The sequence below is a fragment of the Streptomyces sp. NPDC101234 genome (assembly GCF_044767525.1).
GTDB classification, from domain to species: Bacteria; Actinomycetota; Actinomycetes; order Streptomycetales; family Streptomycetaceae; genus Streptomyces; species Streptomyces sasae.
In genome coordinates, this window is record NZ_JBIWOA010000019.1 from 64,139 (window position 1) to 176,049 (window position 111,911).

Genomic DNA, 111,911 nt, shown 5'->3' on the forward strand with positions numbered 1-111,911 from the left:
TGTGCCGAGCCTCGTCGTGCTCGGTCGCGTCGTGCTCGGTCGTGTAGGCGTCGGTGTCCTCGGCGCAGCCGGTTCCCTCATGCGCGTGCCCGGCTGGGGTGTGCCGAGCCTCGTCGTGCTCGGTCGCGTCGTGCTCGGTCGTGTAGGCGTCGGTGTCCTCGGCGCAGCCGGTTCCCTCATGCGCGTGCCCGGCTCCCGCATGTCCGATCCCCTCGTACCCGGCCCCCTCGTGCCCGGTCCCGTCGTAGGGGCGGTACCTGCGGGTGGTCCTGGCCGTCGGGTCGGTCAGGTGGTCCAGGACGCGGGCCAGGGTGGGGCCACCCGGGTCGGGGGCGAAGGGGTCGAGGGTGGCGCGGACGCCGAGGGAGTCCAGGACACGGTGCAGACGGGCCGCGTCGGTGCGCCAGGTGCGGTCGACGACCTCGTCCGGATACTCCTGCCAGTCCACCGGCGACCAGTCCGGTCCCGGCTCCGCGGGGCCCCCGTGGAAGAGGCGGGCGGCGAGCAGCGAGGCGGCCTCGTCCACCAGCCCCGGCTCCTCCAGGAGGTCGCAGGCGGGCCGCTCGCCCAGCCGGGAGGCGAAGCCCTCGGCGAGCCGGTCGCGCCGGGACAGCTCCGTGAGCGCCGCGACGACGCCCGCGTCCAGCCGGGACGGCCAGCGGCCTATCCGCCAGGCGGGCACCGCGACCCGGGTCAGCAGGCGGTCCCAGCCCGCGTACGCCAGGCCGACCTGCTCCTGCGCGACGATCCGCAGCCCGTAGTCCACAGCCTGTGCACGCTCGGCGGCCGCGGCGGCGACCCCGCGCTCCATCAGGGCCGCGTGCTCCCGGCAGCCGCGCAGCAGCAGCCGGGCCACCCAGCCGAGGCCCGCGCACACCAGGCGGGTCCCCGGACAGCGGGCGGGCGCCGCGGCGACGGCCACCGCGGCGTCGAGGCCGCGGACGAAACGGCGGGCGGCCGCTATGTCCGGGTGCGCCGAGGGTCCCGTACCGGCGACGACCGGGGCGAGGACCGCACGGAGCTCACCGACGCGCATCCACCACAGGAAGGGGGAGCCTATGACGAGGACGGGCGCGGCCGGGGCACGCCGGTGGGGATGCGGGCCGGCGAGCTCGTCCTGGCCCTTGGGCGCGGGCGGGCCGTGGGCCGGATGGGTGCGGTCCTCCAGCCAGCTGTCGCAGTCCGGCGTGAGCGCTATGGCGGAGGGCGCCGGCACGTCGAGGCGGTCGGCGAGGTCGCGCACCATCCGGTACAGGTCGGGGGCGGACTCCTCCGGAATCGGGACCGTCGGGCTGACGGCCGGCCGGGCGCGGGCCACCACCACGGCGATACCGGCGGCGGCCAGCAGCACGATCACGGCCAGGACGCCGACCGTCCAGCGGGCCGTGTCCCAGCCGCGGCCGACGAAGTGACCGGTGGAACCGCCGGTCAGCAGGATCACCAGGGCCGCCGCGGGCAGCAGCGCCACGGCCAGGGCCCGGCCGCGGATGCGCAGTACGGCGAGAGCCCGGGTCCGCGCTGCCTGCGCTCCCGCCTCCGCACCGATACCGGTACTGGTCACGTCCGGACGTCCCCCCTCCCTGCTGTCCTGGCGCTGTCCTGGCTGTTGCTCACTCCCCCACTGTGGCACCCACAACTGACATCGCAATGCCGGTGGGCCAAGTGCCGGAACGCTTGCGCCGCACCCTAGTTGGGGCCTCGGCCCCCGTCAGCCGGATGGGGCATCGGTCACCCGATGGAATGGCCTTGGTCAGAGGTGATCGACAGACAGCAATGATCAGGCCCCGGATTTCGGGTCCGGGGCCTGATCAGGAAGAAAGGCTGATGAAAAGGTTTCTGTCGGCGCTCAGGCCTCGGCCGCCGCCTTCGCGGCGATGTCCGTACGGTGCTGGGAGCCGTCCAGACCGATCCGCCGCACGGCCGTGTACGCCCGCTCACGGGCCTGGGTCAGATCCTTGCCGGTCGCCGTGACGGAGAGGACACGGCCACCGGCGCTGACGACCGCGTCGCCGGCCCGCTTCGTCCCCGCGTGCAGGACGTAGGCGTGCGGGGCGTCCTCGGTGGCCACCGTGTCGAGGCCGGTGATGGGGTCGCCGGTGCGCGGGGTGTCGGGGTAGTTGTGGGAGGCGACGACCACGGTGACCGCGGCGTCGTCGCGCCAGCGCAGCGGGGGCAGGTCGTCGAGGGTGCCGTTCGCGGCGGCGAGCAGGACACCGGCCAGCGGGGTCTTCAGACGGGCCAGGACGACCTGGGTCTCGGGATCGCCGAAACGGGCGTTGAACTCGATGACCCGGACGCCGCGCGAGGTGATCGCGAGGCCGGCGTAGAGAAGACCGGAGAACGGGGTGCCGCGGCGCCGCATCTCGTCGACGGTCGGCTGGAGAACGGTCTCCAGGACCTCGTCGACGAGCTTGGGGTCGGCCCAGGGCAGCGGGGAGTACGCCCCCATGCCGCCGGTGTTCGGCCCCTCGTCGCCGTCCAGGGCGCGCTTGAAGTCCTGGGCGGGCTGGAGCGGGAGGACCGTATCCCCGTCGGTGATCGCGAAGAGGGAGACCTCGGGGCCGTCGAGGAACTCCTCGATGACGACACGTTCACAGCCGGCGGCGTGCGCCTTGGCGGCGTCGAGGTCGTCGGTGACGACAACACCCTTGCCGGCGGCGAGCCCGTCGTCCTTGACGACGTACGGCGCCCCGAAGGCGTCGAGAGCCTCGGCAACCTCCTCGGCGTTTGTGCAAACGTACGAGCGGGCGGTGGGCACTCCGGCCCCCGCCATCACATCCTTGGCGAACGCCTTGGACCCCTCGATCTGCGCGGCCTCCCCGGAGGGGCCGAAGACCGGGATGCCGGCGGCGCGCACGGCGTCGGAGACCCCGGCGACGAGCGGGGCCTCCGGGCCGACGACGACGAGGTCGGCACCGAGTTCCACGGCGAGCGAGGCCACGGCCCGCCCGTCCAGGGCATCGACCTGGTGCAGCTCGGCCACCTCGGCGATGCCGGCGTTGCCGGGGGCGCAGTACAGCGCGGTGACGTCGGAATCGAGGGACAGAGAGCGGCACAGGGCGTGTTCGCGGGCGCCGCTGCCGATGACGAGGACCTTCACGGGGGTCAGCGTAGCCGGGCGGACCGACTGGAGGTTCCTCCAAGGGGTGGCCGACCCGGGCCGACCGTCCTCCCCGAGGGGCTGCACCCCCGGCCCCCTCCGGCCTGAACGGCCTCGTCCTCAAACGCCGGACGGGCTGGTTCGAGGGTCGGAGCGGCGTCGCCGTCCGTCGCCGGAAAAGGTGAGGCGTGCGGCCGGACAGCATCGCTCTCCAGCCCCGGACGCGCCGGGAAACCCAGGGGCGCGGGGAACCGCGCGAGCAACCCGCACCTGCCCGCAGGCGCCCGACGACCCGAGCCCCGCGTTCCGTGCCCCCGCGTTCCGTGCCCCCGCGCTCCGAACCGTCGCGCTCCGAACCGTCGGCGCTCGCCACGCCTCACTCGTTCTGGATCTCCTCCACCACCGTCGCCCCCAACTCCTTCACGATCAGCTCGTGCCCGGAGAGGGCCGACTCGTCCAGGTCGGGGTCGTCCTCCTCGGGGATGTCGTCCTCGGGGGCCACCGGCGGCGGCTCCGGGGCCGCGGGCGGGGGCGCCGCAGGGGCCGGGGCCGAGGTCGGCGCCGGGCCCCGGGCCGGAGCGGCCGGCGTCGGCGCGGGCTGGGGCGCCGCGGGGCGGGCCGGGGCCGGGGCGGAGCCGCCGTAGCCGGACCCGGACGCCGCGGGCGCACCGCCGTAGCCGCCGCCGGGCTGACCTCCGCCGTAACCGCCGGTGGCCGGGGCCGAGCCGCCGCCGCCCGTCGGGTCGACGACCGCCTCGATCTTCCACTGCACGCTGAACTGCTCGGCCAGCGCCTGGCGCAGCACGTCCTCGCTGCCGCTGCTCGCGAAGTTGTCGCGGGCGCCGGCGTTGACGAAGCCGAGTTGGAGGGTGGTGCCGTCGAAACCGGCGACCTGGGCGTTCTGGCTGAGCAGGATCCAGGTGAACCGGCGGCGGTTCTTGACCGCTTCCAGGATGTTCGGCCAGAGGGCACGGGGGTCGACACCACCGACGGGGGCGGCGCCGACCGGGGCGGGCGCGGCCGGGACCGGGGCCTGGGCCTGGGCCTGGGCGGGGGCAGGGGCAGGGGCAGGGGCAGGGGCTTGGTGGGGCTGGGCCGCCGGCGCACCCGTGGCCGTGGGCCAGCCGCCGGGTCGGCGGGCACCGCCACCCGCGGAGGCCGCCGTCGGCCAGGCGCCGGGCGCGGAGGCAGCGGGCGGGGCCGCGGGGGCGGGGGTGGGCGCGGGGGCCGGAGCCGACGGCTGAGGGGCGGGCATGGGTGCCGGAGCCTGAGCGGCCGGAGCTTGAGGTGCCGGAGTCTGAGCCGCCGGAGGCTGATGGGCCGGTGCGGGCGCGGGTGCAGGCGCGGGCGCCGCTCCCCCCCGTACGGCCGCCCGGGCCGCCGCCGGGCCGCCGCCCTCGGGAACCGGAGGCGCCATATGGGCCTCGGGACCGGGGACGTACCCCATCGTGGGCGCACCACCGCCGCCCGAGAAGTTGACGCCCCGCTCCAGGCGGTCGAGGCGGGCCATCACGGACCGTTCGTCGCCGTAGGCGGCCGGCAGCAGCACGCGGGCGCAGATCAGCTCCAGCTGGAGCCGCGGGGAGGTGGCGCCACGCATCTCGGTGAGGCCCCGGTTGACGAGGTCGGCGGCGCGGCTGAGCTCGGCGGCGCCGAAAGTGCCGGCCTGGGCCTGCATCCGTTCGAGAACGTCGGCAGGGGCGTCGAACAGCCCCTTCTCCGCGGCGTCCGGAACGGCGGCGAGGATCACCAGATCGCGCAGCCGCTCCAGCAGGTCGGCGACGAAACGACGTGGATCGTTGCCCCCCTCGATGATGCGGTCCACGACCTCGAAGGCGGCGGCGCCGTCCCCGGTCGCGAAGGCCTCCACGACGGAGTCGAGCAGCGACCCGTCCGTGTACCCGAGCAGCGAGGTGGCCATGGCGTACGTCACGCCCTCCGCCCCCGCGCCGGCGAGCAGCTGGTCCATGACGGACATGGAGTCACGCACGGACCCGGCACCGGCGCGCACGACGAGGGGCAGCACCCCCTCCTCGACCGGGATCTGCTCCTTGCCGCAGACCTCGCCGAGGTAGTCCCGCAGCGTGCCGGGCGGCACCAGCCGGAACGGGTAGTGATGGGTCCGCGACCGGATGGTCCCGATGACCTTCTCGGGCTCGGTGGTGGCGAAGATGAACTTCAGATGCTCCGGAGGCTCCTCGACGACCTTGAGCAGCGCGTTGAAGCCGGCCGACGTGACCATGTGGGCCTCGTCGATGATGTAGATCTTGTAGCGACTGCCGGCGGGCCCGAAGAAGGCCTTCTCGCGCAGCTCACGGGCGTCGTCCACACCACCGTGAGAGGCCGCGTCGATCTCGATGACGTCGATGGATCCCGGGCCGTTCCTGGCCAGGTCACGGCAGGACTGGCACTCCCCGCAGGGGGTCGGCGTGGGCCCCTGCTCGCAGTTCAGGCACCGGGCCAGGATCCGCGCGCTGGTCGTCTTGCCACACCCGCGCGGCCCGCTGAACAGGTACGCGTGATTGACCCGGTTGTTCCGCAGCGCCTGCTGCAGCGGGTCGGTGACATGCTCCTGCCCGATGACCTCGGCGAACGACTCCGGGCGATAGCGGCGGTACAGCGCGAGAGACGACACACATACGAGGTTATAGGCGCCCACTGACAACCCGCCCCGCCCGCAAACGCAAGCGCCCCCCACGCACCCGCCAGAGCCAACCTACCCTTGCTGCCTTCCGGCCCTGGGGGAGTTCAGTCAGATAGCGCCGCGTGAGGGGCTCTGCACAGAGTACCCGACGTCAGCGGGTAGGAACGAGTTCGCGAGCACTCCTCTCGGTCATGTAATGTTCCCACCGGAGGATTCGCCTAGAGGCCTAGGGCGCACGCTTGGAAAGCGTGTTGGGGGCAACCCCTCACGAGTTCGAATCTCGTATCCTCCGCCATTGCTCTCACCGGGCAATACGTCGAAGGGCCTCACTGTTCGCAGTGGGGCCCTTCGACGTTGTCCGTCTCAGTTTCCGTCTCAGTTCGTTTTCGGGAGCTCCCAGAGCGCGTCGCCAACTTGCTGCGCGACTTTCCGAAGCATGGTCCCGGTCACGTGCATGTACCGAGCGCGCATCCGAGCCGCTCCCCCGGGCTCCCAGCCCATGATCGAGTCGATCACGACGTGCGGGACGCCGAGGATCAGGAGGACGGTGGCGGCGGTGTGGCGAGCGTCATGGAGACGGCCGTCTCGTACACCGGCGTCCCGCAGGAGCCGCTTCCAGATGTGGAAGTCGGTGTTCGGGCTCAGAGGGCCGCCGATCGGTGAGGCGAAGACGTACCCCCTTGCCCTCCCAGTCGGTACCGGCCTCGATCCGTTCCGCCTCCTGTACCTCCTGATGCTGCCGCAACAGCTTGATCAGCGGATCGGGCAGACCGACCGTGCGTCGCCCGGCGCGGGACTTGGTGGACTTGTGTTCGCGGCGGGTCTGCTGCTTTTGCGGGCAGTAGCCAGCTTTCCGGCCGCACGGGTCGTCCCCACAGCCGTGGGCGTACTTGGGACGCAGCCGGTTCTTGCGGATCCGGATGTATCCCGCGTCCAGGTCGACATCTTCCCAGTGGAGACCCAGCGCCTCTCCCTGGCGAAGACCGAGGGCCAGGGCAATGACCCAGCGAGCGCTGTTACGGAGCTTGGCCGCCTCCACAAGCAGGCTCTGCACCTCTTCGATCGTGTACGGCTCGATGTCCTCCTCTTCGAGACGAGGAGCCTTGGCAATCTCGGCCACATTGGTGGGGACGTGCCCTCGTCGCACAGCCTCACCGAGGGCGACCCGGATGGTCCGGTGGGCGTGGTGAGCAGTGCCGGCGGAGCTCCCGGAGTCCTGCATCTTCCGGTAGAAGCGCTCCAGGTGCTCAGGCTCCAGCTTGTCGAGCTTGTGAGCGCCCAGGCCCGGGACGAGATGAACGCGTACGTCGACCTCGTACCCGTCGTACGTGTTCTCGGAGACGTACGGCTTGGCGATGTTCTCGACCCAGTGTTCAAGCCAAGCCTGGAGCGTCCAGCTCTGCCCGGGCTTCCTGAGTTTCTTGTCATCGCGAGCCCGCTCCATCTCGCGGACCGCCTTGGTCACCTCGGCCTTGGTCTTGCGCTCTATGTGCCGACGGTCGGGCCTGCCGTCATCGCGGACGCCGACCGTCACTCGACCGTGCCATTTGCCATCCGTGCCGAGATAGATCGAGGAGGCTCCGTTGGGCTGGCGGGTGCGCTTCTTGTCTGTCACTCCAGCCCCCTCAGGCAGCTTCGGCAGATTGATGGCGCAGCTTGGCCACGTAGGCCGGAACGGCATCGGACGGGACCCGACGCAGCCGCCCGACCGTGACGGACTCGATCTCTCCGGCGAGGACGAGCCGAAAGCACGTCGTACGGCCGATACGGAGGCGCCGTGCGGCCTCCTCGACCGTCAGGAGGACCAGGTCCGGGTCATCGGTGTCCGCGACAACGGCTCGGGGGTCAGCCACGGGTGGGTTCTCCTTCCGTTCCGGGGGCTGGTTCGAGGGATGCGGCAAGCCAGGTCTCGGCGGCGCTGAGGCCGGTGCCGGCGAAGACCCAGTGGGCGAGGACGTACGTCGTGTCCGGCTGAGGGTTGGCGGCTGCTGTCGCTTGGGTTCGGCGCCATTCGGCGCGGGCGTCGCGGAGAGCGCCGAGGGTGGTGGAGTAGCGGCGGGATTTGGTGGAGAAGTGGCCGCGGAAGCCGAGCATGTGGGCCCAGGCGCGCAGGCGGAGGTGTTCAAGGTCTTTGCGTGCGCCGAGGGTCCAGGCGGTTCGGATGAGGCGGCGGGCGTGGTAGCTGATGTCGAGCTGGGCGAGTTCGGCGGCGAACTTCAGCGGCCGGTCGAGGGCGCCCGTGGCGGTCTCGGCGCCCTTGGTGGCGTACTTGGCGATGTAAGCGGCGACGGCGCGTTCGGTGAGCTCCTGACCGTCGTTGAAGTCGGCGGATCGGATGGTGCGGACGTCGAGTTGGCGACCGAAGGTGAAGGCGTGAGGACGGCCGTCGAGGGTCGGGCCGTCGACGCGGACCTTGGTGGCGGCAGCTTGGATGGCGTCGGTGAGAAGTTCGGCGGTGGCCCAGGGCGGGGGCGGGGTGTCGCCGCCTTCCGGGCCGTCGAGGCGGATGACGGCGTGGAAGTGGACGGCACCGCGCTTCTGGTACTCGGCGACCTTGGCGAAAGAGACTCGGGCATGGTCGCGCAGGCGTCGCTGCGAAAGGCCTGCGCGCTTGGCTACTTCCCGGCGAAGGTAGATCGAGAAGCGCCGCCAGAGGGCACCCGCGTGGGCGTTCCAGAGAACGGCCACTTCGTAGTCGTAGGTGTCGGGGTCGAGCGGGGTGCCGAGGGCGTCGTCGTCCTGGTCGTGGTGGTCGCCGCAGCGGCAGGCGCGGCCGTCGGTGCGCCGGTTGTGGACCGGGCCGAAGCCGGGGGCAGTGAAGGTGGCGAAGACACGCGGGTGAGCAGCGACCTGTTCCGGGGTGCCTTTGCCGCCCCGGAGGCCGGCGGTGATCAGGTGGAAGGTGTCGCGGCGGTAGACCTCGGCGCAGGCCTCGCAGCGGGTGGTGCGGCGGTTGTTGCAGCGGACGAGGAGTTGGCCGACGGACAGGTCGCTGGAGTCGAGGTGCTGGAGAACACGGCCGATCTCGCCGGTCGTGGTGTCGACGTCGTACTCGGTGCGGTGGCCGTCGAGCCGGATGGGGTTGGTGCAGCCGCCGAGGCCGGAGAGTTGGCGGAGGATACCGGGCAGGGTGCCGCCCGAGGCGAGGTTGGTGAGTTCGCGGAGCGGGGGCGGGGTGGTGCGGGTGAAGATGGCTGGCTCCTTCTGGCTGGCTCGGTCAGGAGTGACGGGCCCCGGGGCGGCCGGATGCTTGGCGGTGTCATGGCCGCCCCAGGGGTCGGGCAGAGGGATCAGCGCCGGTTGTGTTCGCGCAGCAGGGAGCGCAGGACCACGGCGGCGATGGCCACCGAGATGGCCGACACGGCGACGGCGGTCAGGAGCGCGGTGAGGACCACGCCGCCCGTGAGAACTGCGACGACGGCGCCGGTGCTGACGGAGACGGCCGGGAGCGCGAAGCGCCGGGCGGCCCCGGTCGTCGTAGGCGGTGCCGACCTGGACGGGGCCGATGCGGGTGACGTTGTGGAAGTGGCGGTTGGCTGGCACAGCCGGTTCCTTTCCTTTGTTCGCTTGCCTGGGGCGCGCGGGCGTGCGTAGATGAGCGGCATGTCACAAGGGGCGCGGCGGCTGGCCGCCTTCGGTTCGGCCGCGTTGGTACTTGGGCTCGCGTGTGTTGGGGGAAAGTGGTGGTTGGGCGAGTCCTGGGCCACTGTGATCACCACGTGCTGCCTTGAGGTGCTGATCGTTTCGGCCGTTGTCGGAACGCGGCGAGTGTTGCGGAAGCCGTAAAGCCTCCCGCCAGGGTTCGCCTTCAGAGCAGGGCGGCGATGGCTTCGGCCATGGGAGCTGGAACGCCGAGGCGGGCACGGAGGGTTGGCGTGTCGATGGGTGTACCGGTGCGGGTGTGGTGTTCGGTGGCGACCTTTCGGGCGTGGTCGACCAGGGCGGCCGGGACCGGGACGGGCGGGCGTTCCGGCAGCGCCTCAATGGCGGGTGGGGCAGGTGGTGGGTCGGGGGTGGCTTCGGGTTTGTGCTCCTGGTCCTCGATGAGGTCAGCACCGATCTCGTTGGTCTCCGCTTTCGGCGCTGAGTGGGCGAGGAGGGTGCCGCCGAGGAAGGCGACGGCTGGCCATCCGGCGACGAGGATCCGCAGCCAGGCCGGGACGTTGCCGAGGTCGAGGAGGCCGGCGGTGGCGACGTTCGCGCCGAGGGATGCGACGAGGGCGATGACGAACCAGCACCAGGCGGCGGCTTTGGTGGTGCCGGTACGGAGTCGGCGCCAGGCGGCGACGAGCAGCAGGTCGACGGAGACGGGGTAGGCCCAGGCTTTCCATCCGTCCTGGCCGGCGGCTGAGGCGACGTCGTGGAGGTGGGCGAAGGACAGGGCGGCGGCGATGAGCGCCTGGACGAGCACCGCGTCGACGCGGGCCAGCTGGGCGCGCATGATGCGGCTCCTTCCGGTTTCGGGCATGGGACGGGTAGGGACATGGCGCGGAGAGACGAGGGGTGGGTCAGTCGGTGAGGGGATGCGGCTGCACGACCGGACTCGGTGTCGTGTGCGGTCGTACGGGGATGTCGGGCCGGAAGGGCTTGAAGGCGGCGACGTCGGGGACCACGTCCGCCGAGTCCTGGCAGATGGCCGCAGCGTCGGCGAGGGAGAGGTAGGGGGTGCGGATGCGGGACCACCCGCCGGAGGTGTCGCCCGCGACGGCGAGGCCGGGCATCTGGGGAGCGATGGAACAGGCGGCGTAGACGGCTTCGGGGGCGATGTCGCCGAGGGCCATCTTGGCGGAGGCTTCGTCGTTGACGCGATGGCAGACGCGGCCGGTGAGCTGGGCGCGGAGCATGGTGGCGCCCTTGCCGAGTTCGGCGCCGAAGCGCTGGCCGCAGACTTCGAGGTAGATGCCGGCCGCGCGGCCGAGCTGGGCGAGTCGGATGAGCTGGGTGACCATCTCGTCGCGGCGGTCCTCGTCCTTGCGGGTGGCGGTGAGGAAGAGTTCGGCGACCTCGTCGATGAACAGGACGATGGGGGTGGGGCGTTGGTTGTCGGGCAGGCCCCAGATGTCGGAGGTGATCTCCTCGTCGAGGGTGTCCGGGGCGATGCCCTGGCGGGCCTTGATCAGGTCGTATCGGTCCTCCATTTCCTTGACCAGCACGGGCAACAGCTCGGCGGCTTCGTCCGGATCGGTGGCGAGAGCGGAGAGGCGGGCGGCGAAGGGCGCCAGTTCGACGCCCCGCTTGCAGTCGATGCCGACGAGCGCGACACCGTCCTGCCGGGCGAGCCCGGAGATGAGGTGGCGCAGGTACATGGACTTGCCGGACAGGGTTGCGCCGAGGGTGAGTTGGTGGGGAACGGTGCGGTAGTCGCGGACGAAGGGCATGGCGTCCTCGCGCAGCGCCACCGGCACCTTGAGGAAGCCGCCGCCGCTCTTGCGGGGCATCCGGACCCGGCGCAGCACGTCGTACCCGACGAGCCGCAGTTCCACGACGCCCGCTTTGACGGTGGTGACGTAGACGGCGTGAACTCCCCACGCGTGCCGCAGGCGTTCGGCCGAGGCGGCGACGTCGGCAGGTTCCTGCCCTGGGGCTAGCCGCAACCGGAGTCGTAACCCGGTCGAGGTGGGACGGAGGACGCCCCGGCGGGGCGGGACCGGCCGGATCTCCCGCCGGGTGGTGGCCTTGACGGCGAGGACTCTGAGCCGGGAGGGCGCCACGGTCAGGCCGCAGGCGTCCATGACGGAGCCGTACGAGCTGAGCAGGCGGACCGTGGATATCGGGCCACCGACTGCGGACCAGTAGACCGCCGGATGCTTGGCCCGGGTGTAGGCGGCCCCGCCACCGAGTGCGGCGAGGGGACCACCCACCTCCAGGAGTGTCGTCAGGTCGGACATCAGGCGGCAGCCCCGGCGCTGGCCGGGAAGGCGGCCGGGGTGACGGCGGCGGCGCGGTAGGCGATGCCGTGACGCTGCTGGCCGTTGAACACGGACTCCCACGGCCGGGCGACGAGCCCCGGCAGCGAGACGGGCGAGCCGAGGACGAGCCCCTCGGACACGCCTCCCTCGGGAACGGTGACCTTGATCAGAGCGGACTCGCCGTCCTCGATGTAGACGACGCCGATGGTCATCAGAGCCTCACCGCTCACCGCGTCCTTGGCGATCTCGCCGGTCTGGCGGTCGCGGACCTTCGGCTCGGGGGCCTCGGTCAGCAGGATCGTGGCGGCGGTGCTCTCCACACGGATGGTGCGCACAGAACACTTCCCGTCTACTCGTCTATACATGTAGCAATCCATGAACCCGATCTCCCGGGCTCATGACGATCACCCTGCCACACGACTTGCCCACTCGTCTATACGAGTAAGCGTGTTGGAGTGTACGAGTTCAGAAGAACGACCACACGGCCCAAGCAGGACGGCCGCGGAGGCTTCCCGAGGACCTCCACTGTCAGACCCTTCCGCCATGCTCTGCCCATGCTGATTGCGACGAACGTTCAGGGGCACGCGGTGAAGGACCCCTCCCAGCCGGCGATAGGCACGATGCTCGCGAACCTGGGACAGGGCGACCACCTGATCCTGGAGCGGCAGGACGAGGACAGGGAGGGCGACTGGTACATCCAGGTGCTGTTCCGCGACAACAACACCTACCAACTGGAGTACCGCGACGGCGTCCCCGCCGAGCACTACCAAGCCCTGACCGCCTCCCAGGACAAGGCCCGTCAGGCCCTCCTCGACTGGGCAGCCGACAAGCCGGACTGGCAGAACGGCTTCACGTGGAACAACATCGGCGCCATGTTCGGCGCCCCGACTGTTGAGGCCACGGATCAGCCCACCCCCTAGCACCGCACTCGCGCCCATCACGCGATCAGGTCGCGGGGAGCTGGTACGACAGCACGTAGGCGTCCGCCGCCATGACCGTGTCGCAGACCTCCACGGCTCGCCCGTCGGTGTCGAAGGCGGTCCGGACCAGGTGGATCACGGGCACGCCGGCCGCGAGGTGGAGCGTCTTGACCTCGGAGGGCGAGGGCATCCGAGCGCGGATCTCCTCTTCGAAGTGGTCGAGGCGGTGGCCCAGCTCTTCGAGGCGGGCGTAGATGCCGCCGGGGCCGGGGTTGGGTTCGGCGATCTGGGTGCCGCGGGCGATGTCGAGGGGGAGGTAGGAGGTGGCGAACTCCACGGGCCGCCCGTCCAGCAGATACCGGCGCCGCCGGGCCAGGACGCGCCGTACGGAGCCGAGGCGGGTGGAGACGTCCTGGCTGGCCTTCTCTTCCTTGACCTCGAGACTGTCGACCTGCGGGTGACTGCCGGCCGCATCCGCCTCCCCGATGAACGCGGACTTGCCCTGCTCTCGGTGGCGGCGGGCGAACCGGTCGGAGGCCAGGCGCCGCACAGGCGGCCGGGGCCGGACGAAGACGCCCTTGCCGTGCTCGGCGTGGACCAGGCCCTCGCCGGTGAGGACGGAGAAGGAGTTGCGGACGGTCATCCGGGAGACCCCGTAATGCTCGACCAGCTCCGCCTCGGAGGGCAGTTTCTCGCCCTCACGGAATCGCCCACGGTCGATCGCCTCGCGCAGTTGGTCGGCGATCTGCCGGAAGACCGCACGATCGCTCGTGGGGTCGAGATCGCCGAGGAGGCCCGAAGAAAGAGGGCTCACTGTGTGTACTCCTTTAGGTATCTAGACGAGTGGGCGAGTGAAGTTGCTACGGTGGAGAGCCTAGCCATCCGGGAGGGCCGAGGAACGTGAGCACAGAACGCCCGCACTCCGTGAGCGTCGCCGGGGTCGTCGTCGACGCCCAGGGCCGTGCCCTCCTGATCCAGCGCCGCGACAACGGCAAGTGGGAGCCGCCGGGCGGTGTCCTCGAACGCGAGGAGACCATCCCTGAGGCCCTTCAACGCGAGGTCCTCGAAGAAACCGGCATCAAGATCGCCCTTCCGGCGACCCTCACCGGCGTCTACAAAAACATGACGGGCTTGATCGTCTCCCTGGTCTTCCGCTGCGAGGCCGCCGACGGCACGCCCACGACCGGCGACGAGACCCGCGCCCTGCGCTGGGCCACCCGCGAAGAAGTCACCGACCTGGCCGACGAGGCATACGCGATCCGCGTCACCGACGCACTCGACGCCATGACCCCGCCGGCCGTCCGCGCCCACGACGGCGCGAAACTCGTCTAGCCCGAACCCGCTGCACATGGCGGCCTACCAGCACGAAGGAACTTGTATGCACGAGTATACGAGTCGAGTCCGAGTCTGGGGACTGACTTGCCCAGGATTTCCCGAAGAGGTCAGCCGGGCCCGCCGCTGGACGAGAGACATCCTGCGCGGATCGCCCCTGGCCGACGACGCAGCCCTGATCGTGAGCGAGCTGAGCACGAACGCACTCCTCCACACGAGCAGCGGCGGAGAATGCGGGAGCTTCCACCTGGCCCTGGCAGTGGCACCCCAGGTCATCGCGCTGTCGGTCACGGACGACGGAGGAGGCGGCGGCGCCCCGAAGGTCGAGCACCAGGACCAGGACGCGGAACACGGCCGGGGCCTGGGCATGGTCAGCGCCCTCGCCCACAGGGTCGTCGTCCAAGGCGCGGGCGGCGGCTACACGGTCACCGCGCCCCCGGCGGGGAGGCCACCCGTGCTGATGGACAAGCCCCGCCGGGGCTTCTGGTGCGAGTGCTGGACCGAGGACCTCACCGCCGGAATGCAGTGGCCGGCACTCCGGGCATCCTTCGACGCCTACTCCGCACCCCAGGCAGACAGATGGGTCGCCATCGCACTCCGCACCATCTCACCGGCCCTCGACCCAGACACCTCAGACGAAGTCTGGGCCTGGCTCCACGACGGCCGCGCAGAAACCCGACGAGCCCTGCTCCGCTTAGAACCCTGCACCGTGTCAGTCACCCAGGCCAGCACCCGCATCACATGGACGATTCCGGCCAGTGGTCTTCCTTCCACTGGCGCATCGGCACGACGAACAACTCCCGCCCTGCGCATACGCCTTCAGGCCCCAGGCGAGGAGAGTCTAGGTTCACTTGATGCTTGACGGCCCAGCGCCTCACTCTGGAGCCGGGCCTCAGGCATGCTCGCCTGCATGAGCGCCTACAGCAGCGATCCGGACCTCAACGCGTACGACGTCACCGGCAACGGCACGGAAGTCGACATTGCCACCAACCTGCTCAACGGCGACATCAGACTCTCGATTCTGTGGACCCAGGAGATCCTCCTGTCCGCCGAAGCCGCCGACCAAGTAGCCGACGCACTACGACGAGCCGCAGCCCAGTCCCGCAGCATCACAACTGCCCCAAGCACCGACTGAGTTACAACTTTCTCTACTGGTTCAAGGGCCCGCGCACGGCGCGGGCTGGCCCCCTGGGCCCGGCCCCTCTGCGCCTTCGGCGCCAGGGCCGTGCCCCTGGGGCCGCAGCGAGCTACGGCCCTGAGTCGAGACCTGGACGAACGCAGCCACGATCAAAGCCAGCCTCCGGCGGGGGCGCTCAGGCTCCGAGATGGCGGGGGCGCCGTTCGCGAGTGCCGGCGAGTCGGTGGCGTGCGCGGGGTGCTCCCATCCCGCCTGCCATCGGCCCAGGCAGAGCCGAGCAGACGCGGCCCAGGGCGTCCAGGTCGTTCGTACAGTGGCGCGCTCCACCTGGACGCCCTGAACCACGCCCGCTCCACGGTGTGTGGGCCGACGGCAGACGGGATGGGAGCTGGGGAAGGTGGTGGGTTGAGGAAGAGGAGGGCGAGCAGGCGGCGGCAAGCCTGATGCGCAGCGGACGTAGAGAATCGCCTGCTACCGCACTGTCAGCGCGTCAGGGTCACCAGTCCGAGGATCACCAACCCGATTCCCACGAATCCGAACTGCAGTCTCATGCGTTTAAGGCTTTTCCACGGCGTTCCCCATCGCGTCCTGTAACGCGGTGAAAAGGTCAGACCCGCCCAGTCCCACACCCAGACGTCCACGCCGCGATAGCCACAGGCCACCACGATGAAGGCGCCGCCCGCGATCAGTGCGAGCACCCCACGGAGAAGCACGCCCTTCCTCCCCCTGCCTCATGACTAGCGTCGCTGTCGCGGCATTGTCGCAGGAGGCGCCGAAGATAATGGGGGCGGTCCCCAGCAGTGCCGAGAGAATGGCCGCGTTTGTCAAGACTGCATGCGGCGGCTGACACCAGCGACTGACACCAACAAGCGCGAACAGCAGCGATCAGCGCCGGACCTCAGTGGACGATTGGCCGAGGCGCAGGCCCGGTTGGTAGACGTCGACGGTCTCCCGTGATCGACCTGATAAAGATGAGGCCAGACCTCAAAATCAGATTCCTAGGCCGTCGCCCGCCGGACCTGGTAGTTCCAGCGTGTGAGCGACCGGACGACGGTCTCGGCGCCAATGGGGTTGGCGCTGTGCACGAAGACCGTTCCGATTCGGAAGGGCCGTCCATTGAAAGCGGCTTCTTCCATGAGGGTCACCACGGGCAAGATGCTGTCGTCGCCGCCGAGGTCGTGGTCGAGCCAGAGTTCGTCGATGAAGGTGTCGCGGTGCTCTTGCAGGAGCTTGACACCTTCGCCGCTGGTGCGCGCGATCTGCGTAGCCCAGGGCAGCGGCCGGAGGTCGTCAATGCCAAGGATCACGGGCGTCGGTGCGAGCGACTCTTCTTTCACCCGCCCATCATCACAGCACTGCCGCGGCGGGCCCAACAGCGAGGACGACGTAGTCGGCGCTACGGATCAGAAGGTTGCGCATCCGCTGCGGCAGCCCGGTCACAGGCCGGGCCGTCTCAGTTTCCGTCTCATTCAGCGCCGTACATGGGCGTTCAGCCCGGACCACACATGGCAACTGAGTCATGGACCGGCCAGCCGTGAACACAGGTGAACGGCACTGTACGAGCCCCGCGCCCCCACCACCACAGTTGGAAAGCGTGTTGGGGGCAACCCCTCACGAGTTCGAATCTCGTATCCTCCGCAGCCGCCTGACCAGGCGAAACGAAGAGTCGAGCCACGAGTTGTGGCTCGGCTCTTCGGCGTGGACCGGTTGCATTTTTTGTTGCACTTACGCCCGACATTCAGAACATTTCACTGAACGGTCAGGCGCACGCTTCCACATCCCGCGTCGGGTGAACGAACCGGCTATGTGGCGCACGCCTACGGAACCTTGCGGTAGACCTCGCGACGGTTGCCGACGACCAGGATCCACACGGTGAGCTCCGGTCGTGCCTCGCGCGCGGCAGTCGAGGCAGGCCACAAGCCGCCAACGCCCGCTGGCAGGAACCTGCCCTGATGCGGCACCCGCCGACCATGGAGGTACGCCATTCTGGAAACCTGGCGCCGAGCCTCCCGCCCCACTGCGACTCCCCGGTCTGACGAGGTGCACCCCCATGAAGTCCCGATCAGCGCTGGCGACATGGCTGAGCAGCCTCGACGGCTCTCGTCTGGCACGCGTGCTCGAAGCACGAAAGGAAGCCATGTCCCCTCCGGAGCCGCGCTCGGTGGGGGAACTGGCGGACCGTCTTCAGCGCCCCGGATCGGTGGCACTGGCCCTGCCACGGCTCGCGCTGCCACACCTCCAGGTGGCCGAGGCGCTGGCGGCGCTGGGTGCGCCCGCGTCGCGCGATGCCCTGGCGGAGCTGCTGGGGGCGACGGACGACGAAACCACCCGTGAACTGGCCGTCGTGCTGGATGCGCTGGCCGATCAGGCTCTGGTCTGGCCGGACGGCGCGGGGAAACTCCGCATGGCCGCACCACTGCGCCACGCATGGGACGCGCCCCTGGGACTGGATGCGCCACTGGAGCAGCTGCTTGCGGGCGCGACCTCCGAGGACCTGCGCGGCATGCTGGCAGCCCTGGGCATCAAGCCGCCGGGCACCAAGCCGCAGCGTCTGGCCGCACTGGTGGCACATCACAGCGACCCGGAACAGGTCGTCCCACTGGTCGCGAAAGCTCCTGCGGCGGCTCGGAAGCTGCTCGAACGCCGCGCGGCGGGCGTGCCGGGGCAGCCGCAGTTCATCGTGTTCGGCGCTCCCGGCCCCGGCCTCGAACCGGGCGCCCGGTGGGCAGTGGAGCGGGGACTCCTGATCCAGGATCGTCACGCCTACGGTCCGGCCCGTATGCCGGCCGAGGTGACGCTCTCGCTGCGCGGACCCGGCTGGCACGCCCCGTTCGTACCAGTCCCGCCTTCCGTGCGATCGACGTCCGTCACCCTGGCCGAGGTGGACCATGAGGCGTCGGCCGCGGCCACGGCGTTCGCGTCCCGTGCCGTCTCGGTCCTGTCGGCCTGCTCGGACACCGCGCCGACCCGACTGAAGTCCGGCGGGATCGGGGCGCGTGAACTGGCCCGCATCGGCAAGGCCGCGCAGGCCGACGACGCCGTCGTACGCCTTGCTCTTGAGACGGCGTACGCCGCCGGGCTCCTGGGCCGGGACGGCGACCGCGTGGCGCCCACCGAGGCGTACGACGCCTGGGCGGAGCAGGAACCCCCGGAGCAGTTCGCGGTACTGCTCCAGGCATGGCGGAACCTGCCGCTCACCCCGACCGAGTCGCGCGACGAGGACAATAAGGCGCTTCCCGCTCTCGCGGGAGCACCACCCTGCAATGGCTGTGTGCAGGCTCGCCACGGGCTGTTGGCCGCAGCCGGGCAGCGTCCGGCAGGGCAGGGCACAACGGTCACCTCGGATCTGGGGCCCCTGATCACCTGGCACCGCCCGCTCACCCACTCATCGCCCCCGGACGGAACACCGTTCGCCACCGTGATCCGTGAGGCCGAAATTCTCGGCGTACTCGCTCGCGGCGCTCTGTCCGCCTTCGGTATCCATCTGCGGACCGGCGACACGGAGGCGCTGGGCATGGAGTGCCGACGACTGCTGCCCTCGGCCACCGCGACGGCACGGATCGGCGCCGATCTCACCGCCGTCGTCACCGGCACACCGTCCGCGCGACTGGCCTCGCTCCTGGACGCCGTGGCCGACCGTGAGACCAGCGGCACGGCATCGGTGTGGCGGTTCAGCGCCGGCAGCATCCGCCGGGCACTGGACGGCGGCCGTGTCTGCGACGACATCACGGCCGACCTGGCCGCTGTCGCCGCCGGGCCCCTGCCGCAGCCGCTGTCCTACCTGATCGCCGACACCGCACGCGGCCACGGCCGCGTGCGCGTCACCCCCGCCGCCTGCGTCATCCACGGCGACGAACCGGCTCTCCTGGCCGAACTCGCCGCCCACCGCAAGCTCGCCAAGCTCGGGCTCCGGCAGTTGGCGCCTACGGTGCTCATCAGCCGCAGCCCGCTCGACACGACCCTCGCCACGCTCCGGGCCGAGGGGTACGCCCCCGTCGCCGAGACGGCCGAGGGCACGGTACGGGTCGAGAAAACCCGGCCTCAGCGGGCCGCCGCGCCGGTGCCGGCTCCGGGCGGCACCGGCGCGAGGGAGAGTGGCCGGATCGCTGCCACAGGCACGGCGAAGAAAGCCGCCCCAGTCGACCCGAACACCTTGGCGGCCCGGTTGCTGGCCGCCCCACCGACGACTCCGGAACCCGCGCCGTTCGATGGAGGACCGCCCTTCGCCACGGACACCGAGGAGATCGTCGCAGGGTGGGCGAAGCACCTGCCGTACGGCGACGTCCGCCAGCTCGCCCACGCCATCGATGCCGACGCACCCATCACCGTCGACTACGTCGCCGCCTCGGGGAACCGGACGGTACGCACCCTCAGCCGCCTCGAACTCGACCCGCCCTACCTCGAAGCCTGGTGCCACCTGCGAGAGGACAAGCGCGTTTTCACCCTCTCCCGCATCCACGGCGTCATGAGCCCCGTGCCCGAATGAAGAAAAGATGGTATCGAGAGAGATAGTATCTCTGTCGATACTATCCCTCTCGGGAGGCTTGCCATGCGTCGTTTCATCGGGCGGGATCGCGAGCTGAACGTGCTCGACACCGCCTTGCGGGCGGTCCACGATGCCGTCGGGGCGGCGAAACCGGGGCAATGCGTCCTCATGCGGGGAAGACGGCGGGTCGGCAAGTCCAGCCTCGTCGAGGAGTTCCTCCGGCGTACCGGGACGCCGTACCTCTTCTTCACCGCTGCGGGCGGCACGGCGGCGGACGAACTGACGGAGCTGCTCGACGCCGTCGCCAGATCCAACCTGCCGGAGCGGGAACTGTTCTCCGAGGAGACCCCGGCGCAGTGGAACGCGGCCCTGAGGCTGCTCGCGGAGATGCTTCCCGACGACAGCCCGAGCGTGGTGGTCATCGACGAGGTTCCGTATCTCATGGACCGCATCGACGCCTTCGAGGGAATGCTCCAGCGGGCATGGGACCGGCTACTCAGCCGAAAGCCGGTACTTCTCCTCCTGGTCGGGTCCGATCTGTCGATGATGGAGGCACTGAACAGCTACGACCGTCCCTTTCACCAGCGGGGGCGGGAAATGATCGTCGGGCCCCTGAACCCCGCCGACATCGGCGAGATGCTCGGCCTGTCTCCGGCGGCCGCGTTCGACGCCGCGCTGGTCACAGGGGGTCTCCCCCTGATCTGCGCGGAGTGGCAGGCCGGGGCCGACGTCTGGGAGTTCCTCCGCGACTCGCTGGACAACCCCATCTCGGCCCTGCTGGTCTCCGCCGAACGCTCACTGGCCGCGGAGTTTCCACCACAGGCGATGAGCAGGGAGGTACTGCGGGCCATCGGATCCGGAGAGCGGACCTTCACCAACATCGCGCGCGCGGCCGGCGGCATCGCCCACACCACTCTCACCCGAGCCACAGACGTGCTGACCGAGAAACGGGTCGTGGCCGCCGAACTTCCCCTCTCCCTGAGGCCGTCGAAGGAACGCCGCTACCGGGTGGCAGACCCATACCTGCGGTTCTGGCTCGCGTTTCTGGATCCGCACATGGCGGAGATCGAACGGATGCGGGGGGATCTCACGCTGAGCCGCATCCAGGAGCAGTGGACGAGCTGGCGGGGCCGCGCCATCGAGCCCCTGGTGCGGGAATCCCTCGCCCGTCTCCTGCCGGACGGGCTCCTGCCTGCCGCCCCGGCGATCGGCGGGTACTGGACCCGCAGCAACGACGTCGAAATCGACTTGGTGGGCGCCGACCGGCAACCGGTGGCCAAGCAGTTGCTCTTCCTCGGCTCGGTCAAGTGGCTGGAGAACTCCGCGTTCGACAGCCACGACCTGACCGCACTGCAGAAGCACCGGGCAGCGATCACCGACGAGCCGGTACCGCTCGTGGCGGTCTCCCGCAACGGGGTCGGTTGTTCCGGCCTTCAGGCGGTGTACGGCCCCGAGGAACTGCTCAGCGCTTGGCGCAGGGCATGAGCAGGAACCGAACGCCTGGTTGCAGTTCTGGTTGCATTCGCTGCTGTTCAGCACGGTCCGCTACCTGCCCCCAGCCCCATTCCGCTGCAGGTCAGGACACTGCCGATCGATCCCGAACCCCCAGACGAACATTTGGAAAGCGTGTTGGGGGCAACCCCTCACGAGTTCGAATCTCGTATCCTCCGCCATTGCTCTCACCGGGCAATATGTCGAAGGGCCCCACCTCAGGGTGGGGCCCTTCGACGTCGTCCTCAGTTCCCGTTGTCCTGGTTTTTGTCCACAGCGGGTGTTTCCGGAGCTCTCCAGATGGCATCGGCGATCTCCCGGGCCACGTCCTTGAGCATGGCGTCCGGCACGTGCAGGTACCTCGCCCGCATGCCTACCGAGGTGCCCGGCTCCCACCCCGTGATCTGATCGATGACGCGATCCGGGACACCGAGCGGCATGAGCGCGATAGTCCGTGTTCCGGCTCAGTGGGCCACACCACGCCATGTGCCCTAGATTGCTTTGAGCCTCTACAACGTGGGAGTCCAGCAGGCAGTGCCATCAAGGCGGAGGTGCAGCCTCACTCCTCCACCAGCGCCTCGCCGCGAAGTGGAACCCTTCGGTGCGCGGTCGACGAGGCGGCCGAACAGCCGCGGAACCTTTGGCTCGATCGATCTGAAGACGTCTGCCGAAGGCAGCACGGACATGGACTCTCCTCCTGTCGTTGCATCAACGGCAGGAGGCTCACCACCGCGAAGGACAACCATCCTCATCCGACGCAGCATGCGCTGATGAGAGTGAACGGCACGCGGTGGCCGAGTGAAGCGGCACGAGTCGGCGATCACGTGTGGGCAGGGCTCACGCATTGGCCTCCTTGCCCTACGGGTCACGGCAACCTGGTAGGGGCATTCACACCAAGAGTATGGTGACTTGTATGGCAACCAAGAAAGTAACGGTGACGATCCCCGAAGATCTCCTGGACGAGATCCGCGCCGAGGCGGCTGAGCGGGGACTTTCGGCGTACGTCGCCGAAGCACTGCGGTTCAAGCGCGATCGGGACCGGCTGCTGGAGCTGGTCGACTGGTTGCAGGAGGAACACGGGCCGGTCACCGAGGACGAGCGTGCGACAGCCCTCGCGGAACTGGACGATCTCGACGCCGAGCACGAGCGCCGCCGCACGGCCGGAGGACACGATGCCGGAGAGGCCGCGTGAAGAAGCGCGCCGGTGAGCACAGGCAGCGGCCACTGCGCGTCTTCGTACTCGACTGCGAGGCCCTGTCCCTGGCCGTGCGCGGTGACCGCAAGATGATCGCCCGGCTCGACCTCGCGGCCGGGGGTGAAGCCGAGGTGGTGACGTCTCCCATGACGCTGGTCGAGGCGTTCGACGGCAGGACCACCGAGCAGCGCTGGGACTGGGTGCTGTCCCGGCTCAAGGTCGCAGACATCGGCAAGGACGAAGCCCGCCAAGCCCGGCGTCTCCTGGCCGACGCCAAGCTGCACGGTCACAAGTACGCCATCGATGCCGTGCTCGCTGTCATCGCACGCCGGCAGAAGGGGCAGGTCACCGTCTTCACCTCGGACGTGGACGACCTGGAGAAGCTCCTCCCGGAGACCATCGTCGTCAAGCAGGTATGACCCGGCGCTCTGGTCGACCACGAGGCAGTCACGGTCCATCCTCTTTGTCGCGGGTCTCGCTCCGGTGTCCTGCTCCTAGTGGTCGGAGCCGCGGTCGTGCTCGTGGCCCGGGCAGAGGTCGAGCGTGGTGCACAGCATGATCTCCTGGCAGGGGCCCGCTGCCGGTTCCGTGTCCGCCTCGTCGTCGGCATGGGGCACGAACCGCCACTGCGACGCCTTGGCGTGCCGTGTGCCGTCCGCCCTCTCGACGTGGGCGTGCAGCGTGCGGGCCTGGGGGTCGTTCGTCTCCACCAGCACTTCGTCCGCGCGGAGCGGGAAGTGGTCGTGCAGCAGGCACAGGCCGAAACGGTTCAGATTCCCGTGCTTGGCCAGTACCGCCACCAGGTCCTCGACGAACTCGGCGTCCTGGGGTCCCAGCCCTTCGGCCTCCTCGAACCGGGGAAGCGGCTTGCGCGGGACGCCCACCGGGGTGTCGGTCATGGGTCCTCCGTCAATCGGCTGACGGTCACCGGCCTTCCATTCTCAGGCGCCGAACCGGGCCCCGCAAATGCCACCGGCACGCCCAAGGGGGTGCGTGTCAGGCGTTCGACGTGTGTCTGTTCATGACAGATGCGACGCCTTGTCTAGATTCGCCGGGGACAGGGAGAGGTGTCGGCCCTATGGCGATGACTCGATGGTGGCGGCTGTTGTCGCTCGTGGTGCTGGTGTCATGCGTGTGGACGTGCGACCCGGCGTCGGCGCAACAGCGGCGGGACCCTGGTACCGGCTGCCAACCGGAACACCTCCAGGAAAGCAGCGTCGAGGCCACCTTGCGATTGCAGCAGCACAAGGAGTCGCACCCCTGGCTCGTCTCCGACATGACGGTACGGGTGCCGAGAGTGTGGCCGCTCGCCAAGCAGCTGACGTTCAGCGTGCAGTCCCCGCAGTACCGCATGGCCATGCGGTGTCTGCTGCTCGGCGACGAGACTCCCGGGAAGCGCAACGAGTGGCATCCCCGCGATCCCGTGGTGACCGCCACCGACTCCTCGGTCGAGGTGCACTACGTCGCGTACAGCTGGATCACCTCGAACAAGCCCTTCCCCGTGGGCCCCTGGGAAATCGTCCCCGCAGGGAGAACGTGGATGGTCTACCTGTGGCCGCGGACCCTTCAGACCGTCCGGTGGAAGCGGATCGAGGCCGATCTGGACGGCCTCGCCTTCAGCGACCTCGTGGAACGGGCGTCGTCCTCCACGGAGAACAAGCTGGTGTGGACGAACAGGCTGCCCCAAGACGTCCAGGTGGAGATCGATCCGCCCCGGCTGCGCCAGCTGACGGCGACGCTCACCCAGTCGCTCTGGCCCACGGCGGGCATCGCCTCGTGGTGGGTGTGCGCCTCGCTCCTGATCGCCGTGGCCGCACTCCGTGCCCGGCGTACCGGAACAGCCGCCGCGCACGGGACGACGCCCCCGCCACCGGTCGGGGACATGGCCTGGCAACCGGCGGCGGACGGCCCCGACACCGACACCGAACACAGCACGAGCTTCACACGGACGCTGTTGGAGTGGGCCGTACTCAGCGGAGCGGTCGCCCTGGCGCTGCTGCTGCTCACACAGTGGGGAGTCAAACCCCTGTGGTGCGCCGTCCTCGGCATCCTCGCAGGCCTGGCCCTGGTGCTCGTCGCCCGCCCCTGGGTCCTCGGCGCGCCACCGGCCGCACCCGGCGCCGGCGCTGATGAGCCGGACCCGTCCGACGACAGCCGGCGTCGTCAGGCACTCGCCGTCACGGCAGCCACGTGTGCGGTCGCGGGGATCGGCCTGCTGGTGATCGTGGCCCACGGTGCCTTCGGTCTTCCGTGGAACCTGGCGCCGTTGACGACAACCGCCCGGGGCCGCACCGGGCTTGTCCTGGTCGGACTGGCGACCGTGTGGCTGTGGCTGGCCGCGATGCTCGCCTGGGCCTGGCGGTTCGCGCACGAAGGAGGATTGCTGCGCAAGCACTGGACCAAGCAGTGGGACGAGGTCCCGGCGCAGTGCGTGGCCGTCGCCGGATGTCTGCTGGCGGCCGTCGCCGCGATTCTGCTCGGACTCGCCTGGCATGCGAGCTCGAAACAGTGGGGGCGCGTCAACTGGCTCGCCGAGCACTACGACCCTGTCGAGTACAACAAGTACCAGAGCAAGCTGCTGGAGAACTTCTTCTTCAGCGACCTGAAATGGGTCTTCGCCTACAGCTGGGTACTGACAGGCATCGCCCTGCTGGCGCTGCTGCGTTACCGCAACAGGCCGCACCGGACACAGGGCCGCCGATCCGAGCGGTTCTCCCGCGGGCCGAGCAAGCTGGATCTCCTGCTGACCGTCTCCTTGTTCGCCTTCTTCGTCGGAGTGCGGGCGGCGAAGTTCGCGAATGCCAGCGCGCTGTACGGCGTCTGGCTGGTGCTGAACATCGTCGCCGTGTACGCCGTCCTCCGCGTCGGGCGTGACTGGTCCGTGCTCGGTCGGATGGGCGACAGTTTCTATGCGAAGAGGCTGGGCACCGAGCCACACCGGGAAGAACTGGTGGACAAGGCCCGCCACTACCTCTACTTCACCCACCAGAAGCGCCTGCTGGACGGGGGTCATGGAAACGGGATGACCTGCGAGGGGCTGGAAAAAGAGCTGGAAGACCTGCGCAGTTGGCTGGTCACCGCATGCGGGGGAAACGAGCCGCCAGAGCAGATCTCGGTGCTGGACATCGCTCTGGCCTGGGGACCGTACGGGCACTGGTGGTCCAATGCGGTCCGCGCGGCGCGACTGGCATTCCGGTTCGGACTGCCGGCCACCGGGCTTTTGCTCTACTACCAGACAAAGGCTCCCTACTGGCAAGCACAGATTGTGTTCAGCCCTGTCGGCATTCCGGAATTCGTCGCCGACCTGATCCTCTATCAGATGGCATGGGCGGCGGCCGGCTTCACGCTCGGGGCTCTGTGGCGTCTGCTGCCGGGACGCCGGAGCCAGGCACGGGCGTGGTTCCTCACCGCCGCCTACAGCGTCCCCGTGGTCCTGGCCGCCGCGCTCATCCATTTCTTCGACACGGATCCCCGCCAGCTGCTCCTGTACGCCGCCCTCCTCCTGTGCGTCCTGACGCTCACCAGCATCTGGATGGACCTGGCGACCTTCCGTAAGGACCTGCAGTACGAGTCCAGCCGTTTCTCCCTGCTGCTGTCCGTCTACCAACTGCGCGGCCTGTCCGTTCAGATCGCCTGGGTCCTCGTCCAGGCGGCGGCCATCGTGGGGATCTGGGTCCATCTGGCCCACTGAGGGCGGACCGACCACCGACAGAGCCCGGGAGGCGGCCCTCCTACGACGTCGTCTCCGGGGCCTGGAGGCTGCCGTAGCGCTCCATGCGCTGCCACCGCACCCGGGAGCCCGACAGCGCGGTGAAGACGGACTGGATGACCACCAGGTACATCAGCTGGCGGTAGACGAACTGCTGCAGGGGCAGGCTCCACAGCGGGCCGGGCCGCTCGCCGTCCAGGCGGAAGGCGTACAGGCCCATGAGGAGTTGCAGCAGCAGGAAGGCGAGCCACAGGGCGGTGATCCGGAGCGGGTCGAGGAAGAGCAGGCCGTAGACGGCGAAGACGTCGACGACCGGTGCGAGCAGGGGCAGCAGGACCTGGAAGAGGAGGAGATAGACCAGGCCCCGGCGGCCGAGCTTGCCCGCAGCGCCGCGCTGGACCAGGGCGCCGCGGTGCTTCCACATCGCCTGCAGGGTGCCGTAGCACCAGCGGTACCGCTGCCGCCACAGGGCGCCCAGGGACGCCGGTGCCTCGGTCCAGGCGACCGCGTGCTCCTCGTACACCACGCGCCAGCCGGCCCGGCACAGCGCCATGGTGAGGTCGGTGTCCTCGGCGAGGGTGACCTCGCTGACGCCGCCGAGGGCGAGCAGCGCCCGGCGCCGGAACGCGCCGACCGCACCGGGCACGGTCGGCATGCACTCGGCGAGGTCGAACAGGCGGCGGTCGAGGTTGAAGCCGACCACGTACTCGATGTGCTGCCAACGGCCGAGCAGGCCACCGCGGTTGACGACCTTGGCGTTGCCCGAGACGGCTCCCACGCCCGGGTCGGCGAAGGGCTGCACGAGGGTGCGTACGGTGCCGGCTTCGAAGACCGTGTCGCCGTCGACCATGACCACCAGGTCGCAGGTGGCCGCGGCCAGGCCGGTGTTGAGCGCGGCCGGCTTGCCCGCGTTCTGCTGCCGGATCACCCGTACCCCCGGCAGGCCGAGGGACTCCACCAGGTCGGCGGTGCCGTCGGTGGAGCCGTCGTCCACGGCGATGATCTCGACCGGATGGTCCGAGGCGAGCAGGGAGCGTACGGCGGCCTCGATTCCGGCGCTCTCGTTGTACGCGGGGACGATCACGCTGACGCGTTCGGTCACCGGCGGCCCCCAGGACCAGGTGCCATGCCCTGTCCGCTGCCGCCGGTGCCGGCGGGCCGCGAACAGCATGACCGCCGCGCGCAGGACGCTGACCGCACCGGCCGCGAACATCAGTACCTCCAGCAGCCGAACGATCCAGTCGCCGCCCCGCAGCAGGCCGATCAGGGCCATCCCCTGGAGGTGGTCGCCCAGTCCGGCGCGCTGGACCGGGCCGGCCATGCCGACCGCGGCGCCGACCGTCGCGAACCGGAAGCCCCGGGCCTTGAGCCGGGGGATCAGGGTGTTCAGCGCGGCGACGGTCTGGGCGCGGTCGCCGCCGCCGTCGTGCATGAGCAGGATCTGTCCGGCGCGGCCGTGCGGGGTGGCGTTCGCGAGGATGCGTCCCGTACCCGGGCGCTGCCAGTCCTGGGCGTCCTGTGTGGAGAGCACCGTGACGTACCCGGCCGCGGCGGCCTGCTTCAGGACCGACCAGTCGGCGTCGTCCAGCGCGTCGTTCTCCGAGGAGTACGGCGGCCTCAGCAGTGCGGTGGTCACCCCGGCCGCGCCGGCCACCGCGAGCTGGGTCTCGCGCAGCTCCAGCGAGCGCTGCCACGGGGCGAGGCGGGACAGGTCGGGGTGGGTGAAGGTGTGGATGCCGATCTGGTGGCCGTCGGCGACGATCCGCCGGACCAGGTCGGGGTGGTCCACGACCTCGGTGCCGACGACGAAGAAGGTCGCGTGCACATGGTTGCGGCGCAGCACGTCGAGGATGCGCGGCGTCCAGGTGGGGTCGGGGCCGTCGTCGAAGGTGAGGGCGATGGTGCGGGTCTGCGGACGGGCGGTGTGCGGGGCGGTGTCGGCGTCCGCGATCACGGGGCCGCCCTGGACCACCCGGCCGGGCACCGCCCCGGCGCGGCCCCGGGGGCCGGTCACGTCGTCCGAGGTGATCCCGAACATGTGGTGGGTGTAGCCCTGCAGCAGCAGGGCGGACGACAGGGTCACCACGAGCACGCACAGCAGCAGCCAGTGGGTGCGGGGGGTGATCCGGCGGGTACGGCCGCGCAGGCGGAGCGCGGCGGTGCGGCTTCGGCGATCGGTCATCTCAGGGCCCCGGATCACTTCACGGGCTTGTGGGACGAGCCGACGGCGCGCCCCTTGCCGGAGTGCGCCGCGGTGGCACCGGCGGTGGGCGTCGCGGTGGAAGTCGCGGTGGTGGCGGTCGGGGAGGCAGTGCCGGCCGGGGACGTGGTGCCGGTCGGTGTCGTGGTCGGCTCGGAGGTGGCCGCGTCGGCGGTCGAGGCCGTCGGACGACCGGTCGGGCCGGAGGCGGTCCGGCTCGCACCGGGACGGGAGCCGTCGTACGCCGTACCGGAGCCCGCGCTCCCTGCCGCGTGGCCGGTGCCGGCCGGGGTGCCGGGTGCGGTCGCGTGCGGCGTGTGCGGGGTGTCCGGCAACGGGACGAACGGGGCGCTGATGGTGGGGCCGCCCAGGACCGTGCTGATGAGCAGGGCGACATAGCAGGCGGCGGGGATCACCAGCAGCCGTGCGGCGCTGCGCACACGGCGCTGGCGGCGGCCCGAGGCGTCCACGAAGACCGGCCGCGCCGGATCGCTCTCCGACGGGTCCCGGTCCGGGGGCGGCACGGTGATGACGTCACCGTGCGGAGAGTCCACGGTGCCGAGATGGTCCGGCCCGGCCCCGGGGAGCCCGGTGGCCCGGAGGTGCGGCTCCGGCAGGGTCGGGTCGGGAGCGGCGGTGGCGATGCCGCCCTCTTGGCTGTGGCCGTACCCGTACCCCGGACCGCCGTACGACTCCTCGCCGTACGCCCGGCCACTCTCGCCCGTCATCTGCACGAAGTCCCGCCCCTGTCCATGCGGACGACCGACATGGTCGTCCGCATGGACAGTGCGCGCGAGCCCGAAACTGTTACACCTCCCACCCCGGAAGGCCGCAGGTGAGCGGTGCGGTCGGGCTAGGGGCCGCTAGGCGGCGATCCGTATCTTCTGCGTCACCGTCACCTGGTCCAGGTCCGACACCCGTACCGTCAGCTTCATCGTCCACTCGCCCGCGATGGGGAGGCTGACGGAGTTGGTGGCCCAATAGCCGCCGCGGTCGGCGAGGTTCGCGGGGAGCGGGCCGATCTTCTGGGCGGCGAGGGTGAAGGAGAGGCCGAGTTCGGGGACGGTGGAGATACCGCCGTCCTGGGCGAAGACGACCGCCTGCACGGAGTTCTTGCCGACCCGGCCCGGGTCCAGGGTGATCTGTACCTTGCCCCGGCCGTTCGGGGTGCCCACGTCGAACGGGACCATGGCGACGACGGCCGCGGGTATCCCGACCTCGCTCGTCGACGCTCCCGACGCGGCCGCCTCCGCCGCCGCGCGGCCGGGCAGGGTGCCGGTGAGGATCGTGGTGACGACGAGGACGACCACGCCGACGGCGACTTCGGCGAGGACCGAGCGGCGCAGGGCCAGGTGGCCGGACGTGGCGAGCGGCTCCTCCGGAGGCCGGGAGCCCTCCACGGGACGGGGGTCCGCCGGGGAACCGGGGTCCGCCGGTGCCTCGGCGCCCTCCGGGGAACCGGGGTCGCCCTCCAGGAGCGGGGCACCGACCGTCTGCGGGACGCGGGCGCGGGCCGCCGTGGCCGGTGCGGCCGCGAGCTTCGCCGTCCAGCGGCGGGACCGGGAGGCCGCCGCCAGCAGCAGGGTCACGGCGGCGAGTTTGACCAGGAGGAGCCTGCCGTACGACGTGTCGGTGAGCGCCTGCCAGGAGCCCAGGCCGCGCCAGGACTGGTAGACGCCGGTGCCGACGAGGACCGTCACCGAGGCGAAGGCCACCCGGGAGAAACGGGTGACGGCGACGGCGGGGAGGGGCGTGGCGGTGGCCCGGTAGAGGGTGATGAGGAGGGCCGCGAGGCCGCCCAGCCAGAGCGCCATCGCCAGCAGGTGCAGCACCGAGGACGTCATCGCCAGGGGGACCTGGATACCGGCGGAGGCGTGTTCCGCCACCGCCCAGGTCAGCGCCAGGGCGATGGCGAGGGCGGCTGCCGTGGCGAGCAGCGCACGGGACGGGCGGGTCGGGTCCGCGCGCTTGCGGAGCAGGAGGTAGAGGCCCGCGACGATCGCCAGCAGGGCGGCCCTGGCGAGCAGGGCCAGGCCGGGCCGGCCCGTCGCGGAGCCGGCCAGGGCGGAGAGGTCGAAGGCCGTCGCCGGGGAGGTGCCCTCCTCGTACGGCGAGCGCAGGACGAACAGGAAGAGCGTGGCGGCCAGCAGGGCCCACCAGGCCGTCCGGATCGGCTTGCGCAGGGGGGTGGGGTCCGGGGGGCGGCAGACGGTGATGAAGGCGACGGCGCCGATCAGCAGGGCCACGGCGAGGTACGCGATGTAGCGGCCCATGTTGTAGAGGCTGTCGGTGGCCGGGTTCTCGACCGGGCCGGTGGAGACCGGCACCGTGGTCGCCGACGGTTTGCCCACGGAGAAGGTGAGGGCACCGGAGACGGGGTGGCTGTCCGCCGACACGACCCGCCACGCCACGGTGAACGTGCCGGTGCCGAGCTTCTTCGGGAAGGTGATCCGGGCGGTGTCCGAGCCGGCCGGACCGTGTTCCGCCTCGCCGGTGGTCACCCGGTGGTTGGTGGGGTCGTACACCCGGAACGAGTCGTCGAGCAGGCCGACGGACTCGGTGAAGGTCAGGGTGACGGATCCGGGCGCCGACTTGAGTACGGCGCCGTCGGCGGGGTCGCTGCCGCGCAGCGCCGCGTGTGCGGAGGCTGGGGCCGCGGATGCGAAGAGGAGGGCGGCGAGGAGGGTGCCGATCAGAGTGAGGGACCGTAGAGCCCTGTGCCTGGTCGGCGTCGGCTGCTGGTCGTGTTCTTCGCCCACGTCACCGTCCTGAGTTCGGAAACACGCGTTCGTGTGTCATACGGATGGGGGGCGTTTGGCACTCATTTTGTCTGTGGGTGGGTGGGGGCCGGTCGCGGAGCCCTCGGGGCGGCCGTCGGTGCGCGCGGGACCATCCCAGGTGCGCCGGAACAGGCCGCCCTCACGGGGGATCGGCTCCAGGTCGACAGGGGTCTCCCCGGTTCGAGCGAAGCCGAGAACCGGGGAAGGGCGATGAGGTCCTCAGGCGTCATCATCCGGGAACGCTACCTGCCGGGTGAGAAAGGCCAGTTGGGCGTGCTTCTCGGGCAGGTGGACGTCCGGGAGGTCGATTTCGGGGAGTACGACGGCCGGGCCGAGTGCGAAGCCCTGGCGTTCGAAGCGGGCGATCGCCTTCTCGTTGCGGACGTCGGGGTCCACGACGATGCGGTGGCGGTCGAGGCCGCGCAGGGCGTATGCCGTGAAGGCGGTCAGAAGGGCCTGCGACCAGCCGGGGCGGGGGCCCTCGGGTCCGGCCGGGGCGAGGAGGACATGGATGCCGATGTCGCCGGGGCGGACGCCGTAGCACTCGCTCACGCGGTCGGCCTCCGGCTCGTAGGTCTGGAGGAGCGCGACCGGTTCGCCGTCCTTCTCGGCGAGGTAGGCGTGGTGGGTGTCGAGGGTGGCCATGTGGGCGTAGATCTCGGCCACTTGGGCGTGGGTGAGGCCGGTCATGCCCCAGAAGACGGCGCGTTCCTCACTGACCCAGGCGTGGACGGCGTCCGTGTCGCGTGCCGGGTCGAGGGGGCGGAGGCGGACGGTGCCGAAGCCGGGGAGGGCGTGCTCGAAGACGGGGTGGTGCTCAGACATCGGTCTCCTCTGATGCATCGGTATCGGTATCGGTATCGGTGAGGTCCACGCGTTCCAGCCGGTCCCAGTCGGTGACGACCGGAGCCAGATCTCCCTTGAGCCACAAGGGGAGTTGGTCGGTGTTGTGGGGTGCGCCGGGGACGCCGTCCGCGCCGTGCGGTACCACCCAGAGGCTGTCGTCGCGGTGGGCGAGGTCCCAGACGTACCGGGCGGCCGGGCCGCGCGCGGAGAGGTCGGTGAGGCCGGGCACGGCGGAGGTGCACAGCACGCAGTCGTGGTCGCCGGACAGCCCCGGTCCGTCGTACGACGGCTCGGGCAGCGCCCGCCAGGGGGCGAGGCGGTGGGTGTCGCCCCAGGTGCCGGTGGGCTTGTCGGCGGCGACTTCCTCGATCGCCGTACGGACGACGGCGGGGCGGTCGACCCCGTACAACTCGTCGGCGCGGAGAAGGTGTTCCAGGGCGAAGGCGATACGGGGGGTGAGGGCGAGCCAGGGGAGCAGGACCTCGGGGTAGGCGGGGGTTTCGGTGAGGGCGGCGAAAGCGGGGTGGGCGGCGAGGTGTCGTACGACCGCGGTGCGCACGGCTGCGTACACGGCGGCGTCCGTGCTGTCGGCATCCATCCGGCGGTCCCAGGCCAGGAGGCGGTCACGGAGTCCGGTGGCCGCGGGGGTGAGGCCGTCGAGGGCGGCGAGGCGGTCGAGGAGGGGGGCGGCGGAGGCGAGGTGGGTGTCGGTGTGGATCACGGGCAGGCCGGCGGCGGACCAGGTGCGGCGCTCGTCGAGGAGGGCGCGGATGCGGTCGGCGCGGTGGGGTGGGGCGAACTCGACGCCGAGGGGAGTGGCCGGGCCGCGCTGATTGGCCATCACGGCCACGCCGTCGGTGATGTCGCCGTACGGCATCTCGTGCCAGCCCTGCCATTCGTGGCCGGGGAGCCAGGCGGGGGCGAGCCGGATTCGGTTGGTGCGGGAGCGGACGGGGACGCGCCCGGCGACGCGGTGCAGGGTGCCTCCGGCGGTGTCGGCGGCGTGCACGACGTTGACGGGCTCGGCCCAGGCGTCGAAGGCCCGGTCGACGTCGGCGACCCGGCGGGCGCGGAGGAGCGGGAGCAGGGCGCCGAAGCCGAGGTCGTGGGTGACGCGGGGTGGGTAGCGCAGCGCCAACGCCTCGGCTTCGCCTTTGGCGTGTGTTCTCCCACCCGCACCATCCGTGCGGCTTTCACGGTCAGGTGCGGGTGGCCCTTGTGGGGGCCGAGCGCCGTCGGCGGCCACCCGCCCGTCGGGCGTGTCAGGCGACTCGGCTGTCGGCACGCCGCTCTCGCGGGCGGGACCGGGCAGCGGCTGCGGCGGCCGAGCGCCGGCGGCAGGCGTCGGCATGGGTGCCGTGTCGGATTGTTCGGTGCGGTCGGCTTCCGCCGGCTCCGGCTCCGGCGGCTTTTCCGCTGCTTCCTCTTCGCCCGGGCCCTCCGGGCCCCCGGCGATCACCGGACCCCGTTCGGTCTCGATCACCTCGACCCGTACCGGGGCTTCGCCCGCGACCTCCACCGTCTCCGTATGCCGTTCCGCCCGGCCCCACCTGCCGTCGGGGCCCAGCGCCTGCACTCCCGTCGGTGTGCGCCGCAGGCGCTCTCGGTAGAGGTCCTGGTAGTCGGCCATCGCGTTGGTGATGGACCAGGCGACCGTGCCGGTGTGGGCGAAGTGGGCGATGCCGGGGACGCCGGGGACCGCCAGGCCGATGACGTCGAACTCCGGGCAGGAGAGGCGGATCTGCTGGTAGACCCCGGGCGCCTCGATGAAGCGGTGGGGGTCGCCGGCGAGGAGGGCGTGGCCGGTGGTGGTGCGGGAGCCCGCGAGCAGCCAGCCGTTGCTGCCCGCGGTGCCGGGGCCGTCCGTGGCGAAGAGGGGGACCGCCTCCTCGCCCAGGTGCCGTATCGCCTCCTCGCGCCACAGCTTGGCCGGGAAGCCGGCGAACAGGATGTGGGTGGCCAGCCAGATGCCCAGGGGATGCCAGGGCTCCCAGCTGCCGGGGGCCAGGCCCGTGCGGGCGAACTCGGGGGTGCGGGCGGCGCCGGTGGCCAGGCCCTCGTTGACGCCGGCCACGTACGCCCGTACCCAGTCCGCCGTCTCCGGGTCCCGTTTCTCCAGCGCCTCGAAGCAGCGTCTCGCCGTGTCCGCCAGACGGGCCCGGCGGGCGAAGACGTCCCAGGTGACGGCCGAGGAGCCGAGGAAGGACGCCGACGTGCCCTGCACTCGGTGCCGTTCCACCTCCAGTTGCCAGGCGCGGTCGACGGCCGTGACCCGGCCCTGCGCGCGGGCGAGTTCGCGGGCGTCGCCCGCCCGCAGATGCGGGATGCCCCAGGCGTCGCGGTACGTCTCGATGGTCACCCTGTGACACCCCTTGTGTGAGGTTAGGCTTGCCTAAGTCAGAACGTGGGGGAATCGTACGTGAGGTGTGTGAGGGCCGGGCAGGGCGGGCGGCGGCGGGCGCGCATCGCGGGTCCGGGCGCGGGATCATCGAGCCATGGACGCCAACGCCAACGCCCCCGTTCTGCATCTCGCCCAGGACCCCGAGGCCGACGAACTCCTCAGCCGCAGCAGGCTCGCCGCGCTCACCGGCATGCTGCTCGACCAGCAGGTCCCGATGGAGTGGGCGTTCAAGGGACCGGCCACCATCGCGCGGCGCATGGGCACGGACGACCTGGACGCGCACGAGATCGCCGCGCAGGACCCGGAGGCGTTCGCCGCGCTGCTCTCCGAGAAGCCGGCGGTGCACCGGTATCCCGGCTCCATGGCCAAGCGGATCCAGCAGCTGTGCCAGTACCTCGTCGAGCACTACGACGGTGACGCCGAGGGCATCTGGCGCGACGCCGACAGCGGGGCGGAACTGCTGAAGCGGCTCCAGGAACTGCCCGGGTTCGGGAAGCAGAAGGCGCAGATCTTCCTGGCGCTGCTGGGCAAGCAGCTGGGGGTGACGCCGAAGGGGTGGCGGGAGGCCGCGGGGGCGTACGGGGAGGCGCGGTCCTACCGGTCGGTGGCCGACATCACGGGGCCCGAGTCACTGGCCAAGGTGCGGGCTCACAAGCAGGAGATGAAGGCGGCGGCGAAGGCCGCGAAAGCGGCGGGGGCCGCTGGGGGCGCGGGCGGGTGACGGTGCGTTGTCGGGTGCGGGTGCGTTGTGGCTGGTCGCGCCCGCGTGGCGGAGCCGCATGTGAACACAGCCCCGCACCCATGGGCAGGGACAGTCGGCGGCCTTGCGACGTGCCCCCTGGGGCAGGGACAGTCGGCGGCGTTGTGGTGTGGTCGTCTTCGTCACCCGGGTGGCCCTTCCCCGATGGCAGGGCCGTCTCCCCCGGTCTCAGCTGGAACCATGACCGAGCCCCCCAGCACCGGCCCCGCCGGCGACGACCGCAGAGCGCACTCCGGTGCGTGGCGTGAACCCGAGCCGGCCTTCGAGGGGCCATTGCACGCCCTCTCCAAGGCCGCCTGGCAGACCGTGCTGCTCACCGGGATCGCCTCCCTGATCCTCGGCGTCCTGGTTCTCGTCTGGCCCGGTCCCTCGCTGCTCGCCGCCGGTGTGCTCTTCGGCGTCTATCTGCTGATCAGCGGTGTCTTCCAGCTGGTCGCCGCGTTCGGCACGCACAAGACGACCTCGCTGCGGGTGCTGGCGTTCATCAGCGGCGCGCTGTCGATCCTGCTGGGCCTGTTCTGCTTCCGCGGCCCGCTGGAGTCGATCCTGCTGCTCGCCCTGTGGATCGGGATCGGCTGGCTGATCCGCGGGATCACGCAGACGATCGCCGCCGTGCACGACCCCGGGATGCCCGCCCGCGGCTGGATGATCTTCCTCGGGATCGTCACGTTCATCGCCGGCGTCGTGCTGATCGTCTCGCCGTTCAGGTCGGTGGCCGTGCTGACCCTCGTCGCCGGCGTCTGGCTGGTCGTCGTCGGCATCGTCGAGATCATCGCCTCGTTCGGCATCCGCAGCCGCGCCAAGCTGATCCCGCAGTCCCTGTGAGCGACGTCAACCTTGCGCCGCACCGGTACGCCGAGCGAGCGGATCTCACGCCCGGCGCGATGAACACCGCCCGTCGCGCGGGGAGATGACCGCCATGAGCAGCGGCCCCGCATCCGGACGCCCGCAGCCCGGCCGCCAGGCCCGGCTGCGGGCGCTCGTGCTGCTGCTCGCCCTGCTGCTGGCCGGCGCCCCCACGGCGGCCCTCGCCGCCGGCGCCCCCACCACCTCGGCCGCCTCCGCCGACACCCTCGAACACGACGTCCTCGACACCCCGCTACGGCCCCCCGCCCGCACCGTCCATCGAGCCGACGTACCGGAGCGCCCCTCGCCGCTCCCCGGACCTGCGGCCGACGGCTGCCCGGCGGACCACCACCGCCCGTGCCCGACGGCACCGCGCCCGCCGTACGCCGCGCCCCTCCTGCGCACCGTGGTCCTGCGCTGCTGACCGACCGACCGGCCCCGCGTTTCCCCAGGTCAGTCAGTTCTACGCAAGGAACACAGCCATGTCCTCAGACCCGTACGCGGTCCTGCGCGCCCTGCTGCGCGCCGAAGCCGTTCGCAGCGCACCGAAGCCGGAGACGAAGGCGGCGCAGCCGCAGCGGCCGCGTCCCCAGGAGCGGAAGAACGGTTGATGCCGAGGTGAGCCGGGCGGTGCGCCCGGCTCACCCGCCCACTTGCTCACCTGCTCACCTGCGTCTGCGGGCCGTGCCGAACAGCGACCGCGTGATCTCCCGGCCGAGCTGCGTGCCCACGGACCGGGCGAGGGACTTGAACATCCCGCTGCCGACCACCTGTTCGACAAGGGAGGGTTCCTCTTTCTTCGCAGGCCGCGGCTCCGCGGCGGGGGCCGGCTGTGCCGCACGCAGCCTCTCGTACGCCGACTCGCGGTCCACAGCCTGTGCATAACGTCCGTGGAGGACCGAGCCCCGCACCGCCGCGTCCAGCTCCGCCGCGTCCACCGGTCCCATCAGGGACTCCGGCGCCCGCAGACGGGTCGCCGCGACCGGTGTCGGGGCGCCGCTCTCGCTGAGTACGGTGACCACGGCCTCGCCGATGCCCAGCCCGGTGAGGAGCTCCTCAAGGTCGTACGACGACTTCGGGAAGGTCCGCACGGTCGCCTTCAGCGCCTTCTGGTCCTCCGGGGTGAACGCCCTGAGGGCGTGCTGGACACGGTTGCCGAGCTGGGCCAGAACGTCGGACGGTACGTCCTTCGGGGTCTGTGTGACGAAGAAGACGCCGACTCCTTTCGAGCGAATCAGGCGCACCGTCTGGGTGATCGATTCCAGGAACGCCCTCGACGCGTCACCGAAGAGCAGATGCGCCTCGTCGAAGAAGAAGACCAGCTTCGGCCGGTCGGCGTCGCCGATCTCGGGGAGGTCGTGGAAGAGGTCGGCCAGCAGCCACATCAGGAACGTCGAGAACAGCAGGGGTTTGTCCTGGACGGCGGGGAGTTCGAGGACCGAGACGACTCCGCGGCCGTCCGGTGCCGTACGCAGGAGGTCGGCCGTGTCGAACTCCGGCTCGCCGAAGAAGTCCGTCATGCCCTGTGCCTCGAAGGCGGTCAGGGAGCGCAGGATCACCCCGGCCGTGGCCGTCGAGAGCCCGCCGATGTCCTTCAGCTCGGCCCTGCCCTCGTCGGAGGTGAGGAAGGCGACCACCGCGCGCAGGTCCTTGAGGTCGATCAGCTCCAGGCCCTTGGTGTCGGCGTAGTGGAAGATCAGGCCGAGGGACTGCTCCTGGGTCTGGTTGAGCCGGAGCACCTTGGAGAGCAGCACCGGGCCGAAGCTGGTGATCGTCGCCCGCACGGGAACGCCGTGGCCGAGGCCGCCCAGCGCGAGGAACTCGGCGGGGAAACCGGTCGCCGTCCAGTGCTGGCCGACCTCACCCGCCCGGCCCTGGACCCTGTCGTTCGGCTGTCCGGGCCTGGCGATCCCCGACAGGTCGCCCTTGATGTCCGCCAGGAAGACCGGTACGCCCTGCGCGGAGAGCTGTTCGGCGATCAGCTGGAGCGTCTTGGTCTTGCCGGTGCCGGTGGCGCCGGCGACCAGGCCGTGGCGGTTGAGCATGGGGAGGGGGATGCGGACCGGGGCGTCGGGACGGCACCGCCCGTCCCAGAGCAGGGCCCCGAGGTCCAGCGCCTGACCGGTGAAGGCGTACCCGGAGGCGATCGCGGCGACCTCGGGGGCCTCGGCGGCCCCGGCCGGGGGCGCACCACCGGCTTCACCGGCATTCGTCATCGGACCCCCTGTTCCCTTTTAGCCCGTTTGATTACCTTTACGGTGTCTTTTCCAGCGTCGCACTCGGTCGCCATGGCTGCGCCCGGAACGTCTGGACCGGTAGGCTTTCCGTGTGATCTTCAAGCGCATCGGAAACGGCCGGCCGTACCCCGACCACGGCCGGGAGAGCACCCGGCAGTGGGCGGACGTCGCGCCGCGCCCGGTCCGCCTCGATCAGCTCGTGACGACCAAGGGGCAGCTCGACCTGGAGACCCTCCTCGCCGAGGACTCGACGTTCTACGGCGACCTCTTCGCGCATGTCGTGAAGTGGCAGGGCGACCTGTACCTGGAGGACGGGCTGCATCGCGCGGTCCGGGCCGCCCTCCAGCAGCGTCAGGTGCTGCACGCACGCGTGCTCGAACTCGACTGACGCCCGCTCACCACCCGTCGTTCCGCGCCGGTTGCCCCTTTCGGGTTGGAGCGTGCACCGTCGGATGATCATCTATTAGTCAACGCTCGCGTGGCGCACTACGCTGCGCTCATGAGCATGCTGACTCCCCCCGGCATGGGCGGCCAGTACCGGATCACAGGGGACAAATACCCTCGCATGCGCCCGCGCCGGCGGCGTGCCCGGCTCGTCCTCTCCGCGGTCGCCTCCGTCACCGCGCTCGGCCTGGTCGGCTGGGGCACCCTGCAGCTCATCGACGTCTTCTCGGGCGGCGACAAGACGGCAGCGGCGGCCGGCTCGACCACCGAGTGCGTCAAGCAGGCCGTGGCGAGCGCGAGTCCGGCGGCCGGGCCGTCGGCGGCGGCGCTGCCGAAGCCGGCCCAGATCACGGTGAACGTCTACAACGCCACGACCCGCACGGGCCTGGCCAAGGACACCGCGGACGAACTCAAGAAGCGCGGCTTCAAGATCGGCGACGTCGGCAACGCGCCGACGAAGTTCGACCAGAAGGTCAAGGGCACGGCGATACTGCTCGGCCCCGCGTCCGCCCTGAAGACCTCGCTCCCGGTCCTGGCCACGCAGTTGACCGCGGCCGACCAGCGCACGGAGGCGGGCCGCAAGGGCGCCGCCGTGGACCTGATCATCGGCGACGCGTTCAAGAACCTCACGCCCCAGACGACGGCCGACCAGGCGATCGCGGCCCTGGCGAACCCACAGCCGAAGTCATCGAAGAAGACCTGCTGAAAGCAGAACAGCGCCCCGAAAGGGGCGCTGTGGGTACCCCCGGCCGAAGGTTGGGGGAGGAACTGCGCGGCCAGTCACGACGGAGCAGCGGCCGCCAAGGCACCCGCACCCCTACGGCGCCAAGGCGCTCGGCGCCCCGCTCCCCGCGCGCTACTCGGCCGCGCCGTAGAGGCGGTCCCCCGCGTCGCCCAGCCCCGGCACGATGTACCCGTGCTCGTTCAGGTGGTCGTCCACCGCCGCCGTCACGACCGTGACCGGCGTGCCCGCCAGCTCGCGTTCCATGACCTCGACGCCCTCCGGCGCGGCCAGCAGGACCACCGCCGTCACATCGTCCGCGCCGCGCCTGATGAGCTCGCGGATCGCCGCCACCAGCGTGCCGCCCGTGGCCAGCATCGGGTCGAGGACGTACACCTGGCGCCCGGAGAGGTCCTCCGGCATCCGCGAGGCGTACGTGGACGCCTGCAGCGTCTCCTCGTTGCGGATCATGCCGAGGAAACCCACCTCGGCGGTCGGCAGCAGCCGCACCATGCCGTCCAGCATGCCGAGCCCGGCCCGCAGGATCGGCACGACCAGGGGCCGCGGGTAGGACAGCTTGACGCCGGTCGTGGGCGAGACCGGGGTCTGGATGTCGACGGCCTCGGTCCGCACGTCCCGGGTCGCCTCGTAGGCGAGCAGGGTGACCAGTTCGTCGGCGAGCCGCCGGAACGTCGCGGAGTCGGTGCGCTGGTCGCGCAGCGTGGTGAGCTTGTGGGCGACCAGAGGGTGGTCGACGACGTGGAGACGCATGCCCATAACAGTAACCGCGTCCGCGTACACCTCGCGCTGGCCCGCGCGCCCCCGCGCCGGCATCAAACCCCTCGTCCGGGGGAATGTGGGAGGCACGGATCGAGGTGGTGTGACCGTGCCCGAGCTGCCCGACCGCGCATACGGCGGCCCCGAGGACGAGACGGACGCCGAGCGGCGCCGCCGCCGCGCCCGGTTCCTGCGCGAGCTCGCCGAGGCGCGGGCACTGCGCGACCGGGTGCAGCCCCGCCGCGCCAAGGTGGCCCGGCTGCGCCACGCCATGCGTATGCGGACGTTTCGCTGGTAAGAGTCAGTAAGACTGTAAGACAGGTGAGAGTCGTAAAGCCGATCCTTCGGCAAAGATCCACTCCTTGTGGCGTGTTGCGGTCCGCCATGGGCAAGGCCGTGCGTGGGCTGCGGGAAAACCCGCGTACGATCCGCAGGTGGCGGCAACGAGTGCGCTGGTGACTGCGTTCACGGACGCACGGATGGCTCTTTGCGTACGTGCGATCAAAACTGCCAGACACAGGGAGCCGAAGACGTCCCCTGGACGCCTTGTTTCTGCCACGATTCCGAGTGGGTGGGGCTCGGAGCACAGCTCTCCCCGCCCAGAACCTCCGCCGGGGGGACCCCCAACCGGCACGCCTAAGACCAGTGGGAGAGTCACGGTGTACTTCGCCGCACTGCTCGCGCGCACCGAAGACGGGTGGGAAGCGAGCGACACAGAGCTCGACGATGTGGAGACCCTGTCGGACCTGGCCGACCTGGCCCGGGAATCGGCGTCGGACGCCGACGACACGGTGCTCGTCTTCATCGAGCAGGAAGACGCTTGGTTCGGCGTCGTGCGCATCGACGGTGAGGAGGACCCCCGGGTCTTCGTCTCCAGCGCTGCCGCCGCCGCCCGCAGCTCGTACGGAGAGCTCCTGCTCACCGACGAAATGCTCGGAAGGGAGCCCAAGGACGACGCCGACGACCTGGACGCCCTCGACCTCGACGGCACCGAGGACGGTGAGCCGGAGGCCGAGGACGACGAGGACACCGACACCTCCGCCGTGCCCGCGGGCCCGGTCGGCGACACCGGGATCCTCGAAGACCTGGGCGTGAGCGCGAAGGAGCTGCTGGCACTCAGCGACGACGCGCTCAGCGAGATCGCCGAGGCTCTGGGCGCCGCCGAGGTCCTGGAGACCGTCCGCTGACCCTCCACGAGGCAGCCGGGTCCCCGGACCCGGTACGCGACCGCTGGCGGGCCGCGATGCGGCTCGCCCTGGACGAGGCCGGCCAGGCCGTCCGGGGCGGGGACGTCCCCGTCGGCGCCGTCGTGCTGTCCCCGGACGGTACGACGGTCCTCGCGGCCGGTCACAATGAACGCGAGGCCACCGGCGACCCCACCGCGCACGCCGAGGTGCTGGCCCTGCGCCGGGCCGCCGCACGGCTCGGCGAGTGGCGGCTCACCGGCTGCACCCTGGTGGTCACGCTGGAGCCCTGCACGATGTGCGCGGGCGCCCTGGTCCAGTCCCGGGTGGACCGGGTCGTCTACGGCGCCCGCGACGACAAGGCCGGCGCCGCCGGGTCCCTCTGGGACGTCGTACGGGACCGGCGTCTCAACCACCGCCCCGAGGTCGTCCAGGGCGTCCTGGCCGAGGAATCCGCCCGCCTGCTCACGGACTTCTTCCGCACCCGCTGACGTGCCCGCCGGGGCCCGCTCCCGAGCCGCCTCCCGAGCCCTCTCCCGAGTGCTCGGATACGGATTTCAGAGCACAGCCCCCCTTGCTGTAAGGTCTCCCTCGGTAGCGTGTCCGAGCGGCCGAAGGAGCTCGCCTCGAAAGCGAGTGTGGCGCAAGTCACCGAGGGTTCAAATCCCTCCGCTACCGCTTGGAGAAGGGCCCCGTCTGAAGACGGGGCCCTTCCTGCGTTTCGCTCCCGTCGCCTCCGGAGCGCATTTCCGTCGTGCGCCCCTTTTCACGCCCCAGGCCCGACAAAAGGCCTCGACCAGCGGGCCGTTGGGCCCCGAGGGGGGCGTGAAGGTTACACTCACGGCCGGCAGCAGGGTCCACAGCTACGCAGACGCGCCGGCAGAGGCAGGCACAGGGGAGGCCGCGGTGGCGGTGAATGCCAAGAAGATCGCCACGTACGTGCTCGTGGTCTTCGCGCTGTACGTGATCATCACCGACCCGGCCAAGGCGGCCAGCTACGTCCAGATAGGCTTCGAGGGCATATCGGACGCGGCCAAGGCCATCGGGCAGTTCATGACCTGGCTCGTCAACGGAGCGAAGTAGCGCACCACCCCCGGGAGCCGCCATGATCCGCCACCTGGTCCTCTTCAAGCTCAACGAGGGCGTCGAGCGCGACGATCCGCGCGCCGCCGCGGGCGCCGAGGCCTTCTTCGCCCTCGGCGGCCAGATCGAGGAGCTCCGCTTCTGGGAGTGCGGCTGGAACACCACGGACCGCCCCATCGCCTACGACTTCGCGATCAACTCGGCGGTCGAGGACCGGGACGCCCTGAAGCGTTATCTGGAGCACCCGGCCCACCAGGCGGCCGCGGCGCAGTGGCGGGAGTTCGCCACGTGGGTGATCGCCGACTACGACTTCTGAGCCGTACGGCGCTTTCCCGATCCTGCCCCCCGCCGGGAACGGTGGGGGGCTTTCGCACGTCTTATGCACCAACTTGCCACAATTCACTCTCAACACGACGTTATGCGGTGCTTGCACACAGTGCACATGTCTTGTGATGCTATGACCGCTTTTGACGGATGATTGACCGATGAAGAGGTGGCGTTGACCGTGTCGGCCAGTTCTGCGCCGCCCCAGGAAGAGGCGCCCGCCCCAGCCCAGCCCCCCAGTCAGAGCCCGGCCCAGAACCCGCCCCAGAACCCCGCTCAGAACGCCGCACAGAACCCCGCACAGCCCCCCGCCCAGGCGCCCGCCCCGGCCCCGGAGAAACGGCGCGGCGCCGACACCCGGGCGCTGACCCAGGTGCTCTTCGGCCAGCTCAAGGAGCTCAGGCCGGGCACGCCGGAGCACAACCGCGTGCGTTCGGCGCTCATCGAGGCCAACCTCCCGCTCGTGCGCTACGCGGCCGCCCGTTTCCGCTCCCGCAACGAACCGATGGAGGACGTCGTCCAGGTCGGCACGATCGGCCTGATCAACGCCATCGACCGCTTCGACCCGGACCGGGGCGTGCAGTTCCCGACCTTCGCGATGCCGACCGTCGTCGGCGAGATCAAGCGCTACTTCCGGGACAACGTCCGCACCGTGCACGTACCGCGCCGGCTGCACGAGCTGTGGGTCCAGGTCAACAGCGCGACCGAGGACCTGACCACCGCCTTCGGCCGCTCCCCCTCCACCGCCGAGATCGCCGAACGGCTGCGCATCAGCGAGGACGAGGTCCTCTCCTGCATCGAGGCCGGCCGGTCGTACCACGCGACCTCCCTGGAGGCCGCGCAAGAAGGCGATGGGCTGCCGGGCCTCCTTGACCGCATCGGCTACGAGGACCCGGCCCTGGACGGCGTGGAACACCGCGACCTGGTCCGCCACCTGCTGGTCCAGCTCCCCGAGCGGGAGCAGCGCATTCTCCTCCTGCGCTACTACAGCAACCTCACCCAGTCACAGATCAGCGCGGAGCTCGGCGTCTCCCAGATGCATGTCTCCCGCCTCCTCGCCCGCAGCTTCCAGCGCCTGCGCTCGGCGAACCGCATCGAGGCGTAACCGCTCCGCCGGAAACGCCGCGACGGCCCGCCTTCGGCTGGGGGTACCCCCAGCGCCCCTTCGGGGCGCCGCCGAACCGCAACCGACTTCACCGGCCCTGCTCGGTGCCTCCGTTATCCGCCCGAGACCGCCCCCCGGCGACTTGGTACGGCCGTAACCGCAAACAGGATCGAGCCATCACCGGCGAGAGCGAATCGCTCACCAGCGCACTTCCCGACAGTTGAGGGGCGAAAAAGCGTCAGACCCCCTGCATCCAGGGCGGATTCGCATTTCACGTGTCGACATGTCACTACAGCGTGTTGCCGACATGTGACATTCTTCCGGAAGCGCGTTTGCCGGGGCCCAGGCTCCGGTATTCAGGTGAAGGCATCGTTCCTCGCCGGGAACGAGGCCGCGACCGTCCCGCGACCCAAAGGGGGTGGCATGTCCGCAGACCAGGGCAGCTCGAAGGTGCTCACGCCCACGACGAGCGAGGCAGCGCCCAAGGAGCTCGACACCATCGACGTGCTCGACAGCATCGATGGCACGATCGAAGGCGCCCCGGCGCTGGAGGCCCCTCCGACCCCGGAACTCCCGGGCTCCTCGGCGGCCCTCGACACCCGCACCCTGTCCCGCTCCCTGTTCCTGCGCCTTGCCGCACTCGAAGAGGACAGCCCCGAGCGTGCCTACGTCCGGGACACCCTGATCGAACTCAACCTCCCCCTCGTGCGCTACGCGGCAGCCCGCTTCCGCAGCCGCAACGAGCCGATGGAGGACATCGTCCAGGTCGGCACCATCGGCCTGATCAAGGCGATCGACCGGTTCGACTGCGAACGGGGCGTGGAGTTCCCGACGTTCGCGATGCCGACGGTCGTCGGTGAGATCAAGCGGTTCTTCCGCGACACCTCCTGGTCGGTCCGCGTCCCGCGCCGCCTGCAGGAGCTGCGCCTGGCCCTCACCAAGGCCAGCGACGAGCTGTCGCAGAAGCTGGACCGCTCCCCGACGGTCGCCGAACTGGCCGCCGTTCTGGGCGTGTCCGAGGAGGACGTCGTCGACGGCCTGGCCGTGGGCAACGCGTACACCGCCTCCTCGCTCGACTCCCCGGCCCCGGAGGACGACGGCGGCGAGGGCTCCCTGGCCGACCGCCTCGGCTACGAGGACACGGCCCTGGAGGGCGTGGAGTACCGCGAGTCGCTGAAGCCGCTGCTGGCCAAGCTGCCGCCGCGCGAGCGCCGGATCATCATGCTGCGCTTCTTCGCGAACATGACCCAGTCCCAGATCGGCGAGGAGGTCGGCATCTCCCAGATGCACGTCTCCCGGCTGCTGACCCGCACCCTGGCCCAGCTCCGCGAGGGCCTGATCTCGGACTGACCGCGGACCGGACCCGGACCGGACCCGGACCGAACCGGGTTCGACGGGTTCCTTACTGACGGAGTGTCAGCCACACTGACGCGATGCTTCTCCGTCGGGCACCCAGGACACCGAGCGGCCACCACCCCGCCGACACAAAGGCGCCGGCGGCCGCCACGGTGACGTCGGCGGCCACGGTGACGGCTGTGACCTCGGTGACCGTCCCCGCCCCCGCCCCCTCGACCACCGGCCCCACGCGCCCCCGCAGGGCGGCGCAGGGCCGGTGGGGCGCGGCAGCGGTGGTCCCGCTGGCCGGTCTCTGCCTGGCCTGCTCCCTCACCGCCTGCGGCGGCAACGACGGCGGCTATACGGCCGTGGGAGCGGCGGGTGGCCCGACCGGTACGCCGGCGAGACCGACGGGATCGGTGACGCTGGTCCCGCTTGACGGGTCGGACGGGCCGAAAGGGTCGGAAGGCGGCTCGACGGGGACCACGAACGGGTCGGCGGGTACGGCGGACACATCGGATTCCGCAGGATCCCGGTCGGCCAACTCGGCTTCCGGTACGGCGCTTTCGCCCCCATCGCCGTCAGCCCCCGCTTCCCGCCGCACCGGCTCCCGGCCGACGGCGCCGAACTCGCCCCAACCGGGCACCTCTTCGGCGTCCGCTTCGCCCGCCGCCCTCACCTGGAGCGCCCCCACCCGCGAGGCGACGGACCGGCGCTGGTGCGAGAAGGTGACGGTCGCCTTCCACAACTCCGGAGGCACAGCGGTCCGCTCGGGCACGATCACCCTCGGCACGCACATCATCGACCTGCTGGGCATCGACTGGTCGACGGTCGGCTCGACCGAGACCCTCCCGGTCCCCGTCGCGCCCGGATCCGGCACGGACAGGACCTGGACGGTCTGCGTGGACGACTGGCGGGTGCCGCTGGGCATGCACATCGAGACCAGGGTCGAGACGGTCGACTGGAAGTGAGCTGACCGGAGCCGGGCACGACGAAAGCCCGGGGCGCTCGTCCCCGGGTTCTTCGTCGTACCGCCGCCCGGACCGTCGTAGCGCGCCCGGACCGCCGTCCTACATGAACGCCAGCCAGGCCACCGCCGCGACCACGACCACCACGGCGACGACGCCGAGGATCAGGCCGACGCGCGGGCCGGAGGAGGAAGAGTAGGTGGACGTCGTCTGCTGGGAGGTCTGGGGGGCCTCGTCGACGAACGCGCGGAACATCTGGGTGCTACCGGCGGGGTCGTAGTTGCCCTGGGGGCCCTGGGTGTTAGCCATGGCCCGAGACACTAGCGAATCGGGGAGTTCGGCCCAAGTGGGGGGCTACCCGGGAGTGCAACACGCCCCACCTGGGCGTTTACGTTAGCAATACTTGCCTTTGCCAAGTTTTTAGCCCTACAGCCACCCGTTTGTTTGCCTGCAGCAACCAAACAGTTCTATGGTTGCCCCAAGCAACGATAACGGGAGGTGTGATGGCGGAGCAGGCGCAGTTCGAGGAGCTGGCACGTCAGCTCAGCGCCTTCGGGGCCGTGAAACGGGACCTCGCGCGGATCCTGCCGCACGAGTGCCCGGCCGGCTCCGCAGCCGTGCTGACGCTGCTCGGCCGCCACGGTTCCATGCGCATGAGCAAGCTCGCCGAGCTGCTCGCCGTGGACATGTCCGTGACCAGCCGGCATGTGGCGCACGTCTGCGAGCGCGGCTGGATCGAGCGGTCCCCCGACCCGGCGGACAAGCGGTCCCGCATCCTGCACCTCACCCCCGCGGGCGAGGCGACCCTCCAGGACCTGTCCCAGCGCAGCACCGAACTGCTCACCGAGCGGCTGAGCGACTGGAGCGACACGGAGATCGACCAGCTGATCGGGCTGATGACCCGGCTCCGGGACAGCTTCGGCGACTGCCGGACCACGGCCGCCCCGCATCCCCGGCCCGCCGCCGCCACGGCGCCGGCCCCGGGCATCGCGAAGGCCGCCGCCACGACCGCGGTAGCAACCGCCGCCCGCGCCCCCACCCCCGTACTCGAAGCCCCCGTACTCGAACCGACCACCCGTACACCCGCATAAGACGTAAGAAAAGGAAGCCCATGGCAACGACCACACCAGCCGGTGTGCGGGCTCACGCAAAGCCGCATGGGGGAGGCTCCGTCGAGCAGACCCCGATGACGCACCGGCAGATCATGGAGGCCATCTCCGGTCTGCTGCTCGGCATGTTCGTGGCGATCCTGTCGTCCACGATCGTCACCAACGCCCTGCCGCACATCATCACCGACCTCGGCGGCGGCCAGTCCGCCTACACCTGGGTCGTCACCGCCTCGCTGCTGGCCATGACCGCGACCACCCCGCTCTGGGGCAAGCTGTCCGACCTGTACAGCAAGAAGGCGCTCGTCCAGATAGCCCTGGTCATCTACGTCCTGGGCTCCGCGGCCGCCGGTCTGTCGCAGAACGCCGGCATGCTGATCGCCTGCCGTGTCGTCCAGGGCGTCGGTGTCGGCGGCCTGTCGGCGCTCGCCCAGATCGTCATGGCCGCGATGATCTCGCCGCGTGAGCGCGGCCGTTACTCCGGCTACCTCGGCGCGACCTTCGCCGTCGCCACCGTCGGCGGCCCGCTGCTCGGCGGTGTCATCACCGACACCTCGTGGCTGGGCTGGCGCTGGTGCTTCTACGTCGGCGTCCCCTTCGCCGTCCTCGCGCTGATCGTGCTGCAGAAGACCCTGCACCTGCCCGTCGTGAAGCGGGACGTCAAGGTCGACTGGGCCGGTGCGTTCTTCGTCGCCGCCGCCGTCTCGCTGCTGCTGGTCTGGGTCACCTTCGCCGGTGACAAGTACGACTGGATCTCCTGGCAGACCTACACGATGATCGGCGGCTCGATCGTCCTCGCGCTGATCTTCGTGCTCGTCGAGTCGAAGGCCAAGGAACCGATCATCCCGCTGCGGCTGTTCAAGAACCGCACCATCACCCTGGCCTCGCTGGCCTCCCTGTTCGTCGGTGTCGCGATGTTCACCGGCACGGTGTTCTTCAGCCAGTACTTCCAGCTGGCCCGCGACAAGTCCCCGACGATGTCCGGTGTGATGACGATCCCGATGATCGGCGGTCTGTTCGTCTCCTCCACCGTCTCCGGCCAGTTCATCACCCGCACCGGCCGCTGGAAGGCGTGGCTGGTCAGCGGTGGCGTCCTCGTCACGGCGGGCCTCGGCCTGCTCGGGACCATCCGCTACGACACGGCGTACTGGAAGATGTCGATCTTCATGGCGCTGCTGGGTCTCGGCATCGGCATGATGATGCAGAACCTGGTGCTCTGCACGCAGAACCAGGTCGCCCCCGCCGACCTCGGCTCGGCCAGCTCCACGGTCACCTTCTTCCGGTCCCTGGGCGGTGCTGTGGGCGTCTCGGCCCTGGGCGCCGTGATGGCCCACCGGATCACGCACTACGTGACCGAGGGCGTCGCCTCCCTCTCCCCCAAGTACCAGGCCGCCCTGGCCGGCTCCAGCTCGTCCAGCGACAGCCTCCCGGACCTGGGCAAGCTGCCCACCCCGCTGCGCACCCTCATGGAGAGCGCCTACGGCCACGCCATCGCCGACGTCTTCCTGATCGCCAGCTGCCTCGCGGCCCTCGCGTTCCTGATCAGCCTGTTCATCAAGGAGGTCCCGCTGAAGACCAAGGGTGGGCTCGCCCAGGCCGCCGAGGCGGAGAACCCGGCGGGCGCCGAGAGCGTCCCGGCCGCCGAGGCCGTCACCGCCGAGCAGCAGGTCCCCAGCTGGGCCGCCCCCGTCGTGAGCAGCACGGAGGCAGCTCCCGAAGCCGCCACGGAGGCCACCCGGCAGTTCGCCGCCGTCGCCACCATCGCCGCTCCCGAGCAGTCCGCCTCCGGCGGCACCCCGGTGCACGGCTTCGTGCGCGGCGCCGAGAGCGCCCCGGTCGCGCAGGCCGCGGTCACCCTGATCTCGCTCTCCGGCCGCCAGCTGGGCCGCTCGGTCGCGGGCTACGACGGCTCCTACCAGCTGGACGCGCCCGGCGCGGGCTCGTACGTGCTGATCGCCTCCGCCGACGGCCACCAGCCGCAGGCCTCCACCGTCCTGGTGGGCGAGGAGCCGCTGTCGTACGACATCCTGCTCAGCGGCACCAGCGGGCTGAGCGGTGTGGTCCGGGGCGCGGGCAGCGCGCTCCCGGTCAAGGACGCCATGGTGATCGTCACCGATGTGCGCGGCGACCTGCTGGCCACCGCGGCCACCGGTGAGCAGGGCCAGTTCGTCTTCGGCGAGCTGGTGCCCGGTGTCGTCACCGTCGCGGTGAACGCGGCCGGGTACCGGCCCCGCGCCCTGCCCGTCGAGATCGGCACCACCGGGGTCACCCGGATCGAGGTCGACCTGGACGCCGGCGCCCAGCTGCAGGGCGTCGTACGGGCCCCGCACGGGCCGCTGGCCGACGCCCGGGTGACCCTCGTGGACGCGGCCGGGAACGTGGTCGGCACATCCACCACCGGCGTGGACGGCGCGTACGCCTTCGCCGACCTGGACGGCGGCGACTACACCGTGATCGCGACGGGCTACCCGCCGGTCGCCACGGCCCTGAACGTCGCCGGCGCCGGTGTCGACGGCCACGACATCGAACTCTCCCACCCGGGCGAGTAGTTCACACTCCGGCCCGTGGCGGGCGCGCCCACAAGGAGGCGCCCGCCACGGGCCGGTCTCATACGACCGATTTGTAAGCGTCCGAGTGCATTGCCACTCAAGTGTTCGCAGGGAGAAACGGGATGGGACTGACCGCGAGGATCCGTACCCGGGACGGATGGGCCGTGTCGCACGCGGTCGTCACGGTGACCGACATGACCGGCAGCCAGGTGCTGCGCGCCGAGGCCGACGACGAGGGCGCGGTCCGTGACCCGAACCCCCTGGCGCCCGGGGCGTACACCGTCATCGTCACGGCCGTGGGCTACGCGCCCGCCGCCGCCAGCGCCATCGTCACAGCGAGCGGACGTGCCGAGATCGGCGCGATCACGCTGGCGCGGCAGGGCGGCTCCGAACTGCCCCCGCCCGGCCCGTGGACCGTGGACCCGGCGCACTCCACCGTCGGCGCCGTCGCCCAGCACCTGGGCATCTCCAGCGTCCGGGGCCGTTTCACGGACTTCGGCGCCTGGATCGAGATCGCCCCCGACGACGTCGCCAAGTCCCGCGTCCGGGCGGTCATCCGGGCCGCCTCCATCGACACGGGCAACGGCATGCGCGACACCCATCTGCGCTCGCCCGACTTCCTGGACGTGGAACGGCACCCGGAGATCACCTACACCTCCACCGGTCTGACGGCGGCGGGCTCCGACCGCTGGACGGTCCACGGCGAACTGTCCCTGCACGGTGTGGTCCGCCCCGTCGACCTGGACCTCGCCTACCTCGGCACCGGCGCGGACCCGTGGGGCGGCACCCGGGCCGCGTTCCGCGCGACGGCCGAACTGCACCGCGAGGACTTCGCGATGAACTACAACCAGGTGGTCCAGGCCGGCATCGCCGCCATCGGGACGACCCTGAAGATCGAGCTGGAGATCCAGGCGGTGCAGGGCGAGTCGCTGCCCCAGGCGTGACGCATGCCCCGCGTTCGCACGGGGCCACCCGGCAGGGCTACTCGGCCGGGTACAGCCCCGTGACGTGGACCCGTGACGCCGCGACGAAGTCGTAGATCAAGGCCCGTGACGTCTCCCGGGCCGGACCCAGATCGGCACGCGAGCGCGCGTCGCTGATCCGGTCGACCGACTTGAGGGCCTGTCGCCCGAGCTCGTCCAACTGTGCGGAGTGGGTCAGCAGTTCGGACCGGAACATCGCCTCCATGGCCGCGGCCCGCAGCCGCTGGGCCTCCCGCCGCAGTTCATGGAGCGATTCCTCCGCGACGGAGCGGCCGTCGTTCTTGGCGAACCAGTAGTCCATCTGGCCGCGCCGGTAGTTCGCCAGCGCGCCCCCGAACTCGCAGTAGGCGTCGATGCGTTCCCTCCGCAGGCGCTCGCCCCGGGCGAACTGTTCGGCCCGCATCGCGGTGCGCTGCTGGAACAGATGGGTCAGGGTTGCGCCGAGCAGTGTTCCGAGCACGGCTATGAGACTGGTGGCCACGCCCCGCATCCTGTCAGCGAAGCGTGGACGTAGGCACGGCAGAGACAGGCTGAGCGGGCTCCGCGGCCCTAGGCTGACCCCATGGCACCGAACATCGCGACGAACACCGCCGTCTCCCTCGACGATCTGCTGGACTTCGTACGCCCCCGGCACCGGGCGATCCTGCTCACCCGACGCGCCGACGGCAGCCCGCAGGGGTCTCCGCTGACCTGCGGGGTCGACGACTCCGGGCGGATCGTCGTCTCCACGTACCCCGAACGGGCGAAGACGCGGAACGCGAAGCGGGACGAGCGGGTGAGCGTGATCGTCCTGAGCGACGACTGGAACGGGCCGTGGGTACAGGTCGACGGACGCGCCGAGGTGATCGACTCCCCCGAGTCGGTGGAGCCGCTGGTGGAGTACTACCGGAACATCGCCGGGGAGCATCCGGACTGGGACGAGTACCGGGCGGCGATGGTGAAACAGGGGAAGTCGATCATCCGGGTCACGCCGGAGAAGTGGGGTCCGGTTGCCACCGGCGGTTTCCCGGCGCGGCTGGCCACGCCGGACGCGTGAGGGGGAGGCCGGGCGCCTAAGAGCTCGGGGGTGCGTCCCCGTTCGCGGGTGCGGGCTGTGTGTGGGTGCTCGCGCAGTTCCCCGCGCCCCTTTCGGGGCGCTGCACCTTGGCCTCGATGCCGGCGATCAGCAGGTCCAGGGCGAAGGTGAAGTCCCTGTCGAGCATCTCGGCCACCGTGTCGCCGCCGCGCGCCGCCATCAGGTCCCTGGATTCCCTGATCACGTCGGCCGTCTCGGGCGTCTCCGCCACCGCGTCCATCGCGGTGCTGAAGTATTCGTCGGGGGTCATGCCGGCCGCTGCCACCCGTTCGGCGAAGTGGCCCTCGATCGTGCCGTAGCCGTACACGAACTGGAAGACGGCCGAGATCGCGCCGGTCACGCCGTGCGCGGGCAGGCCGGCGCGGCGGACGACCTGCTGGACCACGCGGGAGAACGCGAGCGAGTTGGGGCCGATGTTGAGATAGCGGCCGGCCAGCGGGGAGAGCCAGGGATGGCGGACCAGCAGCGCGCGGTACTCCGTGGCCAGCGTGCGCAGTTGCTCCCGCCAGTCACCGTCCCCGTCGGTCGCGTCCGGCAGCCGCAGTTCGCCGAAGGCCTCGTCGAGGGCGAGTTCGAGCAGGTCGTCCTTGGTGTCGACGTACCAGTACACGGACATGGCGGTCACGTTGAGCTCGCCCGCCAGCCGCCGCATGGAGAACTTGGCGAGCCCGTCGGAGTCGAGGAGATGGACGGTGGCGGAGGTGATGCGGGCCCGGTCGAGTCCGGAGGGTTGCCCGGTACGACCGCCCTTGCGGGCCTTCTCCTCCAGCCACACACTGGCCCGCACCATCGCGACACCTTCCTCCACCACGATCACTTCCCAAGATGCTAAGACTGCGGCGCCCCGTCAGGGGCGCGGGGAACTGCGCGATCAGCCACGATCCACCGGCACTCGCCGATGAACATGTACCCCCACCTCACTGGGCGACATTCTTCTCCGCCCGACGAAGAAGCCCCGCCGCCACGAACCCCCCGACCACCACCGCGACCGCACCGACCAGTTGCCCCGCCCCCAGTCCGGCCGACAACGACTTTCCGGAAGCCACCCAGGAGCTCAGCACCGCCCCCAGTACGGCCACCCCCAGCCCGTTCCCGAACTCGGCCAGCGTGCCGTTGATCCCGGCCCCCACCCCGGCCTTCTCCGGCGGGATCGCGCTCATGACGGCGTGCGCCATCGCCGGGTTGGCGACCGCGCACCCCGCACCGATCAGCAGCAGACCGAGCAGCGTGCCGCCGTACCCGCCGGAGTCGAACAGCGCGATCGACACCAGGCCCAGCGACATCAGCAGCATCCCCACGGCGACCGCCACCGGCGTCCCCAGCCTCGTCGCCCACTTGGCCGACACGCCCGTGAAGTTGAGGGCGACGACCGTCAGCGCGAGCGGTGCCGTACGCAGCCCCGCCTCCAACGGGCCGTAGCCGAGGACGAACTGGAGGTGCTGGGTGAGGAGGAACAGCGCGCCGCCCATGCCGAAGGTGATCAGCACCGCACCGGCGACCGCGCCCGTGAACCGGCGGTTCCTGAAGAAGTGGGGGTCGAGCATGGGGAACGGGATCCGGCTCTCCCAGTACGCGAACGCGCCCAGCACCAGCACCGCCACCGCCGCCGTGATCAGCACCCGCGCCGACGTCCAGCCGTGCTCCGGGCCGGAGATGATCGCGAAGACCAGCGCGGCCATGCCGATCGTGGAGAGCAGCGCGCCGAGCAGGTCGGGGCGGTCGCCCTGGGGGTTCTTCGACTCGGGGACCAGGACCACGACCGCCGCCAGGGCCAGCGCCGCGACCGGGAGGTTGACCAGGAAGATCGCGCCCCACCAGAAGTGGTTGAGCATGAACCCGCCGATCAGCGGACCGGCGGCGAAGCCCAGCGCGTTGACGGCGCTCCAGATGCCGATGGCCCTGGGGTGCTCGTCGGGGGTGAAGATCTGCATCGCCACGGCCAGGGTGGTGGTGAGAAGCAGTGCGCCCCCCACGCCCATGCCGGCCCGCGCCGCGATCAGCTGGCCGGTGGTGTCGGCCAGGCCCGCGGCCAGCGAACCCGCTCCGAACAGGGCCAGGCCCGCGATGAGCAGCTTCTTGCGGCCGTAGCGGTCGGCCGCGCTGCCCGCCGTCAGGAGCAGGCCGGACTGGACGAGCGAGTACGCGTTGATCATCCACTGGATGTCGGCAGTGGCCGCGTGCAGCTCCCGGGTGAGGGAGGGGATGGCCACGTTCAGGACGGTGTTGTCGAGCAGCACGGTGAGCTGCGCGAGGCAGATGACACCGAGGATCAGCCAGCGCTGGGGGTGGCCCTTTGAAGTCATGTTGTACACCGTAGAAGATTCCCTGTACGGCGTACAACGCATTTCCCGTGGGCACGGCAAAGGGCGTGGGCACGGCAGAGGGCGGTGGCCGAAGCCACCGCCCTCTGGTCGGTCCCTGCGTCGCTCAGCCGGCCGTCAGCTGCCGCTCGCCTTCTGCGTGAGGTCGTAGAAGGTGGACGAACCCACCGTCACCTTCTTGAAGTTCTTCTCGACCCACGAGGTGATCTGCGAGGAGGTGCCGGTGCTGCTGCCGCCCATGCCGCCGCCGGTGCCCGACGAGATGAAGTAGTGGATCCTGCCGTCCGCCACGTACTTCTTGAACTGGGCCAGGGTCGGGGACGGGTCGGTGCCGTTGAAGCCGCCGATCGCCATCACCGGGTCGCCGGTGGAGAGCTGGTAGCTCGCCGCGTTCTGGGCGCCGATGGCCGCGGCGACCCAGGTGTACTTGGACGAGTCCTTCTCCAGCAGCTTCTTGGCCTGGGAGCTGACGGTCGCACCGTTCAGCAGGCCGCCGACGCCACCGCCGCCGCCCATGCCGCCGCCGTCGCCCATCTGACCGCCGCCGGGGAAGCCGTTCCCGTTCCGGGTGGTGCCGTTGCCCTGCTGGTTCTGGGTGCTGCCGTTGCCGTTCTGGCCCGGCATGCCGCCGCCGAAGCCACCGGTACCGCCGGTGCTGTTGCCGTTGCCACCCGTGCCGCCGCCGGGGAAGCCCTGCTGGCCGTTCTGGGTGCTGCCGTTGCCGTTCTGCTGGCTCTGGCCGTTCTGGCCCTGCTGGTTCTGACCCTGCTGGTTCTGGCCGAAGCCGCCACCGCCGCCCATGCCGCCGCGCATACCGCCACCGCCGCCGAAGCCGCCCATCATGCTCGCGCCGGCCGGGCCGGCCGTGACGATGGAGCCGGTGTGGCCCGTCTGGAGAGTGCTGAGGGTGTACGCTGTCGGGCCGGCCAGCGCGGCCACCAGGCCCACCGCCGCCGCCCCGAGGGCGAGCTGACGGCTGATCCGGCCCGCGAAGACCAGGCCGAGCGCGGCGGCCAGACCGCCGATGAGGACCAGGTACTTCAGCCAGGGCAGGTAGTCCGAGGTGCGGTTGAGCAGGACGTAGCCCCAGACCGCGGCCGCGACCACGGACGCGGCGAGGGTGATCGACGCCCACAGCTCGGCGCGCTGCTTCCACAGCTGGTCGGCGCCCATGCCGATCACGGCCGCCAGGTAGGGGGCCAGCGCCACCGTGTAGTACTGGTGGAAGATGCCCGCCATGTAGCTGAAGACGACCATGGTGATCAGCAGCGAGCCGCCCCAGACCAGGAACGCGGCGCGGGTCACGGAGGTCCGCTTGAGCATGGGGGTCCCCCCGCTCGAGCGAAGCCGAGAGTGGGGGAGGGTGGCCACCAGGCCGGCGACCAGGAGGATCAGCGCGGAGGGCAGCAGCCAGGAGATCTGGCCGCCGATCTCGGAGTTGAACATCCGGTCCCAGCCGGTCGCGCCCCACTGGCCGGTGCTGCCGCCACCGCCGCCGACGCTGCCGGTCTCGTCACCGCTCAGACGGCCGAAGCCGTTGTAGCCGAAGGTCAGCGACAGGAAGCTGTTGTCCTGCGAGCCGCCGATGTACGGGCGGGAGGAGGCGGGCCACAGCTCGACGATCGTGACCCACCAGCCGCCGGATACGACGAGCGCGCCGGTGGCGACCGCCAGCTGGCCGAACCGCTTCTTCACCGACACCGGCGCGCAGACCGCGTACACGATCGCGAGCGGCGGCAGGATCAGGATGGCCTGGAGGGTCTTGGCGAGGAACGCGAACCCGATCGCGGCCCCGGCCCACACCAGCCACTTCGTCCGGCCGTCCTCGACCGCGCGGACCACCATGTAGCAGGCGACCGCCATCAGCAGCGCCAGCATCGCGTCCGGGTTGTTGAACCGGAACATCAGCGCCGCGACCGGAGTGAGCGCGAGCACCGCGCCCGCGATCAGACCGGCGGCGGGGCTGAACCGGCGGCGCACACCCGCGTACACGACGGCGACCGTCGCGACGCCCATGAGGACCTCGGGGGCGAGGATCGCCCAGGAGTTGAGGCCGAAGATCCGGACCGACAGCTCCATCGGCCACAGCGAGGCCGGGGGCTTGTCGACGGTGATCGCGTTGCCGGCGTCCAGCGAGCCGAAGAAGAACGCCTTCCAGGACTTGCTGCCCGCCTGCACGGCCGCCGAGTAGAAGGAGTTGGCGTAGCCGGAGGCGCTCAGGTTGTACAGGTAGAGCAGGAGGGTCGCGGTCAGCAGGCCGAGGAAGGCCGGGCGCACCCAGCGCGGGTCCTCTGGACGGCCGCGCCACAGTCTCCGTACGAAGGGCTGCGCGGGCTCGCCCGACTCGGGCGCCGGTGCCTCGGGGCGGGCCTCGGGCGGGTACGGCGCCGGGGGAGACGTGGGGGGCGGGCCCCACTGGGCCGGATGGTCGGTGTGGGTGCTCATCGGGGGTCCCCCGGGTCGGTGTCGTGGGGGCGCACCGGCTGCAGCTGCATGGTGCTGTCCCTCCAGGTGCCGTCCGCGGCTTCACCGGCGCGGAACTGGGTGGTCGTGGTGCCGCCCTGCGCGTAGGGCTGCTGCTGCGGCAGCGGTATGCGCTGCGGGAGCGGGCCCTGCGGCTGGTACGGCTGCTGCTGGTACGCCTGGTATCCGCCGGTCGGGTAGGTCTGGGACGACGGGTTGTGCGCGGCCACCACCGTGGACGGGGACGACTCCGGCCGGCCGGCGTTGTCGCGGTCCGGGAAGACCCAGGCGCGGAAGAGCAGGAAGCGCAGCACGGTCGCCGCGAGGTTGGCGGCGATCAGCACCGCCAGCTCGGTGGAGTGCGCGGGGTCGCTGCTCGCCGCGTTCAGGGCGGCGAGGGAACCACTGGTCAGCGCGAGGCCGATACCGAAGACGACCAGGCCCTGTGCCTGGTGCCGGACCGCCCCGCCCCGGCCGCGCACCCCGAAGGTCAGGCGCCGGTTGGCCGCGGTGTTCGCCACCGCCGACACCAGCAGCGCGAGCGCGTTGGCGATCTGCGAACCGGAGAAGGAGCGGAAGGCGCTGTAGAGGACCAGGTAGAAGAGGGTCGACAGACCGCCGACCACGCAGAACCCGACGAGCTGCTGGGCCAGGCCCTTCGGCACGTCCTGGATGTCGCGGTCGCGCGGGTCGTCGCCGAACGGGCGGGCGATCCGGTCCAGCGGCAGCGAACCGGTGGCCAGTGCCTTGCCGACCCGCCACACGCCCTTGAGGTCGTCGGTGGCCGTCTTCACGATGTGCACGGTCGAGTTCGGGTCGTCGACCCAGTCGACGGGCACCTCGTGGATGCGCAGCCCCGCACGCTCGGCGATCACCAGCATCTCGGTGTCGAAGAACCAGCCGGTGTCCTCGACCATCGGCAGCAGCACCTGCGCGACATCGCGCCGGATCGCCTTGAAGCCGCACTGCGCGTCCGAGAAGCGGGCCTGCAGCGAGCCGCGCAGGATCAGGTTGTACGTGCGGCTGATGAACTCCCGCTTGGCGCCGCGCACCACGCGCGACGAGCGGGCCAGCCGGGAACCGATCGCCAGGTCGGAGTGGCCGGAGATGAGCGGCGCCACCAGCGGCAGCAGCGCGTTCAGGTCGGTCGACAGGTCGACGTCCATGTAGGCGAGGATCGGCGCGTCCGAGGCGGACCAGACGGTCCGCAGCGCACGGCCGCGGCCCTTCTGCTCCAGCCGGAACGACTTCACCTCGGCGATCTCCGCCTCGAGCCGCTGCGCCACCTGGGGGGTGGTGTCCGTGGACGCGTTGTCCGCGATCGTGATGCGGAAGGCGTACGGGAAGGTGCGCTTGAGGTGGTCATGCAGTCTGAGCACGCATGGCCCGAGGTCCTTCTCCTCGTTGTAGACGGGGATCACTACGTCCAGGACAGGCGTACCGGCGTTTCCGGCCGGGAGGTGCTCCCGCGCCGGCAGAGTGCCGGGAGAAGAGTCGGTTCGCATGACACCGACTCTCCTCAGGCGCCCTGTTGTGCTCATGTGGTGGCACTGTGCTGTGCCTGTGAGTGCGATTGCCAGTTGGTTTCGGGGTCCGGCTGGGGAGCGGCCGGGGCAAGCGCGGGCAGATACAGGGTGAACACTGTGCGACCGGGAACACTGTCCACGGTGACGGCACCGCCGTGCGCGGACGCGACCGCCTGCACGATGGCCAGGCCGAGACCGGTGGAACCGGTGGACCGGGAGCGCGCGGAGTCGCCGCGGGCGAACCGCTCGAAGACGTGCGGCAGCAGATCCTGTGGAATGCCCTGCCCGTTGTCCTCGACGTCCACGCACATCCAGGGCCCGCGCCGCTGGATGCGCGCGGTGACGGTGGTGCCGGCCGGTGTGTGCTTGCGCGCGTTGCCGAGCAGGTTGATCAGCACCTGCTGGATACGGGCCGCGTCGGCGGCGACCAGGGCCGGCTCGTCGGGCAGGTCGAGGCGCCAGTTGTGGTCCATGCCGGCCGCGCGCGTGTCGCTGATCGTGTCGACGACGAGCGGGATGAGGTCGGTGTGCTCGAACTGCAGCGGACGCCCCGCGTCCAGCCGGGCGAGCAGCAGCAGGTCCTCCACGAGGAGGGTCATCCGCCCGGCCTCGGACTCGATACGGCCGAGGGCGTGCCGGGTGTCGGGCCCGACCTGCTCCCGTCCGCGCCGGGTCAGCTCGGCGTACCCGCGGATGGAGGCGAGCGGGGTCCGCAGCTCATGGCTGGCGTCGGCGACGAACTGCCGTACCCGCATCTCGCTCTGCTGGCGGGCATGCAGCGCCCCGTGGACGTGGTTGAGCATGCGGTTGAGCGCGGCGCCGACCTGGCCGACCTCGGTGTGCGGGTCGGTCTCCGACTCCGGGACCCGCTCGCTGAGGTTGACCTCACCGGTGTGCAGGGGGAGTTCGGAGACACGGGTGGCGGTGGCGGCGACCTTGCGGAGGGGGCGGGTGGCTACGCCGACGAGCACGTAACCGGCGATGACGGCGGCACCGAGACCGGCGGCGGTGACGCTGATCTCCACGATGATCAGGGTGTTGATGGTGTTGTCGGTGTCCTTGGTGGGGATGCCGACGTAGTAGTTGCCGTTGGGGCCGTGGACGTACGAAACGCGGTAGGAGCCCAGCCCCGGAATGTCCGCCGTGTGCTTGTTGTCGTCCTGGGCAACGGAGTTGAGGGCAGCCAGTTGGGCGCTGGTGAGTGACACCGCGCTCATCGCGAAGGTGGAGGTCGACTTGCGACCCACCTTCCCCGAAGTGGCGGAGCCGTTCACGACCGTGGCGGCGATCGTGGCGGACGTGGGCTGCGGCCCCCGGGCCACGAAGTCCGTGAGGTCGGTCGTGTTGTCGCCGGCGTTGTTCTTCTGCCCGTTGCTCTGCCGGCCGGGCGCGCCGTTCCCGTCCTTACCAGGGGCCACTGGCCCGAACGAACCGGACGCGCGCTTTCCGACTTCACCCAGCTGCTTGTCCAGCTCGGTGTACAGATGAGATCTCAACGCAAGGGTCGTCACTGTGCCGATCACCGCACAGACCACGGCGATCAGCACCACGGACGCGACGACGAGCCGGCTCCGCAGGGTGCGCGGTTTTCCCGCTCGCCGCTTCTGCGCATGCGGCCGTCGTCGCCCGCTCATGAGGCGGCGGGCTTGATCAGGTAGCCGGCACCTCGCCGGGTGTGGATCATCGGCTCACGGCCCGCGTCTATCTTCCGTCGCAGGTACGAGATGTACAGCTCGACCACGTTGGCCTGACCACCGAAGTCGTACGACCACACCCGGTCCAGGATCTGGGCCTTGCTGAGGACGCGCCGTGGGTTGCGCATGAGGAAGCGCAGCAGTTCGAACTCGGTGGCGGTGAGGTGGATGGACTCACCGGCCCGCGAGACCTCGTGGCTGTCCTCGTCCAGGGTGAGGTCGCCGACGACGAGCACGGAGTCGGAGCGCCGGTCGGCGGCACCGGAACGGCGGATCAGCCCGCGCAGCCGGGCCACGACCTCTTCGAGGCTGAACGGCTTGGTGACGTAGTCGTCGCCACCTGCCGTGAGCCCGGCGATCCGGTCCTCGACCGCGTCCTTCGCGGTGAGGAACAGGACGGGAACGTCGGGCAGTTCGCGCCGCAGGCGTCCGAGGACCGTGAGGCCGTCCATGTCGGGCAGCATCATGTCGAGGACGACGGCGTCGGGCCGGAACTCCCGGGCGGTCTGGATGGCGCCCTGGCCGTCGCCCGCACTCCTGATCTGCCAGCCCTCGTAGCGGAGGGCCATGGAAAGGAGTTCGGTGATCGACAGCTCGTCGTCCACCACAAGCACTCGGACGGGGCTCCCGTCCGGCCTCAGCAGTTCGGTGCGCCCCTGGGGCGAGGTCGTGGTCATGGTGGACACCTTGTCGGGGTCCTCTGAGAACACGCTTTCAGTAATCTGTGTTTTCCCTAAGAAACTCACAGGCGCCTCTCAGGGAACGCCTGGGAATCCCACCACGTGCGCACGAACTCCTGATCACGCCCGCTCCGAGCTGTGTGGATCATGTGCTTCCGGCACCGGCCCGGGGACGCCGATGAAGCGCCGATGAACCACCGATGAGAGCGTACCGAGCAGCACCGGCACCCGCACGGCGAGGCGGGGAACGGATGGTCCCCGCCCGGGCAGCAAGCGCATACCAGGGGCGACGACCCGGCACCGGGCGGTGGGACGCGGGCCGGTGCCGCCCCGGGGCGGTCTTGATCAGAACTTTCTTGACAGGCTTTCGGCTCCGCCGTGAGGATCTAGCCAGATGATCAGGATCGGTCACACGACCGGACAGGGCTGACCACCCTTCCCTTCGGATCCGAGCCATCACCGCAAACGGGGGACTGATGAGGCTCGCAATCGCAGTCGAGAAAAGCCACTGCTTGGCAGGCTCCTGACAGGAGTGCCCGGAATCCCGTTCGCGGAGACCGTTCGATCGACAGCCCCCCACCCCTCATCGACCAACGCGGAGTTCGGTCACCCCTGTACTCCGCGCAGGAGGTATCGACACCCATGAGCAGCAGGTTTCGTGTTGCGCTGGCAAGCGCCACCGCGCTGATCGCGCTCGGCGCGGCAGCAGCGCCCGCGTCGGCGGCCGAGATGCAGCCGATGAGCAAGCACACCGGAACAGCCGGTTGTTTCAACTGGTCCTGGGCCGACGGAGACGTCACCACCACCGTGTATTTCCACAACACGTGCAAGCGCGCCGAGTGGATCGACATCATCTGGACCCACGGCGGCGGCGAGTACGAGGCTCCCTACGGGGCCGGCGAGAAGGGCAGTTACAAGGATTACGGTGCCGTCAAGAGCATCGTTGACATGGGCCCCTGGACGGGCTGAAACAGAGCGGCCCGCGCAGGTCGGCGCAGGCGATCGATTTCCGGCCGTCCAGTACGGCGGAGCCCTGATCCGTACAACTCGTTGTACGGATCAGGGCTTTTCACGTACGCGGCCTCCCCGATCCGCGGCGCTGCAAGAGGCCACTCGGACAGGGAAAACGCAACTTCGACATGGCCCGCGGAGGCGGCTGCCTACACCTGGTCTTCGGCGACCGCCCATGGTCATACCGGAGTTCGCTCGTCGCTCATCGGTTCACACGCTCAGAAGAGCCCGTCCTGCACCCCTGCCGTCCCCTTGAACTTCTTCACCGGGAGCGTGAATCCGCCCTCGCCCGCGACCGGCACGATGTCCCACCCGGTCATCAGCCGGGTGTCGAGCACGACCACGCCGTGCACGGTGGCCAGATGCAGATCGGGGCCCGCGGCCGCGAGCAGATCCCCGCTCACCCCGCCGCCCGCGACCAGCTCCGTCACCTCACCGACGGCGGTCGGCAGGTCGGCGAGGCCGAACACCTCCACATGGTCGACGACCTGGCAGGGCTCCCGGCGCAGCGACTCCGGCCAGGCGGCCAGCGCGAACGCCCGCCGGTGCAGGGCCTCCACCTCAGCCGCCCGCTCCGCCGCCGAAGCCGGCAGACGGGACCGGACGGCGCGCTTCTCGGCGTACGGGACACGGTCCGGCACCCGGAGCGCGGCCCGCAGCAGTTCTTCCGTCCGCCGCGCCGCCATCAGCGGACCCAGACCCAGCCAGCTGAAGCAGACGGCACCCTGCTCCAGCAGCCGCGCCGACCCCCGCTCCACGGCGGTGATCCCGACCTTGACCATCCCGGGCCCGAACCACGCGAGATACACGTGGTACGGCCGGGGGTCGTCGGCGATGGTGTCGGCGGCCACGGAGTGCGCCCGGTCCAGCCGCGCACACTCCTCACACCGCGCCCCGGTGCTCCGCCCCGACACGGCCGCCCGGGTCGGACAGGGGTTCCCCCGCGCCCCCACGCACTCCCGCCCGCCCCCTGCCACGACCCCGAAGGCCACCCGCCTCCCCCGAGCGAGCGCACTGCGCCGTCCACCGCTCCACACCAGCACGGGCCCGTCGTCCGACCACCGCAGCCCCGAGCACTTCCAGATCTGTGCCATCACTCGTGAGGGTAGAGGTGGGCACTGACAACGGGCCTGGGAGAGACAACGGCGTACGGTGGACAACGGCCCGAAGCCGCAACTTCGTTTTGCGACTTCGGGCCACTCTGTCTCGGGGACTACGGCAGGACGTACACCGGCGCGCCGTCGCCGTCACACCCGGTCTGCCTCATGCAACCGCGTTTGAGCAGCATGCGCAGGCAGTCGTTGACCCGGTCCAGGGTCAGCCCGGTCCTGGCGGCCACCTCTTCCAGCCGGCACCGGGCCGGTCCACGCACCAGCGCCGGGGCGAGGCAGGCGGCGACGGCATGCACGTCATCGGTGACGACCAGGTTCATGTCCCGTCGCCACTCTCGACCTGCAGGAATGTCGAGAGCGTGCCTCTGAAGCACACTCTCGGCACTTCCGAAGGTGATGGCATCGGTGATGTTCCGCAGAGCGGAGCCCACATGTGCGTACCCCAGATGCCTGCACACATCCACGGCCGGGAACCAGGGCGTCCCGTACGCCTGGATCAGCCGCCCGCCTCCGCGGACGCCGGCTGGAGTTCGGACGCGGTACGCCTCCCCCGGCCCGCCAGCCGGCAGCTCACGCACCCGGCGTGGCCGGCGCGGGCCGTGGTGTCGCGGACCCCGAGCGGCCACTGGTTCCGCGGCCGCGGGCCCGGCGGCTTGCCCCAGCCCGCGAGGTGCAGGTACCAGGTGACCAGAACGCTCACGGCACACACCGCGAGGCCCCCGGCCAGGGCCGGGACCGAGACGGCGCACACACCCCACCCCAGCAGACCGCTTCCGACGGTCGCGATCGCGGTACCGGTCCACCCCGCCGCCGTGTGGCCTTCGTCGTGCTGACTCATGCACCCGCCCCCTATGCGATAGGCAGCTAGAATCTCTCACCAAGTAAGGAATTTACTCCCTAGATCTCTCACCTGCTAAGGGAATACGGGGAAATCTTCGACGAGGAGTCGGGAACGACCATGCACGGCAAGCCGCGACCGCCCGCGGACCCGGCCCGGGCCCTGGCCGCGATGGACCATCTCATCGCGGCCCATCTGATCGGCCAGCAGGAACTGGCCCGGCGGCTCGGTCTGACCGTCACGGACCTCACCTGCTTCGGCTTCGTCCTGGAGGCCGGCGCCGACCTGCTCACCGCCGGCGACCTGGCCGCCCGCGCCCATGTGACGACGGGCGCGGTGACGGGCATCCTCAACCGGCTGGAACGCGCGGGCTACGTCACCCGCCGCCCGGACCCCGCCGACCGCCGCCGCGTCCGCGTGGCCGCCGTCGCGGAAGCGGTCACCCGCGTGGAGGCGGTGTACGCCGGCCACTACCGACGCCTGACGGAACTGTTCGCCGACTACACGCCCGACGAACTGGCCGCCCTGACCGACTGGTTCACCCGCGCGACCGCACTGGCCCACGAGTACCTGGAGAAATTGAACCGGAACGACTCCGCGGAGCCGTGCTGAGACCCCGGAGCCCACGGAGCCCGCGGAGCCCCCTGTGACCAATGCTCCGCCGCTCCGTCGCCCGGACCGGTTTCACCCGCGGTGGGGGATGCCGCGGCGGCGCCCCGGGGGCAGGCTGCAAGGGCTGCCGGTCGGCACCATCTCCGTGCCGAAGGACGCGCCCCTGCGGCAGAGGAGGGCCCGTGAACCAGTACCCGCCCATCGCCGAACACGGCATGGTCGGCGATCTCCAGACCGCTGCCCTGGTGTCCTCCCGTGGAACCATCGACTGGTGGTGCACCCCGCGCTTCGACTCACCCAGTCTCTTCGCATCACTCCTGGACAGCGACCGCGGAGGCCACTGCCGTCTCGCGGTGGAGCGCCCGGACGGGTCCGCCGGAACGGTCCGGCAGTTGTACCTCTCCGACACCGCCGTCCTGGTCACCCGTTTCATGACGGCCGACGGAGTCGGCGAGGTGGCCGACTTCATGCCGCCCATCGACTCCACCGAGCCCCAGGACACACACCGCCTGGTGCGGGTCGCCAGGGTCGTCCGCGGCACCCTCCCCTTCACCTTCACCTGCCGCCCGCGCTTCGACTACGGCCGCGCCCCGCACACGCTCACCCGGGACGACGACCACACCGCGCTCTTCCACGGCCCCGGCACCGACCTGCGGCTGCAGACCACGCCCGGGTTCCGGCTCCGTACGGACGGCGACGACATCACCGCCCGGTTCACCCTCTCGGCCGGGCAGGCGGCAGCGGTCGTACTGACGAGCGACGCGAGTGGCGCGAGTGGCCCGAGTGGCGCTCCCGCCCTGCCGCACCCCACGCTGCAAGGGATCGCCGACGACTTCGAGACATGCCGTTCCTTCTGGCTGTCCTGGCTGCGGTCCTGCACCTACCGGGGCCGTTGGCAGGACATCGTGAACCGTTCGGCGATCACGCTCAAGCTGCTCACGTACGCGCCGACCGGTGCACCCATAGCCGCCGCCACCATGGGACTGCCCGAGCAGATCGGCGGCGAGCGCAACTGGGACTACCGCTACACCTGGATCCGTGACGCGGCCCTGTCCGTCAGGACGCTGATCGACCTGGGCTTCCACGACGAGGCGCGCGCCTTCCGGCAGTGGCTGCGCGAGCGCATCGAGGCCGGCGGCACCGTCTCGGGCGACCCGTTGCAGATCATGTACCGCGTCGACGGCGACCCCCACCTGACCGAGGAGATCCTCGGCCATCTGGAGGGCTACCGGGGCTCCCGCCCGGTGCGGGCGGGCAACGCGGCGGCCGACCAGCTCCAGCTCGACATCTACGGCGAGGCCTCGGACGCCCTGATCGTCGGGAACGACGTCGGTGCGATCCGCGGCTGGAACGCGCTGAGCGGTGTCCTGGACTGGCTCGCCGACCACTGGAACCAGCCGGACGAGGGCATCTGGGAGACCCGCGGCGGCCGGCAGGACTTCACCTACAGCCGGCTGATGACCTGGGTGGCCTTCGACCGGGGCATCCACGCGGCCACCGAGTTCTCCCGCCCGGCGGACGTCTCCCACTGGAGCAGTGCCCGGGACGCGGTCTTCCGCCAGATCGTCGAGCGGGGCTGGCACGAGAAGCGGCACGCCTTCGTGCAGCACTACGACACGGACGTCCTGGACGCCTCGCTGCTGCTGATGCCGAAGGTCGGCTTCCTCTCGCCACGCGACCCGGACTGGCTCAGCACCCTCGACGCCATGGACGAGGAACTGGTCAGCGACAGCCTCGTCTACCGGTACGACCCGGCCGCGTCCCCGGACGGCCTGCGCGGCTCGGAGGGCACGTTCAACCTGTGCAGCTTCCTCTACGTGGAGGCGCTCGCCCGCAGCGGCAGGCTCCACCAGGCCCGGCACGCCTTCGACAAGATGCTCACCTACGCCAACCACGTCGGCCTGTTCGCCGAGGAGATCGGCCCCTCCGGCGAGCAACTCGGCAACTTCCCCCAGGCGTTCACCCATCTCTCCCTGGTCACCGCGGCCATGGCGCTGGACGAGGAACTGCGCAGGGCGGAGACCGGTGCCCAGGCCGACAACCACCGGCACTGGCACCCGGCGACCCATGGCCTGACCGCGCCCGTCGAGAGCGGCCAAGGGGGCGGCACCGGTGGTTGAGACGGCCGCCCCGAGGCGCGCGGCAGGACAGCGGAGCGTCCTGGCCGCCCTGGCTCTCGCCCAGTTCATCTGCAGCTTCGCCGGCTCCAACATGAACGTGATGATCAACGACATCAGCAGGGACCTGGACACCACCGTCCAGGGCGTGCAGGTGGCGATCACGGTCTTCCTGCTGGTGATGGCGGCGCTGATGATCCCCGGCGGCAAACTGACCGACCGCTACGGCCGCAAGCGCTGCTTCACGACGGGGCTCGTCGTCTACGCGATCGGCGCGCTGCTGAGTGCGGCGGCTCCGGGACTGGGCGTGCTGATCCTCGGCAACTCGATCCTCGAAGGCGTCGGCACCGCCCTCCTCATCCCGCCCGTCTACATCCTCACCACCCTCCTCTACCCGGACACGACCTCCCGTGCCCGCGCGTTCGGGGTCGTCATGGCGCTGGGCGGGATCGGCGCGGCCGCCGGGCCGCTGATCGGCGGGCTCATCACCACCGGCATCAGCTGGCGGGCGGCGTTCGTGTTCCAGGCCCTGGTCATCGGGGTGATCGTCGTACTCGCCCGCCGCATCGACGATCCCCTGCCACCCGACCCCACCCGCTCCTTCGACACCCGTGGGGCGGTCCTGTCCGCGGCCGGTCTCGTCCTCGTCGTCATGGGCATCCTGGCCGCGGACAACAACGTCTGGCTGATGCTCGGCCTGCTGGTGCTCGGCGCGCTGGTCCTGTGGTGGTTCTTCCGCTCCGTACACGCCAAGGAGGCGGCCGGCGAGGAACCGCTCCTCTCCCTCACCCTGTTCCGCAACCGCACCTCGAACCTCGGCCTCATCACCCAGAACGTCCAGTGGCTGATCCTCATGGGCACGTCGTTCACGGTGGCGGCCTACCTCCAGGTGGTGCGCCACTACGACGCGATCCAGACCGGGGTCATCTTCACCGCGGCCACGCTGGGCCTGCTGGTCACATCCCTGTCCGCCGAACGGCTGGCGAAGCGCCGCACCCAGCGCACCCTCGTCATGACCGGCTTCGCCCTCTCCATCGCGGGCGTGATCGTCCTGGTCGCCCTCGCCGGCGCCTTCTCGACCGCCTGGGCCTTCGTCCCCGGGCTGCTGCTCGTCGGACTCGGCCTGGGCGTCATGCTGACGCCGTCGGTCAACGTGGTCCAGTCGAGCTTCCCGGAGGAGCAACAAGGGGAGATCTCAGGCCTGTCCCGCAGCGTCTCCAACCTCGGCTCGTCCTTCGGCACGGCCATCGCCGGCACCATCCTGGTCTCCGGCCTGAGCAAGGGCGCCTACGCGACGGCGATGCTGGCCCTGGCCGTCATAGGCCTGGCCGGCCTGACCGCCGCAACCCGCCTCCCCCACGAGAGCGTTGCCGCACTCCACTGATGCACGCCCTCACAACGCAAGAGGCCCCGGATCTCTCCGGGGCCTCTCGTCTGTGTGCACTCGGCAGGATTCGAACCTGCAACCTTCTGATCCGTAGCTCTACAGAGATCGGTCATCAGCGGTCATACAGGCTGCCGGAAGGGTGCTGATGGACGCTGCCGGACGTAGTCGGTTGCTGTGGTTGCTGTACTTCGCTGCTGTACCGCAGCGGGCCGAGTTTGGTGGAGGCGAGGAGCACGTGTTCCCCCCCGCCCCCGGTGGGCCTGACGGGATTCGAACCCGTGACCTGCCCTTCGCGAAAGAGCTGCTCTATCCGCTGAGCTACAAGCATCTCAAGTTGTAGACCATCGGCCAGACTTGAGGCAAATCGGGTTGTTTCACGTGAAACATCGCACCTGCCCAAGAGGTCGGCGGAGCGGCTTTGGGCTGGAGCTGCTTTGGGGGGAGTGATCATGGCCCCGTAAGCTTCCGGCGAGTCGGGCAGTCTGTGGACCTGCCCGTTAAAGCACGACGTTGGGGCCATGATCTTCGAGGCTCCCCCCAAAGTGGCTGCCTAAAGCCGTGGAGCCGACCGCCCCAGCCACGATGTGTTCTGACCTCTTGCCGCCGGCGTACTCTCACCAGGGCGCGCGTCGGCGCAGCCCGCCGGAGCGGGCCGAAGGCAGGAGCGGCGGCGGAGCGGAGCCGGGAGCGCGCCCGGCGGAGCGGAGCGCAGCCGGGGCTTGATGAGGTAGAGAAACCCGTAACTCGGGCCTGCCGGGGGCGGGTTCGTGCGCTCACTGTCACTTTTACTGACAGCGCCACGGCTGGGCATGGGTACCTTCGAAGTGTCGAAAGGACTCATGATGACGGCAGAGCTGACTACCGGGCAGCGTGTAGCGAGGGCGCGGCGACGCCTGGGATGGGATCAAGGACAGCTTGCGGCATCTATCGATCGCTCCGTGAGCTGGGTCTCTAAGATCGAGACCGGGCGTCTCCCCCTGGACCGAATGAGCGTCCTCGGACAGCTTGCCGAAGTGCTCGGCGTCGAAGTCATCGAACTGACGGGGCAGCCCTACCGCCACGAAACAGCGGAACTCGACTCCGGCCACTCCGCCATTCCCGGTCTCCGCCTCGCCCTACAACAGGCCACCATGCCTGGTGGTGCAGCGCTGATCGCCGTGACCAATCTGCCCACCCTTCCTGACCTCACCACCCGTGTTGAGGCGGCTGAGCGGCTTCGGCAGGATGCCAAGTTCACGGCTCTGGGTGATGTCCTGCCGCAGATCCTTCGCGACCTGATCGTGCTGTGCGACGTGGCCGGCGGCGATGATGTGCCCCTGGCAGAGGGGCTGATGCTCAGGGCCAGCCACATGGCGCGCGTCTCATCCAACCTGCTGGGACATCATGACCTCGGCTGGAGCGCTGTTCAGCGGGAGTTGGTCGCTGCTGAGCGGGCTGAGTCGCCGGTTCTCCAGGCTGCTGCCCGTTGGGATCTCTGCGGGGTCTGGCTGCATGAGGGAGAACTGGGCGCTGCGCGCGACATGGCCCGGAAGGCTCTCGATGACCTGGAGCCGCACTTGGCTAGCTCCGATCAGGTGATCCGTGCCCTGTGGGGTGCGATGCACCTTCGAGCGGCGGTCGCCTGGTCGCGACTGTGGGACCGGTCGGAGGCTGAGATGCACTTGGACGAGGCTCGGCAGGCTGCATCTGGGCTCCCGACAGACGGCAACGTCTTCCAGACCCAGTTCAACGCCGTGAACGCCTCGATCCATTCGGTTGAGGTGAGCTTGGAGCTGGGCCATCCGCGCGATGTTCTGTCGCGGGCTGATCTGGTCGACATTGCACACATCGCGTCGGGGGAGCGGCAATCCCACTTCTGGGTCTGTGCCGCTGTCGGCCAGATGATGAACGGCAAGGCAGAACCGGCGGCTGATGCGATCCTGCGCGCCGATGCCATCGCTCCTCAGCACGTACGCAACCGTCCCATCGCCCGGAACCTTGTTGACGACCTGAGGTCGACAGACAGGCACTCGCGATCGGCGGACATCAGGCGTCTCGCCACGAGCATGAAGCTGGGTTGATCACGTCACCGAGAGGGGGAAAGCGGCGGTGAAGGTCGCAGATCGGGCGCGCTTATTAGTGGAGCTTCACGAGATCAGGAGGAAGCTGGCCGAAGCCAGTGAACGCGTTGACCGGCTGTCTTCCTCGGTCAAGAACGCTCGCGAACCTGCGATTCAAGCCGATCAAGCCGCGAGTTGATCAGGTCGAGAGCGGCTTTGATCTGTCCCAGTTCATCAGTCATGGAGTTGACGTCGTCCGTCGAATCGGGGGTCTCGGGATCGCTGGCGACGAACGTCCCCCGGCCCTGCTGACTCACGATCAGCCCTTCGCCCCGCAGGATGTCGAGGGCGTGGCGAATGGTCATGGCGGCAACGCCGTAGCGCTCAGCCATCTTGGCGTTGCCATCTAGCCTCTGACCAGCCTTGAGTCCTCCGGAAGCAATCTTCCTCCGGAGGTCATCCGCCACCTGTTCGTAGGCGTTGCGAGGGTCATCGGGGCTCACGGTCACGCCCCCAGGTTACCTAAGTGACCTAAAGAAGTCTGCCCCCAGGTCTTGCGCATCGCCCTGGAGTCACTAATCTAGGTAACACAAGAGAAGTTAGAGAAGCTGCTTCTCGCCGGGCGGCGCTCAACCGCCAAGGAGAACCGCCGCCCCACCACTTCGAAGGGATGGACACACGTGTTCAACAAGGAAGAGCGGGACGCGAGGAAGAAGGACCGGGCGGCGCTCAAGGAGCGTGCTGAGCACCCGACGTACCCGTACAACCCGAACTACCGGCCGGACCAGGGCGACTCCCCGGACAACGAGATGTTGCCCATGCCGAAGCTCGAATCGCGCCGGTACCGCCGCCTGAACAACCAGTAAGCCCACCCAGCCCAGGGGCGGCGCTCAACCGCCAAGAAGAACCGCCGCCCCTGGTTCCCTCGAAGGGAGCTTCCATAATGCCCTCCCCCGCCCTGACCGCGCGCATCTCGCTACAGCGAGCCTGCCCGGCCTGCGGTCACTCCCGGTGCGCCGACCCGGCCGAGTGCCTCGACTCCCTGACCTCCCACACGTGGGGCAACTGCGACGACTGCGCCGGTTCCGGCTTCGCCGGTGAGCTGGACCCCCTGGCCATCTTCTGCCGGGTCTGCTCCGGCTCCGGCCGTGTCGAGATCAGCGCCCGCCCGGCCCTGACGGCGGTGGCGGCATGAGCATCTTCCCGTCCGTCCTCGACCTCCTCGACACCCCGGCCCGGCCGACTGCCTGCCCGGGCTGCGGTGCACACGCCCCGCGCTGGGCCCGCGTCACGGTCGACGGACTGCGGATCCTCACCCACGACGGTGACGTGATCTGCCCCGAGGATCGCCACTTCGGCACCCGGACGCAGCCTGCCCCGGCCCCGGTCCGGCTGGAGGTCGCCGCGTGACGGAGTTCCCCGTCGCCCCTGAGGCCGTGGCCGGTGCTGCGGCCTCTCTGGGCACCGACCCCCTGACCCTGGCCGATCTACTGCGGGTGGCGAACTCGCCCGGCTTCGACCGCTGGCAGGAGCAGATCCGCCGTACGGGCGGCTGCTCCCACCCGATCCGGCTGATGGGCCAGACCACCACCCGCGACGCCAAGACCCGTGACGTCCTGTACTCCTACAGCACCGAGAACGAGCCGGGCGGCATGCTCCGGGTGGCGTGCGGCAACCGTCGGGCCTCTCGCTGCCCGGCCTGCGCCTGGACCTACGCCGGGGACACGTACCACCTGATCAGGGCCGGGATCACGGGCGACTGGAACAAGGGCGTCTCGACCGAGGTCCGGGAACACCCCCGCGTCTTCGCCACCCTGACCGCTCCGTCGTTCGGGCCCGTGCACAACCGGCCGGACTCCGGGCGCTGCCGCTGCGGGAGCTCCCACCCGGAGAACGATCCCGCCCTGGGCACGGCGCTCGATCCGGGCCGGTACGACTACGCCGGGGCGGTGCTGTTCAACAACTTCGCCGGGGACCTGTGGCGCCGGTTCAGCATCTACCTGCCTCGGGAGCTGGCAGCCCGCGCGGGCCTGACCCAGTCGGAGCTCAAGGAGGTGTGCCGGGTCTCCTTCGGCAAGGTCGCTGAGTTCCAGAAGCGGGGCGCCGTGCACTTCCATGCGGTGGTGCGCCTGGACGGTCCCGGCGGGCCCGACTCGGCTCCGCCGGCGTGGGCCACGACTGCTCTCCTGGACGACGCGATCCGGTCCGCTGCCGGACGGGTTTCCGTGCCGGTCCCGGCCGCCGGGGACTTCCCAGCTCGCGTGCTGCGGTGGGGTTCTCAGGTCGACGTGCAGCCGATCGGCGCCCTGGGCCAGGAAGAGCTCACCGAAGCGGCGGTCGCCTCGTACGTGGCGAAGTACGCCACGAAGGCGGCTGAGACCACGGGCACGGTGGATCACCGGATCGGGGAGCTGTCGGAGCTCGACAAGCTGCCGCTGCCCGCGCACACCCGGCGTCTGATCGAAGCGTGCTGGGACCTGGACGACGCGTACCCGGATCGGATGCTGGCGCGCTGGGCTCACATGCTCGGCTTCCGCGGGCACTTCTCCACGAAGTCCCGCCGCTACTCGACCACCTTGAGCGCGCTGCGTCAGGTTCGGGCCGACTACCGGGCCCGGCAGGAACGTCGCGAACGCGGGCTCTCCGAGGATCTCGACGACTCGGAGGGCTCCACGTTGGTGCTCGCGCACTGGACCTACGCCGGGCAAGGCCACACGCCGGGAGAGTCCTGGCTGGCCGCAACGATCGCGAAGGAGATCCGCCTGAACCGAGAGACCGCACGCGAAGCCCTGCAAGACCAGCTCGAATGGGAGGAACTCGCAGCATGACCATGACCGTGCTCACGCCCAAGTGGCACACCACAGCAGAGGTGGCGGCCATGCTCGGCTTCGGCCTCTCCAAGACCAAGATGCTCGTGCTCACCGGAGAGATCCGATCGGTGAAGATCGGACGCAACCGGCGCATCCTGCCGGAATGGGTGGACGACTACATCCGGCGCGTCACCTCTGCACCTGAGGGGGTGTCAGCATGAGCGGCAAGCGGGGCAACGGCGAAGGCTCGATCTACCCGTACAAGAACGGCTTCGCCGCGTACGTCTGGGTCGACACCCCGGAGGGCAAGCGCAAGCGGAAGTACGTCTACGGCAAGACCCGTGACGAGGTTCACGACAAGTGGATCGATCTGCACGCAGAGGCCAAGAAGGGGCCGGTGGCGACTCGACACCGCACCCTGGCGGTCTTCCTCGCGTACTGGCTCAGCGAGATCGTCAAGCCGAACCTGGCACCACTGACGTACGTCTCGTACGAGGGGTCCGTGCGGCTCTACATCAACCCGCACCTCGGCTCGAAGCGGCTCGACAAGCTCACGGTCCGGGACGTACGGGAGTGGCTCAACAAGCTTGCGGCCACGTGCCAGTGCTGCGCCCAGGGCAAGGACGCCAAGCGTCGGCCGGCGGCCCAACGGTGCTGTGCCATCGGCGAGTGCTGCGAGGCTCACCCGTCCCGGCGCGTCGTCCAGGCGGCTCGTGATGCCCTTCGGGCGGCCCTCACGCACGCGGTGACCGAAGAGGAGATCGGCAAGAACGTGGCCTCCCTGGTCAAGGTCGCCAAGCCCCGGCGCAAGAAGATCAAGCCCTGGTCGGTCGCCGAAGCGGGCCGGTTCCTGGCCGACTGCGCCGCTCGTGAGGATCACCTGTTCGCGGCCTGGATGCTCGTGCTCTGCCTCGGGCTGCGCCGGGGCGAGGTCCTGGGCCTGACCTGGAAGTCGATCGACTCCGAGGCGGGCGAGATCTACGTGGACCACCAGATCCAGCGGGCCGGGCGCCAGATCCTGCACCGCGAGACCAAGACCGAGGAATCCGACGACTTCCTTCCCCTGCCGGAGGTCTGTGCCAAGGCGCTCCGGATGCGTCGCGCGCAGCAGCTCGGCGACCGGAAGGCGGCCGGGGAGCTCTGGCAGGACACCGCCGGTCTGGTCTTCACCACGAAGTACGGCACTCCGATCGAGCCGGGCAACCTCACCCGCATGTTCGCCCTGCGGGCCCGCCGCGCCGGCGTCCGCGTCATCCCGCTGCGGAACACCCGGCACACGTGCAGCTCGCTCCTGGTCGCGCTCAAGGTCCACCCGAAGATCGCCCAACGCATCCTGCGGCACTCACAGATCGCCATGACGATGGAGGTCTACGCCGAAGCGAGCGAAGAGGAAGTGCGCGCCGCGATCGGCAAGCTGTCCGACGCCATGGGCGGTACCGGCTGACGCGGTTGCTGTACTTCGCTGCTGTACGGCACGACAAAGCCCCCTCCGGAGTGATCCCGAGGGGGCTTTGACCTGTGTGCACTCGGCAGGATTCGAACCTGCAACCTTCTGATCCGTAGTCAGATGCTCTATCCGTTAAGCTACGAGTGCTTGTTTTTTTGTTTTCTTGTCTTCGCTTTCGGCCCTTCTGGCCCGCTCGCGGCGACAGGAAGAACATTACATGACTGCCGCCGCCATGTGAAATCCGTTAGGCGCACCCCTTGTGACCTGCGGATACGTCATATCTGGAGGTGTTGCGCGTACCGGTGGGGCGGAGGCCGGGAGGTCGAAGGCCGCGATGAAGCGGCCGCGGTCACGGCGGTTGGAGTGGGCCGGCCAGGCTGCCCAGGTGCGGCGGGGCCGGCGCGAAGGCCCCGTCCGTCGCCGCCACTGCGGGCACGACCGCCCACAGTTCCGTCACCGTCGGCGGCCCACTTCAAGCGCTGGCCGGACTACGCCGGGCCGGTTTCCCGCGCGAGGACGCGCCGGGATGCTTCGACGAGCTCACGGCGGTGCCAGGCCGATGCGGCGCGTGAAAGCGGGCCGTGGAAAACGGCTCAGGGAGCCCAGCCCGAAATGGGCTGGACTCCCTGAGTCAGAGGGCGGAGGCGGAGGGATTTGAACCCTCGATGGGCTTTAAGGCCCAAACCGCATTAGCAGTGCGGCGCCATAGACCGGACTAGGCGACGCCTCCAGCACAACCGCCCGCGTGAGCGCGAGTGGTGCGTGCAGATGATGACACAGTCGAGCGTGCTGTCACCAATCGGCTCCCACGGTACTAGGCAGCCGGGCCGCAGGGCAAAGCCCTTCTCGCCGGTGAGCGCGTCGGCGAGCGCGGCGCGCAACGTCCGGGCGGGCGGCGCGTTGGGCAGGGCATGTCTCGACTCCTGTCTCAGGTCAGGTCCCGTTCCGCACGCTCGTGGCAGGGGCGGCAGGGCTGGTCCCGTCCCGGCCTACGGGGCGTCCTCGGGGGCGTCACCGCCGTCCTCGGGGCCTTCCCCTCGCTGCCCGCCCCGCCCGCCTCCGCCTCCGCCGCCGTCCGGGCCGACCACCTCACCGTCACCGTCCAACACGCCGGGGACGGCCACGACGGGACGTACGAGCTGTCCTGTCACCCCGGCGCCGGCAGTCACCCGGACGTGGCCGGGGCCTGCCGGACGCTCGACCGGAACACCGACTGGGGCCGGGAGACCTTCGCCCCCGTCGCCCCGGGCACCGCCTGCGCCATGCTCTACGGCGGCCCGGCCACCGCCCATGTCACCGGCGACTGGGCCGGCCGCCCGGTGGACGCGACGTACGACCGCAGCAACGGCTGCGAGATCGGCCGCTGGGACCGGATGGTGCCCCTGCTGCCCGCCCTGGGCCCATGAAGCCGCCACAGCCGATTCATGGCGGAGGCCCCACGCACGTAAAAGTCTCGCGAAGGTACGGCGGAGGTGAGGCACGTCGGTCACATGTTCGCCGTCACTTCGTCGTGCGACCTCCCTCTCATCCGGCGCCGCGACCGGAACCGGTGCCTTTAGACTCCCTCGCGTGACACGCCGCGGGCCGATTGGCAAGATGGCCGGAGCGGTCGGCAAGGTGCGGTAACAGGGAGGAAGCGTCTCGTGAGCAGCAGGCCATCCCGAGGCGCTGCTCGCCTCGCAGCCATACTGGACGCGCTGCCGGATGCGTTGGTGCTGGTCAACGCCAACGGGACCGTCGTCAACGCGAACACCATCGCCCTGGAGGCCTTCGAGGCACCGGGGACGGCGCTGGTCGGGCGAGGGCTGCTCGATCTGCTTCCGCAGTTCGACTCCAGGCTCATCCCCGGGTCCATGCGGCGGCCCGACCACATGGATCCGCGCGGCCGGACCAAGCCGACCCGGATGGTCGCGCGGCGCACCGACGGAACCGAGTTCCCGGTCGAGGTCACCAGCGCCAACCTGGAGAACGGGCAGCAGGCCTACGACGGCTACGGCTACAGCGGCGACGAGCTGCTGATGCTCGTCGTGCGCGACCTGACCGGGACGGTGGACACCGAGGCCGAGCTGGCGCGCTCGCAGCGGCAGACCGAGATGATCCTGCGGGCCGCGAGCGAGGGCGTCGTCGGGACGGACACGGACGGGCGGATCGTCCTCGTCAACCCGGCCGCCGCCCAGATACTGGGTTACCGGGCCGGTGAGCTCGGCGGCAAGGAGCTGCACAACCTCGTGCTGCACGCGCGCGGCGACGGTTCGCCGTTCCCGTACGCCGAGTCGCCGCTCGCCGACACCCTGCGCTCCGGGCGCAAGCACCGGGTGCGCGGGCAGGTGCTGTGGGCCAAGGGAGACAAGAAGGTTCCGGTCGATCTGACGACCGCGCCGGTGCGCGACGGCGACCAGCTCGTCGGCGCCGTGATGACCTTCACCGACCGGCGGCCCTACGACTCCGTCGTCGACGAGAAGACGGCCCTGGAGCAGGCGCACGCCGAGGAGCTGGAGAAGCTCTCCGAGGAGCACGCCTCCGACCTGACCGCGCTGCGCCAGAAGCACGTCACCGAGGTGGAGGAGCTGCACGAGCGGCACGCCGAGGAGCTGGCGGCCGGCGAGGAACGGTACGCGGCCCTCGGCGAGCGCGAGAAGGACCGTTACGAGGCCCTCCACGGGCGCCACGAGCAGCTGCTGACCCTGCTCGCGCAGTCCCTGCGCGGGCCGCTCGACGAGCTGCGCCGGGAACTGGCCACGCTCGCCGCCGACGACGCCGGGCAGTTGTGGCCCGAGGCCAACCAGGTGCTCCACCATCTGTCGGCCGGCTACTCGCGCATCACCCAGCTCATCGACAACGTGCTCGGCTATCAGCGGCTGGACGCCGGCACCGAGGACATCAACCGTACGAAGGTCATGCTGGACGCGGTCGTCGCCGCCGGTGTGGAAGGCGCGGTGGAGCTGATCGGGCCCGGACGGGTGCAGTTCGCCGTGCACGCGCCGCCCATCGAGGCCGAGGTGGACCCGCGGCGGCTCGCCATCGCCCTCGCGCATCTCGTCGCGGACGTGGCGGGCGTCGACGCGACCGGCAACGCGCCGGTCTCGGCCGGCGGCTACATGGACAACACCGTGGTGGTCGCGGCGGCACAGCGCGGCGAGGTCGTCCGTATCGAGGTGCGCGGGCCGTACCCCGGCGGCGACCCGGTGCACGAGCCGATCGTGCGCGGGATCGTGCGCGCCCACGGCGGTGTGCTGCAGACCCACGAGGTGCCGGGCATGAGCGGCAGCGCGTTCGTGCTGGAGGTGCCGATCGGGGGCGGCGCCGGAGCCGTGGCCCCGCCGCCCGGTGCGCAACTGGAGATCGCCCCTGCCGCCCCCGCCGTCGAGGAGTCCGGTGCCGGTGGGCGGCGCCGGGCCCGGCGGTCCTCCGTGGACGCCTTCCTGGAGGGCGACGCGCCCGGCGAGTCCGGCGAGGGCGAGGTTCCGGCCGCGCCGACCGGGCGCCGGCGCCGGCGTGCCGCCGAGGCGGAGGACCAGGAGAGCGGACCCCTCGCGATCGAGAGCGCGGAGTCGGAATCGGCGTCCGGCGGCAACGGGCGGCGGCGCGGGCGTCCGGCCGACGGTGCCACCGGTGATGCCGGTGACGCCGGTGTGGCCGAGGGCGCCGTGGTGACGGCGGCCGAGCAGGGCGCCGGGACCGCCGCCTCCGGTACGGGGCTGGGCGGCGCCGTTCCGCCGCAGGGCGTGCCCGTGCCGCCGTCGGGGCGCCGGGCCCGACGTGAGCCCGAGGAACTGCAGGCGCTGCCGCCCGCCCTGCCCCCCGCCGGGCAGGGCGACGAAGAGCAGCCCAGCGGACGGCGGCGCCGTGCGCTGGCCGCGGCCGCCGAGCGGGCCGAGCAGCAGCAGGCTGGGCCCCGCCCGGTCTTCGCACTGCCGCCCGCCGAGGCCGACCGCACCCCCGAACCGGCCGAGACGCCGGTCGACGAGGGGCGGCACGACGCCGTGCCTCTCGACCAGGCCGAGGACCACACCCCGCCGCAGCCGCACCCCACCAGCGCGCCGACCGGCCGCCGCAGGCGGGCCGTGGGCCAGCCGGCGGAGGCGGCTCCGGCGGTAGCGACGGTGCCCGCGCAGGCGGCCGCCCCCGGGCAGCAGCTCCCGGCCGGTCAGCCCGGTCCGGATATCCCGGTCCAGACGGGGCCCGCGGCCCAGGTCGTCGCACCGACCGGTCTTCCCGCCGCCGCCCAGGCGGCCACCGGGCAACAGCCCCTGCAGGCCCCCGTGCCGGTCGGCCGGCCCGGCCAGCCGGCGCTGCCCGCCGCGGCCGCGGCCGCCGTACCCGCACAGGCTCAAGCACAGGCGCAGGCACAGCCGCAGAGCCCCGCACCGGCGGCCGGCGCTGCGGCTCCGGCGGCTCCCGGCGCTGCCGCACCGGCCCCCGCCCAGCCGCTCCCGGCGGAGGCCGCCCCCGTCCCGCAGCAGTGGCCGGGCGCGGACGAAGCACCCGCCCCGCTGCCCGCCGCTCAACCCGCGCGTGCCGCGCAGCCGTTGCCGGCCGAGGCGGCGGTGCCCTCGCCGGTCGACCCGGACTCCACCCAGGGCCGGGCGTTCAGCGTGCGGACGCTGGGGCAGGGGGTGCCGTTCTCGCGGCAGGCCGCACAGGTGCAGCAGCCGACGGCCACGCCACCCCCGCACCAGCCGAACGGCAACGGACGGCGCCGCAAGCTGGGCACTCCGCCGGACCCGGGTCCGCGTGCCGAACAGCCGCAGCCCGAGCAGTCGGCCCGGCCGCACCCGCCGGCCGAGCAGCCGGTCGCCGCCAAGCCGGCCGCCGCCCAGCCGCTGCCACAGCCGTCGCTGGCCGGGCAGTCCCGGCTGGTGGGCGCCACCGACGGGGCCGGACGGTCGTACGCGATAGGAGCGCCCGACGTGAACGCCGCCGAGGGCCCCGAACCGCTGGACGGTCCCGGCGGTGCGATCGAGGTCGCCGACCCGCCGCGCCCGCAGCCCATGGACGACGAGCTGCCCCCGGAGCCGCTGGACAACCCGCGCCGGCTGCTGGTGTGGCCCGCGCCGGACGTCACCACCCAGCAGGCGCTGAGCGACCGCGGCTACCGGCCGGTGATCGTGAACTCCCGTGACGAGGTCGACGCGCAGATCGCCGCGTTCCCGGCGGCCCTGTTCGTGGACCCGCTGACCGGGCCGATCACCCGGACCGCGCTGCAGTCGCTGCGGCAGGCGGCGGTGGCCGCCGAGGTGCCGGTGATGGTCACGGCCGGACTGGGACAGGCGACACGCGAGGCGGCGTACGGCGCCGATCCCGCCGTACTGCTGAAGGCGCTGGCGCCCCGGGACAGCGAGCAGCATCCGCCGCGGGTGCTGCTCATCGAGGAGCACGCGGAGATCGCGCTGGCCCTGACCTCGACGCTGGAACGGCGCGGGATGCAGGTCGCGCGGGCGGCGAGCGACGCGGACGCGGTGACGCTGGCCGGGCAGCTGCGGCCGAACCTGGTGGTGATGGACCTGATGCAGGTGCACCGCCACCAGGCCGGCATCATCGACTGGCTCCGCGCGAACGGACAGCTCAACCGGACGCCGCTCGTCGTCTACACGGCGGCCGTCGACCAGGCGGACCTGCCTCGGCTGGCGTCGGGGGAGACGGTGCTGTTCCTGGCGGAGCGGTCGACGAGCACGGAGGTGCAGAGCCGGATCGTGGATCTGCTGGCCAGGATCGGGACGAACTGATTCGGCGCCGTTGGGGAACTGCCGACCTTCGGCCGCGGGTTGTCCGTGGCTGGTCGCGCCCGAGGGGCGGCAGCCGCAAATCGACTACCGCCCCGCGCCCCTGAAGGGGCGCTTCAGCTCAGGGCGCTCACAGGCTGGTGACGTCCAGCTCGCCCTCGGCGTACTGCCTGCGCAGCACCTTCTTGTCGAACTTGCCCACGCTCGTCTTCGGCACGGCCTCGATCAGCGTCCAGCGTTCCGGCAGCTGCCACTTCGCGATCTTGCCCTCCTCGGCGAGGAAGGTCCGCAGGGCCTCGAAGGTGGCCGTGGCACCCTCCCGCAGGACGACCGTGGCCAGCGGGCGCTCGCCCCACTTGTCGTCGGGGACGGCCACGACCGCCGCCTCGGCGATGTCCGGGTGGGACATCAGCGCGTTCTCCAGATCGACCGAGGAGATCCACTCGCCGCCGGACTTGATGACGTCCTTCGCACGGTCGGTGAGGGTGAGGAAGCCGTCGGGGGAGATGGTGCCGACGTCACCGGTCTTCAGCCAGCCGTCCTCGCTGAACTTGTCGGCGGGGCGCAGCGGTTCCGCGTCGGGGCCGTTGTAGTACGCGCCGGCGATCCAGGGGCCGCGCACCTCCAGCTCGCCCGCCGACTCGCCGTCCCAGGGCAGGCGCTCCCCGTCGGGCCCGCTGAGCCGCGCCTCGACGGCGGCCGGGAAACGGCCCTGGGTGAGGCGGTACGCGAACTCCTCCTCCGTGCCCACCGCATGGGCCGGCGGCCGGGCGATCGTGCCGAGCGGGGAGGTCTCCGTCATGCCCCAGGCGTGGCAGACCCGCATGCCCAGCTTGTCGAAGGCGGCCATGAGGGAGGGCGGACAGGCCGCGCCGCCGATGGTGACCTGGGTGAGGGTGGAGACGTCACGGGGCCGGGCGGTGAGTTCGCCGAGCAGGCCCTGCCAGATGGTGGGGACGGCGGCCGCGTGCGTCGGGCGCTCACGCTCGATCATCTCGGCGAGCGGGGCCGGCTGGAGGAAACGGTCCGGCATGAGCAGGTTGACGCCGGTCATGAAGGTGGCGTGCGGCAGGCCCCAGGCGTTCACGTGGAACTGCGGCACGACGACCAGCGAGGTGTCCTGGTCGGTCAGGCCCATCGACTGGGTCATGTTGACCTGCATGGAGTGCAGGTAGATCGAACGATGGCTGTACACCACGCCCTTGGGGTCGCCGGTGGTACCGGAGGTGTAGCACATGGCGGCGGCCTGGCGTTCGTCGATCTCCGGCCAGTCGAACGTCTTCGGCCGGTCCGCGATCAGCTCCTCGTACTCGTGCACCTGTGCGGTGGCGCCGGCGAGCGGGGACCGGTCACCGGGGCCGGAGACGACGATGTGCTCCACCGTCGGCATCTGGGACAGCAGCGGCGCCAGCATCGGGATCAGCGAGCCGTTGACGATGACGACCTTGTCCGCCGCGTGGTTGACGATCCACACCAGCTGCTCGGCGGGCAGCCGCAGATTGAGGGTGTGCAGGACCGCGCCCATCGAGGGGATCGCGAAGTACGCCTCGACGTGCTCGGCGTTGTTCCACATCAGGGTCGCGACCCGGTCGTCGCCCTGGACACCGAGCTCGTCCTTCAAGGCGTTCGCCAGCTGCACGGCACGGGTTCCCGCCTCGGCGAAGCTGCGCCGCTGCGGCTCGCCCTCCCCGGTCCAGGTGGTGATCTGGGACCGTCCGTGGACCAGCACACCATGCACAAGGATGCGGGTCACGGTCAGCGGTACGTCCTGCATGGTGCTCAGCACGGCGTCCTCCCGGGGGCGACATTGCCTACTCGGCGGTATAGGGCTGCGCTGATTCTGCGCACATACCACTTGGTATGTCACTAGGAGAAAGCCAACAAAGCCCGGCCGACCGCTATCGGGCGAGGTCCAGTTCAGGGTCCTCGCGCAGCTTGCCGAGCGCACGCGACACCGCAGACTTCACCGTGCCCACCGACACCCCGAGCACCTCGGCCGTCTGCACCTCGCTCAGGTCCTCGTAATACCGCAGCACGACCATCGCCCGCTGCCGCGCGGGCAGCTTCATGATCGCCCGCCACATCGCGTCGTGCAGCGCCTGCCGCTCGGCCGGATCGTCCGCACCGGCCACCGGTTCCGGCTCGGGCAGCTCGTCGCAGACGAACTCGTCGACCCGGCGCTTGCGCCACTGCGAGGTCCGCGTGTTCAGCAGGGCCCGGCGCACATAGCCGTCGAGCGCCCGGTGGTCCTCGATCCGCTCCCAGGCCACGTACGTCTTGGCGAGCGCGGTCTGGAGGAGGTCCTCGGCATCGCTCGGGTTCGCGGTCAACGACCGGGCGGTGCGCAGCAGGACCGGCTGGCGGGCCCTGACGTACGACGCGAACGACGGATAGGGTCGGGCGTACGGGCTGGTCTGCCTCGCCGAGACAGCGGCGTCCGAAGCGCTGGTGCAGACGGGTGTGGTCATGGCTCCACGCTATGAGCGAGCGATGTTCCGGCGGATCGGCCGCAGGTCCCGAAGGCGCCTCCGCCTCAGGTTGTAGGGGTGGGGTTGGCTACACCTCCTGAAGGTGGAGTACGGGAGCGGTACTCCTGCGGGTTTACCCCTGAGGGGGTAGTACGGCCGCATCCATGACGTCAGCCGTCCGAGGTCAGGACCAGCCCCGATGTCGGTACGCCGGTGCCCGCCGTCACCAGCACCCGCTCCGCTCCCGGTACCGGGTTCACGGCCGTGCCCCGCAGCTGCCGTACCCCCTCCGCGATCCCGTTCATCCCGTGCAGGTACGCCTCCCCGAGCTGCCCCCCGTGGGTGTTCAGCGGCAGCCGCTCCCGCGCCACGAAGTCCGCCGCCTCTCCCGGTCCGCAGAACCCGAACTCCTCCAGCTGCATCAGCACGAACGGGGTGAAGTGGTCGTAGAGGATCCCCACGTCGATGTCGGCCGGAGCGAGCCCGGAGGTCCGCCACAGCTGTCTCGCCACCACGCCCATCTCGGGCAGCCCGGTCAGGTCGTCGCGGTAGAAGCTGGTCATCTGCTCCTGGGCCCGGCCGGCCCCCTGCGCGGCCGCCGCGATCACGGCCGGCGCCCGCGGCAGATCGCGCGCCCGCTCCACCGAGGTGACGACGAGGGCCTGTCCGCCGTCCGTCTCCTGGCAGCAGTCCAGGAGCCGGAGCGGCTCCACGATCCAGCGCGAGGCCGCGTGCTCGGCCAGGGTGATGGGGCGGCCGTGGAAGTAGGCGGCGGGGTTGGTCGCCGCGTACTTGCGGTCGACGACCGCCACATGCCCGAACGCCTCCGGGGTCAGCCCGTACGTGTGCAGATAGCGCTGCGCCGCCATCGCCACCCAGGACGCCGGGGTGAGCAGCCCGAACGGCAGCGCCCAGCCGAGCGCCGCCCCCTCCGCCGACGGCTCCCGGTGCTGCACTCCCGATCCGAAGCGACGGCCCGATCTCTCGTTGAAGGCCCGGTAGCAGACCACCACCTCGGCGACCCCGGCCGCGACGGCCAGCGCCGCCTGCTGGACCGTCGCGCAGGCCGCGCCGCCGCCGTAGTGGACCCGGGAGAAGAAGGACAGCTCGCCGATCCCGCAGGCCTGGGCCACGGTGATCTCCGGGCTGGTGTCCATCGTGAACGTCACCATCCCGTCCACGTCCGCCGCCGTCAGCCCCGCGTCGTCCAGCGCCGCCCGCACCGCCTCCGCCGCCAGCCTCAGCTCGCTGCGCCCCGAGTCCTTGGAGAACTCGGTGGCCCCGATCCCGACGATCGCCGCCCGCCCGCCGAGCAAGTCCCGGCCCCGCACGCTCATGAGGCCCCCTCGCCGGTCTCGTCGGTCTCGTCGGTCTCGTCGGTCTCGTCGGTCTCGTCGGTCTCGTCGGTCTCGTCGGTCTCGTCGGTCTCGTCGGTCAGGGTGACGGTCACCGTGGCTTCGGTGAAGGTGACGGTCACGCTGCCGGACACATGCCTGCCGATGGCGTTGTCGCCGATCACCCGGACCGTCGCCGTCCCCGCCTCCTCGTCCAGCTCCTCGATCCGGCCGGTCAGCACCATGGTGTCCCCCGGGTAGTTGGGCGCCCCGAGCCGGATGGCCACCTTGCGGAGCACCGCCCCCGGGCCGAAGCAGTCCGTGATGTATCTGCCGACCAGGCCGTTCGTCGTCAGGATGTTCATGAAGACGTCCGGCGAACCCTTCTGCCGGGCCAGTTCGGCGTCGTGGTGCACGTCCTGGTAGTCCCGGGACGCGATCGCCCCGGCCACGATCAGCGTCCGGGTGATCGGGATCTCCAGGGGCGGCAGGTCCGTCCCCGCGGCCGGCCTCGTCGTCTCAGTCCCCACTCGCGATCAACTCCCCCAGTTCCTGGAGCACTTCGCCCCCACTGCCCAGATACGCGTCCAGCTGGCGCCCCCACAGGAAGTGCCGGTGCACCGGATGGCCGACGTCGGCCCCCGTGCCGCCGTGCAGATGCTGGCCCGTGTGCACGACCCGCTGCCCCGCCTCGGACGCCCACCAGGCGGCGGTCAGCGCATGCGTGGCGTAGGGCAGCCCCGCGTCCCGCCGCCAGGCCGCCTCGTACGCCGTCACCCGTATCGCCTCGGTGTCCATATGGGCGTCGGCGGCCCGGAGTTGCACGGCCTGCCGGGTGGCGAGCGGGCGCCCGAACTGCTCGCGGGTGTTGGTGTGCGCGACTGCCCGGGCGAGGGAGCCCGCGCAGACCCCGGCCTGGAGCCCGGCGAAGGCGGTGCGGGCGGTGGCCAGGACGTCGGCGTAGGCCGCCGGATCCGAGCCGAGGCGCTCGGCCGGAGCCGCGTGGAGCGTGAGCCGGCCCGCCGACCAGGGCGCGGTCAGCTCGACCTCCTCCACAGCGGTCTCCGCACCGACGGGTACCAGCCACAGCCGCCGTTCCGCGTCGGCGACCAGGACGTGTGTGGCCTCGCGCAGCCACGGGACGACGGGGACGGCACCGCTCAGCCTCCCGGGCGCGGAGGGTCGTACCGCCGCCTGCGCCGGAAAGGCGCCGGTCACCACCACCGACCCGGCCCCGATCCCCGACAGCAGCCGCTCCCGCTGTGCGCTCGTGCCGTGCGCGGCGATCGCCAGCTGCCCGTACACACAGCTCGCCGCGTACGGCACCTGGGCCGTGGTGCGCCCCTGTTCCTCCAGGAGCAGCACCAGTCCCGACAGGCCCAGCTCCGCCACGGCGGCCACCAGCCCGGCCTCGGTGAGGGCCTTCCACAGCTCCGGGTCACTGCCGGTGCCGGCCGCGCCGAGGCGCTCGTGGGTGGCGAGGTCGCCGAAGATCCGGGCGGCCAGGTCACGGGCCTCGGTCTGCGCCTCGGTGGGCGTGAAGTCCATGTCAGGCCTCACCCTCGGCCACCCGGAAGAGGGGCAGGACCAGTTCCCCGGCATCATCGTCGTACCGCCGGAACTCCACCCGGACCGGCAGCCCGATCCGCACCTTGTCGTACGGCACTCCGACCACGTTGCTCACCATCCGTACGCCCTCGGCGAGTTCGATCAGGCCCACGGCGTAGGGAGGCTCGAAGGCCGGGAAGGGCGGGTGGTGCATCACGACGTACGAATAGACCGTGCCCTCGCCGGACGCCTCGACGGTGTCCCAGTCGAGGGAGCCACAGGCGTTGCAGCCGGGCAGCCAGGGGTGGCGCAGGGTGCCGCAGACGGCGCAGCGCTGGATGAGGAGACGGCCCTCGGCCACCCCCTCCCAGAAGCCGGCGTTGTCCCGGTTGACCACCGGGCGGGGGCGCCGGGCCCGTCCGGCGGGCGGCCGCCGGCTCGGCGCGTACTTGAGGACGCGGAAGCGGTGGGTGCCGACGAGGTCGTCCCCGACGCGGACGTCCGTGCGGGTCGTGATGAAGTAGCCGCTGCCCAGCTTGGTGGTCTTGCGCTCCGACACCGACTCGATCGCCGTGTCGAAGGTGACCCGGTCGCCCGGCCGCAGGGGCCTCAGGTACTCCTGCTCGCAGTCGGTGGCGACGATCGAGGTGCAGCCCGCCTCGTCGAGAAGGGTGAGCAGTTCGTCGTACGCGCCCGTGCGCCCCACGTGGCCCGACAGGCCGCCCATCGTCCACGCCTGGAGCATGGTGGGCGGGGCGATCGCGTCCGGTCCCTCGTACGCCGGATTCGTGTCGCCCATGGCCTCGCACCAGTGCCGGATCATGGGCAGGTTGACCGGGTCCTTGCCCACGCCCGAGACGGCGGCCGGCTGCCCCTCGTACCCCCTGAGCCGTACTCCGAACTCATCGCTCCCCCCGGTCACGCCCACCCCTCCTCATCCCGAGTCGCATCGTCGCGACGATCTCCCGCTGCACCTCGCTCACCCCGCCCCCGAACGTGTTGATCTGCGCCGCCCTGTTGAGCCGCTCCAGCTCGCCGTCCCCGAACACCCCTGGCGACCCGGACCGGACCAATGCCGTCTCGCCGACGATCTCCTGACACATGCGATACGTCGCGACTGCCGATTCCGTTCCCGCGAACTTCACCCCGCTGGCCTCCGCGGGGGCCACTCGGCCCGCCCCCACGTCCCCCGCCAAACGCCAGCTGAGCAGGCGGTTTGCCGCCAGCCGGGCATGTGCTTCGGCCAGCCGAAATCGAATCCACGGCTCGTCAACACGGCGTCGGCCCGTCACCGGATCGGGGGTGCGGGCGGCGGTGAGCGCGGCCTCGTAGAAGTCCTCGGCCTGCATGCCGGTCGCGGCGAGGGCGACCCGCTCGTGGTTGAGCTGGTCGGTGATGAGCGACCAGCCGTCGTGCTCGGCGCCGACCAGGTTGCCGGCGGGGACGTGGACGCCGTCGTAGTACGTCGCCGTGGTGATCTGGCCGCCCACCGTCTCGATCGGCGTCCAGGAGAACCCGGGGGCGTCGGTCGGGACCAGAAGGATCGAGATGCCGCGGTGCTTGGGCGCCTCGGGGTCGGTGCGGCAGGCCAGCCAGATCCAGTCGGCGTGCTGGGCGCCCGAGGTGAAGATCTTCTGCCCGTCGATCCGCCAGCCGTCGCCGTCCCGCACCGCCCGGGTGCGCAGCGAGGCCAGGTCGGTGCCGGCGGAGGGCTCGCTGTAACCGATGGCGAAGACCAGGTCCCCGCGGAGGATGCCGGGCAGGAAGCGGGACCTCTGCTCGTCGCTGCCGTACTTCATCAGCGTGGGCCCGACCGTGTTGAGCGTGACCATCGAGACGGGGGCACCCGCCCGGTACGCCTCGTCGAAGAACACGAACTGCTCGTCGGCGCCCCGCCCTTGACCGCCGTACTCGACGGGCCAGCCGAGACCGAGCAGGCCGTCCGCGCCGATACGGCGCAGCAGGGCACGGCGTTCGTCGGGCGCCTCGGGGGCGGGGGACGGGATCAAGGTCCGGAAATAGGCGCGGAGTTCGGCGCGCAGCCGCTGCTGGCGTTCGGTGGGGGCCAGATGCATGGTTTCTGACTGTCCGTCAGATCCGGTCCACTGTCAAGGTCGAACAGGGCGGCGCACGCCGGGAGCGGACCGGACGGCACGGCGGTCCGGGAACGTCTGCACGGCGGGCCGGAGAACGCCTGTGCGGCGATGCCGAAGCACCGCCGCACTGACGCGCTGTCCCCACAGACCACACCCCCCGAGGGTTCGGGCGGGGCTTACCAGAGCGGGGAGAAGTGGATGGCGACGTTGTGGTTGCCCTGCTGGACGGCAGTCCACGCGGAGCCCTTGACCTGCGCGGTGTTGCTCTGGTTCGTGGCACCGTGGCCCACCGCGTTCTGCTGCGTGGTCGAGGAGTTGCCGTTGTTGTCGTGGCCGACCCCGCTGCCGATGATGCCCGCCACGCCCGCGTTGGCGCTCGATCCGTTGTCCGCGATCGCACCGTTGTCCGCGGCCGCGACACCGGTGAAGAGAGCGGCTGCGAGCGGAAGCGCCGAGACGGCGGCGAGAACGCGGGCGGTACGGATGCTTGCCATGTTGATTCCTCTCAGAGCCCGGCTGTGCCGGAAGTACGCCAAGTAAGGCTTTTTCCAAGGCAGTTGGCCGACCGCCTCGGTGGTTGTCATCGACGTCGCGAGATCAGAATTGCCCACCGAATCCCTGGCGAACCAGACCGGAAGGCATGATTCGCCCTCAAGCGTGATGACAAGTTGATAAACCCCTTTCACCATCTTCGATCGACTTCCACCCAAGTCATGACTACTCCGGACATCCATCCCACCAGGCGCCCCAAAGGGAGAACCGTTCCGGCGCCGGCACCCGACCAAGCCGCCACCCTCGGCGTGTCACGGTGGGCCCCCCTTCCCTTTTTCGAACGTGAGTACGAACATAGAGCCATGGCCACCACCGACCGGCAGGCCACGACGCTGGCCCTCGCACACGCCCTGTCAGCCGCCGAGCGCGGCCTGGCCGTCATTCCCCTCTCCCGGACCAAGCTCCCGGCCCTGCGCTCCCCGCACCGCTCCTCGGACCGCACCCCGGACCAGTCCCCGAACCGCCCCTCACACCACGACGACCCGGAACCAGCGGCTCCGCCCTGCCGCGGAGAGTGCGGCCGCCCTGGCCACGGGGTGTACGACGCCACCGTCGACCCGGCCCGCATCCGCGAGCTGTTCGCCGCGGCCCCCTGGGCGACCGGCTACGGCATCGCCTGCGGACTGCCCCCGCACCGCCTCATCGGCATCGACCTGGACGTGAAGTCCGGCACGGACTCCACCTCCGCCCTGCGCGAACTGGCGCTGCGGCACCTGTTCACCATCCCGCCGACGGTCGTCGTGCTCACACCGAGCGGCGGCCGCCACATCTGGCTGACCGGGCCGCCGGACGCCGTGATCCCCAACTCGGCGAGCCGTCTGGCCCCCGGCATCGACATCCGGGGCGCCGGCGGCTACCTGGTCGGCCCCGGCTCCCGCACCGGCCACGGCCTGTACGCCACCGCGCCCGGCACCGAGCACCTGGTCCCCGCCCCCTGCCCGCCCTCCCTGCTCCGCCTCCTCCTGCCGCCCCCGCGGGCGCCGCACCCCGCGACCCACCCCTCGGTCGGCAACCGCGGCCAGGGCCTCGTGCAGTTCGTCCTCGCCGCCCACGAGGGCCAGCGCAACACCCGCCTGTTCTGGGCGGCCTGCCGCGCCTACGAGAACGGCATCGGCCGGGCCCTGCGAGCACCCCTGATCGACGCGGCGGTACACACCGGCCTCACGGAACACGAGGCCCGCGCGACGATCGCGTCGGCCGCGCGGATGACGGGCCACCGGCCGTGAAAACGCACGTGCTGCCGAATCGCCGGACCCGGCCGCAGCCCGGTACCGGCGCTCCGGCCTGGGCAGGAACGGCTGGGTCCGGTACCGCTATCGAGAATGCGCGAGGTCGTGGAGATACGACAGGACGGCTGCGACGTCGGCGTCCGTGCGGGCGGCGTTGAGCTGCCTGATCTGCTCGATCTTGGCGGCGTAGTGGCGGGCGACCTCCGCCGCTTTCGCCGCGACCACCTCGACGGCGACCTTGCGGCGATCGGTGGGGACGGTGCCCCGGGCGATGTACCCGGACTTCTCCAACCGGTCGAGCACTCGGGTGACGCTGCTGGCCGGCAGCCCCGTGAGGGCCATGACCTCGGTGGGGGTGATCGGGCCGTCGTGGCGCGAGATGACCCCGAACGCCTGCAGGTCGACCGCGTTGATCCCGAGCGTCTTGGCGACCTGCTCGTTGAACAGGACCGCCTGGCCGATGAGTACCGCGAACAGGTCGCACACCTGGGCGACCGCCTGCTCGCAACCCGCACGGCAACCCGAAAGCCGTCGCCGATCAGCTCAGGACGCTCTTCGCCATGCAGTAGGGCAGATCGGCCTCGGCGCCCCAAAGGCCGCTCCTGTCGCCCACATCCAGCGGACACGAAGCAGGCCCCTGACCGTACTGCCTGGTCAGGGGCCTGCTACTTCACGCGGTGGGTGTGGGATTTGAACCCACGGTGACTCGCGCCACGACGGTTTTCAAGACCGTTCCCTTAGGCCGCTCGGGCAACCCACCCCGCGTCGATCGAGATCGGCGCGGGGAACAGAGTAACCGGTCCGTGCGGGCGTGTGCGGGTCAGTTGTCGCCGACGCGGGAGCCGAGGGTGAGGGTGACCGTGTGGTCGGAGCCGCCGCGCTTGTAGGTGATCTGGACCTTGTCGCCGGGCTTGTGGGTCCAGATCTCGCCGATCAGGGTCGGACCGCTGTCGATCACCGAGTCGTCGAGCTTGGTGATGACGTCGCCGGGCTTGAGGCCGGCCTTGTCCGCGGGGCCGCCCGACTCGACCGCGGCGGAGCCGCCCGAACCGGAGTCGGTGATCTGCGCACCGTTCGACGAGTCCTCCAGGGACACCGACGCACCGATCTTCGCGTAGACCGGCTTGCCGGTCTTGATCAGCTGCTGGGCCACGTACTTGGCCTGGTTGATCGGGATGGCGAAGCCCAGGCCGATCGAGCCCGACTGCCCGGTGCTGCCGAGGCCGCCGCTGGAGGCGGACTGGATCGCGGAGTTGATACCGATCACCGCGCCGGAGGCGTCCAGCAGCGGACCGCCGGAGTTGCCGGGGTTGATGGAGGCGTCGGTCTGCAGGGCGCTCATGTAGGACGCCTTGCTGTCGCTGCTGCCGTCGCTGGAGGCGACGGGGCGGTTCTTGGCGCTGATGATGCCGGTGGTGACGGTGTTGGACAGGCCGAAGGGGGCGCCGATCGCGATCGTCTCGTCGCCGACGGCCACGTTGTCGGAGTTGCCGAGGGTGAGCGGGTTGAGGTCCGACGGCGGGTTCTTGAGCTTGATGACCGCGACGTCGTAGCCCTGTGCGTGGCCGACGACCTCGGCGTCGTACTTCTTGCCGTTCGGGAAGGTCGCGGTCAGCTTGCCGCCGCCGAGGGCGTCCGCGACCACGTGGTTGTTGGTGACGATGTGGCCCTGGGTGTCGAAGACGAACCCGGTGCCGGTGCCGCCCTCGCCGTTGGTGCCCTCGGCCTCGATGGTGACCGTGCTGGGCAGCGACTTCGCCGCGACCGCCGCGATGGTGCCGGCGGCGCGCTTGACCTGGGCGGCACCGGCGCCGGTGGACGCGGAGACGGTCGTGGAGCCGGTGTTGTCGTTGTTCTTGGCCAGCGTGTAGCCGAGGCCGCCGCCGAGGCCGCCCGCGACCAGCGCGGCCACCAGGACGGCGGCGATCAGACCGCCGCGCCCGCTGCCCTTCTGCGGCGCGCCCTGCGGCTGCTGGTACGCCTGGTTCGTCTGGTAGGCCTGGTGCGCCTGGTCGTACGACGAGCCCCAGCCGGCGCCTGAGCCCGCGCCGGCGTCCGCGTAGGAGGGGGTCGCCGGGGGCGGGGGCGGCCAGGAGCCCTCCGGAGCCTGCGGCGGGGGTCCGTAGGGGTCGCCCGCGGGAGCCTGCGGCGGAGGGCCGTACGGGTCGCCCGCGGCTGCGGCGGGGGCGCCCTGCGGGGTCGGCGGGATCGGTGCGGTCGGCGCGTCCCCGTCGGATGCGGCCGGCTGCGGGGAGGCGGCGGGAGTCGCCGGCGGCACGGGAGGTACGGACGGGGCCGGGGGTACCGGGTTGTCCTCGTTCTCGGTGCTCACAGCTTCTCTCCTCGGTCCACGGCTGTTCTTGTCGGTCGCACTCGGTCACGCTCTTTCACGCTCGCTGTCGGTCCGGCGCGATTCAGCTGTGCATGTGCTTTTGTATGCCGTCAGCTTTTCCCACAGGCCGTCAGAGCACCATAAGCGGTGGCTGTGGGTACACGGACAACCTTTATATAGGGCCTGTCTGACAAAAGTTCCCTTTGCTGGCATCGGGGATGCCCCCAGGTACCCCCGCTCGGTGGCACCATGTCGCGGTGACCCACGCACCACAGCACCGCATCCAGGTCGTCGCCCACCGCGGCGCCTCCGAAGAGGCCCCCGAGCACACGCTGGCCGCCTACAAGAAGGCCATCGAGGACGGCGCCGACGCCCTTGAGTGCGACGTACGCCTGACCGCCGACGGCCATCTGGTGTGTGTGCACGACCGCCGGGTCAACCGTACGTCGAACGGACGCGGTGCGGTGTCGGCCCTGGAGCTCGCGGACCTGGCCGCCCTGGACTTCGGTTCATGGAAGAAGGGCGCGGGCCGGCGGGGGCGGGACGAGGAGCCCGACTGGGAGTTCCGGCCCGAGGACCGCGCGGACACCTCCGTACTGACACTGGAGCGGCTGCTGGAGCTGGTCGCGGACGCCGGGCGGCGGGTGGAGCTGGCGATCGAGACCAAGCACCCCACGCGGTGGGCGGGGCAGGTCGAGGAGCGGCTGTTGCTGCTGCTGAAGCGGTTCGGGCTGGACGCCCCGGCCACGGCGGCCGACTCGCCGGTGCGGGTCATGAGCTTCTCCGCGCGGTCGCTGGCCCGGGTGCGGGCAGCCTCGCCGACCCTGCCGACGGTCTATCTGCTGCAGTTCCTCTCGCCCCGGCTGCGCGACGGCCGGCTGCCGGCGGGGGTGCGGATCGCGGGTCCCTCGATCCGGATCGTGCGCAATCACCCCGGATACGTGGAGCGGCTGCAGCGCAACGGCCACCAGGTGCACGTATGGACGGTGAACGAGCCGGAGGACGTGGATCTCTGCCTCGACCTCGGTATCGACGCGATCATCACCAACCGGCCGGGAGCGGTGCTGCGCAGGCTGGGCCGCTGAATCCGAGACCGTCCTGACCGGGCCTCAGATAAAAAGTCACGTAAGGACGCTCCCGCACCTCTTGACCCGACAGCGCACTCACATCATTCTCACTTCTCGGCCACACCATCGAAATCAAGCCACACGAAGCCATACACGGGGATATGGCGACGAACCCGTCACAGGGAGTGCTCCGGCGCGTTCGGTACGTATTCGTTCGTTGCGAATGCGTCACCGGACATTCATTGGCCGGTTTCCGGTTCAGGCCGATGGGGCATCCACACCGTGGCGTGGGGCAAAGGAGGTCTCGGGGGTGGCGTTGGTGGTGGCACAGGAGGTGCCCACGTCGTCGAGCATGGCCGTACCCCATGGCCCTGCGGGCGTGGGTAAGGCAAGACACCGCATGCGCGATCAGTTGCGCATGGGTGGCGTATCGGAATCGGTCATCGACGACGCCGTACTCATCCTTTCCGAACTTTTGAGCAACGCCTGCAAACACGGGCGTCCCCTGGGCGACGCACTGGCCGGGGACGGTGACGTCCGGGCCGCCTGGCAGGTGGACCCGCGCGGCCGGCTGATCGTCGAGGTGACGGACGGTGGCGGCCCGACCCGCCCGGCCCCCATGACCCCTTCGGTCACGGCACACGGCGGCCGCGGGCTGAACATCATCACGGCCCTGGCCGACGACTGGGGGGTCCGGGACGACGCCCGGGGCGAGGTGACGGTCTGGGTCGTGGTCCAGGAGAACGCGGCCGACCCGGATGTCCCGGATGCCGTCGGCCGCCGTGACGCCTTCGCTACGCGCGTCATGGCTCCCTCGGCGCCGGAACTGGCCGGTCTGGACTTCGCGGACGCGTTCGACGACCTGGACTGACCGGACCATGGCGCGGCCGGATCCGCCCGGATACGACATGGCGGATCCGCCCGGATACGACACGGCGGACCCTGTCCGGGTACGACACGGCGGCTCCGCCCGGATACGACACGGCGGACCCTGTCCGGGTACGACACGGCGGCTCCGCCCGGATACGCGGCAGCGGCTCCGTGCCCGGGTGGGCGGCCCGTGTCGGCGCCGTTGTCCACAGGTTCCCGTGGTCCGAGGCGTGAACGGCTAGGCTCCCGCCAGTACGAGACGAGCCGTAACCGGGAGAAACGCAGATGGCCAAGAAGCGACCCCAGACGAAGGCCACGCGGCCGCAGTTCGGCGATGCCGAGATCCCGGTTGTCGGTGCCCGTGAGCCCTGCCCCTGCGGCAGCGGCCGGCGCTACAAGGCGTGCCACGGCAGGGCGGCCGCCCACGCGGCGACCGAGCTGGTGCACCGCCCGTTCGAGGCGCTGCCGGGCGAGGGCGACTGGGTGGCCCTGCGCGAGCTGGTGCCCGCCGCCACGGTCGAGCTGCACCTGAAGGACGGCCTGCCCGAGGGCGTCCCGTCGGTCACGCTCGCGACGGTGCTGCCGATGGCCTGGCCGGCGCTGCGCCGCGACGACGGCTCGGTCCTCCTCGGCCTGCAGAACGACACGGCGTCCGGCGACATCAGCCGCGACCTCGCCGACACCCTCCAGCGCGCCCTCGCGGCCGAGCCGGGCACCCCGGTGCAGGGCCGCCGCGCCCCCGCCGACAGCCCGCGGCTGCAGGATCTGCTCGACCCCAAGGGTCCGTTCGAGCCAGTTGTGCACGACGGCTTCGAGTTCTGGGTGCAGGACGCGGAGAACGCCACCCCGGACGTGACCGCCTCCCTGGAGCGGGCCAACGCGGCGGCCATCCCGACGGTGAAGCTGACCGGTGTCGACTCGGCCTACTGGTGCGAGACGCCCGAGAAGAACCATCTGCGGTGGGTCATGCCGTATCCCGAGGAGCAGCTTCTGGACGCTCTTGCGCGGCTGCACGCGGCGGGCAGGTCGAGCCTCGGGGAGGGCACCCGGCTGGTCGGTTCCTTCCGTGCCCACGGCCTCACCGTGCCGGTCTGGGACCTGCCGAGCGGGGTCGGCGCGGAGGACGTGGAGAAGCCGGCCGCCGAGTTCGCGGAGCGGCTCGCGACGGCTCTGGCCTCGGAGGCACCGCTCACGGCGGACGAGCGCCGGGCCCGTGGCGGGCTGACCAACCGGCAGGTCACGCTCAGCTGACGATCAGCGCGGGCAAAGGGTCGCGGCTGACCGACCGGTCAGCCGCACCGGGCCCGTCGACTCGGGTGACTCCCGTCACAACTTCCCTACACGGCAAGCAAATACGTGTCCGAATAGCCGAGATCGAATTTGCGAACCGCCGATCTCTTGTTACCGTCTCAGTAGCCCGGTTGCTGGTGCATCCCCCGTCGCCAGCAACCGGGCCTTTTCATGTCCGCGTCCGGTGTACGGACCGCAGCGATACGTCAACTCCCGCTTGACCCAGTGGAGTTGCTCCCCGCCGCGTCCCCGGGGCCGCCCTCGGGGGCGTTCCCGGCGGACCCCCCGGAACCGCTCCCGGAGTTGCTCCCGGCCGAAGTGCGGGAGCCGCCCCCGGCCGCCGCCCCCGAATTGCTCCCCGAGTTGCTCCCCGAGCGCAGCAGCAGCGGTCCGCCCCCGCCGCGTGTTGCGAACTCCGCGACGGCCGTGTACGCGTCGAGCGCGCCCCGGGTGTGCTCCCTGGGGGTCTCACAGGTGGCCGGCTCGTCGTCGGCACCGGCGTCGCAGTGGGTCTGCAGGGTGCGGCCGGACGGGCCCATGAGGCTCAGAACGGCATCGAGGGCGGCCCCGGTGGCGTTGCGGTAGTAGGTGCGCGCCCAGGTGTCCGCGCCCTGGGTCATCACACAGGTCTGCGCCTCCACACCCTCGGGAGAGGTGAGTGCGGGACCGCAGCGGGCGGCCGTGGCGAGACCCAGGCCGAGCACCCGAGGGGAGCGGGCGGGGGCCCGCAGTTTCTGGTCGTCCTGCTTCGCAGGGTGTACGGCGGCATCGCCCACCTGGCCCGCGGACGCCACGGTCAGCGGCAGTACCACCGCGCACACCATGGCGCCCACGAGGGCGAGCAGACGCAGTCGGGGGTCCAGGGGCTGCCCCCCAGAGTTACGCAGCATGCACGGAGGGTAACCAGCGAGGTGGGGCGAGCCGCGCTGTCGCGCCCGACACCCTTACAACTCGGGTGCGCTCACACCCGTACGAGTGAGGGCGTCGACCACGGCGTCCACCACGGCCTCCACATCGGGCACCCAGGGCTTGGCCGAGCCGGGCAGCGGGGCGCGCTCCCAGCGGATGGCGCCCTGACCGGTCTCGGACGGGGGCAGGGCGAGATAGCCGCCCTCCCCGTGGAAGCGGAGCGAGCCGGGCACGAAGTCCTTGGCGTACAGCAGCTCGCCCAACTGCTCCATGGAGTAGGGCTTGACGAGCAGCGCCCACCGGTTGGGCGCCGCCACCACCGGGCCGAGGCGCATGCCGCGGCGGTCGAGGAGGGCGAGGGCGCGGGAGGCGGCGAGGGCCGGCAGGCTGACCGCGCAGGGCGCCTTTCCACCGGAGGCTCCGGTGGCGAGGATGATCGGCGCGGTCGGCCGGTTGCCCCACCACCAGCGCACCATCCGCTCGTCGGTGGTGGCGGCGAGCAGGCCGGGGTCGAAGGGGTGCGCGCCGGGCACCGTGCACTCCGGGTCGGGGCAGGCGCACCGGGCCCGGCCCTGCGGGTCCGGGGCCACGCCCGGGAGTACGGGCCACTGCCATTCCGTCGCGAAGGTCAGGGCCGTGTCGAGGAACTCAGAACCCTTGTCGTTCCGCCTGGACAGGAGCCTGCGTCGCCTTCCGAGGATCTCGCGCATGAGCGCTCGTTCCTTTCCGTTGCACCGCTGGCAACACCGTGGACCACATCACACCATGTGTCGATCACTTCACTGTGCGTACCTTTTGGCGCATCACACCCCTGCGCTGGGCAAGGGGAACCCCATGGGTTCGAGCGGGGGCCGCGCCCGCGTTCAAGTACTGCCAAGTACTGCGTCGTACTGCTGCTCGTACTGCGTCTATCAAAAGCACGGCCACAGCGTGGGGGTGGCGAAGTCTGGCGTTTTGCCGTTCCGAGTGTTTCTCTCCGCCTCCGCCACGGGAGGATGGGGCACGGTCGTCGGTGGTTAAGACGCCCGGGTCCGTCGCCAGGTTCCGGGTGGTCCCCAACCGCCCCTGGCCTTCACCGAGTACGTACCCATCACGACCGCTGTGACGCTCTGTGGAGCAAGGCCAGTCGACCGCAATGAACCGTTACCCGAGTCAGTTTTAAGCCAACTTTGCTTTTACGCAAGCGGTCCGGAAGAAGCCCCCAAGAGGCCCACGGACACCAGGAATCCCAGCAGGACAATGCTGGACATCCCCTCACGAGTGCGTGTACATGTGGAGACACTGCTAGCGGCGCAGAAAGACATGGGGGTTTGCGATGCTTTTGAGCAATACGCACAGGTCTGAAAGCCGGACACGATGAACGCCCCGCACCCTCCGAAAGTGGCTGGAATCGATTCAACGGTTCCCACGCCAGCACACACTGTCGCGCCGGTTCCCCCCGTCCCGGGCGCACCCCCCGTCCCGAAGGCCCCCACCGCCCCGGCGCCCGGCACCCTTCTCCAGGACCGGCTGGCCAGCTGGGTGTCCGACCTCACCACCCTCCATGAACTGACCGAACGGCTCGCCCGCACCGACGGGCTGGAGCCCGCCCTCCAGGAACTGCTGCGCGCCGGTGCCGCCCTCGTGGGCGCCCGGCGCGGTCTCGTGGCGCTGGAGCCCGCCGACGGGCTCGGTCCGCACGCCACCATCGGCCTGGGCCTCGGCCGCGCGGACCTCGGCCACATGGAGACCGTGCCGCGCGGCGCGCTGCCGTACGACGCCGGTACCGCCGCCGAGATCGTGCACCCCGACCTGTTCGCCGAGGACGGCCTCGACCCCCGCCACCGCGAGGTCGCCGCCCGCCTCGGCTACGCCGCCAGCTACGCACTTCCCCTCACCACCGGGACAGCCGCCCGGCTCGGCGCGGTCCTCTGGCTCTACGACGAGCCGGCCGAACCGAACGAGCGGCAGCGCCACCTCATCGGCCTGTACGTCCGTCACTCCGCCGAACACCTGGCCCGGCTGCTGGAGGTGGAGCGCACGCGCGCGTGCATGGCGACCATCGCCGAAGAGCTGCTCCCCTCCCGGCTGCCCCGGGTCGCCGGCGTCCAGCTCGCCGCCCGGCACCGCACCGGCCCGCGCGGCGGCGGCGACTGGTACGACGCGCTGCCGCTGCCCGAAGCGGCCCTCGGCCTCGCCGTCGGCTCGGTCACCGGCTCCGGACCGAGCGCGGTCGCCGCGATGGGCAGGCTGCGCGCCTCCCTGCGGGCGTACGCCGTGATGGAGGGCGAGGACCCGGTCGCGGTCCTCTCCGACCTCGAACTGCTGCTCAGGCTGACCGAGCCGGCCCGGTCCGCCACCGCCCTGTTCGCGTACTGCGAACCCGCGCTGCGCAAGGTCACCCTGGCCGGGGCCGGGCACAGCCCACCGCTGCTGATCGGGGAGCGGCGCACCGAGTTCGCGGAGACCTCGGTCTCCGCGCCGCTGGGGATGCTGGCGTGCTGGGAGGCGCCGAGCGTGGAGATCCAGGCGGAAGCGGGCGAGACGGTTCTGCTGTACACGGACGGGCTGCTGCACCGCACCGGCGACCCCATGGACCGCGCCTTCGCCCGGCTGCACACGGCCGCCGCGAGCATCCCGCGCGCGCTGCGCCACGACCCGGGGGCGATCGCCGACCACGTGCTGCGCACGGTGCTGCCGGACGGACTGGACTCGGCGGAGAGCAAGGAGGACGTCGTACTACTGGCCGCCCGGTTCGACTGACCGGTTCGACTGACCAGTCAGTCAGAAGACCGCCTCGCACGGCGGTGGGTCCCCGGGCTCTGGGACGCCGTTCGGTACGACCGTACGATGGACGGGATCCACAGCAGTGTCGAGGAGGATGACGTGGCCGACGAGCTCACCCCGGAGAATCCGGAGACCCCGGAAACCGAGTCGGAAGAGCCGATCAAGCAGCGCAAGAACGGCCTGTACCCGGGCGTGTCCGACGAGCTCGCCGAGAGCATGAAGTCAGGCTGGGCCGACACGGAGCTGCACGACCTGAAGCCGGTCGAGCAGGCCGGGCAGACCGCCCGCCGCCGCGCCGAGCTGTCCGCCCGCTTCCCGGGCGAGCGCCTGGTGATCCCGGCCGGCAACCTGAAGACCCGCTCGAACGACACGGACTACCCCTTCCGGGCGTCGGTCGAGTACGTCTATCTCACCGGCAACCAGACGGAGGACGGCGTACTCGTCCTGGAGCCGAAGGACGACGGCCATGTGGCCACCGTCTACCTGCTGCCCCGCTCCGACCGCGAGAACGGCGAGTTCTGGCTCTCCGGACAGGGCGAGCTCTGGGTCGGCCGCCGCCACTCCCTCACCGAGTCCGAGGCGCTCTACGGCATCCCCGCGGCCGATGTCCGCGAGCTGGCCGACCAGCTGCGCGAGGCCACCGGCCCGGTCCGGGTCGTCCGCGGGTACGACGCCGGTGTCCAGGCCGCACTGACCGACAAGGTCACCGCCGAGCGTGACGAGGAACTGCGCGTCTTCCTCTCCGAGGCCCGCCTGGTCAAGGACGAGTGGGAGATCGGCGAGCTGCAGAAGGCCGTCGACTCCACGGTCCGCGGCTTCGAGGACGTGGTGAAGGTCCTCGACAAGGCCGAGGCGACCAGCGAGCGCTACATCGAGGGCACGTTCTTCCTGCGTGCGCGGGTCGAGGGCAACGACATCGGCTACGGCTCCATCTGCGCGGCCGGCCCGCACGCCTGCACGCTGCACTGGGTGCGCAACGACGGACCGGTGCGCTCGGGCGACCTGCTGCTCCTGGACGCGGGCGTCGAGACGCACAGCCTGTACACCGCCGACGTCACGCGCACGCTGCCGGTCAACGGCACCTACAGCGAGCTCCAGAAGAAGATCTACGACGCGGTGTACGACGCCCAGGAGGCCGGGATCGCGGCGGTGCAGCCGGGCGCCAAGTACCGCGACTTCCATGACGCCGCGCAGCGGGTGCTGGCCGAGCGGCTCGTCGAGTGGGGGCTCGTGGAGGGGCCGGTGGAGCGGGTGCTGGAGCTGGGCCTGCAGCGCCGGTGGACGCTGCACGGGACCGGGCACATGCTCGGGCTCGACGTCCACGACTGCGCTGCCGCGCGGACCGAGACGTATGTGGAAGGCGTCCTGGAGCCGGGGATGGTGCTCACCGTCGAGCCGGGGCTGTACTTCCAGACCGACGACCTCACGGTTCCCGAGGAGTACCGGGGGATCGGCGTGCGGATCGAGGACGACATCCTCGTGACGGAGGACGGGAACCGGAACCTGTCCGCGGGGCTGCCCCGGCGGTCGGACGAGGTCGAGGCCTGGATGGCCTCTCTGAAGGGCTGACGTGTGAAGTGAAATGGCCGGGTACCTGAGTGGGTGCCCGGCCATCGTTGCGTTCTGCGGGTCGTATGTGGTTGCTCGCGCCCACGCGGCGGTAGCCGCAAATCGAATACAGCCCCGCGCCCCTGAAGGGGCGCTCCAGTCACGGTGTTACATAGCGGGCAGAGCATCCAGGAACAGTGCGCCTGCCAGCAGGCCTGCGCTTCCTCTTGGGCTCCAGCCTCGTTCGTGCAGGTCGGCGTCGAGGGCCGTCAGTGCCTGCGCTCCCGCCTCCGTCGCCGAGCCGCCCGCCTCCAGTACCCCCCGCGCTCCCGCCTGTACATGGCGCAGGCCCATCGGGCCGACCTCGTAGAGGAGTTCGGTGTCCTGGAGGGTGGACATCACGGTGAGCAGGGCGTCGAGGCGGGCCTGGTTCTCGGTGGCGCCCGCTTTGCGCGCCACCGCCAGTGCCTCCAACGCCCTTTTTACGTGCGGGAATCCGGCCCTGGCCTCGCCCCGGGCGCCGGCCGCGCCGTATTTCGCGGAGATCGTCGAACCCCGGGAGGGCCGCCTGGGGGCGCCCTTGTCGTTGAACGCGGCGATCTTGCGGGCCGTCGAGGCGATCTCGCGGGCCTTGGCCCGTGGGTCCAGGGCGGTCGCGGCGACCAGTAAGCCGAGGGCCCACAGGGCACCCTTGTGGCCACCGCCGGCCAGGCCCACCGAGTGCTCGGTGCACCGGCCGATCGCGCCGAGTTCCGCCCGCAGCACCGGCGTGGGTGTACCGGTGCGGCGGGCGGAGGCGGCCATCGCCGCGAGGCCGGGCGCCAGTGCTCTGGCCGACCAGCGCAGACTGTCGTGCTCCTGGCGCGTACTGCGGGCGTCCAGGTCACGCGGGTCGGGCAGCCCCGGCTTCGGGGTCAGCGCCAGCTGACCGGTGAGCGCGGCCACCGCGGCCTGCGCCAGCACGTCGTCCTCGCGGCTTGTCATGTCCCTTACCTTATGAGGAGGCGGAGGCCGACGGGGAGGCGCTGTCGCTGGGAGCGTCGCTCGGCGGCGTGCCCGTCGGCGCGTCGCTCGGGGCACCGCTCGGGGGCGTGCCGCCGCCACCGCTGCCGGCGCCCGTGTTCTCGGTGTCCGGGTCGATGGCCAGGGTCAGGAAGCCCTTGTAGCCCTTCGAGGGGTCCTTCTTGTGCACGGCCTGCAGGGTCAGCAGACCGCTGGAGGCGCCGCCGCCGTCGTACACCATGTCCTTGGCGAGGACGGTGTAGTCGCCGGTGTGCTTCGAGTAGGGCTCCAGCGTGAAGATCTCCTCGGCGATGGCGTCGTCGAAGAACAGCTGGCCGGTGTAGTTGACGATGCCGCCCTCGTAGGTGCCGTCCTCCTTCTCGCCGCCCGTGTGCACCTTCACGTGGATGTGGCAGGTGCGCGGGGTGTACCAGCCCGGGAAGATCGTCTCGAACTTGACGACCCCGTTGCCGTTGGCGATCTGGTAACCGCGCAGGTAGGTCTTGTCGTTGGCGGAGTCGCCCTCCTCGCTCTCCGCGGGGGCGGAGCCGCCGGGGTTGGCGGTGGTGTAGCCGGAGTAGTAGCCCCAGGCGTCGCAGTGCCAGATCTCGACCGCCGCGCCCTTGACCGGTGTGCAGCCGTCGGTGGCGTCGACGACGGTCAGGCGCAGGGTCAGCGGAACGCCCGCCTTGCCCTCGGTGATGTCCTTGCGCACCAAGGCACCATCGAGGTAGTACGGGCCCTCCGTGACGCTGCTCATCAGCGTCATGCACTCACTGCTGGTGGAGCTCGCGGAGGCCGTGGCGTCCGCGTCGGTGCTGTCGGTCGTGTCGGCGAAGGCCGACTGGAAGCCGACGACCGCGAGGCCGCCGGCCGCCACCGTGCCGCCGGACACCGCGAGGGCGCGACGGCGGGTGATCGACGTGTCTTTGTGGTTTCCCGTCATGGTCGACGAAGCTAGGAATGCCGTTTGTCAGGGGCATGGGCGAGAGCTGGCAAAGACCTGTGAACGCCCAGGAAGCTGAGCCGGACGGGAAGCCGCTGGTCAAAGGGCCGGGGCGCGATCGTGCAGGATCCGCTGGAACAGCCGGCTGTCCCGCCATTCTCCGTTGATGTACAGATACTGCGGCGCATCACCGATCGTCTCGAATCCGCATTTCTTCAGCACGCGCTGGGAGGTCGTGTTGTCGATGAGGGTGGACGCCTCGATCCGGTGGAGTCCGAAGATCTCCCGGGCGATCTCGCAGACCCGCTCCAGGGCGGCCGTGGCCAGCCCGCGGCCCTGTTGATCACCGGCCACCCAATAGCCGACGTAGGAGCTGCAGAAAGGGCCGAGCGAAATCCCGGAAAGGGTGATCGCACCGACGATCCGGCCGTCCTGCGCCGACTCCATGACCAAGGGGACCAGGTTCCCGTCGGCGGCCTGTCGTAGCAGGCCATCGATGCGTTCGGTCTGGCCCTCCACGGTGAAGAAGGACTCGGGTCTGACCGGTTCCCAGGGTTCGAGATGCCTTCGGTTGGCGACGTATGCGGCGCTCAGTGTTTTGGCGTCACCGATGGCAATCGGACGCAATATCACACCGGTCCCGACAGGGCTTTCTTTAATCTTTCTCAGAATCATGCGCGCACCCTAGCGCGCGTGTTATGCGGCGGGGAGAGTCATGCCGAAAGCAGGGAAGGATCTTTCTTCCACTTGAGGATCTTGTCGAAGCTGACCACCGTGCCGACGCGGCCCGGTTTGCTGCCGATGTGGACGTGATCGGCGAGTTCTCTGATGAGACAGAGCCCCCGCCCGTGCTCGGCATCGGTCCGGGCGGGTCTGAGGTCCTGGGTACGGGCGAACCCCGGGCCGAGCCCCGGCCCCGAGTCGGCCACCTCGATACGGCACTTCTCGCCGTCCAGGTAGGCGGTGACCCGGTACGCCTCGGACGTGCGGCCGGCCCCGCCGTGCTCCACGGCGTTGGCGCAGGCCTCGCTGAGGGCGACGGAGAGGTCGTAGGAGATGTCGGGGTCGACGCCCGCCGTCTCCATGGTGCCGATCAGCAGCCGCCGGGCGAGCGGCACGCTCGCAGCCTCGCGCCGCAGATGGAGTGACCACCAGATGCTCATGCTCCAGCCTCCTGGCCGCGGCTCGACATACCGATACCTATTGCCACCCGTGCGCGGGTGTAAGCACTCCGTTCATGTGAGAACGCCCATCCGGGGGATGCGCACCGGGAGGTTTCGGTGTATGAGCGGGCGGTTCGGCGCAAGAGAGATCTTCCACTTCCTTCCCTCGTTCACCTCCCGTATGCCTTTGAACGGCCTCCCGTACGCCCGTCACCGCCCTCCAGGCCACCTTCCGCTTCTTTCCGTCGCTCCGCCCCCGTCCGCTCGTCCGCCTTCTTCCGCCGTGCCGTTCCCCCCTCATCACCCGCTTCCCGCAGGGCCCTTCCCACGTTTCCGCTCGTAACGGAATCTTCCGGACCTGCCGCATGGCGGGTGGGGGGCCAGTGCGATGATGAGCGCGCCATGACTGCCCCCCACCCGCGCACGGCGCGCACCGGAAGCGGACTGCGGCTCCTGCGGGCCGCGATGTTCGCGGCGCTCTGCGTCGTGCTGGCCGCGGCGGGGCACACTCTGGCCGCCTGCGCGACCGTTCCGCTGTGGACGCTCGGCGCGGGCTTCCTGGGCACCCTGGCGCTCGTCGCCCCGCTGACCGGGCGGGCCCGCACACTGCCGGGGATCGTCGCGCTGCTCGCGGTCCTGCAGACCGTGCTGCACACGCTGTTCGGTCTCGGCCAGCACGGCGGCATGGCGATGGCCACCGGCTCCTCGATGGCCACCGGTATCTCGATGTCCTCCGGCTCCTCGATGCCGATGGGCGACGCGGCTCTGGTCCAGCGGGCGGCCGAACTGCTGTGCGGAGCCGGGGCGGCACAGCTCAGCCCGGCCCACGCGTACAAGATCCTCTCGGCCGCGCATCTGAGCACCTCCGCGTCGGCCATGGACATGAGCGGAACGGCTCATGCGGCGGACGCCACCGGGTCCTCCGGCTCGCTGCTGCCCTCCGTGCCCATGGTCCTCGGACACGTCCTCGCGGCCGTCGTGACCGGATGGCTGCTGCGCCGGGGCGACCTGGCGCTGCTGCGGCTGATCGCGCTGTCGGCCGATTCGGCGCACGGGGTCGCCGAAGGGGCGCTCATCCGTTCCCTGCGCTGGGCGCTCACACTGGCGTGCGCCCTGTGCGCCGGGCTCGTCGCCGTACCCGAGGCACCCGCGCACCGTCGTCGTAGCGCCTGGGACGAACCGCCCGCCCCGCACACCGTCGCACTCCAGCACTCGGTGATCCGGCGCGGCCCGCCCACGGTCGCGGCACTCGTTCTCGCCGCCTGACACGACGCGACCACAGCACTCCCGGAGTTCGTCCGGAGGGGCCGGCCGCCGTCGTGCGGCACGCGCGTGCGTGCGCATCCGCCCGCACGCCCCTCAACGACAGAACTCACCCTGAGTGGAGTGCTCCCTGCCATGAAGCCTTCTCGTATCGCCGCCGCTGCCGCCGTCGCGGGCACCGCCGTCCTGGCCGTCTCCTCGCCCGCCTTCGCGCACGTCAGCGTCCAGCCCGAGGGCACCGCCGCCAAGGGCGGCTACGCGGTCATCGACTTCAAGGTCCCCAACGAGCGCGACGACGCCTCGACCACCAAGGTCGAGGTCAACTTCCCCGCCGACCACCCGCTGGCCTCCGTGATGCCGCAGCCGATGGCCGGCTGGAAGATCGAGGTCACCAAGTCCAAGCTCGCCAAGCCGCTGGAGATGCACGGCGAGAAGATCGCCGAGGCGGTCACCAAGGTCACCTGGACCGCCTCCGACGGCAAGGGCATCGAGCCGGGCTACTTCCAGAAGTTCCCGCTCTCCGTGGGCGCCCTGCCCGAGAACACCGACGACATGGTCTTCAAGGCGATCCAGACGTACTCCAACAAGGAGGTCGTCCGCTGGATCGAGGTCCAGCAGGACGGCCAGGACGAGCCGGAGAACCCGGCGCCCGTCCTCACCCTGTCCGCCGCCACCGACGACCACCACGGCTCGACGACCGCCGAGGACACCGCGGCCAAGACCGAGACCACGGCCTCCTCCGACGACTCCGGCTCGTCCGGCGGCAGCGACACCACCGCCCGCGTCCTGGCCGTCGCCGGAATCGCCGTCGGTGCGGCCGGCGTCGCCTACGGCGTCCTCGCGGGCCGCCGCCGCTCCACCGGCTCCGAGGCCTGAGCTCCACATCCGCAACGCGCACAGGGGGTCGTGCGAGGCTGTCATGGCCTTCGTAGCCACCACGGCCGCCGTACGATCCCCGGTGCGCGCCGGATCTCACACATCTGGGACATTTTTCTATGCGCAAGAAGACGTTCGCCGCGGCCGCCCTGCTCGCCGCCGCCACCCTGACCCTCTCCGCCTGCGGCAGCGGCAACGACGCCACATCACCCGTCACCGTGGTCTCCGGGGACACCACGAACAAGGCCGCCACCGTTCTCGACCAGCCGTTCGAGAAGCCGGACCTGGTGCTCACCGACACCCTCGGCAAGAAGTACGACCTGCGCGCCGAGACCAAGGGCCGGCCGACGCTGGTCTACTTCGGCTACACGCACTGCCCCGACGTCTGCCCCCTGACCATGAGCAACATCGCGGTCGCCAAGAAGGCGCTCTCCAAGGCCGACCAGGACAAGCTGCGGGTTGTGTTCGTGACCACCGACCCGGCCCGCGACACCCCCTCCGAGCTCGGCAAGTGGCTCAAGGGCATCGACCCCCAGTTCATCGGCCTGACCGGCGACTTCGCCACCATCCAGGCCGGCGCCCGCACCCTCGGCATCTCCATCGAGCCGACCCACAAGGACAAGAAGACCGGCAAGACCGTCTCGGTGCACGGCACCCAGGTCATGGCGTTCTCGCCGAAGACCGACGGCGGTTACGTCCTCTACGGCGAGAACGCCACCGTCGACGACTACACCAAGGACCTCCCGAAGATCATCAAGGGGGAGAACCCGTGATACCCGGAAGGCGTCTCGCCCTGACCGGGGCAGCCCTGGGCTCCGTCGTGGTCCTGGCGGGCTGCGGCGGTTCGGGCGCATCGGGAGCGGAACTGTCCGTCGGCGCCTCCTACATGCCACAGCCGGTCTCCGCCGACATGGCCGCCGGCTTCCTGACGATCACCAACAAGGGCGGCACGAAGGACGAACTGACCTCCGTCACCAGCGACTCCGCCGGCGAGATCACCATGCACGAGACCACCGGTGGTGCGATGGAGGAGGTCAACTCCTTCGACGTGCCCGCACACGGTCAACTCGTGTTCAAAAGCGGAGGCAACCATCTGATGTTCGAGAAGCTGAAGCGCCGCCCGGAGCAGGGCGACACGATCACTCTGAAACTCAAGTTCGCCGAATCCGGTCCGCTCACCGTCGAGATGCCGGTGAAGTCCGCCACGTACAACCCGTCGACCGGACACTGAGGGAGGGACCGACCTTGACGCGGACCATCACCCCCCGCCTGCGCACCCTGGTGCTGCTGTTCATCGCCGTCACCGGCGCGCTGCTCGCCGGCGCCGGGCCGGCCTCCGCGCACGCCGCGCTGACCGGCAGCGACCCCGCCCAGGGGGTGGTGGTCCCGAAGGCACCCGACCAGGTCTCGCTCACGTTCTCCGAGAACGTGTCGATGAACGACAACTCGCTGCGGGTCCTCGACCCCAAGGGCAAGCGCGTCGACCTGCGCAAGCCGACCAACCTGAGCGGCACGACCTACGCCGTGCAGCTCAAGAGCGGGCTCGGCAAGGGCACGTACACCGTCGCCTACCAGGTCGTCTCGGCGGACAGCCACCCCGTCGCCGGCGCCTACACCTTCTCCGTCGGCGCGCCCTCCAAGACCGTCGCCTCGGTCGGCGCCCAGGACGCGGGCGGCGGCGTCGTCGGCTGGCTGTACGGCTTCGGGCGGTACATGTCGTACGCCGGGTACATCGTGCTCGTCGGCGGCGCCGCCTTCGTCCTCGCCTGCTGGCAGCGCGGGTCCGGGGTGCGGGCCATGCAGCGCCTGGTCGTCGGCGGCTGGCTGACGCTCACCGCGGCCACCCTCTGGCTGCTGCTCCTGCGCGGCTCCTACACGACCTCCGGCAGCCTCGGCGACATCTTCGACCTGAACCTGCTCGGCCAGGTCCTGCAGACCAAGCCCGGCGCGGCCCTGGTCTCCCGGCTGCTGCTGCTCGCGGCGGCCGCGCTGTTCATCGCCGTGCTCTTCGGCGCCTACGACAAGCGGGAAGAGGAGGAGAAGCGCGACCTGACCTTCGGACTCGCCATCGGCGGGACCGTCGTGGCCGCCGGGCTCGCGGCGAGCTGGGCCATGGCCGAGCACGCCTCCACCGGGCTCCAGCCGGGCATCGCGATGCCGGTCGACGTCATCCACCTGCTCGCCGTCGCCACCTGGCTGGGCGGGCTCACCGCCCTGCTGGTCGCCCTGTACCGGGCGCCCGCCGACACCCCGGTCGACTCCACCGCCGTCCAGCGCTTCTCCCGCGTCGCCTTCGGCTCCGTGCTCGCCCTGGTCGCCACCGGCATCTACCAGTCCTGGCGGCAGCTCGGCTCCTGGTCGGCCTTCACCGACACGACGTACGGGCAGCTGCTGCTGGTCAAGATCGGGCTCGTGGCGCTGCTCGTCGGCATCGCGTCCGTCTCACGACGGTGGACGGGACGGCTCGCGGCCACGGCCGTGACGGAGACCGAGACGGGCGAGGAGGCCGCGGCCGGCGCAGAGGCCGAGGCGGAGGAAGCGGAGGCCCAGGAGGAGAAGGAGACGGTCAAGGCGTCCGTGGCCGCCCAGGAGGCGCCCGCCAAGGCCGCGAATTCCGGCACCTCCGGTGTGTCCGGCGCCTCCGGTGTGTCCGGCAAGGACGCGTCCGCCGGGGAGGACTCCGGCGACGGCACCCTCGAGCGCGCCGCCCAACTGGCACGGCAGCAGGCCGCCATGGACACCGCCCGGCTGAAGCGCGTCCGGGACGCCGACCCCAACCGCTTCGGGCTGCGCCGCTCGGTGCTCGCGGAGGCCGGTGTCGCCGTCGTCCTGCTCGCGGTCACCACCGTGCTGACGCAGACCGAGCCGGGCCGTACCGAGCAGGACGCCAAGGCCGCCACCGCGGCCTCCTCGTCCTCTTCGGCATCGTCGGACTCCTCCTCCGGAGCCCTCACCCTCGACATGTCCTTCGACACCGGCGGCAAGGACGGCAAGGGCGTCGTCCGTGTCGACCTCGACCCCGCGACCGTGGGCAGCAACGAGATGCATGTCTACGTCCAGCGGCCCAACGGGCGGGCCTTCGACATCCCCGAGGTCAAGGTCGCCTTCACCCTGGCCGCCAAGAAGATCGGGCCGCTCCCCGTGGCCCCCGACCACATCACCACCGGGCACTGGGCCGCCAACGGAGTGCAGATCCCCATGGCCGGCGACTGGACCGTCGCCGTGACCGTGCGGACCTCCGACATCGACCAGACGACCGTCTCCAAGAGCGCGCAGATCGGCTGAACCGCACCATGGCTGAACCGTCCCAGTCCCTTCGCACACCCGCCCCCGAGGAAGACCCGTCGGCTCCCCCGGCCGGCGGCGTCAGCCGGCGCGCGCTGCTCGGCAGCGCCGGTGCCACCGGGCTCGTCCTCGGCGCGGCGGGCGCGGGCGTCGGCTACGCGGCCGCACCCGCCCAGGCCACTCCGCTCAGCTCGGTGGGCTCCGGCCGGGCAATGTTTCACGGGAAACATCAGCCCGGCATCGCCGAGGGCCTCCAGGCGCGCGGCCACCTCGTCGCCTTCGACCTGGCGGCGGGCGCGGGCCGCACGGAGGCCGCCGCGCTGCTGCGCCGCTGGTCGACGACGGCCGGCCGGCTGATGGCGGGCGAACCGACGACACAGGACGACACGGATGTGGCCCGGGACGCCGGTCCCTCCTCCCTGACCGTCACCTTCGGCTTCGGCAACAGCTTCTTCGCCCGCACCGGTCTGGAGAAGCAGCGCCCGTCCGCGCTGGACCCGCTGCCCGACTTCTCCTCCGACCACCTCGACAGGACACGCAGCAACGGCGACCTGTGGGTGCAGATCGGCGCCGACGACGCCCTGGTCGCCTTCCACGCCCTGCGCGCGATCCAGAAGGACGCGGGCAGCGCGGCGAAGGTCCGCTGGCAGATGAACGGCTTCAACCGCACCCCGGGCGCGACCGCCCACCCCATGACGGCCCGCAACCTCATGGGCCAGCTGGACGGCACGCGCAATCCGAAGCCGACGGAATCGGACTTCGACCGGCGGATCTTCGTGCCGTCGTCGGGCGAGCCCGTGTGGATGGCGAACGGCTCCTACGCCGTCGTACGCCGGATCCGCATGCTCCTCGACGACTGGGAGAAGCTGTCGCTCGCCGCCCAGGAGAACGTGGTCGGGCGCCGGAAGGCGAACGGGGCGCCACTGTCCGGGGGCACCGAGACGACGGCGATGGACCTGGAGAAGGCGAAGGCGGACGGTGAGTACGTCGTCCCGATCAACGCCCATGCCCGGATCACCCGGCCCGACCAGAACGGGGGCGCGGCCATTCTCCGGCGCCCGTTCTCGTACCACGACGGCATCGACGCGGACGGCACCCCGGACGCCGGGCTGCTCTTCGTCTGCTGGCAGGCGGATCCGCTGCGCGGATTCGTGCCGTTGCAGCGGAAGCTGGACCGCGGGGACGCGCTGTCCGACTACATCCGGCACGAGGCGAGCGGGCTGTTCGCGGTACCGGGCGGGGCGGCCGCCGGGGAGTACGTGGGGCAGCGGCTGCTCGAAGGGTGATGTGCGGTCGGCGAAGTGGTTTCTGATCACTATTGGCGCGATTCCGCATTTCAAACCACCCGGTCGAGTGGTTCCGGTGAGACAAGTGAGCCGGGCTCCCCTGCGCCCATTAGGGTGAGGGACATGCCAGCGAGCTATGCGTATCTCGGTCCTGAAGGCACCTTCACCGAAGTCGCCCTGCGCACGCTTCCGGAAGCCGCCACCCGCGAGCTGATCCCGTACGTCTCCGTGCAGTCCGCGCTGGACGCGGTGCGCACCGGCGGGGCCGAGGCCGCGTTCGTGCCGATCGAGAACTCCGTCGAGGGCGGGGTCACCACGACCCTCGACGAGCTCGTCGCGGGCGAGCCGCTGATGATCTACCGCGAGGTGCTGCTGTCGATCACCTTCGCGCTGCTGGTCCGCCCGGGCACCAAGCTCTCCGAGATCAAGACGGTGACCGCCCATCCGGTCGCCCAGCCGCAGGTCCGCAACTGGCTGCGGGCCAACCTCCCGGCGGCGGTCTGGGAGTCCGCCGCCTCGAACGCGGACGGCGCCCGGCTGGTCCAGGAGGGCCGTTACGACGCCGCGTTCGCGGGCGAGTTCGCGGCCGAACGGTACGGCCTGGAGGCCCTGGAGACCGGGATCCACGACGCGGAGAACGCGCAGACCCGGTTCGTCCTGGTGGGCCGCCCGGCCCGGCCCGCGGCCCCGAGCGGCGCGGACAAGACCTCCGTCGTCATCTGGCAGAACGACGACCACCCCGGCGGGCTGCGCGACCTGCTCGGCGAGTTCGCCACCCGGGGCATAAACCTGATGCTGCTGCAGTCCCGGCCGACCGGCGCCGGCATCGGCAACTACTGCTTCTGCGTCGACGCCGAGGGCCATATCTCCGACCGGCGGGTGGCTGAGGCCCTGATGGGGCTGAAGCGGATCTGCCGCCAGGTGCGGTTCCTGGGCTCGTACCCGCGGGCGGACATCAAGCCGGGCGAGACGGTCGATCCGACGCTGCCGGGAACGTCGGACGACGAGTTCGTGGCGGCCTCGGACTGGGTGGCGCGCTGCCAGGACGGCCGCTTCTAGCCAGTCGTACGTTCATATATTCCTTATCCACAGGAGTTATCCACAGGTCCTCAACTCGACCTGGGGACAAGTCGACAGGGACGCATGAGTCTGTCGACAAATCGGCCTACAGCCCACCGAGGCGACCATGATCGCCCACATCACCCTTCGTCCACTCGTTTCCCATGGTTCATCTTTTGGAGCGATGCCTTTCCACTCGAAAGTGGGTGTTGCCCCGGTTTGAGACGGGAATTCCTCTCTTCACGGACCGCTTCCGGAGTGATCAATTCCGAAGTCCACACCTCGTCCACACACCCTGTGGATAACTCTTGCGGGGCTGCGGATTCCTGTGGACAACTGCGCCGCCAAGTCCCGCTCTCCACAAAGGAATCAAGTCAACCCCGAGCCGTGCGCTTGCCCCGTCCCAGGGAGTGAGACACTTTTTATTGACACGCTCGGCAATTCCCCCATAACCGAACGTAAGCCGCGAATCGGAACACGTTTGAATAGTGATTCGTGGGGGCAACCCCCGCACCGGTAGCCTTGGCTCCGTGATTGACCTTCGCCTGCTCCGTGAGGACCCCGACCGTGTGCGCGCGTCCCAGCGCGCCCGTGGAGAGGACGTCGCGCTCGTCGACTCCCTCCTGTCTGCCGACGAGCGGCGCAGGTCCTCCGGCGTCCGCTTCGACGAGCTGCGCAACCAACAGAGGTCGCTCGGCAAGCTCATCCCGAAGGCCGCCGGCGACGAGAAGGCCGAGCTGCTGAGCCGGGCGAGTCAGCTCGCCGCCGACGTCAAGGCCGCCGACGCCGAGCAGCACGAGGCCGACGAGGAGACCAAGCGCCTCGCGCTGCGACTGGGCAACCTCGTCCACCCCGACGTCCCGGTCGGCGGCGAGGAGGACTTCGTCGTCCTGGAGACGCACGGCACCATCCGCGACTTCGGCGCCGAGGGCTTCGAGCCCAAGGACCACCTGGAGCTCGGCGAGGCGCTGGGCGCCATCGACGTCGAGCGCGGCGCCAAGGTGTCCGGCTCGCGTTTCTACTACCTGACGGGTGTCGGCGCGCTCCTCGAGCTGGCGCTGGTCAACGCGGCGATCGCGCAGGCCACCGAGGCCGGGTTCATCCCGATGCTGACCCCCGCGCTGGTCCGCCCGCGCGCCATGGAGGGCACCGGCTTCCTCGGCCAGGCCGCCGAGAACGTGTACCACCTGGACAAGGACGACTACTACCTGGTCGGCACCTCCGAGGTCCCCCTCGCCGCGTACCACATGGACGAGATCCTCGACGCCGACCAGCTGCCGCTGCGCTACGCGGGCTTCTCGCCCTGCTTCCGCCGCGAGGCGGGCACGTACGGCAAGGACACCCGCGGCATCTTCCGTGTGCACCAGTTCGACAAGGTCGAGATGTTCTCCTACGTCGCTCCCGAGGACGCGGAGAACGAGCACAAGCGGCTCCTGGACTGGGAGAAGCAGTGGCTGACCGGCCTTGAGCTGCCCTTCCAGGTCATCGACGTGGCCTCGGGCGACCTCGGCTCGTCGGCGTCCCGCAAGTACGACTGCGAGGCGTGGATCCCGACCCAGGGCAAGTACCGCGAGCTGACGTCGGCCTCCAACTG

Annotated in this window: 100 protein-coding genes, 6 tRNA genes, 1 other RNA gene and 6 pseudogenes (1 of these 113 cut by a window edge); 57 read left to right on the forward strand and 56 right to left on the reverse strand. The window is 70.7% G+C overall.

Annotated elements, in window-relative coordinates:
• The 4 genes from ACIRR9_RS31250 to ffs form a co-directional block, all read right to left on the reverse strand.
• Window positions 1-1,561: hypothetical protein (locus tag ACIRR9_RS31250; protein WP_403758636.1), on the reverse strand; the 1,561-nt coding region annotated here is incomplete at its 3' end.
• 285 nt (window positions 1,562-1,846) lie between these two features.
• Window positions 1,847-3,100, reverse strand: a complete 1,254-nt coding sequence (purD, locus tag ACIRR9_RS31255; protein ID WP_403758639.1) for a phosphoribosylamine--glycine ligase — start codon at window positions 3,098-3,100, stop codon at window positions 1,847-1,849.
• Window positions 3,101-3,476: 376 nt separating this feature from the next.
• Window positions 3,477-5,735 carry a DNA polymerase III subunit gamma and tau gene (locus ACIRR9_RS31260; protein WP_403758642.1) on the reverse strand — a complete coding sequence of 753 codons (2,259 nt, stop codon included), beginning with the start codon at window positions 5,733-5,735 and terminating at the stop codon, window positions 3,477-3,479.
• A gap of 45 nt (window positions 5,736-5,780) precedes the next feature.
• Window positions 5,781-5,879, reverse strand: an RNA gene (ffs, locus tag ACIRR9_RS31265) — signal recognition particle sRNA small type.
• Window positions 5,880-5,951: 72 nt separating this feature from the next.
• Here ffs and ACIRR9_RS31270 point away from each other — a divergent pair.
• Window positions 5,952-6,039: transfer RNA gene (locus ACIRR9_RS31270), tRNA-Ser, on the forward strand.
• Between the two features lie 80 nt (window positions 6,040-6,119).
• Here ACIRR9_RS31270 and ACIRR9_RS31275 read toward each other — a convergent pair.
• From ACIRR9_RS31275 to ACIRR9_RS31305, 7 genes and pseudogenes are all read right to left on the reverse strand, one after another.
• Window positions 6,120-7,359 (reverse strand): annotated as a pseudogene (locus tag ACIRR9_RS31275) (tyrosine-type recombinase/integrase).
• A gap of 10 nt (window positions 7,360-7,369) precedes the next feature.
• The gene (locus ACIRR9_RS31280) at window positions 7,370-7,597 is read right to left on the reverse strand and encodes an excisionase family DNA-binding protein (RefSeq protein WP_403758645.1); all 228 of its coding nucleotides are present in this window, start codon (window positions 7,595-7,597) and stop codon (window positions 7,370-7,372) included.
• Entirely contained in the window at window positions 7,590-8,873 is a 1,284-nt protein-coding gene (locus tag ACIRR9_RS31285; RefSeq protein WP_403758921.1) for a replication initiator, read from the reverse strand. The genes ACIRR9_RS31280 and ACIRR9_RS31285 overlap by 8 nt, the downstream gene beginning before the upstream one ends.
• 161 nt (window positions 8,874-9,034) lie before the next feature.
• Entirely contained in the window at window positions 9,035-9,289 is a 255-nt protein-coding gene (locus tag ACIRR9_RS31290) for a SpdD protein (RefSeq protein WP_403758924.1), read from the reverse strand.
• A 263-nt stretch (window positions 9,290-9,552) separates the two neighbouring features.
• Window positions 9,553-10,185, reverse strand: a complete 633-nt coding sequence (locus ACIRR9_RS31295) for a DUF2637 domain-containing protein (RefSeq protein ID WP_403758648.1) — start codon at window positions 10,183-10,185, stop codon at window positions 9,553-9,555.
• Between the two features lie 67 nt (window positions 10,186-10,252).
• Window positions 10,253-11,632: an FtsK/SpoIIIE domain-containing protein gene (locus ACIRR9_RS31300; RefSeq protein ID WP_403758651.1), complete on the reverse strand. Its 1,380-nt coding sequence runs from the start codon at window positions 11,630-11,632 to the stop codon at window positions 10,253-10,255.
• Window positions 11,632-11,988 (reverse strand): hypothetical protein, encoded by a 357-nt coding sequence (locus ACIRR9_RS31305; RefSeq protein WP_403758653.1) that lies wholly within the window; start codon window positions 11,986-11,988, stop codon window positions 11,632-11,634. Before ACIRR9_RS31305 ends, ACIRR9_RS31300 begins: the two co-directional genes overlap by 1 nt.
• 219 nt (window positions 11,989-12,207) lie before the next feature.
• On the opposite strand from ACIRR9_RS31305, the gene ACIRR9_RS31310 reads away from it, so the two are divergent.
• The gene (locus tag ACIRR9_RS31310; RefSeq protein ID WP_403758656.1) at window positions 12,208-12,573 is read left to right on the forward strand and encodes a hypothetical protein; all 366 of its coding nucleotides are present in this window, start codon (window positions 12,208-12,210) and stop codon (window positions 12,571-12,573) included.
• 25 nt (window positions 12,574-12,598) lie between these two features.
• On the opposite strand, the gene ACIRR9_RS31315 is transcribed toward ACIRR9_RS31310, so the two are convergent.
• On the reverse strand, window positions 12,599-13,387 hold the full coding sequence (locus tag ACIRR9_RS31315; RefSeq protein ID WP_403758659.1) for a GntR family transcriptional regulator: 789 nt from the start codon (window positions 13,385-13,387) through the stop codon (window positions 12,599-12,601).
• 110 nt (window positions 13,388-13,497) lie between these two features.
• Here ACIRR9_RS31315 and ACIRR9_RS31320 point away from each other — a divergent pair, with 110 nt between their 5' ends.
• The 4 genes and pseudogenes from ACIRR9_RS31320 to ACIRR9_RS31335 all read left to right on the forward strand — a co-directional run bounded on the left by ACIRR9_RS31320 (window position 13,498) and on the right by ACIRR9_RS31335 (window position 15,040).
• Window positions 13,498-13,905, forward strand: coding sequence for an NUDIX hydrolase (locus tag ACIRR9_RS31320; protein ID WP_403758927.1), 408 nt, complete (start codon window positions 13,498-13,500; stop codon window positions 13,903-13,905).
• A gap of 46 nt (window positions 13,906-13,951) precedes the next feature.
• Window positions 13,952-14,366: pseudogene (locus ACIRR9_RS31325) on the forward strand (ATP-binding protein).
• Window positions 14,366-14,750 (forward strand): annotated as a pseudogene (locus tag ACIRR9_RS31330) (hypothetical protein). Before ACIRR9_RS31325 ends, ACIRR9_RS31330 begins: the two co-directional pseudogenes overlap by 1 nt.
• Window positions 14,751-14,815: 65 nt before the next feature.
• Entirely contained in the window at window positions 14,816-15,040 is a 225-nt protein-coding gene (locus ACIRR9_RS31335) for a hypothetical protein (protein WP_403758662.1), read from the forward strand.
• 485 nt (window positions 15,041-15,525) lie between these two features.
• On the opposite strand, the gene ACIRR9_RS31340 is transcribed toward ACIRR9_RS31335, so the two are convergent.
• Both ACIRR9_RS31340 and ACIRR9_RS31345 read right to left on the reverse strand, forming a co-directional pair.
• Complete coding sequence (locus ACIRR9_RS31340; protein WP_403758665.1) at window positions 15,526-15,741, reverse strand: hypothetical protein; 216 nt, start codon at window positions 15,739-15,741, stop codon at window positions 15,526-15,528.
• Window positions 15,742-16,041: 300 nt separating this feature from the next.
• A complete protein-coding gene (locus ACIRR9_RS31345) occupies window positions 16,042-16,380 on the reverse strand; it encodes a cyclic-phosphate processing receiver domain-containing protein (protein ID WP_403758668.1) in 339 nt (112 codons plus the stop codon).
• A gap of 713 nt (window positions 16,381-17,093) precedes the next feature.
• Here ACIRR9_RS31345 and ACIRR9_RS31350 point away from each other — a divergent pair.
• On the forward strand, window positions 17,094-19,529 hold the full coding sequence (locus ACIRR9_RS31350; protein WP_403758671.1) for a helicase-associated domain-containing protein: 2,436 nt from the start codon (window positions 17,094-17,096) through the stop codon (window positions 19,527-19,529).
• A gap of 63 nt (window positions 19,530-19,592) precedes the next feature.
• Window positions 19,593-21,014 carry an ATP-binding protein gene (locus tag ACIRR9_RS31355; RefSeq protein ID WP_403758674.1) on the forward strand — a complete coding sequence of 474 codons (1,422 nt, stop codon included), beginning with the start codon at window positions 19,593-19,595 and terminating at the stop codon, window positions 21,012-21,014.
• 251 nt (window positions 21,015-21,265) lie between these two features.
• On the opposite strand, the pseudogene ACIRR9_RS31360 reads toward ACIRR9_RS31355, so the two are convergent.
• Window positions 21,266-21,478 (reverse strand): annotated as a pseudogene (locus ACIRR9_RS31360) (site-specific integrase); the annotation flags it as partial.
• A gap of 455 nt (window positions 21,479-21,933) precedes the next feature.
• On the opposite strand from ACIRR9_RS31360, the gene ACIRR9_RS31365 reads away from it, so the two are divergent.
• Both ACIRR9_RS31365 and ACIRR9_RS31370 read left to right on the forward strand, forming a co-directional pair.
• On the forward strand, window positions 21,934-22,212 hold the full coding sequence (locus ACIRR9_RS31365) for a CopG family transcriptional regulator (RefSeq protein ID WP_403758677.1): 279 nt from the start codon (window positions 21,934-21,936) through the stop codon (window positions 22,210-22,212).
• On the forward strand, window positions 22,209-22,634 hold the full coding sequence (locus tag ACIRR9_RS31370) for a hypothetical protein (RefSeq protein WP_403758679.1): 426 nt from the start codon (window positions 22,209-22,211) through the stop codon (window positions 22,632-22,634). The genes ACIRR9_RS31365 and ACIRR9_RS31370 overlap by 4 nt, the downstream gene beginning before the upstream one ends.
• Before the next feature lie 75 nt (window positions 22,635-22,709).
• On the opposite strand, the gene ACIRR9_RS31375 is transcribed toward ACIRR9_RS31370, so the two are convergent.
• Window positions 22,710-23,114, reverse strand: a complete 405-nt coding sequence (locus ACIRR9_RS31375; protein WP_403758682.1) for a hypothetical protein — start codon at window positions 23,112-23,114, stop codon at window positions 22,710-22,712.
• A gap of 179 nt (window positions 23,115-23,293) precedes the next feature.
• On the opposite strand from ACIRR9_RS31375, the gene ACIRR9_RS31380 reads away from it, so the two are divergent.
• Entirely contained in the window at window positions 23,294-25,906 is a 2,613-nt protein-coding gene (locus tag ACIRR9_RS31380; RefSeq protein WP_403758684.1) for a DUF6185 family protein, read from the forward strand.
• Window positions 25,907-25,946: 40 nt separating this feature from the next.
• Here the strand turns inward: ACIRR9_RS31380 and ACIRR9_RS31385 are convergent, their stop codons facing one another.
• The 6 genes and pseudogenes from ACIRR9_RS31385 to ACIRR9_RS31410 form a co-directional block, all read right to left on the reverse strand.
• Window positions 25,947-28,106, reverse strand: coding sequence for a bifunctional polysaccharide deacetylase/glycosyltransferase family 2 protein (locus ACIRR9_RS31385; protein ID WP_403758686.1), 2,160 nt, complete (start codon window positions 28,104-28,106; stop codon window positions 25,947-25,949).
• A gap of 14 nt (window positions 28,107-28,120) precedes the next feature.
• On the reverse strand, window positions 28,121-28,852 hold the full coding sequence (locus tag ACIRR9_RS31390) for a hypothetical protein (RefSeq protein WP_403758689.1): 732 nt from the start codon (window positions 28,850-28,852) through the stop codon (window positions 28,121-28,123).
• Window positions 28,853-28,987: 135 nt separating this feature from the next.
• Window positions 28,988-30,820: a copper resistance CopC/CopD family protein gene (locus ACIRR9_RS31395; RefSeq protein WP_403758930.1), complete on the reverse strand. Its 1,833-nt coding sequence runs from the start codon at window positions 30,818-30,820 to the stop codon at window positions 28,988-28,990.
• A 156-nt stretch (window positions 30,821-30,976) separates the two neighbouring features.
• Window positions 30,977-31,063: pseudogene (locus ACIRR9_RS31400) on the reverse strand (cupin domain-containing protein); the annotation flags it as partial.
• A gap of 60 nt (window positions 31,064-31,123) precedes the next feature.
• The gene (locus ACIRR9_RS31405; RefSeq protein ID WP_403758691.1) at window positions 31,124-31,729 is read right to left on the reverse strand and encodes a GNAT family N-acetyltransferase; all 606 of its coding nucleotides are present in this window, start codon (window positions 31,727-31,729) and stop codon (window positions 31,124-31,126) included.
• Window positions 31,722-34,109, reverse strand: a complete 2,388-nt coding sequence (locus ACIRR9_RS31410; RefSeq protein WP_403758693.1) for a penicillin acylase family protein — start codon at window positions 34,107-34,109, stop codon at window positions 31,722-31,724. The genes ACIRR9_RS31405 and ACIRR9_RS31410 overlap by 8 nt, the downstream gene beginning before the upstream one ends.
• A 136-nt stretch (window positions 34,110-34,245) precedes the next feature.
• Here ACIRR9_RS31410 and ACIRR9_RS31415 point away from each other — a divergent pair, with 136 nt between their 5' ends.
• From ACIRR9_RS31415 to ACIRR9_RS31430, 4 genes are all read left to right on the forward strand, one after another.
• Window positions 34,246-34,872 (forward strand): HhH-GPD-type base excision DNA repair protein, encoded by a 627-nt coding sequence (locus ACIRR9_RS31415; protein WP_365339684.1) that lies wholly within the window; start codon window positions 34,246-34,248, stop codon window positions 34,870-34,872.
• 219 nt (window positions 34,873-35,091) lie between these two features.
• Window positions 35,092-35,736 (forward strand): HdeD family acid-resistance protein, encoded by a 645-nt coding sequence (locus ACIRR9_RS31420; RefSeq protein WP_403758696.1) that lies wholly within the window; start codon window positions 35,092-35,094, stop codon window positions 35,734-35,736.
• A 94-nt stretch (window positions 35,737-35,830) separates the two neighbouring features.
• Window positions 35,831-36,181, forward strand: a complete 351-nt coding sequence (locus tag ACIRR9_RS31425) for a hypothetical protein (RefSeq protein WP_403758699.1) — start codon at window positions 35,831-35,833, stop codon at window positions 36,179-36,181.
• A gap of 58 nt (window positions 36,182-36,239) precedes the next feature.
• On the forward strand, window positions 36,240-36,368 hold the full coding sequence (locus ACIRR9_RS31430; protein ID WP_403758702.1) for a hypothetical protein: 129 nt from the start codon (window positions 36,240-36,242) through the stop codon (window positions 36,366-36,368).
• A gap of 54 nt (window positions 36,369-36,422) precedes the next feature.
• Here ACIRR9_RS31430 and ACIRR9_RS31435 read toward each other — a convergent pair whose 3' ends face one another.
• A complete protein-coding gene (locus ACIRR9_RS31435; protein WP_403758705.1) occupies window positions 36,423-37,973 on the reverse strand; it encodes a helicase HerA-like domain-containing protein in 1,551 nt (516 codons plus the stop codon).
• A gap of 112 nt (window positions 37,974-38,085) precedes the next feature.
• Here ACIRR9_RS31435 and ACIRR9_RS31440 point away from each other — a divergent pair, with 112 nt between their 5' ends.
• Window positions 38,086-38,382 (forward strand): type II toxin-antitoxin system VapB family antitoxin, encoded by a 297-nt coding sequence (locus ACIRR9_RS31440; RefSeq protein WP_003999914.1) that lies wholly within the window; start codon window positions 38,086-38,088, stop codon window positions 38,380-38,382.
• Between the two features lie 111 nt (window positions 38,383-38,493).
• Window positions 38,494-39,144 (forward strand): LytR C-terminal domain-containing protein, encoded by a 651-nt coding sequence (locus tag ACIRR9_RS31445; RefSeq protein WP_403758708.1) that lies wholly within the window; start codon window positions 38,494-38,496, stop codon window positions 39,142-39,144.
• 150 nt (window positions 39,145-39,294) lie between these two features.
• Here ACIRR9_RS31445 and upp read toward each other — a convergent pair whose 3' ends face one another.
• Window positions 39,295-39,930: a uracil phosphoribosyltransferase gene (gene upp / locus ACIRR9_RS31450; protein ID WP_365339690.1), complete on the reverse strand. Its 636-nt coding sequence runs from the start codon at window positions 39,928-39,930 to the stop codon at window positions 39,295-39,297.
• Between the two features lie 115 nt (window positions 39,931-40,045).
• Between upp and ACIRR9_RS31455 the strand changes: the two genes are divergently transcribed.
• The 9 genes from ACIRR9_RS31455 (at window position 40,046) to ACIRR9_RS31495 (ending at window position 45,938) form a co-directional block, all read left to right on the forward strand.
• Window positions 40,046-40,234 carry a hypothetical protein gene (locus tag ACIRR9_RS31455; protein ID WP_403758711.1) on the forward strand — a complete coding sequence of 63 codons (189 nt, stop codon included), beginning with the start codon at window positions 40,046-40,048 and terminating at the stop codon, window positions 40,232-40,234.
• A 361-nt stretch (window positions 40,235-40,595) separates the two neighbouring features.
• A complete protein-coding gene (locus ACIRR9_RS31460; protein ID WP_365339692.1) occupies window positions 40,596-41,123 on the forward strand; it encodes a hypothetical protein in 528 nt (175 codons plus the stop codon).
• Between the two features lie 56 nt (window positions 41,124-41,179).
• The gene (tadA, locus tag ACIRR9_RS31465) at window positions 41,180-41,611 is read left to right on the forward strand and encodes a tRNA adenosine(34) deaminase TadA (protein ID WP_260328129.1); all 432 of its coding nucleotides are present in this window, start codon (window positions 41,180-41,182) and stop codon (window positions 41,609-41,611) included.
• A gap of 102 nt (window positions 41,612-41,713) precedes the next feature.
• Window positions 41,714-41,798 (forward strand) — tRNA-Ser (locus ACIRR9_RS31470).
• A gap of 228 nt (window positions 41,799-42,026) precedes the next feature.
• On the forward strand, window positions 42,027-42,203 hold the full coding sequence (locus ACIRR9_RS31475) for a hypothetical protein (RefSeq protein ID WP_185149253.1): 177 nt from the start codon (window positions 42,027-42,029) through the stop codon (window positions 42,201-42,203).
• Between the two features lie 22 nt (window positions 42,204-42,225).
• A complete protein-coding gene (locus tag ACIRR9_RS31480) occupies window positions 42,226-42,519 on the forward strand; it encodes a Dabb family protein (protein WP_403758716.1) in 294 nt (97 codons plus the stop codon).
• Window positions 42,520-42,708: 189 nt separating this feature from the next.
• Complete coding sequence (locus ACIRR9_RS31485) at window positions 42,709-43,632, forward strand: RNA polymerase sigma factor SigF (RefSeq protein WP_311737222.1); 924 nt, start codon at window positions 42,709-42,711, stop codon at window positions 43,630-43,632.
• 423 nt (window positions 43,633-44,055) lie between these two features.
• Window positions 44,056-44,982: an RNA polymerase sigma factor SigF gene (locus tag ACIRR9_RS31490; protein ID WP_365339696.1), complete on the forward strand. Its 927-nt coding sequence runs from the start codon at window positions 44,056-44,058 to the stop codon at window positions 44,980-44,982.
• A gap of 83 nt (window positions 44,983-45,065) precedes the next feature.
• Window positions 45,066-45,938, forward strand: coding sequence for a hypothetical protein (locus ACIRR9_RS31495; RefSeq protein WP_403758719.1), 873 nt, complete (start codon window positions 45,066-45,068; stop codon window positions 45,936-45,938).
• 99 nt (window positions 45,939-46,037) lie between these two features.
• Here the strand turns inward: ACIRR9_RS31495 and ACIRR9_RS31500 are convergent, their stop codons facing one another.
• Entirely contained in the window at window positions 46,038-46,244 is a 207-nt protein-coding gene (locus tag ACIRR9_RS31500) for a hypothetical protein (protein ID WP_123975831.1), read from the reverse strand.
• Window positions 46,245-46,438: 194 nt separating this feature from the next.
• On the opposite strand from ACIRR9_RS31500, the gene ACIRR9_RS31505 reads away from it, so the two are divergent.
• From ACIRR9_RS31505 to ACIRR9_RS31515, 3 genes are all read left to right on the forward strand, one after another.
• Window positions 46,439-47,026, forward strand: a complete 588-nt coding sequence (locus ACIRR9_RS31505; RefSeq protein ID WP_403758722.1) for a MarR family winged helix-turn-helix transcriptional regulator — start codon at window positions 46,439-46,441, stop codon at window positions 47,024-47,026.
• 20 nt (window positions 47,027-47,046) lie between these two features.
• Window positions 47,047-49,590 carry an MFS transporter gene (locus tag ACIRR9_RS31510; RefSeq protein WP_403758725.1) on the forward strand — a complete coding sequence of 848 codons (2,544 nt, stop codon included), beginning with the start codon at window positions 47,047-47,049 and terminating at the stop codon, window positions 49,588-49,590.
• 122 nt (window positions 49,591-49,712) lie between these two features.
• A complete protein-coding gene (locus ACIRR9_RS31515; RefSeq protein WP_403758727.1) occupies window positions 49,713-50,534 on the forward strand; it encodes a YceI family protein in 822 nt (273 codons plus the stop codon).
• Window positions 50,535-50,571: 37 nt separating this feature from the next.
• On the opposite strand, the gene ACIRR9_RS31520 is transcribed toward ACIRR9_RS31515, so the two are convergent.
• Complete coding sequence (locus tag ACIRR9_RS31520) at window positions 50,572-51,063, reverse strand: hypothetical protein (RefSeq protein WP_384564583.1); 492 nt, start codon at window positions 51,061-51,063, stop codon at window positions 50,572-50,574.
• 72 nt (window positions 51,064-51,135) lie between these two features.
• Here ACIRR9_RS31520 and ACIRR9_RS31525 point away from each other — a divergent pair, with 72 nt between their 5' ends.
• A complete protein-coding gene (locus ACIRR9_RS31525) occupies window positions 51,136-51,609 on the forward strand; it encodes a PPOX class F420-dependent oxidoreductase (protein ID WP_403758730.1) in 474 nt (157 codons plus the stop codon).
• Window positions 51,610-51,625: 16 nt separating this feature from the next.
• Here the strand turns inward: ACIRR9_RS31525 and ACIRR9_RS31530 are convergent, their stop codons facing one another.
• The 6 genes from ACIRR9_RS31530 to ACIRR9_RS31555 form a co-directional block, all read right to left on the reverse strand.
• Complete coding sequence (locus ACIRR9_RS31530) at window positions 51,626-52,438, reverse strand: TetR/AcrR family transcriptional regulator (RefSeq protein WP_403758933.1); 813 nt, start codon at window positions 52,436-52,438, stop codon at window positions 51,626-51,628.
• 127 nt (window positions 52,439-52,565) lie between these two features.
• Window positions 52,566-53,951 (reverse strand): MFS transporter, encoded by a 1,386-nt coding sequence (locus ACIRR9_RS31535; RefSeq protein ID WP_365339711.1) that lies wholly within the window; start codon window positions 53,949-53,951, stop codon window positions 52,566-52,568.
• 135 nt (window positions 53,952-54,086) lie between these two features.
• The gene (locus ACIRR9_RS31540; RefSeq protein WP_403758733.1) at window positions 54,087-56,414 is read right to left on the reverse strand and encodes a glycosyltransferase family 39 protein; all 2,328 of its coding nucleotides are present in this window, start codon (window positions 56,412-56,414) and stop codon (window positions 54,087-54,089) included.
• Window positions 56,411-57,937 (reverse strand): glycosyltransferase, encoded by a 1,527-nt coding sequence (locus ACIRR9_RS31545; RefSeq protein WP_403758736.1) that lies wholly within the window; start codon window positions 57,935-57,937, stop codon window positions 56,411-56,413. Before ACIRR9_RS31545 ends, ACIRR9_RS31540 begins: the two co-directional genes overlap by 4 nt.
• Before the next feature lie 32 nt (window positions 57,938-57,969).
• Window positions 57,970-59,592: an ATP-binding protein gene (locus tag ACIRR9_RS31550; RefSeq protein WP_403758738.1), complete on the reverse strand. Its 1,623-nt coding sequence runs from the start codon at window positions 59,590-59,592 to the stop codon at window positions 57,970-57,972.
• Window positions 59,589-60,329: a response regulator transcription factor gene (locus tag ACIRR9_RS31555; protein ID WP_150134013.1), complete on the reverse strand. Its 741-nt coding sequence runs from the start codon at window positions 60,327-60,329 to the stop codon at window positions 59,589-59,591. Before ACIRR9_RS31555 ends, ACIRR9_RS31550 begins: the two co-directional genes overlap by 4 nt.
• 645 nt (window positions 60,330-60,974) lie before the next feature.
• On the opposite strand from ACIRR9_RS31555, the gene ACIRR9_RS31560 reads away from it, so the two are divergent.
• A complete protein-coding gene (locus ACIRR9_RS31560) occupies window positions 60,975-61,301 on the forward strand; it encodes a hypothetical protein (RefSeq protein WP_403758742.1) in 327 nt (108 codons plus the stop codon).
• 260 nt (window positions 61,302-61,561) lie between these two features.
• Here the strand turns inward: ACIRR9_RS31560 and ACIRR9_RS31565 are convergent, their stop codons facing one another.
• From ACIRR9_RS31565 to ACIRR9_RS31575, 3 genes are all read right to left on the reverse strand, one after another.
• Window positions 61,562-62,437 carry a DUF2797 domain-containing protein gene (locus ACIRR9_RS31565; RefSeq protein WP_403758745.1) on the reverse strand — a complete coding sequence of 292 codons (876 nt, stop codon included), beginning with the start codon at window positions 62,435-62,437 and terminating at the stop codon, window positions 61,562-61,564.
• A gap of 119 nt (window positions 62,438-62,556) precedes the next feature.
• A complete protein-coding gene (locus ACIRR9_RS31570; protein WP_403758748.1) occupies window positions 62,557-62,775 on the reverse strand; it encodes a hypothetical protein in 219 nt (72 codons plus the stop codon).
• Between the two features lie 176 nt (window positions 62,776-62,951).
• Complete coding sequence (locus tag ACIRR9_RS31575) at window positions 62,952-63,293, reverse strand: HGxxPAAW family protein (protein WP_403758751.1); 342 nt, start codon at window positions 63,291-63,293, stop codon at window positions 62,952-62,954.
• A 120-nt stretch (window positions 63,294-63,413) separates the two neighbouring features.
• On the opposite strand from ACIRR9_RS31575, the gene ACIRR9_RS31580 reads away from it, so the two are divergent.
• The 3 genes from ACIRR9_RS31580 to ACIRR9_RS31590 all read left to right on the forward strand — a co-directional run bounded on the left by ACIRR9_RS31580 (window position 63,414) and on the right by ACIRR9_RS31590 (window position 67,406).
• Complete coding sequence (locus tag ACIRR9_RS31580) at window positions 63,414-63,905, forward strand: MarR family transcriptional regulator (protein WP_403758753.1); 492 nt, start codon at window positions 63,414-63,416, stop codon at window positions 63,903-63,905.
• 182 nt (window positions 63,906-64,087) lie between these two features.
• A complete protein-coding gene (locus ACIRR9_RS31585; RefSeq protein ID WP_403758756.1) occupies window positions 64,088-66,025 on the forward strand; it encodes a glycoside hydrolase family 15 protein in 1,938 nt (645 codons plus the stop codon).
• Window positions 66,018-67,406 carry an MFS transporter gene (locus tag ACIRR9_RS31590; RefSeq protein ID WP_403758759.1) on the forward strand — a complete coding sequence of 463 codons (1,389 nt, stop codon included), beginning with the start codon at window positions 66,018-66,020 and terminating at the stop codon, window positions 67,404-67,406. The genes ACIRR9_RS31585 and ACIRR9_RS31590 overlap by 8 nt, the downstream gene beginning before the upstream one ends.
• Window positions 67,407-67,664: 258 nt before the next feature.
• Here the strand turns inward: ACIRR9_RS31590 and ACIRR9_RS31595 are convergent.
• A tRNA-Ala gene (locus ACIRR9_RS31595) sits at window positions 67,665-67,738 on the reverse strand.
• A 513-nt stretch (window positions 67,739-68,251) separates the two neighbouring features.
• Here ACIRR9_RS31595 and ACIRR9_RS31600 point away from each other — a divergent pair.
• Complete coding sequence (locus ACIRR9_RS31600) at window positions 68,252-69,469, forward strand: multiprotein-bridging factor 1 family protein (RefSeq protein ID WP_403758935.1); 1,218 nt, start codon at window positions 68,252-68,254, stop codon at window positions 69,467-69,469.
• 128 nt (window positions 69,470-69,597) lie between these two features.
• On the opposite strand, the gene ACIRR9_RS31605 is transcribed toward ACIRR9_RS31600, so the two are convergent.
• Window positions 69,598-69,957: a GntR family transcriptional regulator gene (locus ACIRR9_RS31605; RefSeq protein ID WP_403758762.1), complete on the reverse strand. Its 360-nt coding sequence runs from the start codon at window positions 69,955-69,957 to the stop codon at window positions 69,598-69,600.
• Between the two features lie 171 nt (window positions 69,958-70,128).
• Between ACIRR9_RS31605 and ACIRR9_RS31610 the strand changes: the two genes are divergently transcribed.
• The 6 genes from ACIRR9_RS31610 to ACIRR9_RS31635 all read left to right on the forward strand — a co-directional run bounded on the left by ACIRR9_RS31610 (window position 70,129) and on the right by ACIRR9_RS31635 (window position 73,702).
• Window positions 70,129-70,314 carry a hypothetical protein gene (locus ACIRR9_RS31610; protein WP_403758764.1) on the forward strand — a complete coding sequence of 62 codons (186 nt, stop codon included), beginning with the start codon at window positions 70,129-70,131 and terminating at the stop codon, window positions 70,312-70,314.
• Between the two features lie 77 nt (window positions 70,315-70,391).
• Window positions 70,392-70,643, forward strand: a complete 252-nt coding sequence (locus tag ACIRR9_RS31615; RefSeq protein ID WP_403758767.1) for a hypothetical protein — start codon at window positions 70,392-70,394, stop codon at window positions 70,641-70,643.
• On the forward strand, window positions 70,640-70,858 hold the full coding sequence (locus tag ACIRR9_RS31620) for a hypothetical protein (protein WP_403758770.1): 219 nt from the start codon (window positions 70,640-70,642) through the stop codon (window positions 70,856-70,858). Before ACIRR9_RS31615 ends, ACIRR9_RS31620 begins: the two co-directional genes overlap by 4 nt.
• 26 nt (window positions 70,859-70,884) lie before the next feature.
• Entirely contained in the window at window positions 70,885-72,276 is a 1,392-nt protein-coding gene (gene repSA / locus ACIRR9_RS31625; protein ID WP_403758938.1) for a replication initiator protein RepSA, read from the forward strand.
• The gene (locus ACIRR9_RS31630; protein WP_403758773.1) at window positions 72,273-72,479 is read left to right on the forward strand and encodes a helix-turn-helix domain-containing protein; all 207 of its coding nucleotides are present in this window, start codon (window positions 72,273-72,275) and stop codon (window positions 72,477-72,479) included. Before repSA ends, ACIRR9_RS31630 begins: the two co-directional genes overlap by 4 nt.
• Window positions 72,476-73,702, forward strand: a complete 1,227-nt coding sequence (locus tag ACIRR9_RS31635; protein WP_403758776.1) for a tyrosine-type recombinase/integrase — start codon at window positions 72,476-72,478, stop codon at window positions 73,700-73,702. The genes ACIRR9_RS31630 and ACIRR9_RS31635 overlap by 4 nt, the downstream gene beginning before the upstream one ends.
• Before the next feature lie 77 nt (window positions 73,703-73,779).
• On the opposite strand, the gene ACIRR9_RS31640 is transcribed toward ACIRR9_RS31635, so the two are convergent.
• Together ACIRR9_RS31640 and ACIRR9_RS31645 are read right to left on the reverse strand one after the other, a co-directional pair.
• Window positions 73,780-73,852 (reverse strand) — tRNA-Arg (locus ACIRR9_RS31640).
• Window positions 73,853-74,344: 492 nt separating this feature from the next.
• A tRNA-Ser gene (locus ACIRR9_RS31645) sits at window positions 74,345-74,435 on the reverse strand.
• A gap of 181 nt (window positions 74,436-74,616) precedes the next feature.
• Between ACIRR9_RS31645 and ACIRR9_RS31650 the strand changes: the two genes are divergently transcribed.
• Together ACIRR9_RS31650 and ACIRR9_RS31655 are read left to right on the forward strand one after the other, a co-directional pair.
• Entirely contained in the window at window positions 74,617-75,111 is a 495-nt protein-coding gene (locus ACIRR9_RS31650) for an SSI family serine proteinase inhibitor (protein WP_403758779.1), read from the forward strand.
• A 237-nt stretch (window positions 75,112-75,348) separates the two neighbouring features.
• Complete coding sequence (locus ACIRR9_RS31655; RefSeq protein WP_403758782.1) at window positions 75,349-79,431, forward strand: PAS domain-containing protein; 4,083 nt, start codon at window positions 75,349-75,351, stop codon at window positions 79,429-79,431.
• A gap of 127 nt (window positions 79,432-79,558) precedes the next feature.
• On the opposite strand, the gene ACIRR9_RS31660 is transcribed toward ACIRR9_RS31655, so the two are convergent.
• The 8 genes from ACIRR9_RS31660 to ACIRR9_RS31695 form a co-directional block, all read right to left on the reverse strand.
• Window positions 79,559-81,214, reverse strand: coding sequence for a long-chain fatty acid--CoA ligase (locus tag ACIRR9_RS31660; RefSeq protein ID WP_365339119.1), 1,656 nt, complete (start codon window positions 81,212-81,214; stop codon window positions 79,559-79,561).
• Window positions 81,215-81,326: 112 nt separating this feature from the next.
• Window positions 81,327-81,896: a SigE family RNA polymerase sigma factor gene (locus ACIRR9_RS31665; RefSeq protein ID WP_365339121.1), complete on the reverse strand. Its 570-nt coding sequence runs from the start codon at window positions 81,894-81,896 to the stop codon at window positions 81,327-81,329.
• 170 nt (window positions 81,897-82,066) lie between these two features.
• Window positions 82,067-83,233 (reverse strand): lipid-transfer protein, encoded by a 1,167-nt coding sequence (locus ACIRR9_RS31670; protein WP_403758785.1) that lies wholly within the window; start codon window positions 83,231-83,233, stop codon window positions 82,067-82,069.
• Complete coding sequence (locus ACIRR9_RS31675; RefSeq protein ID WP_403758788.1) at window positions 83,230-83,760, reverse strand: MaoC family dehydratase; 531 nt, start codon at window positions 83,758-83,760, stop codon at window positions 83,230-83,232. The genes ACIRR9_RS31670 and ACIRR9_RS31675 overlap by 4 nt, the downstream gene beginning before the upstream one ends.
• Window positions 83,750-84,778, reverse strand: a complete 1,029-nt coding sequence (locus ACIRR9_RS31680) for an acyl-CoA dehydrogenase family protein (protein WP_403758791.1) — start codon at window positions 84,776-84,778, stop codon at window positions 83,750-83,752. The genes ACIRR9_RS31675 and ACIRR9_RS31680 overlap by 11 nt, the downstream gene beginning before the upstream one ends.
• A 1-nt stretch (window position 84,779) precedes the next feature.
• Window positions 84,780-85,700, reverse strand: coding sequence for a bifunctional MaoC family dehydratase N-terminal/OB-fold nucleic acid binding domain-containing protein (locus ACIRR9_RS31685; protein ID WP_403758794.1), 921 nt, complete (start codon window positions 85,698-85,700; stop codon window positions 84,780-84,782).
• The gene (locus tag ACIRR9_RS31690; protein ID WP_403758797.1) at window positions 85,681-86,853 is read right to left on the reverse strand and encodes an acyl-CoA dehydrogenase family protein; all 1,173 of its coding nucleotides are present in this window, start codon (window positions 86,851-86,853) and stop codon (window positions 85,681-85,683) included. The genes ACIRR9_RS31685 and ACIRR9_RS31690 overlap by 20 nt, the downstream gene beginning before the upstream one ends.
• Before the next feature lie 197 nt (window positions 86,854-87,050).
• A complete protein-coding gene (locus tag ACIRR9_RS31695; protein ID WP_365339131.1) occupies window positions 87,051-87,368 on the reverse strand; it encodes a hypothetical protein in 318 nt (105 codons plus the stop codon).
• 360 nt (window positions 87,369-87,728) lie between these two features.
• On the opposite strand from ACIRR9_RS31695, the gene ACIRR9_RS31700 reads away from it, so the two are divergent.
• Window positions 87,729-88,652, forward strand: a complete 924-nt coding sequence (locus tag ACIRR9_RS31700) for a bifunctional DNA primase/polymerase (protein WP_403758799.1) — start codon at window positions 87,729-87,731, stop codon at window positions 88,650-88,652.
• A gap of 87 nt (window positions 88,653-88,739) precedes the next feature.
• Here ACIRR9_RS31700 and ACIRR9_RS31705 read toward each other — a convergent pair whose 3' ends face one another.
• The 3 genes from ACIRR9_RS31705 to ACIRR9_RS31715 all read right to left on the reverse strand — a co-directional run bounded on the left by ACIRR9_RS31705 (window position 88,740) and on the right by ACIRR9_RS31715 (window position 90,987).
• Window positions 88,740-89,141, reverse strand: a complete 402-nt coding sequence (locus tag ACIRR9_RS31705; protein WP_403758802.1) for a MarR family winged helix-turn-helix transcriptional regulator — start codon at window positions 89,139-89,141, stop codon at window positions 88,740-88,742.
• 189 nt (window positions 89,142-89,330) lie between these two features.
• Window positions 89,331-89,415 (reverse strand) — tRNA-Ser (locus ACIRR9_RS31710).
• A gap of 60 nt (window positions 89,416-89,475) precedes the next feature.
• Window positions 89,476-90,987, reverse strand: a complete 1,512-nt coding sequence (locus tag ACIRR9_RS31715) for a S1C family serine protease (protein ID WP_403758805.1) — start codon at window positions 90,985-90,987, stop codon at window positions 89,476-89,478.
• Window positions 90,988-91,244: 257 nt separating this feature from the next.
• Between ACIRR9_RS31715 and ACIRR9_RS31720 the strand changes: the two genes are divergently transcribed.
• The 3 genes from ACIRR9_RS31720 to ACIRR9_RS31730 all read left to right on the forward strand — a co-directional run bounded on the left by ACIRR9_RS31720 (window position 91,245) and on the right by ACIRR9_RS31730 (window position 94,175).
• Complete coding sequence (locus ACIRR9_RS31720) at window positions 91,245-92,072, forward strand: glycerophosphodiester phosphodiesterase (RefSeq protein WP_403758808.1); 828 nt, start codon at window positions 91,245-91,247, stop codon at window positions 92,070-92,072.
• Between the two features lie 205 nt (window positions 92,073-92,277).
• Window positions 92,278-92,925 (forward strand): ATP-binding protein, encoded by a 648-nt coding sequence (locus ACIRR9_RS31725; RefSeq protein WP_403758941.1) that lies wholly within the window; start codon window positions 92,278-92,280, stop codon window positions 92,923-92,925.
• Between the two features lie 284 nt (window positions 92,926-93,209).
• Window positions 93,210-94,175, forward strand: coding sequence for a DUF5926 family protein (locus ACIRR9_RS31730; RefSeq protein WP_403758811.1), 966 nt, complete (start codon window positions 93,210-93,212; stop codon window positions 94,173-94,175).
• Between the two features lie 380 nt (window positions 94,176-94,555).
• Here ACIRR9_RS31730 and ACIRR9_RS31735 read toward each other — a convergent pair.
• Both ACIRR9_RS31735 and ACIRR9_RS31740 read right to left on the reverse strand, forming a co-directional pair.
• Window positions 94,556-95,104 (reverse strand): annotated as a pseudogene (locus tag ACIRR9_RS31735) (hypothetical protein); the annotation flags it as partial.
• A 54-nt stretch (window positions 95,105-95,158) separates the two neighbouring features.
• Window positions 95,159-95,833 (reverse strand): bifunctional DNA primase/polymerase, encoded by a 675-nt coding sequence (locus tag ACIRR9_RS31740; protein WP_365339143.1) that lies wholly within the window; start codon window positions 95,831-95,833, stop codon window positions 95,159-95,161.
• Window positions 95,834-96,479: 646 nt separating this feature from the next.
• Between ACIRR9_RS31740 and ACIRR9_RS31745 the strand changes: the two genes are divergently transcribed.
• Both ACIRR9_RS31745 and ACIRR9_RS31750 read left to right on the forward strand, forming a co-directional pair.
• Window positions 96,480-97,865 (forward strand): PP2C family protein-serine/threonine phosphatase, encoded by a 1,386-nt coding sequence (locus tag ACIRR9_RS31745; RefSeq protein WP_403758814.1) that lies wholly within the window; start codon window positions 96,480-96,482, stop codon window positions 97,863-97,865.
• A gap of 123 nt (window positions 97,866-97,988) precedes the next feature.
• Window positions 97,989-99,458 carry an aminopeptidase P family protein gene (locus tag ACIRR9_RS31750; protein WP_403758943.1) on the forward strand — a complete coding sequence of 490 codons (1,470 nt, stop codon included), beginning with the start codon at window positions 97,989-97,991 and terminating at the stop codon, window positions 99,456-99,458.
• Between the two features lie 147 nt (window positions 99,459-99,605).
• Here the strand turns inward: ACIRR9_RS31750 and ACIRR9_RS31755 are convergent, their stop codons facing one another.
• The 4 genes from ACIRR9_RS31755 to ACIRR9_RS31770 all read right to left on the reverse strand — a co-directional run bounded on the left by ACIRR9_RS31755 (window position 99,606) and on the right by ACIRR9_RS31770 (window position 102,548).
• The gene (locus ACIRR9_RS31755) at window positions 99,606-100,421 is read right to left on the reverse strand and encodes a triphosphoribosyl-dephospho-CoA synthase (protein ID WP_403758817.1); all 816 of its coding nucleotides are present in this window, start codon (window positions 100,419-100,421) and stop codon (window positions 99,606-99,608) included.
• A gap of 10 nt (window positions 100,422-100,431) precedes the next feature.
• Entirely contained in the window at window positions 100,432-101,385 is a 954-nt protein-coding gene (locus ACIRR9_RS31760) for an intradiol ring-cleavage dioxygenase (protein WP_384560708.1), read from the reverse strand.
• A 99-nt stretch (window positions 101,386-101,484) separates the two neighbouring features.
• Entirely contained in the window at window positions 101,485-102,060 is a 576-nt protein-coding gene (locus ACIRR9_RS31765; protein ID WP_403758821.1) for a GNAT family N-acetyltransferase, read from the reverse strand.
• 38 nt (window positions 102,061-102,098) lie between these two features.
• Window positions 102,099-102,548, reverse strand: coding sequence for an ATP-binding protein (locus ACIRR9_RS31770; RefSeq protein WP_365339153.1), 450 nt, complete (start codon window positions 102,546-102,548; stop codon window positions 102,099-102,101).
• Window positions 102,549-102,950: 402 nt separating this feature from the next.
• Between ACIRR9_RS31770 and ACIRR9_RS31775 the strand changes: the two genes are divergently transcribed.
• From ACIRR9_RS31775 to serS, 8 genes are all read left to right on the forward strand, one after another.
• A complete protein-coding gene (locus tag ACIRR9_RS31775; protein ID WP_403758824.1) occupies window positions 102,951-103,814 on the forward strand; it encodes a hypothetical protein in 864 nt (287 codons plus the stop codon).
• Window positions 103,815-103,946: 132 nt separating this feature from the next.
• Complete coding sequence (locus tag ACIRR9_RS31780; protein WP_365339157.1) at window positions 103,947-104,687, forward strand: YcnI family protein; 741 nt, start codon at window positions 103,947-103,949, stop codon at window positions 104,685-104,687.
• A gap of 119 nt (window positions 104,688-104,806) precedes the next feature.
• The gene (locus tag ACIRR9_RS31785) at window positions 104,807-105,460 is read left to right on the forward strand and encodes an SCO family protein (protein ID WP_365339159.1); all 654 of its coding nucleotides are present in this window, start codon (window positions 104,807-104,809) and stop codon (window positions 105,458-105,460) included.
• Entirely contained in the window at window positions 105,457-105,918 is a 462-nt protein-coding gene (locus ACIRR9_RS31790) for a copper chaperone PCu(A)C (protein ID WP_403758829.1), read from the forward strand. Before ACIRR9_RS31785 ends, ACIRR9_RS31790 begins: the two co-directional genes overlap by 4 nt.
• A gap of 14 nt (window positions 105,919-105,932) precedes the next feature.
• A complete protein-coding gene (locus tag ACIRR9_RS31795) occupies window positions 105,933-107,972 on the forward strand; it encodes a copper resistance CopC/CopD family protein (RefSeq protein ID WP_403758831.1) in 2,040 nt (679 codons plus the stop codon).
• Between the two features lie 8 nt (window positions 107,973-107,980).
• Window positions 107,981-109,258 carry an iron uptake transporter deferrochelatase/peroxidase subunit gene (gene efeB / locus ACIRR9_RS31800; RefSeq protein WP_403758834.1) on the forward strand — a complete coding sequence of 426 codons (1,278 nt, stop codon included), beginning with the start codon at window positions 107,981-107,983 and terminating at the stop codon, window positions 109,256-109,258.
• A 123-nt stretch (window positions 109,259-109,381) separates the two neighbouring features.
• Complete coding sequence (gene pheA, locus ACIRR9_RS31805) at window positions 109,382-110,317, forward strand: prephenate dehydratase (RefSeq protein WP_403758837.1); 936 nt, start codon at window positions 109,382-109,384, stop codon at window positions 110,315-110,317.
• Window positions 110,318-110,847: 530 nt separating this feature from the next.
• Window positions 110,848-111,911 carry the 5' portion of a serine--tRNA ligase gene (serS, locus tag ACIRR9_RS31810; protein WP_403758840.1) on the forward strand. Its footprint extends 214 nt past the window's final position, so the window shows 1,064 of its 1,278 coding nt (coding positions 1-1,064); the start codon lies at window positions 110,848-110,850; the stop codon falls past the right edge of the window.

What these genes read in the sequence shown, in the direction of transcription:
- ACIRR9_RS31295 (WP_403758648.1), bottom strand. Translation starts at nt 10,185, where the DNA reads ATGCGCGCCCAGCTGGCCCGCGTCGACGCGGTGCTCGTCCAGGCGCTC.
- ACIRR9_RS31300 (WP_403758651.1), bottom strand. Translation starts at nt 11,632, where the DNA reads ATGTCCGACCTGACGACACTCCTGGAGGTGGGTGGTCCCCTCGCCGCA.
- ACIRR9_RS31310 (WP_403758656.1), top strand. Translation starts at nt 12,208, where the DNA reads ATGCTGATTGCGACGAACGTTCAGGGGCACGCGGTGAAGGACCCCTCC.
- ACIRR9_RS31335 (WP_403758662.1), top strand. Translation starts at nt 14,816, where the DNA reads ATGAGCGCCTACAGCAGCGATCCGGACCTCAACGCGTACGACGTCACC.
- ACIRR9_RS31350 (WP_403758671.1), top strand. Translation starts at nt 17,094, where the DNA reads ATGAAGTCCCGATCAGCGCTGGCGACATGGCTGAGCAGCCTCGACGGC.
- ACIRR9_RS31355 (WP_403758674.1), top strand. Translation starts at nt 19,593, where the DNA reads ATGCGTCGTTTCATCGGGCGGGATCGCGAGCTGAACGTGCTCGACACC.
- ACIRR9_RS31365 (WP_403758677.1), top strand. Translation starts at nt 21,934, where the DNA reads ATGGCAACCAAGAAAGTAACGGTGACGATCCCCGAAGATCTCCTGGAC.
- ACIRR9_RS31375 (WP_403758682.1), bottom strand. Translation starts at nt 23,114, where the DNA reads ATGACCGACACCCCGGTGGGCGTCCCGCGCAAGCCGCTTCCCCGGTTC.
- ACIRR9_RS31380 (WP_403758684.1), top strand. Translation starts at nt 23,294, where the DNA reads ATGGCGATGACTCGATGGTGGCGGCTGTTGTCGCTCGTGGTGCTGGTG.
- ACIRR9_RS31385 (WP_403758686.1), bottom strand. Translation starts at nt 28,106, where the DNA reads ATGACCGATCGCCGAAGCCGCACCGCCGCGCTCCGCCTGCGCGGCCGT.
- ACIRR9_RS31390 (WP_403758689.1), bottom strand. Translation starts at nt 28,852, where the DNA reads ATGACGGGCGAGAGTGGCCGGGCGTACGGCGAGGAGTCGTACGGCGGT.
- ACIRR9_RS31405 (WP_403758691.1), bottom strand. Translation starts at nt 31,729, where the DNA reads ATGTCTGAGCACCACCCCGTCTTCGAGCACGCCCTCCCCGGCTTCGGC.
- ACIRR9_RS31415 (WP_365339684.1), top strand. Translation starts at nt 34,246, where the DNA reads ATGGACGCCAACGCCAACGCCCCCGTTCTGCATCTCGCCCAGGACCCC.
- ACIRR9_RS31420 (WP_403758696.1), top strand. Translation starts at nt 35,092, where the DNA reads ATGACCGAGCCCCCCAGCACCGGCCCCGCCGGCGACGACCGCAGAGCG.
- ACIRR9_RS31425 (WP_403758699.1), top strand. Translation starts at nt 35,831, where the DNA reads ATGAGCAGCGGCCCCGCATCCGGACGCCCGCAGCCCGGCCGCCAGGCC.
- ACIRR9_RS31430 (WP_403758702.1), top strand. Translation starts at nt 36,240, where the DNA reads ATGTCCTCAGACCCGTACGCGGTCCTGCGCGCCCTGCTGCGCGCCGAA.
- ACIRR9_RS31435 (WP_403758705.1), bottom strand. Translation starts at nt 37,973, where the DNA reads ATGACGAATGCCGGTGAAGCCGGTGGTGCGCCCCCGGCCGGGGCCGCC.
- ACIRR9_RS31445 (WP_403758708.1), top strand. Translation starts at nt 38,494, where the DNA reads ATGAGCATGCTGACTCCCCCCGGCATGGGCGGCCAGTACCGGATCACA.
- upp (WP_365339690.1), bottom strand. Translation starts at nt 39,930, where the DNA reads ATGCGTCTCCACGTCGTCGACCACCCTCTGGTCGCCCACAAGCTCACC.
- tadA (WP_260328129.1), top strand. Translation starts at nt 41,180, where the DNA reads ATGCGGCTCGCCCTGGACGAGGCCGGCCAGGCCGTCCGGGGCGGGGAC.
- ACIRR9_RS31480 (WP_403758716.1), top strand. Translation starts at nt 42,226, where the DNA reads ATGATCCGCCACCTGGTCCTCTTCAAGCTCAACGAGGGCGTCGAGCGC.
- ACIRR9_RS31490 (WP_365339696.1), top strand. Translation starts at nt 44,056, where the DNA reads ATGTCCGCAGACCAGGGCAGCTCGAAGGTGCTCACGCCCACGACGAGC.
- ACIRR9_RS31495 (WP_403758719.1), top strand. Translation starts at nt 45,066, where the DNA reads ATGCTTCTCCGTCGGGCACCCAGGACACCGAGCGGCCACCACCCCGCC.
- ACIRR9_RS31500 (WP_123975831.1), bottom strand. Translation starts at nt 46,244, where the DNA reads ATGGCTAACACCCAGGGCCCCCAGGGCAACTACGACCCCGCCGGTAGC.
- ACIRR9_RS31505 (WP_403758722.1), top strand. Translation starts at nt 46,439, where the DNA reads ATGGCGGAGCAGGCGCAGTTCGAGGAGCTGGCACGTCAGCTCAGCGCC.
- ACIRR9_RS31510 (WP_403758725.1), top strand. Translation starts at nt 47,047, where the DNA reads ATGGCAACGACCACACCAGCCGGTGTGCGGGCTCACGCAAAGCCGCAT.
- ACIRR9_RS31515 (WP_403758727.1), top strand. Translation starts at nt 49,713, where the DNA reads ATGGGACTGACCGCGAGGATCCGTACCCGGGACGGATGGGCCGTGTCG.
- ACIRR9_RS31520 (WP_384564583.1), bottom strand. Translation starts at nt 51,063, where the DNA reads ATGCGGGGCGTGGCCACCAGTCTCATAGCCGTGCTCGGAACACTGCTC.
- ACIRR9_RS31525 (WP_403758730.1), top strand. Translation starts at nt 51,136, where the DNA reads ATGGCACCGAACATCGCGACGAACACCGCCGTCTCCCTCGACGATCTG.
- ACIRR9_RS31530 (WP_403758933.1), bottom strand. Translation starts at nt 52,438, where the DNA reads ATGGTGCGGGCCAGTGTGTGGCTGGAGGAGAAGGCCCGCAAGGGCGGT.
- ACIRR9_RS31535 (WP_365339711.1), bottom strand. Translation starts at nt 53,951, where the DNA reads ATGACTTCAAAGGGCCACCCCCAGCGCTGGCTGATCCTCGGTGTCATC.
- ACIRR9_RS31540 (WP_403758733.1), bottom strand. Translation starts at nt 56,414, where the DNA reads ATGAGCACCCACACCGACCATCCGGCCCAGTGGGGCCCGCCCCCCACG.
- ACIRR9_RS31545 (WP_403758736.1), bottom strand. Translation starts at nt 57,937, where the DNA reads ATGCGAACCGACTCTTCTCCCGGCACTCTGCCGGCGCGGGAGCACCTC.
- ACIRR9_RS31550 (WP_403758738.1), bottom strand. Translation starts at nt 59,592, where the DNA reads ATGAGCGGGCGACGACGGCCGCATGCGCAGAAGCGGCGAGCGGGAAAA.
- ACIRR9_RS31555 (WP_150134013.1), bottom strand. Translation starts at nt 60,329, where the DNA reads ATGACCACGACCTCGCCCCAGGGGCGCACCGAACTGCTGAGGCCGGAC.
- ACIRR9_RS31560 (WP_403758742.1), top strand. Translation starts at nt 60,975, where the DNA reads ATGAGCAGCAGGTTTCGTGTTGCGCTGGCAAGCGCCACCGCGCTGATC.
- ACIRR9_RS31565 (WP_403758745.1), bottom strand. Translation starts at nt 62,437, where the DNA reads ATGGCACAGATCTGGAAGTGCTCGGGGCTGCGGTGGTCGGACGACGGG.
- ACIRR9_RS31570 (WP_403758748.1), bottom strand. Translation starts at nt 62,775, where the DNA reads ATGAACCTGGTCGTCACCGATGACGTGCATGCCGTCGCCGCCTGCCTC.
- ACIRR9_RS31575 (WP_403758751.1), bottom strand. Translation starts at nt 63,293, where the DNA reads ATGAGTCAGCACGACGAAGGCCACACGGCGGCGGGGTGGACCGGTACC.
- ACIRR9_RS31580 (WP_403758753.1), top strand. Translation starts at nt 63,414, where the DNA reads ATGCACGGCAAGCCGCGACCGCCCGCGGACCCGGCCCGGGCCCTGGCC.
- ACIRR9_RS31600 (WP_403758935.1), top strand. Translation starts at nt 68,252, where the DNA reads ATGACGGCAGAGCTGACTACCGGGCAGCGTGTAGCGAGGGCGCGGCGA.
- ACIRR9_RS31615 (WP_403758767.1), top strand. Translation starts at nt 70,392, where the DNA reads ATGCCCTCCCCCGCCCTGACCGCGCGCATCTCGCTACAGCGAGCCTGC.
- ACIRR9_RS31620 (WP_403758770.1), top strand. Translation starts at nt 70,640, where the DNA reads ATGAGCATCTTCCCGTCCGTCCTCGACCTCCTCGACACCCCGGCCCGG.
- ACIRR9_RS31630 (WP_403758773.1), top strand. Translation starts at nt 72,273, where the DNA reads ATGACCATGACCGTGCTCACGCCCAAGTGGCACACCACAGCAGAGGTG.
- ACIRR9_RS31635 (WP_403758776.1), top strand. Translation starts at nt 72,476, where the DNA reads ATGAGCGGCAAGCGGGGCAACGGCGAAGGCTCGATCTACCCGTACAAG.
- ACIRR9_RS31650 (WP_403758779.1), top strand. Translation starts at nt 74,617, where the DNA reads ATGTCTCGACTCCTGTCTCAGGTCAGGTCCCGTTCCGCACGCTCGTGG.
- ACIRR9_RS31665 (WP_365339121.1), bottom strand. Translation starts at nt 81,896, where the DNA reads ATGACCACACCCGTCTGCACCAGCGCTTCGGACGCCGCTGTCTCGGCG.
- ACIRR9_RS31670 (WP_403758785.1), bottom strand. Translation starts at nt 83,233, where the DNA reads ATGAGCGTGCGGGGCCGGGACTTGCTCGGCGGGCGGGCGGCGATCGTC.
- ACIRR9_RS31680 (WP_403758791.1), bottom strand. Translation starts at nt 84,778, where the DNA reads ATGGACTTCACGCCCACCGAGGCGCAGACCGAGGCCCGTGACCTGGCC.
- ACIRR9_RS31690 (WP_403758797.1), bottom strand. Translation starts at nt 86,853, where the DNA reads ATGCATCTGGCCCCCACCGAACGCCAGCAGCGGCTGCGCGCCGAACTC.
- ACIRR9_RS31695 (WP_365339131.1), bottom strand. Translation starts at nt 87,368, where the DNA reads ATGGCAAGCATCCGTACCGCCCGCGTTCTCGCCGCCGTCTCGGCGCTT.
- ACIRR9_RS31700 (WP_403758799.1), top strand. Translation starts at nt 87,729, where the DNA reads ATGGCCACCACCGACCGGCAGGCCACGACGCTGGCCCTCGCACACGCC.
- ACIRR9_RS31725 (WP_403758941.1), top strand. Translation starts at nt 92,278, where the DNA reads ATGCGTCACCGGACATTCATTGGCCGGTTTCCGGTTCAGGCCGATGGG.
- ACIRR9_RS31730 (WP_403758811.1), top strand. Translation starts at nt 93,210, where the DNA reads ATGGCCAAGAAGCGACCCCAGACGAAGGCCACGCGGCCGCAGTTCGGC.
- ACIRR9_RS31740 (WP_365339143.1), bottom strand. Translation starts at nt 95,833, where the DNA reads ATGCGCGAGATCCTCGGAAGGCGACGCAGGCTCCTGTCCAGGCGGAAC.
- ACIRR9_RS31745 (WP_403758814.1), top strand. Translation starts at nt 96,480, where the DNA reads ATGAACGCCCCGCACCCTCCGAAAGTGGCTGGAATCGATTCAACGGTT.
- ACIRR9_RS31755 (WP_403758817.1), bottom strand. Translation starts at nt 100,421, where the DNA reads ATGACAAGCCGCGAGGACGACGTGCTGGCGCAGGCCGCGGTGGCCGCG.
- ACIRR9_RS31760 (WP_384560708.1), bottom strand. Translation starts at nt 101,385, where the DNA reads ATGACGGGAAACCACAAAGACACGTCGATCACCCGCCGTCGCGCCCTC.
- ACIRR9_RS31765 (WP_403758821.1), bottom strand. Translation starts at nt 102,060, where the DNA reads ATGATTCTGAGAAAGATTAAAGAAAGCCCTGTCGGGACCGGTGTGATA.
- ACIRR9_RS31770 (WP_365339153.1), bottom strand. Translation starts at nt 102,548, where the DNA reads ATGAGCATCTGGTGGTCACTCCATCTGCGGCGCGAGGCTGCGAGCGTG.
- ACIRR9_RS31775 (WP_403758824.1), top strand. Translation starts at nt 102,951, where the DNA reads ATGACTGCCCCCCACCCGCGCACGGCGCGCACCGGAAGCGGACTGCGG.
- ACIRR9_RS31780 (WP_365339157.1), top strand. Translation starts at nt 103,947, where the DNA reads ATGAAGCCTTCTCGTATCGCCGCCGCTGCCGCCGTCGCGGGCACCGCC.
- ACIRR9_RS31785 (WP_365339159.1), top strand. Translation starts at nt 104,807, where the DNA reads ATGCGCAAGAAGACGTTCGCCGCGGCCGCCCTGCTCGCCGCCGCCACC.
- efeB (WP_403758834.1), top strand. Translation starts at nt 107,981, where the DNA reads ATGGCTGAACCGTCCCAGTCCCTTCGCACACCCGCCCCCGAGGAAGAC.
- pheA (WP_403758837.1), top strand. Translation starts at nt 109,382, where the DNA reads ATGCCAGCGAGCTATGCGTATCTCGGTCCTGAAGGCACCTTCACCGAA.